The organism is Pseudomonas sp. YJ42 (assembly GCF_047225135.1).
In the GTDB taxonomy this organism is placed as follows: domain Bacteria; phylum Pseudomonadota; class Gammaproteobacteria; order Pseudomonadales; family Pseudomonadaceae; genus Stutzerimonas; species Stutzerimonas stutzeri_E.
Genome location: NZ_CP178378.1, coordinates 1,148,194 through 1,263,232 on the forward strand (window position 1 = coordinate 1,148,194; position 115,039 = coordinate 1,263,232).

The 115,039-nt window shown below is 58.7% G+C and carries 99 protein-coding genes, 3 tRNA genes, 1 other RNA gene and 2 pseudogenes (2 of these 105 running past the window's edge); 33 read left to right on the forward strand and 72 right to left on the reverse strand.

What is annotated here, in order from left to right:
- The 8 genes from rimO to ACL0K2_RS05030 all read left to right on the forward strand — a co-directional run.
- Positions 1–126, forward strand: partial view of a 30S ribosomal protein S12 methylthiotransferase RimO gene (gene rimO / locus ACL0K2_RS04995; RefSeq protein ID WP_413043935.1) — the final stretch only. It extends 1,197 nt beyond the left edge of the window; only the last 126 of its 1,323 coding nucleotides appear in the window; the start codon falls outside the window, past its left edge; its stop codon occupies positions 124–126.
- A gap of 426 nt (positions 127–552) precedes the next feature.
- Complete coding sequence (locus ACL0K2_RS05000) at positions 553–1,356, forward strand: outer membrane protein OmpK (RefSeq protein ID WP_413043936.1); 804 nt, start codon at positions 553–555, stop codon at positions 1,354–1,356.
- 469 nt (positions 1,357–1,825) lie between these two features.
- Positions 1,826–2,491 (forward strand): TetR/AcrR family transcriptional regulator, encoded by a 666-nt coding sequence (locus ACL0K2_RS05005; protein ID WP_045162527.1) that lies wholly within the window; start codon positions 1,826–1,828, stop codon positions 2,489–2,491.
- A 263-nt stretch (positions 2,492–2,754) separates the two neighbouring features.
- Positions 2,755–3,492: an SDR family oxidoreductase gene (locus ACL0K2_RS05010; RefSeq protein WP_045162528.1), complete on the forward strand. Its 738-nt coding sequence runs from the start codon at positions 2,755–2,757 to the stop codon at positions 3,490–3,492.
- 10 nt (positions 3,493–3,502) lie between these two features.
- Complete coding sequence (locus ACL0K2_RS05015) at positions 3,503–3,958, forward strand: carboxymuconolactone decarboxylase family protein (RefSeq protein ID WP_045162529.1); 456 nt, start codon at positions 3,503–3,505, stop codon at positions 3,956–3,958.
- Positions 3,959–4,208: 250 nt separating this feature from the next.
- Positions 4,209–5,753, forward strand: a complete 1,545-nt coding sequence (locus ACL0K2_RS05020) for an ABC transporter ATP-binding protein (RefSeq protein WP_413043937.1) — start codon at positions 4,209–4,211, stop codon at positions 5,751–5,753.
- A gap of 10 nt (positions 5,754–5,763) precedes the next feature.
- Positions 5,764–6,867 (forward strand): ABC transporter permease, encoded by a 1,104-nt coding sequence (locus tag ACL0K2_RS05025; RefSeq protein ID WP_413043938.1) that lies wholly within the window; start codon positions 5,764–5,766, stop codon positions 6,865–6,867.
- Positions 6,868–6,946: 79 nt separating this feature from the next.
- Positions 6,947–7,873 carry an ABC transporter permease gene (locus ACL0K2_RS05030; RefSeq protein ID WP_045162531.1) on the forward strand — a complete coding sequence of 309 codons (927 nt, stop codon included), beginning with the start codon at positions 6,947–6,949 and terminating at the stop codon, positions 7,871–7,873.
- A gap of 151 nt (positions 7,874–8,024) precedes the next feature.
- Here ACL0K2_RS05030 and ACL0K2_RS05035 read toward each other — a convergent pair whose 3' ends face one another.
- On the reverse strand, positions 8,025–8,543 hold the full coding sequence (locus ACL0K2_RS05035) for a nucleoside 2-deoxyribosyltransferase (RefSeq protein WP_239611658.1): 519 nt from the start codon (positions 8,541–8,543) through the stop codon (positions 8,025–8,027).
- Positions 8,544–8,567: 24 nt separating this feature from the next.
- A complete protein-coding gene (locus ACL0K2_RS05040; protein ID WP_045162533.1) occupies positions 8,568–9,656 on the reverse strand; it encodes a calcium:proton antiporter in 1,089 nt (362 codons plus the stop codon).
- Between the two features lie 217 nt (positions 9,657–9,873).
- Between ACL0K2_RS05040 and ACL0K2_RS05045 the strand changes: the two genes are divergently transcribed.
- Both ACL0K2_RS05045 and ACL0K2_RS05050 read left to right on the forward strand, forming a co-directional pair.
- Positions 9,874–10,956: a BMP family ABC transporter substrate-binding protein gene (locus ACL0K2_RS05045; protein WP_413043939.1), complete on the forward strand. Its 1,083-nt coding sequence runs from the start codon at positions 9,874–9,876 to the stop codon at positions 10,954–10,956.
- 100 nt (positions 10,957–11,056) lie between these two features.
- Positions 11,057–12,022: a 2-oxoglutarate and iron-dependent oxygenase domain-containing protein gene (locus ACL0K2_RS05050; protein ID WP_045162535.1), complete on the forward strand. Its 966-nt coding sequence runs from the start codon at positions 11,057–11,059 to the stop codon at positions 12,020–12,022.
- 124 nt (positions 12,023–12,146) lie between these two features.
- On the opposite strand, the gene betA is transcribed toward ACL0K2_RS05050, so the two are convergent.
- From betA to betT, 3 genes are all read right to left on the reverse strand, one after another.
- Positions 12,147–13,823 (reverse strand): choline dehydrogenase, encoded by a 1,677-nt coding sequence (gene betA / locus ACL0K2_RS05055; protein WP_045162536.1) that lies wholly within the window; start codon positions 13,821–13,823, stop codon positions 12,147–12,149.
- A 37-nt stretch (positions 13,824–13,860) separates the two neighbouring features.
- Positions 13,861–15,333, reverse strand: a complete 1,473-nt coding sequence (gene betB, locus ACL0K2_RS05060; RefSeq protein ID WP_413043940.1) for a betaine-aldehyde dehydrogenase — start codon at positions 15,331–15,333, stop codon at positions 13,861–13,863.
- A gap of 84 nt (positions 15,334–15,417) precedes the next feature.
- The gene (betT, locus tag ACL0K2_RS05065) at positions 15,418–17,487 is read right to left on the reverse strand and encodes a choline BCCT transporter BetT (RefSeq protein WP_045162538.1); all 2,070 of its coding nucleotides are present in this window, start codon (positions 17,485–17,487) and stop codon (positions 15,418–15,420) included.
- A 371-nt stretch (positions 17,488–17,858) separates the two neighbouring features.
- Between betT and tsaA the strand changes: the two genes are divergently transcribed.
- Positions 17,859–18,551, forward strand: coding sequence for a tRNA (N6-threonylcarbamoyladenosine(37)-N6)-methyltransferase TrmO (gene tsaA / locus ACL0K2_RS05070; protein WP_239611679.1), 693 nt, complete (start codon positions 17,859–17,861; stop codon positions 18,549–18,551).
- 17 nt (positions 18,552–18,568) lie between these two features.
- On the opposite strand, the gene ACL0K2_RS05075 is transcribed toward tsaA, so the two are convergent.
- The 8 genes from ACL0K2_RS05075 to ACL0K2_RS05110 all read right to left on the reverse strand — a co-directional run bounded on the left by ACL0K2_RS05075 (position 18,569) and on the right by ACL0K2_RS05110 (position 25,581).
- The gene (locus ACL0K2_RS05075; RefSeq protein ID WP_239611664.1) at positions 18,569–21,106 is read right to left on the reverse strand and encodes a penicillin acylase family protein; all 2,538 of its coding nucleotides are present in this window, start codon (positions 21,104–21,106) and stop codon (positions 18,569–18,571) included.
- Positions 21,107–21,178: 72 nt separating this feature from the next.
- Positions 21,179–21,643: a DUF2489 domain-containing protein gene (locus ACL0K2_RS05080; protein WP_045162541.1), complete on the reverse strand. Its 465-nt coding sequence runs from the start codon at positions 21,641–21,643 to the stop codon at positions 21,179–21,181.
- Between the two features lie 7 nt (positions 21,644–21,650).
- Entirely contained in the window at positions 21,651–21,842 is a 192-nt protein-coding gene (locus ACL0K2_RS05085; protein ID WP_080890614.1) for an SEC-C metal-binding domain-containing protein, read from the reverse strand.
- A 9-nt stretch (positions 21,843–21,851) separates the two neighbouring features.
- Positions 21,852–22,349, reverse strand: coding sequence for an LEA type 2 family protein (locus ACL0K2_RS05090; protein ID WP_045162542.1), 498 nt, complete (start codon positions 22,347–22,349; stop codon positions 21,852–21,854).
- Between the two features lie 193 nt (positions 22,350–22,542).
- Positions 22,543–23,280, reverse strand: coding sequence for an S-methyl-5'-thioinosine phosphorylase (locus tag ACL0K2_RS05095; RefSeq protein WP_239611665.1), 738 nt, complete (start codon positions 23,278–23,280; stop codon positions 22,543–22,545).
- A 14-nt stretch (positions 23,281–23,294) separates the two neighbouring features.
- Positions 23,295–24,293, reverse strand: coding sequence for a beta-N-acetylhexosaminidase (gene nagZ, locus ACL0K2_RS05100; protein ID WP_413043941.1), 999 nt, complete (start codon positions 24,291–24,293; stop codon positions 23,295–23,297).
- 16 nt (positions 24,294–24,309) lie between these two features.
- Positions 24,310–24,834 carry a L,D-transpeptidase gene (locus ACL0K2_RS05105; RefSeq protein WP_045162545.1) on the reverse strand — a complete coding sequence of 175 codons (525 nt, stop codon included), beginning with the start codon at positions 24,832–24,834 and terminating at the stop codon, positions 24,310–24,312.
- A 39-nt stretch (positions 24,835–24,873) separates the two neighbouring features.
- Entirely contained in the window at positions 24,874–25,581 is a 708-nt protein-coding gene (locus tag ACL0K2_RS05110) for a TetR family transcriptional regulator (RefSeq protein ID WP_413043942.1), read from the reverse strand.
- A 194-nt stretch (positions 25,582–25,775) separates the two neighbouring features.
- Between ACL0K2_RS05110 and lexA the strand changes: the two genes are divergently transcribed.
- The gene (gene lexA / locus ACL0K2_RS05115; protein ID WP_045162547.1) at positions 25,776–26,384 is read left to right on the forward strand and encodes a transcriptional repressor LexA; all 609 of its coding nucleotides are present in this window, start codon (positions 25,776–25,778) and stop codon (positions 26,382–26,384) included.
- An 11-nt stretch (positions 26,385–26,395) separates the two neighbouring features.
- On the forward strand, positions 26,396–26,878 hold the full coding sequence (gene sulA, locus ACL0K2_RS05120) for an SOS-induced cell division inhibitor SulA (RefSeq protein ID WP_045162548.1): 483 nt from the start codon (positions 26,396–26,398) through the stop codon (positions 26,876–26,878).
- A 71-nt stretch (positions 26,879–26,949) separates the two neighbouring features.
- Here sulA and ACL0K2_RS05125 read toward each other — a convergent pair whose 3' ends face one another.
- Positions 26,950–27,189 (reverse strand): hypothetical protein, encoded by a 240-nt coding sequence (locus tag ACL0K2_RS05125; protein WP_045162549.1) that lies wholly within the window; start codon positions 27,187–27,189, stop codon positions 26,950–26,952.
- A 205-nt stretch (positions 27,190–27,394) separates the two neighbouring features.
- Here ACL0K2_RS05125 and ACL0K2_RS05130 point away from each other — a divergent pair, with 205 nt between their 5' ends.
- Entirely contained in the window at positions 27,395–28,240 is an 846-nt protein-coding gene (locus tag ACL0K2_RS05130; protein WP_413043943.1) for a DMT family transporter, read from the forward strand.
- A gap of 38 nt (positions 28,241–28,278) precedes the next feature.
- Here ACL0K2_RS05130 and ACL0K2_RS05135 read toward each other — a convergent pair whose 3' ends face one another.
- The 5 genes from ACL0K2_RS05135 to fadB all read right to left on the reverse strand — a co-directional run bounded on the left by ACL0K2_RS05135 (position 28,279) and on the right by fadB (position 35,433).
- Complete coding sequence (locus ACL0K2_RS05135) at positions 28,279–28,797, reverse strand: DUF6586 family protein (RefSeq protein WP_045162578.1); 519 nt, start codon at positions 28,795–28,797, stop codon at positions 28,279–28,281.
- Between the two features lie 72 nt (positions 28,798–28,869).
- A complete protein-coding gene (topA, locus tag ACL0K2_RS05140) occupies positions 28,870–31,482 on the reverse strand; it encodes a type I DNA topoisomerase (protein WP_413043944.1) in 2,613 nt (870 codons plus the stop codon).
- Positions 31,483–31,785: 303 nt separating this feature from the next.
- On the reverse strand, positions 31,786–32,013 hold the full coding sequence (locus ACL0K2_RS05145; protein ID WP_045162552.1) for a DUF1653 domain-containing protein: 228 nt from the start codon (positions 32,011–32,013) through the stop codon (positions 31,786–31,788).
- A gap of 80 nt (positions 32,014–32,093) precedes the next feature.
- A complete protein-coding gene (gene fadA, locus ACL0K2_RS05150; protein ID WP_413043945.1) occupies positions 32,094–33,269 on the reverse strand; it encodes an acetyl-CoA C-acyltransferase FadA in 1,176 nt (391 codons plus the stop codon).
- Positions 33,270–33,285: 16 nt separating this feature from the next.
- Positions 33,286–35,433: a fatty acid oxidation complex subunit alpha FadB gene (gene fadB, locus ACL0K2_RS05155; protein WP_045162554.1), complete on the reverse strand. Its 2,148-nt coding sequence runs from the start codon at positions 35,431–35,433 to the stop codon at positions 33,286–33,288.
- Between the two features lie 464 nt (positions 35,434–35,897).
- Here fadB and ACL0K2_RS05160 point away from each other — a divergent pair, with 464 nt between their 5' ends.
- Both ACL0K2_RS05160 and ACL0K2_RS05165 read left to right on the forward strand, forming a co-directional pair.
- On the forward strand, positions 35,898–37,931 hold the full coding sequence (locus ACL0K2_RS05160) for a S9 family peptidase (protein WP_413043946.1): 2,034 nt from the start codon (positions 35,898–35,900) through the stop codon (positions 37,929–37,931).
- 102 nt (positions 37,932–38,033) lie between these two features.
- On the forward strand, positions 38,034–38,381 hold the full coding sequence (locus tag ACL0K2_RS05165) for a DUF2892 domain-containing protein (RefSeq protein WP_045162556.1): 348 nt from the start codon (positions 38,034–38,036) through the stop codon (positions 38,379–38,381).
- A 642-nt stretch (positions 38,382–39,023) separates the two neighbouring features.
- Here ACL0K2_RS05165 and ACL0K2_RS05170 read toward each other — a convergent pair.
- From ACL0K2_RS05170 to ACL0K2_RS05190, 5 genes are all read right to left on the reverse strand, one after another.
- Positions 39,024–40,010: a succinylglutamate desuccinylase gene (locus ACL0K2_RS05170; protein WP_045162579.1), complete on the reverse strand. Its 987-nt coding sequence runs from the start codon at positions 40,008–40,010 to the stop codon at positions 39,024–39,026.
- A 10-nt stretch (positions 40,011–40,020) separates the two neighbouring features.
- Entirely contained in the window at positions 40,021–40,308 is a 288-nt protein-coding gene (locus tag ACL0K2_RS05175) for a hypothetical protein (RefSeq protein ID WP_045162557.1), read from the reverse strand.
- Positions 40,309–40,367: 59 nt separating this feature from the next.
- Positions 40,368–41,588 carry an aspartate aminotransferase family protein gene (locus tag ACL0K2_RS05180; RefSeq protein ID WP_045162558.1) on the reverse strand — a complete coding sequence of 407 codons (1,221 nt, stop codon included), beginning with the start codon at positions 41,586–41,588 and terminating at the stop codon, positions 40,368–40,370.
- Positions 41,589–41,706: 118 nt separating this feature from the next.
- Positions 41,707–42,402, reverse strand: a complete 696-nt coding sequence (locus ACL0K2_RS05185) for a crotonase/enoyl-CoA hydratase family protein (RefSeq protein ID WP_045162559.1) — start codon at positions 42,400–42,402, stop codon at positions 41,707–41,709.
- A 136-nt stretch (positions 42,403–42,538) separates the two neighbouring features.
- A complete protein-coding gene (locus ACL0K2_RS05190; RefSeq protein ID WP_045162560.1) occupies positions 42,539–43,843 on the reverse strand; it encodes an HD-GYP domain-containing protein in 1,305 nt (434 codons plus the stop codon).
- Positions 43,844–44,071: 228 nt separating this feature from the next.
- On the opposite strand from ACL0K2_RS05190, the gene ACL0K2_RS05195 reads away from it, so the two are divergent.
- The 3 genes from ACL0K2_RS05195 to ACL0K2_RS05205 all read left to right on the forward strand — a co-directional run bounded on the left by ACL0K2_RS05195 (position 44,072) and on the right by ACL0K2_RS05205 (position 46,648).
- Positions 44,072–44,161: transfer RNA gene (locus ACL0K2_RS05195), tRNA-Ser, on the forward strand.
- An 852-nt stretch (positions 44,162–45,013) separates the two neighbouring features.
- Positions 45,014–45,367 (forward strand): rhodanese-like domain-containing protein, encoded by a 354-nt coding sequence (locus tag ACL0K2_RS05200; protein ID WP_413043947.1) that lies wholly within the window; start codon positions 45,014–45,016, stop codon positions 45,365–45,367.
- 159 nt (positions 45,368–45,526) lie between these two features.
- Positions 45,527–46,648, forward strand: coding sequence for a mechanosensitive ion channel family protein (locus ACL0K2_RS05205; RefSeq protein ID WP_045162562.1), 1,122 nt, complete (start codon positions 45,527–45,529; stop codon positions 46,646–46,648).
- 44 nt (positions 46,649–46,692) lie between these two features.
- Here the strand turns inward: ACL0K2_RS05205 and acs are convergent, their stop codons facing one another.
- Positions 46,693–48,648: an acetate--CoA ligase gene (gene acs, locus ACL0K2_RS05210; RefSeq protein ID WP_045162563.1), complete on the reverse strand. Its 1,956-nt coding sequence runs from the start codon at positions 48,646–48,648 to the stop codon at positions 46,693–46,695.
- Positions 48,649–48,903: 255 nt separating this feature from the next.
- On the opposite strand from acs, the gene ACL0K2_RS05215 reads away from it, so the two are divergent.
- Positions 48,904–50,229, forward strand: coding sequence for a DUF2254 domain-containing protein (locus ACL0K2_RS05215; RefSeq protein WP_413043948.1), 1,326 nt, complete (start codon positions 48,904–48,906; stop codon positions 50,227–50,229).
- Positions 50,230–51,443: 1,214 nt separating this feature from the next.
- On the opposite strand, the gene ACL0K2_RS05220 is transcribed toward ACL0K2_RS05215, so the two are convergent.
- Positions 51,444–52,445 (reverse strand): TRAP transporter substrate-binding protein, encoded by a 1,002-nt coding sequence (locus ACL0K2_RS05220; protein WP_239611928.1) that lies wholly within the window; start codon positions 52,443–52,445, stop codon positions 51,444–51,446.
- A 146-nt stretch (positions 52,446–52,591) separates the two neighbouring features.
- Positions 52,592–53,491: a LysR family transcriptional regulator gene (locus ACL0K2_RS05225; protein WP_239611927.1), complete on the reverse strand. Its 900-nt coding sequence runs from the start codon at positions 53,489–53,491 to the stop codon at positions 52,592–52,594.
- A gap of 175 nt (positions 53,492–53,666) precedes the next feature.
- Here ACL0K2_RS05225 and ACL0K2_RS05230 point away from each other — a divergent pair, with 175 nt between their 5' ends.
- From ACL0K2_RS05230 to ACL0K2_RS05245, 4 genes are all read left to right on the forward strand, one after another.
- Complete coding sequence (locus ACL0K2_RS05230) at positions 53,667–54,869, forward strand: CaiB/BaiF CoA transferase family protein (RefSeq protein WP_413043949.1); 1,203 nt, start codon at positions 53,667–53,669, stop codon at positions 54,867–54,869.
- 804 nt (positions 54,870–55,673) lie between these two features.
- Positions 55,674–56,609 (forward strand): hydroxymethylglutaryl-CoA lyase, encoded by a 936-nt coding sequence (locus ACL0K2_RS05235; protein ID WP_413043950.1) that lies wholly within the window; start codon positions 55,674–55,676, stop codon positions 56,607–56,609.
- 50 nt (positions 56,610–56,659) lie between these two features.
- The gene (locus ACL0K2_RS05240) at positions 56,660–57,082 is read left to right on the forward strand and encodes a nucleotidyltransferase substrate binding protein (protein WP_413043951.1); all 423 of its coding nucleotides are present in this window, start codon (positions 56,660–56,662) and stop codon (positions 57,080–57,082) included.
- Positions 57,079–57,396, forward strand: a complete 318-nt coding sequence (locus ACL0K2_RS05245; RefSeq protein WP_413043952.1) for a nucleotidyltransferase domain-containing protein — start codon at positions 57,079–57,081, stop codon at positions 57,394–57,396. The genes ACL0K2_RS05240 and ACL0K2_RS05245 overlap by 4 nt, the downstream gene beginning before the upstream one ends.
- Positions 57,397–57,919: 523 nt before the next feature.
- Here ACL0K2_RS05245 and ACL0K2_RS05250 read toward each other — a convergent pair.
- The 24 genes and pseudogenes from ACL0K2_RS05250 to ihfB all read right to left on the reverse strand — a co-directional run bounded on the left by ACL0K2_RS05250 (position 57,920) and on the right by ihfB (position 83,822).
- Entirely contained in the window at positions 57,920–59,923 is a 2,004-nt protein-coding gene (locus ACL0K2_RS05250) for a polysaccharide biosynthesis protein (protein ID WP_155397654.1), read from the reverse strand.
- A gap of 116 nt (positions 59,924–60,039) precedes the next feature.
- Positions 60,040–60,594, reverse strand: coding sequence for a sugar transferase (locus ACL0K2_RS05255; protein WP_045162949.1), 555 nt, complete (start codon positions 60,592–60,594; stop codon positions 60,040–60,042).
- Positions 60,595–60,613: 19 nt separating this feature from the next.
- A pseudogene (locus ACL0K2_RS05260) lies at positions 60,614–60,843 on the reverse strand (hypothetical protein); the annotation flags it as partial.
- 74 nt (positions 60,844–60,917) lie between these two features.
- A complete protein-coding gene (locus tag ACL0K2_RS05265) occupies positions 60,918–61,868 on the reverse strand; it encodes an NAD-dependent epimerase/dehydratase family protein (RefSeq protein ID WP_080890634.1) in 951 nt (316 codons plus the stop codon).
- 5 nt (positions 61,869–61,873) lie between these two features.
- A complete protein-coding gene (locus ACL0K2_RS05270) occupies positions 61,874–63,208 on the reverse strand; it encodes a UDP-glucose dehydrogenase family protein (protein ID WP_045162951.1) in 1,335 nt (444 codons plus the stop codon).
- Between the two features lie 7 nt (positions 63,209–63,215).
- The gene (locus tag ACL0K2_RS05275) at positions 63,216–64,166 is read right to left on the reverse strand and encodes a UDP-glucuronic acid decarboxylase family protein (RefSeq protein ID WP_045162952.1); all 951 of its coding nucleotides are present in this window, start codon (positions 64,164–64,166) and stop codon (positions 63,216–63,218) included.
- Positions 64,163–64,975: a glycosyltransferase family 2 protein gene (locus tag ACL0K2_RS05280; protein ID WP_045162953.1), complete on the reverse strand. Its 813-nt coding sequence runs from the start codon at positions 64,973–64,975 to the stop codon at positions 64,163–64,165. Before ACL0K2_RS05280 ends, ACL0K2_RS05275 begins: the two co-directional genes overlap by 4 nt.
- Positions 64,975–66,540 (reverse strand): hypothetical protein, encoded by a 1,566-nt coding sequence (locus ACL0K2_RS05285; RefSeq protein WP_155397655.1) that lies wholly within the window; start codon positions 66,538–66,540, stop codon positions 64,975–64,977. Before ACL0K2_RS05285 ends, ACL0K2_RS05280 begins: the two co-directional genes overlap by 1 nt.
- A gap of 32 nt (positions 66,541–66,572) precedes the next feature.
- Positions 66,573–67,682 (reverse strand): acyltransferase family protein, encoded by a 1,110-nt coding sequence (locus ACL0K2_RS05290; protein ID WP_413043953.1) that lies wholly within the window; start codon positions 67,680–67,682, stop codon positions 66,573–66,575.
- A complete protein-coding gene (locus tag ACL0K2_RS05295; protein ID WP_155397686.1) occupies positions 67,679–68,926 on the reverse strand; it encodes a hypothetical protein in 1,248 nt (415 codons plus the stop codon). Before ACL0K2_RS05295 ends, ACL0K2_RS05290 begins: the two co-directional genes overlap by 4 nt.
- A 44-nt stretch (positions 68,927–68,970) precedes the next feature.
- Entirely contained in the window at positions 68,971–69,738 is a 768-nt protein-coding gene (locus ACL0K2_RS05300) for an oxidoreductase (RefSeq protein WP_230623735.1), read from the reverse strand.
- Positions 69,735–70,421 (reverse strand): cytidylyltransferase domain-containing protein, encoded by a 687-nt coding sequence (locus tag ACL0K2_RS05305; protein ID WP_045164439.1) that lies wholly within the window; start codon positions 70,419–70,421, stop codon positions 69,735–69,737. Before ACL0K2_RS05305 ends, ACL0K2_RS05300 begins: the two co-directional genes overlap by 4 nt.
- Complete coding sequence (locus ACL0K2_RS05310; RefSeq protein ID WP_413043954.1) at positions 70,418–71,431, reverse strand: Gfo/Idh/MocA family protein; 1,014 nt, start codon at positions 71,429–71,431, stop codon at positions 70,418–70,420. The genes ACL0K2_RS05305 and ACL0K2_RS05310 overlap by 4 nt, the downstream gene beginning before the upstream one ends.
- Entirely contained in the window at positions 71,428–72,474 is a 1,047-nt protein-coding gene (locus tag ACL0K2_RS05315) for a nucleotidyltransferase family protein (RefSeq protein WP_413043955.1), read from the reverse strand. The genes ACL0K2_RS05310 and ACL0K2_RS05315 overlap by 4 nt, the downstream gene beginning before the upstream one ends.
- A gap of 20 nt (positions 72,475–72,494) precedes the next feature.
- The gene (locus ACL0K2_RS05320) at positions 72,495–73,163 is read right to left on the reverse strand and encodes an acetyltransferase (RefSeq protein WP_413043956.1); all 669 of its coding nucleotides are present in this window, start codon (positions 73,161–73,163) and stop codon (positions 72,495–72,497) included.
- Positions 73,160–74,248 carry an N-acetylneuraminate synthase gene (neuB, locus tag ACL0K2_RS05325; protein ID WP_413043957.1) on the reverse strand — a complete coding sequence of 363 codons (1,089 nt, stop codon included), beginning with the start codon at positions 74,246–74,248 and terminating at the stop codon, positions 73,160–73,162. Before neuB ends, ACL0K2_RS05320 begins: the two co-directional genes overlap by 4 nt.
- Positions 74,249–74,251: 3 nt before the next feature.
- The gene (gene neuC, locus ACL0K2_RS05330; protein ID WP_413043958.1) at positions 74,252–75,406 is read right to left on the reverse strand and encodes a UDP-N-acetylglucosamine 2-epimerase; all 1,155 of its coding nucleotides are present in this window, start codon (positions 75,404–75,406) and stop codon (positions 74,252–74,254) included.
- On the reverse strand, positions 75,403–76,554 hold the full coding sequence (locus tag ACL0K2_RS05335; RefSeq protein WP_045164444.1) for a LegC family aminotransferase: 1,152 nt from the start codon (positions 76,552–76,554) through the stop codon (positions 75,403–75,405). Before ACL0K2_RS05335 ends, neuC begins: the two co-directional genes overlap by 4 nt.
- A 9-nt stretch (positions 76,555–76,563) precedes the next feature.
- Positions 76,564–77,544 (reverse strand): NAD-dependent 4,6-dehydratase LegB, encoded by a 981-nt coding sequence (locus ACL0K2_RS05340; protein ID WP_413043959.1) that lies wholly within the window; start codon positions 77,542–77,544, stop codon positions 76,564–76,566.
- Positions 77,545–77,555: 11 nt separating this feature from the next.
- Positions 77,556–78,803 carry a lipopolysaccharide biosynthesis protein gene (locus ACL0K2_RS05345; protein ID WP_413043960.1) on the reverse strand — a complete coding sequence of 416 codons (1,248 nt, stop codon included), beginning with the start codon at positions 78,801–78,803 and terminating at the stop codon, positions 77,556–77,558.
- 60 nt (positions 78,804–78,863) lie between these two features.
- A complete protein-coding gene (locus ACL0K2_RS05350) occupies positions 78,864–80,378 on the reverse strand; it encodes an MBL fold metallo-hydrolase RNA specificity domain-containing protein (protein WP_413043961.1) in 1,515 nt (504 codons plus the stop codon).
- A gap of 129 nt (positions 80,379–80,507) precedes the next feature.
- A complete protein-coding gene (locus ACL0K2_RS05355; protein ID WP_413043962.1) occupies positions 80,508–81,791 on the reverse strand; it encodes a Wzz/FepE/Etk N-terminal domain-containing protein in 1,284 nt (427 codons plus the stop codon).
- Positions 81,792–82,109: 318 nt separating this feature from the next.
- Positions 82,110–83,417 carry a Wzz/FepE/Etk N-terminal domain-containing protein gene (locus ACL0K2_RS05360; protein ID WP_413043963.1) on the reverse strand — a complete coding sequence of 436 codons (1,308 nt, stop codon included), beginning with the start codon at positions 83,415–83,417 and terminating at the stop codon, positions 82,110–82,112.
- A gap of 120 nt (positions 83,418–83,537) precedes the next feature.
- Positions 83,538–83,822 carry an integration host factor subunit beta gene (ihfB, locus tag ACL0K2_RS05365; RefSeq protein WP_045164450.1) on the reverse strand — a complete coding sequence of 95 codons (285 nt, stop codon included), beginning with the start codon at positions 83,820–83,822 and terminating at the stop codon, positions 83,538–83,540.
- A 421-nt stretch (positions 83,823–84,243) separates the two neighbouring features.
- Here ihfB and ACL0K2_RS05370 point away from each other — a divergent pair, with 421 nt between their 5' ends.
- Complete coding sequence (locus ACL0K2_RS05370) at positions 84,244–84,684, forward strand: REP-associated tyrosine transposase (RefSeq protein WP_239611905.1); 441 nt, start codon at positions 84,244–84,246, stop codon at positions 84,682–84,684.
- A gap of 696 nt (positions 84,685–85,380) precedes the next feature.
- Here ACL0K2_RS05370 and ACL0K2_RS05375 read toward each other — a convergent pair.
- Together ACL0K2_RS05375 and ACL0K2_RS05380 are read right to left on the reverse strand one after the other, a co-directional pair.
- Positions 85,381–87,083 (reverse strand): annotated as a pseudogene (locus tag ACL0K2_RS05375) (DEAD/DEAH box helicase).
- 875 nt (positions 87,084–87,958) lie between these two features.
- The gene (locus tag ACL0K2_RS05380) at positions 87,959–88,708 is read right to left on the reverse strand and encodes a spermidine synthase (protein WP_045162685.1); all 750 of its coding nucleotides are present in this window, start codon (positions 88,706–88,708) and stop codon (positions 87,959–87,961) included.
- Positions 88,709–88,825: 117 nt separating this feature from the next.
- On the opposite strand from ACL0K2_RS05380, the gene ACL0K2_RS05385 reads away from it, so the two are divergent.
- Together ACL0K2_RS05385 and ACL0K2_RS05390 are read left to right on the forward strand one after the other, a co-directional pair.
- The gene (locus ACL0K2_RS05385; RefSeq protein ID WP_045162686.1) at positions 88,826–90,175 is read left to right on the forward strand and encodes a class II 3-deoxy-7-phosphoheptulonate synthase; all 1,350 of its coding nucleotides are present in this window, start codon (positions 88,826–88,828) and stop codon (positions 90,173–90,175) included.
- A 333-nt stretch (positions 90,176–90,508) separates the two neighbouring features.
- Positions 90,509–91,957: an SLC13 family permease gene (locus ACL0K2_RS05390; RefSeq protein WP_045162687.1), complete on the forward strand. Its 1,449-nt coding sequence runs from the start codon at positions 90,509–90,511 to the stop codon at positions 91,955–91,957.
- Positions 91,958–93,093: 1,136 nt separating this feature from the next.
- Here ACL0K2_RS05390 and efp read toward each other — a convergent pair.
- From efp to ffs, 3 genes are all read right to left on the reverse strand, one after another.
- Entirely contained in the window at positions 93,094–93,660 is a 567-nt protein-coding gene (gene efp, locus ACL0K2_RS05395) for an elongation factor P (RefSeq protein ID WP_021210189.1), read from the reverse strand.
- Between the two features lie 43 nt (positions 93,661–93,703).
- A complete protein-coding gene (gene earP, locus ACL0K2_RS05400; protein ID WP_413043964.1) occupies positions 93,704–94,843 on the reverse strand; it encodes an elongation factor P maturation arginine rhamnosyltransferase EarP in 1,140 nt (379 codons plus the stop codon).
- A gap of 174 nt (positions 94,844–95,017) precedes the next feature.
- Positions 95,018–95,114, reverse strand: an RNA gene (gene ffs / locus ACL0K2_RS05405) — signal recognition particle sRNA small type.
- 531 nt (positions 95,115–95,645) lie between these two features.
- Here ffs and ACL0K2_RS05410 point away from each other — a divergent pair.
- Positions 95,646–96,632, forward strand: a complete 987-nt coding sequence (locus ACL0K2_RS05410; RefSeq protein WP_413043965.1) for an NAD(P)/FAD-dependent oxidoreductase — start codon at positions 95,646–95,648, stop codon at positions 96,630–96,632.
- 115 nt (positions 96,633–96,747) lie between these two features.
- Here ACL0K2_RS05410 and ACL0K2_RS05415 read toward each other — a convergent pair whose 3' ends face one another.
- The 3 genes from ACL0K2_RS05415 to ACL0K2_RS05425 form a co-directional block, all read right to left on the reverse strand.
- Positions 96,748–97,677, reverse strand: coding sequence for a ZIP family metal transporter (locus ACL0K2_RS05415; RefSeq protein ID WP_413044442.1), 930 nt, complete (start codon positions 97,675–97,677; stop codon positions 96,748–96,750).
- Between the two features lie 499 nt (positions 97,678–98,176).
- Positions 98,177–98,252, reverse strand: a tRNA-Gly gene (locus ACL0K2_RS05420).
- Positions 98,253–98,269: 17 nt separating this feature from the next.
- Positions 98,270–98,345: transfer RNA gene (locus ACL0K2_RS05425), tRNA-Glu, on the reverse strand.
- A gap of 213 nt (positions 98,346–98,558) precedes the next feature.
- Here ACL0K2_RS05425 and ACL0K2_RS05430 point away from each other — a divergent pair.
- Positions 98,559–99,326, forward strand: coding sequence for a hypothetical protein (locus ACL0K2_RS05430; RefSeq protein WP_196298668.1), 768 nt, complete (start codon positions 98,559–98,561; stop codon positions 99,324–99,326).
- Between the two features lie 123 nt (positions 99,327–99,449).
- Positions 99,450–100,133 (forward strand): glutathione S-transferase family protein, encoded by a 684-nt coding sequence (locus ACL0K2_RS05435; protein ID WP_045162692.1) that lies wholly within the window; start codon positions 99,450–99,452, stop codon positions 100,131–100,133.
- A gap of 159 nt (positions 100,134–100,292) precedes the next feature.
- On the opposite strand, the gene ACL0K2_RS05440 is transcribed toward ACL0K2_RS05435, so the two are convergent.
- From ACL0K2_RS05440 to msrB, 3 genes are read right to left on the reverse strand one after another with little or no spacing between them, the layout of a single operon-like run.
- On the reverse strand, positions 100,293–101,171 hold the full coding sequence (locus ACL0K2_RS05440) for an ATP-binding protein (protein ID WP_045162693.1): 879 nt from the start codon (positions 101,169–101,171) through the stop codon (positions 100,293–100,295).
- A 57-nt stretch (positions 101,172–101,228) separates the two neighbouring features.
- Entirely contained in the window at positions 101,229–101,711 is a 483-nt protein-coding gene (locus ACL0K2_RS05445; protein WP_239611900.1) for a glutathione peroxidase, read from the reverse strand.
- Positions 101,712–101,744: 33 nt separating this feature from the next.
- Entirely contained in the window at positions 101,745–102,143 is a 399-nt protein-coding gene (gene msrB / locus ACL0K2_RS05450; RefSeq protein ID WP_413043966.1) for a peptide-methionine (R)-S-oxide reductase MsrB, read from the reverse strand.
- A 429-nt stretch (positions 102,144–102,572) separates the two neighbouring features.
- Between msrB and ACL0K2_RS05455 the strand changes: the two genes are divergently transcribed.
- From ACL0K2_RS05455 to htpX, 3 genes are all read left to right on the forward strand, one after another.
- Entirely contained in the window at positions 102,573–103,784 is a 1,212-nt protein-coding gene (locus ACL0K2_RS05455; RefSeq protein ID WP_413043967.1) for a pyridoxal phosphate-dependent aminotransferase, read from the forward strand.
- 5 nt (positions 103,785–103,789) lie between these two features.
- A complete protein-coding gene (locus ACL0K2_RS05460) occupies positions 103,790–104,233 on the forward strand; it encodes a hypothetical protein (protein WP_413043968.1) in 444 nt (147 codons plus the stop codon).
- Positions 104,234–104,347: 114 nt separating this feature from the next.
- Positions 104,348–105,220: a protease HtpX gene (gene htpX / locus ACL0K2_RS05465; protein ID WP_045162698.1), complete on the forward strand. Its 873-nt coding sequence runs from the start codon at positions 104,348–104,350 to the stop codon at positions 105,218–105,220.
- Positions 105,221–105,422: 202 nt separating this feature from the next.
- Here the strand turns inward: htpX and ACL0K2_RS05470 are convergent, their stop codons facing one another.
- The 10 genes from ACL0K2_RS05470 to ACL0K2_RS05515 form a co-directional block, all read right to left on the reverse strand.
- On the reverse strand, positions 105,423–106,088 hold the full coding sequence (locus ACL0K2_RS05470; RefSeq protein ID WP_413043969.1) for a thiopurine S-methyltransferase: 666 nt from the start codon (positions 106,086–106,088) through the stop codon (positions 105,423–105,425).
- A 73-nt stretch (positions 106,089–106,161) separates the two neighbouring features.
- Positions 106,162–107,568, reverse strand: coding sequence for a sigma-54-dependent transcriptional regulator (locus ACL0K2_RS05475; protein ID WP_045162700.1), 1,407 nt, complete (start codon positions 107,566–107,568; stop codon positions 106,162–106,164).
- Between the two features lie 5 nt (positions 107,569–107,573).
- Positions 107,574–108,680, reverse strand: coding sequence for a sensor histidine kinase (locus ACL0K2_RS05480; RefSeq protein WP_413043970.1), 1,107 nt, complete (start codon positions 108,678–108,680; stop codon positions 107,574–107,576).
- A gap of 266 nt (positions 108,681–108,946) precedes the next feature.
- Positions 108,947–110,416, reverse strand: a complete 1,470-nt coding sequence (locus tag ACL0K2_RS05485; RefSeq protein WP_045162702.1) for a sigma-54 dependent transcriptional regulator — start codon at positions 110,414–110,416, stop codon at positions 108,947–108,949.
- 338 nt (positions 110,417–110,754) lie between these two features.
- Positions 110,755–111,051, reverse strand: coding sequence for a hypothetical protein (locus ACL0K2_RS05490; protein ID WP_045162703.1), 297 nt, complete (start codon positions 111,049–111,051; stop codon positions 110,755–110,757).
- Between the two features lie 133 nt (positions 111,052–111,184).
- Positions 111,185–111,610 (reverse strand): hypothetical protein, encoded by a 426-nt coding sequence (locus ACL0K2_RS05495; protein ID WP_413043971.1) that lies wholly within the window; start codon positions 111,608–111,610, stop codon positions 111,185–111,187.
- A gap of 27 nt (positions 111,611–111,637) precedes the next feature.
- Positions 111,638–112,855, reverse strand: a complete 1,218-nt coding sequence (gene ccmI / locus ACL0K2_RS05500) for a c-type cytochrome biogenesis protein CcmI (protein ID WP_045162704.1) — start codon at positions 112,853–112,855, stop codon at positions 111,638–111,640.
- Positions 112,852–113,325: a cytochrome c-type biogenesis protein gene (locus ACL0K2_RS05505; RefSeq protein ID WP_045162705.1), complete on the reverse strand. Its 474-nt coding sequence runs from the start codon at positions 113,323–113,325 to the stop codon at positions 112,852–112,854. Before ACL0K2_RS05505 ends, ccmI begins: the two co-directional genes overlap by 4 nt.
- Complete coding sequence (locus tag ACL0K2_RS05510; RefSeq protein ID WP_045162706.1) at positions 113,322–113,852, reverse strand: DsbE family thiol:disulfide interchange protein; 531 nt, start codon at positions 113,850–113,852, stop codon at positions 113,322–113,324. Before ACL0K2_RS05510 ends, ACL0K2_RS05505 begins: the two co-directional genes overlap by 4 nt.
- A gap of 3 nt (positions 113,853–113,855) precedes the next feature.
- Positions 113,856–115,039, reverse strand: the 3' portion of a protein-coding gene (locus ACL0K2_RS05515; RefSeq protein WP_239611894.1) for a heme lyase CcmF/NrfE family subunit. The gene runs 790 nt beyond the window's last position; the window shows 1,184 of its 1,974 coding nt (coding positions 791–1,974); the start codon falls outside the window, past its right edge; it ends in the stop codon at positions 113,856–113,858.

Genomic DNA, 115,039 nt, shown 5'->3' on the forward strand with positions numbered 1-115,039 from the left:
GCCGATGCCCCGGAGATCGACGGCATGGTCTACGTCGACAGCGAACATCCGCTGCAGCCCGGCGACAAGGTCTGGGTTCGTGTGACCAACGCCGACGAGTACGACCTGTGGGCCGAGACCATCTGATCAAAGTCGGCCAAAACCCCATAAAGACCTCGCCCCGGCGGGGCTCGAGGTGACAAATGAACCCCGCCAATCGGCGGGGTTTTTCGTTTCTCCGGTAGCGATCATCATCGGCCACCTTAAGGAGCAATGGTGGCGCCGCGGCAGCCCTGACGTCGCGCCACGTTGAGTTCGGCCCTGATGGCCAATTGCCCGCATCAAATTGGGGCACTGTCGGTACGGTCAGGTTTTTTATGGAGCGGCATTAGGTAAAGGCGCTTGCAGAAATCGATCAAGCGCCTCATGAACTAAACTATGTGCTTGAAATAAAAAGATATTCAAAGGGCCCCTATCGTTAAATAATACTTGGCGCAGGTCTTGCTTAAGCAGCAACATCTGACCATCCGGCCAAGAAAAACAAGCCACATAACGCAATAGGAGCTCTCCTCTATGAAGTCCATTCTGACCATCGCCGCGCTCACGGGCAGCCTGACGCTCGCAGGCCAGGCGGCCGCCGCACCAATGCTGTGGCAAAACAACAGCCTGACCTATCTCTACGGCAAGAACTTCTCTGTAGACGGTGCCGGCGGCAAAGAAGGCGATATCCAACAGACCATCACCTTCGAACATGCCAGCGGTTGGACTTGGGGGGACATGTTCTTGTTCGTCGATAACAAGTGGTACAACGGCATCTCCGGCAGCGACGGCCACACCTACTACGGTGAGTTCAGCCCGCGCCTGTCGCTGGGCAAGATCACCGGCGCCGATCTCTCCTTCGGCCCGGTCACGGACGTGCTGCTCTCGGCCACCTACGAACGCGGCGAAGGACGCAATCGCAACTATCTGCTCGGCCCAGCGGTGGATCTGGAAGTGCCCGGCTTCGACCGGCTCTCAATCAACACCTACTACCGCAAGCCTGACGGCATCACCGGCGCGCCGAGCGGCCAGTGGCAGATCACACCGACCTGGGCCATGACCTTCCCGGTGGGCAAGTCAGACATCCTGTTCGATGGCTTTATCGACTGGGTCGTCAACGACGCGGGCTCCAAGGCCAAGGGGGACTACCTGGCCAAAAACTTCCACTTCAACCCGCAGGTCAAGTACGACCTCGGCAAGGCGCTCGATTACACGCCAGGCAAGCTCTACGTCGGTATCGAATATGACTACTGGACGAACAAGTATGGAATCGAGGACAGCAGTGCCTTCAATACCGACAACAACGTCACCAACTTCATCGTCAAGGCTCATTTCTGATACGAACGGCCACGCGCTTCGCCCCTCGGCGTTCGGTTGGAAGTCGTATCTGACATAGCCTGAGACCATGGCGGTCGTTATCGGATGATGACTGCCATTGCTACGAGGCGGCACAAGCAGTTTCGGCCGGTCCGTTGCGAGCCGGCCTTGCCGACAGCGGAGACAGATGCGCTACAAAAGAGGGCAAGCCTCGCCCCATGATCCCATTTTGGTGCACGAATGCGGGTCGGACGCCCGTGCAGCCGGCAGACAAGGGAGTCAAAATCGACGTGCCAGAGCCCTTCGGGTACACAACCCGAATCGCACCGGTAAACCTAAGCGGCTGGTCAGTTTCTTGCAGCCCCGACTCCTGAACGACTGCGACAAATCTGCTCGATCTGCTGCTGTCGCGAGGAAAATCAGCCGATGCCGCCTACGCTAGCATTAGGAAGCGCATCGGGCTGATACCGCCACTACAGGGAACGGACTTATGAATACTTTCGACGCAACGCTCACCCAGCCGTCTGTTGCCAGCAAACGCACCGGCCGGATTCGCCAGAAAAACGAAGAACTGATTCTCTCGGCGGCTGCGGAAGAATTCGCCCGCTATGGCTACAAGGGCACGAGCATGAACGCGATCGCTTTGCGTGCAGCGCTGCCCAAGGCCAATCTGCACTACTACTTCAACAACAAGCTGGGACTTTATGTCGAGGTGATGCGGCATATCCTCGAGCTTTGGGACAACGCTTTCGATAACCTCACCGTCGAGGATGATCCGGCCACCGCGCTGGCGCACTACATCCGCGCCAAGATGGAGTTTTCGCGTAGACAGCCTCAGGCCTCGAAAATCTTCGCCATGGAGGTCATCAGCGGCTGTGAATGCCTGTCGGAGCATTTCAACGAAGACTACCGCGAGTGGTTCCGCGGCCGCGCTGCGGTGTTCCAGGCCTGGAGCGACGCGGGCAAAATGGACCCGGTCGACCCCATGCATCTGATCTTCCTGATCTGGAGCAGCACCCAGCATTATGCGGACTTCTCCGACCAGATCCGCCGCATCACCGGCCAGCGCCGGGTGACCAAGGATGATTTCGAGCGCGGCACGGACACTCTGATCCGGGTCATCCTCAAAGGTTGTGGCCTGACACCGCCAGCCTGACGTTGCCGCGCAGTCCCGCCGTTGCAGGCTAAGCCGCTATGTCGCAATGACAGCCGTTCGCCGAGGCCGGCCTCCCAACGTCTGAATGATCGGCCATGGGCCGCAAGCGAAAGCGACTGGTCCGTACCAAGGCGTCCGATAGCGCACACACCAGCATCAGGCAAGCGCCCGGCAGGATCGACATAACGCAGCGAACGCCCTCCGCGACAAGATTCATTCGACGGCGCCACCGACGCCGGCACCTAATGAACCGCGGAGGACACATGTCGAACATCAACGGAAAAATCGTACTCATCACCGGCGCCAGCAGTGGTATCGGCGAAGCAACGGCGCGCCTGTTGGCCGCGCAGGGCGCCAGCGTCGTGCTGGGTGCTCGCCGCCTGGATCGCCTGGAACGGCTTGTAGCCGACATCAACGAGGCTGGCGGCGTGGCCGCATGCAAGGCGCTGGACGTCACCCGGCGCGAAGATGTGCAGACCTTCGTCGACTTCGCCGAACAGCGCTTCGGCCGCGTCGACGTGATCGTCAACAACGCCGGGGTCATGCCGCTGTCATCGCTCGATGCGCTAAAGGTCGAAGAATGGGACCGGATGATCGATGTGAACATCCGCGGCGTGCTGCATGGCATCGCCGCCGGTCTGCCACTGATGCAACGCCAGCGCTCAGGCCAGTTCATCAATATCGCTTCGATCGGCGCCTACACCGTCAGCCCCACCGCGGCGGTGTACTGCGCGACCAAATATGCGGTACGTGCCATCTCCGAAGGGTTGCGCCAGGAGGTCGGCGGCGACATCCGCGTCACCCTGGTCTCGCCGGGCGTGACCGAATCGGAACTGGCCGAGAGCATTTCGGACAACAACGCCCGGGCGGTCATGGACGATTTCCGGCGCATCGCCATTCCGGCCGAGGCCATCGCCCGCGCCATCGCCTATGCCGTCGATCAACCTGCCGACGTCGATGTCAGCGAACTGATTGTCCGCCCTACAGCCAGCCCTTACTGAGGTCGCTGCGATGAGGATTGCAAATAGCACGCTAATGTTTGCCACTTGGTTAGGCATCTTCGGCCCGCTCGCGCTCGCTTCACCAGAAACAGTTGGCAGCGAACGGCGCGAACGTGGCTTGCAAGTCATGGATCATCTGTCCGGCGGTGCCGGTCAGCCAGTACTCGAGGCGTTGCGACGGGATTATCCGTTTCTTGCCGAGGGCATCACCGATTACGCGTTGGGCGACGTATGGGGCCGTACGGCTCTGGACGCTCGCACCCGGCAACTGGCGGCCGTTGCCGCCTTTGCCGCCCAGGGCAACCTGCCGTACCTGAAAATCCACGCGGGCTATGCACTGCGCCACGGGGTCACGCGTGACGAGCTGAAGGAGGTGATCTACCTGACCACCGTCACGGCGGGCTTTCCTCGTGCCATTGACGCGGCCCAGGCGCTGCGTGAAGTACCGGACCCGGCCGAGCAGTAACACCAAGGCGCTACGCCTACAGGCGTAGCGCCTTCACCTCCGATTTGCATCTGCCCATGTCGTCCCGCCCAGAAACGGTGCGCGCACACCGCACTTCGTACGAACAGGCACCAAAGCGAAGCACAGACTACCCTCGTCCTGTGGTTGCTTAATCACGCAGCCTGCTGATCCATGCTTCGCAGCATTTTCCTGACTACCTGGCCAGTTTTTTGCTAATGCTCTGGTCATGAAGTATCCAGCGGACGCCTATATGCCCGAATCACATACTGCACGCCTGCAACTGGCTGGCATCACCAAACGGTACCCTGGCTGCCTGGCCAACGACCGCATCGACCTGTCGATCCAAGCAGGCGAAATTCACGCGCTGCTGGGCGAGAACGGCGCTGGTAAAAGCACCCTGATGAAAATCATCTACGGCGTGACACAAGCGGACGCCGGCGAGGTTCGTTGGGAAGGGCAGCCGGTGACCATGCGGGACCCGGCACAGGCGCGCGCGTATGGCATCGGCATGGTGTTTCAGCACTTTTCATTGTTCGAAACCCTCAACGTCGCCGAAAACATTGCACTGGCGATGGGTGCCGAAGCCGGCACGCCGAAGCAGCTGGAGCCGAAGATCCGCGAGGTATCGCAACGCTACGGCATGCCGTTGGAGCCGCAGCGGCTGGTGCACAGCCTGTCGATCGGCGAACGCCAACGAGTGGAAATCGTTCGCTGCCTGATGCAGGACATCAAGCTGTTGATTCTCGATGAGCCGACATCGGTGCTCACGCCGCAAGAGGCCGACGATCTGTTCGTCGTGCTGCGCCGGCTCGCTGCCGAAGGCTGCAGCATCCTGTTCATCAGTCACAAGCTCAACGAGGTTCGCGCCCTTTGCGAGCGCGCAACGGTGCTGCGTGCCGGACGCGTATCGGGCGAGTGCGTACCGGCCGAGTGCACCGACATGGACCTGGCGCGCCTGATGGTCGGTGATGCCGAAGGGCTCGAAGCCGAATATCCCAAGGCCCGGGGCGGTGCGCCTTTCCTGCGGGTCGAGGGATTGTCTTGGCATAACGTCGACCCGTTCGGCGTATCGCTGGCGGATCTGATGCTGGAGGTACGCGCTGGCGAGATCGTCGGCATCGCGGGAGTCGCCGGCAACGGCCAAGACGAACTACTGGCGCTGCTCAGCGGCGAGCAGCGCCTGGCTCGCGGCCAGGGTGCGCGCATTCGCTTTCTCGATGCGCCGGTGGCGCACCTGCGTCCCGACGCGCGCCGTCGCCACGGTATGGCCTTCATCCCGGCCGAGCGCCTGGGGCATGGCGCCGTGCCTGACATGAGCCTGTCCGACAACGCCCTGCTCACTGCTTTCCAGCAGGACGATCTGATCGGCGGCGGGCTGATCCGTCATGACCGGGTCGAGGCCTTCGCTCGGCGCATCATCGAACGTTTCGCGGTGAAAACTCCCGGCCCCCATACGCCGGCGCGCAGCCTGTCCGGCGGCAACTTGCAGAAGTTCATTCTTGGCCGAGAGATCCTGCAGCAACCGAAACTGCTGGTCGCGGCACACCCGACCTGGGGCGTGGACGTCGGCGCCGCCGCGGCGATTCATCGTGAGCTGATCGAGCTGCGCGACGCCGGTGCCGCCATTCTGGTGATTTCCGAAGACCTGGAAGAGCTGTTCCAGATCAGCGACCGCATCGCGGCATTGAGCCATGGCCGCCTGTCGGCGCTGCGTGCGACGGCCGAGACCACCACAACCGATGTCGGCCGCTGGATGGCCGGCCAGTTCGATCAACCCACGCCCACCGCCGCCTGAGAGCCTTCGCATGCTGTTATCCCTCGAACCACGTGGTCAGCAGTCGCGACCGATGCTCTGGCTTTCGCCGCTACTGGCCGCGTTGCTGACTCTGCTCAGCGGCGCGCTGCTGTTCGCCGCGCTCGGCCATCCGCCACTGGAAACCCTGCGCGTGCTACTGATCGATCCGGTCAGCGATCTCTACGGCGTCTCCGAACTGTTGGTCAAGGCGCTGCCGATCCTGCTTTGTGCGCTGGGTCTAGCGGTGGTCTACAACGCACGAATCTGGAACATCGGTGCCGAGGGGCAACTGCTCATCGGCGCGCTCGCCGGTAGCGCGCTGGCGGTACACATCATCGATTGGGATTCTCGCTGGGCACTGGTCCTGACGCTCGCCGTCGGCACGCTTGGCGGCGCCGTCTGGGCCGGCCTCTGCGCCTGGTTGCGCACGCAGTTCAATGCCAATGAAATCCTCACCAGCATCATGCTCAACTACATCGCCTTGAACCTGTTGCTGTTCGCCGTGCACGGGCCGTTGAAGGATCCGCAAGGCTTCAACTTTCCCGAGTCGGCGATGTTCGGCGACGCCACGCGCCTACCGCAACTGTTCGAGGAGCTGCGCGTGCATGCCGGTTTCTATTTCGCCCTGCTGGCGCTCGTAGTGGTGTGGGTCCTGCTGCAAAAGAGCTTTCTCGGCTTCCAGATCAAGGTGCTGGGACTGGACAAGCGCGCCGCCGGCTTCGTCGGTTTTCGCGAGAGGCGCCTGGTCTGGGCCGCCCTGCTGATCAGCGGTGCGCTGGCCGGCCTGGCCGGCGTCGCCGAGGTCACCGGGCCGATCGGCCAGCTGGTGCCGCAGGTATCGCCCGGCTATGGCTATGCGGCCATTACCGTGGCCTTCCTCGGTCGACTCAACCCGCTCGGCATCGTCTTCGCCAGTTTGTTGATGGCGCTGCTCTACCTCGGCGGTGAGAACGCACAGATGGCGGCCAATCTTCCGCAGTCGATCACCCAACTGTTCCAGGGCATGGTGCTGTTCTTCCTGCTGGCGTGCGATGTACTGATTCTCTATCGGCCGCGCCTCGGGCGGAACCTGAAGCCGAAAGCTGGCAGCCTGCAGCCAGCGGTGCAGCCATGAACGCCGCGACTCGCTCCGCCAATGCAGTTGCCGCTTTTACTTCCAGCTTCCCGCTTCTGGCTTCCCGCTAAGGAACACCATGGATATCGATCTACTGACCAATATCTTTTACGCCATGATCCGCACCGGTACACCGCTGCTGCTGGTGGCGCTCGGCGAGCTGGTCTGCGAAAAGACTGGCGTACTCAATCTCGGTCAAGAAGGCATGATGCTGTTCGGCGCAGTGGCCGGTTTCATTGCCGCGTTCGCCACCGGCAACCTCTGGCTGGGTGTGGTCTTTGCCTGCCTGGGCGGGATGCTGCTTTCGCAACTGTTCGCCCTGGTGGCGCTGGGTTTCAACGCCAACCAGGTGGCGACCGGGCTGGCGCTGACCATCTTCGGTGTTGGCCTGTCGTCGTTCATCGGTGCCGGCTGGGTCGGCAAGCCGCTAGCGGGCTTCGAACCCATCGCCATTCCTTTCCTGAGCGACATCCCGCTGATCGGTCGCATGCTGTTTGCCCAGGATCTGCTGGTCTATCTGTCCTTCGCACTCTTCGCCCTGGTCGCCTGGGTGCTGCTGAAAAGCCGTATGGGTCTGATCATCCAGGCGGTCGGCGAGAATCCCAACGCCGCCAGCGCCATGGGCCTACCGGTGCTGCGCGTGCGGGTACTGGCGGTGCTGTTCGGCGGCGCTATGGCCGGGCTGGCCGGCGGCTACCTGTCGCTCGCCTATACGCCGATGTGGGCGGAGAACATGACCGCCGGGCGTGGTTGGATCGCCTTGGCGCTTGTTGTGTTCGCCAGCTGGCGAGTGGGTCGCGTACTGCTCGGCGCCTATCTGTTCGGCTTGGCCAGCATTCTGCACCTGGTCGCCCAAGGGCTCGGCCTGTCGATCCCCGGTAATCTGCTGGCGATGCTGCCGTACGTCGCAACGATCATGGTGCTGGTGCTGCTGTCGCGAGACGCGATCCGTACTCGCCTGTATGCACCGGTGTCGTTGGGCCAGCCGTGGAAAGCAGGTCATTGACCGATGACCGCCCGGCACTCGCCCTGGTGGACTGAAGCCCACCCTCGCGCAGACTCGTCGGGCTGAAGCCCCTAGCCCGCTCCGCCCGGTGGGCGCGACGGTGTTCCGCGTTAGCCCGACGACTCGAGGCGCATTGGCAAACCGAGTGGGCCTAGGATCGCTCCGCCAGTTCGTCAGCCAGGCATAACAACGCCTCGCGAGCGCCGCCCGCAACCAACCGGGCCGGCACCGCCAGCATCAGATTCACCGGCAGATCGAAGGCTTCCAGTTGTAAGCCGTCGCAGTCCAAGCCTGGCTGTCCGCACAGATGCGGCAACTGGCGCTGCAGGCGCTCGGCATAGCTGCCCGCGCCGTCCAGATATCCCACCACTGGCTTGCCACGAGCCACGGCATAACCCACTTCGAAGCTGGTGCCGCTGTCGGGCTCACCGCCCCGGAAGAAGTTGAGGTCGGCGATCACCGCATCGGCTTGCTCCAACAGGTCCAGATTGGCCTGGTAGATCCAGGCAGCCTGCTCGCGCGCACCGACGATGTGGCGCGGCACCTGCTTGTCCAGCGGGTACAGCCCAATGAAGCCGAAGTCGGCGCAGAGCGCCTTGAGTCGCTCGCCATGCTCGAGTGCATCGGCGCGGAACACGCCGGGACCGGCGAGGTAGATATGTACGTCCATGAAAGTCCATCTGGCTGATGGGCGTCAGAGCCCTATCAGCGAAAGCATGATGAAGGTGGCGAACAACACGAAGTGGGTCATGCCCTCGATCGCGTTGGTCTCGCCGTCGTTCAGGTTGATCGCGGCCACGATCAGGGTGATGAAAATCATCACCGTCTGCACCGGCGACATCGCCATCTGAAACGGCTGTCCACTATACAACGCCAACGCTTCCATCACCGGCACCGTGAGAATGACCGTGGACAGCGAAGCGCCGAGCGCGATATTGACCACCGACTGCATACGATTAGCTAGCGCTGCTCGCAAGGCGGTGAGTATTTCCGGGCTGGCAGAAATGGCCGCGACCAGCAGCGCGGCCAGCATAGGCGGCGCGCCACTGCCTTCCAACCCGACATCGAGCGCCTGGGACATCACCTCGGCGAGCGCGCCGATGATTACGATGCCGGCGCATAGCAGACCGATCGAGCGGCCACGGCTGGTCGTCGCCTCAGACACCACTTCGCCTTTGCGCCGTCGCTTTTCCGGATAGCTGTAGCTGAAGAAGTAGCTGTGCGCACCGACCTGCATGCGCAAGAACAGGCCGTACAACAACAGCATGGCGCCAATGGTGAACACCGAGTACAGCCGCCAGTCTTCACGCGGAATGAACTCCGGCACCACCATCGACACACCCATGGCGGTAAGAATCATCACGCTGTAGGTACGCGCCGAATCGTCGTTGTACGGCTGCTCGCCGTGGCGAAGGCCACCCATCAATGCGGCAAGGCCCAGAATACCGTTGAGATCGAGCATCACCGCCGAGTAAATGGTGTCACGGACCAGCGTTGGTGACGGGTGGTGGGTCATCATGATGCCCAGGATGACCACCTCGACCAATACGGCGGAGAGCGTAAGGATCATCGTTCCGTAGGGATCTCCGACCTTTTCCGCGAGGATCTCGGCGTGGTGTGCGACCCGTATCGACGCCATCACGATCATCAACACGAGTGCGCCGACGGCGGTCAAAGCGACGACGCGTCCGCCACTGAGCAAGCTGCCCTCAACCACGTAGGCGACGACGGCGGCCAACAGGGCCAGGAGCAGGAAGCGCTCTTCTCGCAATAGCGTCAGCATGAAAGATCTCCCGTGGTCTATCGTTCTGATGCACCAAACTGTGGCAGCAACGCTGCCTGTCGCACCTAGCCGGATCCACCATTGGCTCGGCCAGCAACTGCCGGAGAGGTGGATTGGGAACCTCAGCGGGTATCTGTCCAGTTGGTCAGTTTTTTGCAAACCAAACCGCAGCCTCACAGCGGACACGCAAAAAAATATGCAACCAGGAGCAACACCCATGCAGAAGAACACCCGGAAATCCCTGTTCCGCGGCCTCACCGCAGCGATTGGTTTGAGCACTGCCCTTTCCGCCGTTGCAGCCGATCCGCTCAAAGTCGGCTTCGTCTACGTGGGCCCGATCGGCGACCACGGCTGGACCTACCAGCACGAGATGGGTCGTCAGCATCTGGAAAAGGAGCTCGGCGATCAGGTTGAAACCACCTTCGTCGAGAACGTCGCCGAGGGCGCCGACGCCGAGCGAGTGATCCGCAACATGGCCAAGGGCGGCTACGATCTGATCTTCACCACGTCCTTCGGGTATATGAACCCGACGCTCAAGGTGGCGAAACAGTTCCCCAAGGTCACCTTCGAGCACGCCACCGGCTACAAGCAGGACAAGAACCTCGGCACTTACCTGTCTCGTTCCTATGAGGGCCGCTACGTGGGTGGGTTCCTTGCGGCGAAGATGACCAAGACCAAGAAGGTCGGCTATATCGCCTCGTTCCCGATTCCCGAAGTGATCCGCGACATCAATGCCATCCAGCTGGCGCTGGACAAGTACAACCCCGGCACCGAAATCAAGGTGGTGTGGGTGAGCTCCTGGTTCGATCCGGGCAAGGAAGCCGATGCCGCCAACGCGCTGATCGACCAAGGGGTCGACGTGGTTTTCCAACACACCGATAGCCCGGCGCCGATCCAGGCTGCCGAACGTCGTGGCGTCTATTCGGTCGGCTATGCCTCGGACATGGCTCACTTCGGACCGAAGGCGGTACTGACTTCCATCGTCAACGACTGGGGACCGCACTACGTCAAGTCGGCACAAGCCGTGATCGATGCCAGCTGGAAGCCGCAGGACTTCTGGGGTGGACTGGCCGAAGACACCATCAGCCTGCCGATCAGCGACCTGGTGCCGGCGGAGGTGAAGACCGAAGCGGAACAGATCATCGCCGCCATCCGCAGCGGGGAGTTGCACCCCTTCACCGGTCCGATCAAGGATCAGTCAGGTACCGTGCGCATCGCCGATGGGGTGACCGCCAGCAATGGAGATCTGGCGTCGATGAACTACTACGTGCAGGGCATTACCGCCGAGTTGCCGAAGTAGCCGATAAGCAAGCTTGTCGCTTGAGGCCGGGCGCTAGATGCTGCGCAAAGTCGCGTGGGCTTCTAGCTTCTGGCCTCTGACTGCGACCGAGAGATCCGAAATGAACCAACTGCCCGTCATCGATATCGCCCCGCTCTACGCCACAGACGAAAACGGCTGGAACGAGATCGCCCAACAGATCGACGCCGCCTGCCGTGACTGGGGCTTCTTCTACATTCGCAACCATCCGATCGATGCGGCGCGCATCTGTGAGCTGAAGGCACGTGCGCAATCCTTCTTCGCACTGCCGGAAGCCGAAAAGCTCGCCATCGACATCACTAAAAGCCGGCACCACCGCGGCTATGGAGCGATCGCCACCGAGCAGCTCGACCCGAGCAAGCCGAGCGATCTGAAAGAAACCTTCGACATGGGCTTCCACATGCCAGCCGATCACCCGGAGGTGCTCGCCGGCAAGCCGCTGCGCGGCCCCAATCGACATCCGACCATCGACGGCTGGGAATCCTTGTTCGAACAGCATTATCAGGACATGCATGCGCTGGCCTGCACGCTGTTGCGCGCAATCGCCACGGCGCTGGGTATCGACCGGGACTTTTTCGACCAGCGCTTCGTCGAGCCCATCAGCGTGTTCCGCATGATTCATTACCCACCACGGCAAACCGCGACCGCCCCCGAACAGCAGGGTGCAGGCGCCCACACCGACTACGGCTGCATCACCTTGCTCTACCAGGATCAGGCCGGCGGACTGCAGGTGCAGAACGTACACGGCGAGTGGATCGACGCACCGCCCATCGAGGGAACCTATGTCGTGAACATCGGCGACATGATGGCGCGCTGGAGCAACGACCGGTACAAGTCCACGCCGCACCGGGTGATCAGCCCACTGGGAGTGGACCGCTATTCGATGCCGTTCTTTGCCGAGCCGAATCCCGACACGGTCATCAGCTGCCTGCCCGGTTGCCAAGGGCCGGGCAACCCTCCTCGCTACCCGGACACCACCTGCAGTGCCTATATGCTCTCGCGCTTTGCCGAGACCTACGCCTATCGGCGCGAGCCATCACCGGCCTGAGCTGGCCGTCCGCATACGGCGAGGACTCCGAAGTCCGGCATGCCACCGACGGTCGCAACGGGTCGGTTGGATCAATGCCGTTTTCGCCGCTGAAAACGGCAAACCAGGTGTTCTCGTTGCCGCCTCAGTTGCGCAGCGATGGCTGGCGCACCGGCGCGCCATTGGCGACGTAATAAGCGGCGGTGCTACGAGGCAACGGCTGTCGCCCACGAATTCGATCGGCGATCTTTTCGGCGATCATGATGGTGGTGGCGTTGAGGTTGCCGGTGATGATCTGCGGCATGATCGATGCGTCGACGACCCGCAAGCCCTCCACGCCATGCACCCGGCCCTGCCCATCGACCACGGCCATCTCATCCGTGCCCATCTTGCACGAGCAGGACGGGTGATAGGCCGTTTCGCCATGTTCACGAACGAAGGCGTCCAGCTCCGCGTCGCTCTGTGCTTGCGCACCGGGGCTCAGCTCCTTGCCACGATACGGGTCGAGCGCCGGCTGGGCGATGATCTCGCGGGTCAGGCGGATGCTGTCGCGAAACTCCTGCCAGTCCTGCTCGTGAGACATGTAGTTGAACAGAATGCTCGGATCGACCCGTGGATCGATCGAACGGATCTGAACGCGCCCGCGGCTGGGTGAGCGCATCGAGCCGACGTGCGCCTGGAAGCTGTGACCGTCATGGGCATTGCTGCCGTTGTAGTTGACCGCGACCGGCAGGAAGTGGAACTGGATATTCGGCCACTCGAACTCATCGCGGCTGCGAATGAAGCCACCGGCCTCGAATTGATTGCTGGCACCGATTCCTGAGCCGAGGAATAGCCACTCGGCACCGATCGCCGGTTGATTCCACCATTTCAGTGCCGGGTAAAGGGAGACCGGCTGCTTGCACTCGTACTGTAGATACATCTCCAGGTGGTCCTGCAGATTCTGGCCGACTCCAGGCAGGTCCTGGACGATCCCGATGTTCAGGTCGCGCAGCAGCGCCGCCGGCCCGACTCCGGAGCGCTGCAGTATTTGCGGCGAGGCGATGGCGCCGCCACAGAGCAGCACCTCGCGGCGGGCGCGAACAATGGTCGGCTGTTCCCGCCCGCGCAGGTATTTCACACCAACCGCCCGCGTGTTCTCGAACAGCACCCGGTCGGTTACGGCATGGGTGACGATGGTCAGGTTCGGTCGCTCCTTGGCCTGGTCGAGATAGCCGCGCGCGGTACTGGCGCGACGGCCATTGGGCGTGACCGTGCGATCCATGGGGCCGAAGCCCTCTTGCTGATAGCCGTTCAGATCGTCGGTCTTCGGGTAGCCAGCCTGCACGCCGGCCTCGACCATGGCATGGAACAACACGTTGTTGCCGGGTTTGGGCGTGGTGACGCTGACGGGGCCGTCACCGCCGTGGTAATCGTTGGGGCCGATATCGCGGCTTTCGGCCTTGCGGAAGTACGGCAGGCAGTCGTGGTAGGTCCAATCCTCGAGCCCTGGCATACGAGCCCAGTTGTCGTAATCCAGCGCATTGCCGCGGATGTAGCACATGCCGTTGATCAGTGATGATCCACCCAGCCCCTTGCCACGGCCGCAATCCATGCGACGGTTGTTCATGTGCGGTTCGGGATCGGTCCTGTATGCCCAGTTGTAACGGGTCCCCTGCAGCGGATAGGCCAGCGCGGCGGGCATCTGGGTGCGGAAATCGAAACGGTAATCGGGGCCACCGGCCTCCAGCAGCAGCACGCCGACGTCAGCGTCCTCGGTCAGACGCGCCGCCAGTGCATTCCCGGCGGAGCCGGCGCCGATGATGATGTAGTCGTATTCCATGAATCCTCCTTCATACAGGCCGGCGCGTTCGTGCGGCTCAGAACACCGAGGCGAAATCGCCCAGCTCCACTTGCACCGACTTCAGCCGGGTGTAATGCGCCAGGGAAGAAATGCCGTTTTCGCGGCCGATGCCGGATTGCTTGTAGCCGCCAACCGGCATCTGCGCGGCCGACTCGCCCCAGGTATTGATCCAGCAGATACCGGCTTCCATCTGGTGAATGATGCGGTGGGCGCGCGCCAGATCGCGCGTCACCACACCAGCAGCCAGGCCGTAGTCGCTGTCGTTGGCGCGACACACTGCCTCTTCTTCGTCGTCATAGGCCAGCAGGCTCAGCACCGGGCCGAAGATCTCTTCACGGGCGATGATCATGTCGTCGGTGCAGTCGCTGAAGATGGTCGGTTCTATGTAGGCGCCGCGGCCGAACTCACCGTGGGTCACCCGCTCGCCACCGCATAGCAGCCGGGCCCCCTGCGCCTTGCCCTTGGCGATGTAGCCCAGCACGCTCTGCATATGGCCGAAGCTGACCATGGGGCCGAAGGTGGTCTGCTCGTCCTGCGGATCGCCCATCCGGATCCGCTGGACCCGCTCCAGCAGCTTGGCTTCGAACTCGGCCAGTTGCTTACGCGGTACGAAGACCCGAGTGCCATTGGTGCAGACCTGGCCAGAGCTGAAGAAATTAGCCATTACGGCGATATCCGCCGCCCGGTCGAGGTCGGCATCGTCACAAACGATCAGCGGCGACTTACCGCCCAGTTCCATGGTCACGTCCTTGAGCGAGGAGCTGGCAGCGCTGGCCATGACCTTCTTTCCGGTCGCCACGCCGCCCGTGAAGGACACCTTGGCGATGCGCGGATGCTCGGTGAGCATGGCGCCGATTGCGGCACCGGCGCCGGTCAGCACGTTGAACACACCGGCCGGCAGGCCCGCCTCGGTAAAGATTTCGGCCAGTTTGAGCGCGCTCAGCGAGGTCACCTCACTGGGTTTGAAGATCATCGCGTTACCGGCCGCCAACGCGGGCGCGGCCTTCCACAGGGCGATCTGGATCGGGTAGTTCCAGGCGCCGATCCCAGCCACCACGCCGAGGGGCTCGCGTCGGGTATAGACGAAGCTGGTTTCGCGCAGGGGAATCTGTTCGCCCTCGATGGCTGGCGCGAGACCGGCGTAATACTCGAGCACGTCGGCACCGGTAACGATATCGACGCTGCGGGTTTCCATCAGAGGCTTGCCGGTGTCCAGGGTCTCCAGCAGGGCCAGCTCGTCGTTGCGCTCGCGCAGCAGATCGACCGTCTTGCGCAGAATGCGCGAACGTTCCATGCCGGTCAGCGCCGCCCAGAGCTTCTGTCCTTTCTCGGCGCTGGTCACCGCACGTTCGAGATCGCTGCGGGTCGCCTGAGCGACTTCAGCGAGCACTTCGCCGTTGGCAGGGTTGATGCTCTCGAACACCTCGCCGCCGCTGGGATCGACATAGTTTCCGTCGATGTAGAGTCGTTGCCGTGGATAACAAGCCATATTCACCTCTCTCGAATCCGTTTGGGGCGACCGAGTCGCCCGTGTCGGCGAGCCACGGCGAACCTGCCGTTCGCCGCGCCGTGATCAGCTGGCGCCTGGGGCGGTGCCCGGTTCGGATGCGCTGTCGGCCAGCGTGCCTTTCTCGCGCTGCAGATGCAGAAACTGCATGTGATGCTCGTAGTGGTCGAGGATGTCCTCGATCAGTTGCCGTTTGGAGTAACCCATCAGGTCATAGCCGAGACTCCCCTGCCGCAGGTGCACTTCGAGACGGTAGTAGTGCGCCCGGCTACTCTGGGTCCGTACGGCGAACGACGGCATCGCGCTGCGTACCGGCCAGATCTGGTAGGTGAAGTCCAATTCACTGCCCAGGTTGACGTTGAGAATCAGATGCTCGTTGCCCCTCTCGCCCTCGATGATGTCCACCGGCACGCCCTTCTCACCCAGCGCCTGACGTATCTCCTCCATCGCCGGCTTGCCCACTTCCCTCAGATAGCGGCGGATCTGCGACTGGCTGGGAAAGCTCATCGCGCGCGAAAGGCGCTGGCTCCAGTTCAGGTTCGCATGCTCCAGCGTCGCCCGACCGGACAGCTGGCCGGAAAGGCTCTTCTGGTAACTGTCCGCCATCACACCTTCGACATGCAGGGCCTTGAACAATCCCACCATCATGAACAGAAGGACGATGGAGAACGGCAGCCCCATGATCACCACGGTCCCCTGCAACGCCGTCAGCCCACCGGCGATCAGCAGCGCCAGGGTCAACACACCGATGATGGCTGCCCACAGAACGCGCATCCATACCGGTGCGTCGCTGTTCACGTCCTTGAGAATCGAGGTGAAATTGGACAGCACCAGCGAACCCGAATCGCCCGAAGTGACGAAGAAGACGATCGCCAGGATGGTCGCTACCGCGGTGGTCAGGCCGGCCCAGGGCATGCTCTGGAGAAACAGATAGATCGACGAACCCGGATTGCTGACCGCCTGCGCGCCGAACTCGACAGCGCCGTGCATGACCATGTCGATGGCGCTGTTCCCCATGATCGACATCCAGGCCATCATGAAAGCCAGCGGCAACAGCAAGGTGCCAACGACGAACTCGCGAATGGTCCGGCCACGCGAGATGCGCGCCAGAAACAGACCGACGAAGGGGCCCCACGCGATCCACCAGGCCCAGAAGAACACGGTCCAGGCATTCAGCCAGTCGGTGGGCTGATCGTAGGCGTAGGTATCGAACGACAAGCTGATGAAATTGGAAAAGTAGTCGCCAATGTTCATCACCAGCGCGTTGAGCAGAAAGGTCGTCTTGCCGGCGAACAGCACGAACAACAACAGCAGGACCGCCAGCAGCATATTGAACTCGGACAGTCGGCGGATCCCGCGCTCCACCCCCGTGGCGGCCGAGATCGCCGAAAACACCACGATCAGCACCACCAGCACCGCCTGGGTGAAGGTGCCCTCCGGTACGCCGAAAATGTAGTTCAGGCCGAAGTTCAGCTGAATGATGCCAATGCCGAGGCTGGTGGCGATGCCGAACACCGTTCCCAGCACCGCTGCTGTGTCCACGGTGTGTCCGATGGGGCCGTATATGCCTTTGCCAAAAATCGGATAGAGCGACGAGCGAATCGATAGCGGCAGGCCTTGGCGAAAGCTGAAATAGGCCAGGGACATGCCCACCAACGTATAGACGCCCCACCCGGACAGCCCCCAGTGAAGGAAGGTCAGCTCCAGCGCATGGCGCGCTGCCTGTACGGTGCTGCCCTCGCCCACCGGTGGTTCGAGGAACTGAGTGATGGGTTCGGCGATGCAAAAGAACAGCAGGTCTATGCCGATGCCCGCCGAGAACAGCATTGCCGCCCAGGTGATCACGTTGAACTCAGGCTTTGAATGATCGGGCCCTAGCCGGATCTTGCCATAACGGGTGGTGGCGATGACTACCACGAAGAGGAGATAGACCAGCACGGCAAGAAAATAGAACCAGCCGAAGGTGTTGGATATCCAGCCTAGAACGGCGTTTATGACTGAAAGGGATGACGTCTTGAAGAACATCGCCCAGATGGCGAACAGCACAATGGCGATTGCCGAGCTGTAGAAAACCACGGGATTGATGCGGTCGTGAGATGCGTTGGTGTTTCCGGGTGAGAGCTCAGCCTCGTTCATCAGTTCTGTCTCCTGAACTTGTTCTGGCTTTTATGACATCGCAACGCGATGAATGGCGTCAGGCTGGGCGCATAGTTGCAAGGGAACGTCATGATCGCCTGATAAAGACGCAATGCTGAGCGGGACGTCAGCGTCTGCGAGGCACAGGGGGCGCCCCATGATGGATGGGAAGGACAGCGACACCTTAAAAATAGTCTATGTCCGAAAAACGGCTGACCATAGATCCCACCACGCGCTGCAAACGCGCGCCGCTGGCGACACCGAGCGGCTATTCACAGACGTCCAAGGCTCTGAATACGGCCTCGATGGCCGGTGCACCGACACGGGAGCAGGTAAGATGGCGGCCCACGTTTTCACATCACAGCCTCGACATGCCCTATTCCGTCACGCCAATCGGTGTCGTCCGTTCCTGTTTCAAGGAAAAATTCGCCATCCCGCGGCAGCCACAGCTGGCACCGGCGGCCCGGGGCATACTGGAACTGCATCCACCGTTCGATCAGGCGCACGCGCTGGAAGGGCTTGAGCAGGTCAGTCATGTCTGGCTGCTGTTTCTGTTCCACCAGGCGCTCGAGGCCGAGCCCCGTCTACGGGTCCGCCCGCCGCGCCTAGGCGGCAACCGCATGGTCGGTGTGTTTGCGACCCGCTCGACGCACCGCCCCAACGGCATCGGCCAGTCTGTGGTCAGGCTCGAGCGGATCGAACCCGGCCGCCTTCATCTGTCGGGGATCGACCTGCTCGATGGCACGCCAGTGCTGGATATCAAGCCTTACGTTCCTTACGCCGATGCCGTCGACGACGCGCACAATGGCCTGGCCAACGATGCCCCGGAACTCATCCCCGTGCGCTGGACGGAGACGAGCCTGGAACAAGCCCGTTGCGAAGCGCTTCGGCTCGGCGAACCCCTGCAGGCACTGATCGAACAGTGCCTGGCGCAAGATCCGCGACCGGCCTATCAAACGCCGACACCGGAGCGCCGCTACGGGACGCGGCTATGGGATGTCGAGGTGCGCTGGCATTACCCGGACCCGGCGTCCATCACGGTAGTGGAAGTGCTGCGGGTGTAACGCTAGGCGCCGCGAGGCTACTGGCGTGCCGGGGTCAGTAGCAACCGTTCGGTGCCGTAGACCTTGTCCAGATTCTCGGACTTGAACGGGAAGCTCATATAGCCGCCCTTCAACCAGGCGTCGATACCGTCGGCGTAGTGCGGGCTGGCCGGATTGCCGGATTGACCGGAGCTGTTGAGCCCGATCATCGGCTCGTCGCGCCCGAAATCGACGATGATGCGCATCGCCGGGATTAGCCAGGTATCGAAGTTATCGCCCCAGCGGTAGGCCGATACGTTCAAGGTGCTGTGGTCGCCGCCCGCCGCGTATGGCCCGCGGTCCAGATAGCCGCTGATCGCATTGATGCCGGTGCGCTGGCTGGACGGCAGGTAAGGTGCCAGCTGCGTGCTGCCGGTGCGCCAAGTATAGGTGTGCAGTTTTCCCCAACGCCAGGCATCGCGATCAGCCCCCTGCGCGGCTTCCATGCGGCTGAACGCGGCGGCGAGTGAACGCGCCAGGATTGCGGGTTTGTCTTCCCGGCGTGGCGTGTTCCGGTCATCCCAGAACGGACTGTCATCGCGGCCCAGCAGATGATCAGCCTGCGCGGAGTATGAGGCGTTTGCGGTTTCCACCAGCGCCTTCCATGGAGCACTGCTTTCCGGCCCCAGCTCGTCCAGAAACGTCTGTCGCGCCGATTCCATCAGGAAGCTTTCATAAAGGGCCGCATCGGCAGAGTCCGCGGCGAGCTTGCCATCGAAGCTCAGCAATCGCGAGAGCGCTACGCGCGCCCTGCCCCGCTCCGGTTCGGCGAGCGCATCGATGGCGGCTTTCAGCGGCTCCGCCATCCCTGGCGCCTGAAACATGGCCTGCAGCTTGGCGGCGAAGGTTGTTGTCTGATCGTACTGCATCGCCATCACGCTGCGGCTGTCCTGCTTGCCCTGCGCAAGCAGCTCGGCCACGCGCTCGGCACGCTCCGGGTAATACCAGGAGTTGGACAGCTGCATACCGTAGCCCTTGGGCACGGTGCGCTGATTGGCCGTCGCCAGCCAGCCTTGCGGCGGGTCCTGGTCATAGGGATGCAACATGGGATCGGCGAAGCCATCCCAGTCGTAACGCCCATCCCAACCCGGCGATGGCAACAATCCCAGGCCTTCGCGGCGATTCGGGTAGCGACCGGTCACTTGCCAGCCCGTGCTCTGCTCGTCGGCAAACATGATATTGAGCGCGGCCGCGCGGATCTCGCGGGTTGCTTCGAAAGCCTGATCCACCGACTGCGCGCGGGTCAGGTCAAAAAACGCATCCAGCGACTGGTCAGCCTCGAACTGCGTCGTTTTCAGCGCCAACCCGTAGCCACTGCTCAGTTGCAGCGGTTGCAACGGGTGCTTGCGCTCGCCGAGTACGCTGTTCAGCAGCGGGCCGTTGCGGGTTTCGTAGATCGTTTCACGGATCGGTCTTCCACCCTTGATGAAGAAGGTCTCGTGGCGCTCGCGCGCCGGGATCCATCGGCCATCGGCGAGGTACAGCAATCGCCCGCCTTCGCGGCGCACCTGTTCCAGAAACAGGTCTTGGGTATCGCCCATGACCATGGTCATGCCCCAGCCCAGCTTGCCGTTGAAGCCCGCGATCACCGCAGGCACGCCTGCGATCGTTACCCCGGCGGCCTGGAATTTCGGCGAGCGGATCTGCACGAAATTCCAGTACGAGGGCATCGACAGCGGCAAGTGTGTGTCGTTGGCCATCAGCGGCTTGCCGCTGCGGGTGTTGCTGCCGGATATCGCCCAGTTGTTGGAAGCGGCGACCCCCAACATGTTCAACGAAGCAACCCCGGAGGCCGCGTTGTTGAGCGCGGCGAGCCCTGGTATCTCGCCGCTCAGCTTCAACCCCTTCAGCTTGTCGGCTTCATCGAAGGGTAGCGGCTCGTCGGGATAGGTCGGTAGCAGCCAAGCGACCTTATCGCTGCCTACCTGCTGAGCCATGACCAACGACGCGATCTCTTCCTGCAGATTGACCGCCAGTCCGAAGTTCAACAGGCAGAAGATCAGCACCGAATCTTCAGGCTTCCAGTATTCCGGGGTATAGTCGGCGGCAGCCAGATCCATTGGCAGCTTTTCGCGATGGCGGAACAGATAGGCATTGACGCCGCGAGCATAGACCTCGAAAAACCGCTTCATCCGCGGCGAGCTTTCTCGATACAGCACGGTAGCGCTTTGCCGAAGATTCACCGCCCGCATGAAACGGTCGATCTCCAGCACACCAGGCCCAGCCATCTCCGCCAAACGTCCCTCGGCCATGAGCCGCAAGTTAACCATCTGACTCAGACGGTCAGTCGCATGCACGTATCCGAGACCGAACAGCGCATCGTGGAATGTCGCCGTCTCGATCAAGGGCATGCCCAACGTATTGCGCCTGATGCTTACGCTCTTGTCCAAACCAGTGATGGCCTGGACGCCATGCGCGGGTGGCAGGCTATCGCTGTAGCGGCTGTCCAGATAAGACTGACAGCCAATGAGGCCGCCAGCTACCAATGCAACGCCCAAGGTCAGGCGAACCAGAACGAACGGCAGACGCAAAGACATCGACGGCTCCTTACAGACAGGGCACTACGGAACAGAAGGATAGATGGGTGTGGATGCGCGATGCCGTCGCGCTCAGGCAGCTTCCCGGTTCTTCGGCAACACTTCGTCGAGCAACCAGCGGGCGGACCGGCGAGCCTCAGCCTTGTGTTGTAATTCGAGCGCACTGAAGTTGGCTTCGTGGCGGCGCCGTTCGGCTTTGTCCAGCGCCTTCCAGGCAGCGTGTGTCGGCACCTTTTCAGTCGCCTCGAACAGCACTTGGAAAACCTGGCAGCGCGGATCCTGGCCAAGATTCGAGTCGTAATTATCCAATAGCACCTTGATCCGGATCGCGCCTTCGATCAGCGGTACCTGCTCGTCGAGCAGGCTGCCGGCAAGCACACGCAGATCCGCCGCAAGCGCGGCATGCTGCTGCGCTTGCATATCGGCTAGCTGCCGCTCTCTTCGCCAAACCCGGCGCCATAGATGCAAGGCGTATCCAGCCAATGCCGCGATCAGCAGCAGAGCGGCAACCAGCAACGTTATGGCGAGCGGCGTCATGAGCGGATCAGGCTCCGTGGCACTTCTTGAATTTCTTCTGGCTTCCGCACGGGCACGGGTCGTTGCGGCCGACATCCTTCAGCGGATTTCGAACCGGGTCGTGGCTATGGTTGCAATGCGGTCCATGGACATGGGGGGCATGGTCGTGATCGTGATCGTGGCTGCAATCGGGGCCGTGCACATGGGCGTCTTGGTTCATCGGTGTTGCTCACTCCGGGATAAAGTTGCCGGGGATTATCTCGCCATTGGTTGCAATGTGCACGCGTCGACCGAGCATCAGGCCCGTTTTCAGCTCGCCCTCCAGACGATAGGCAATCGGACGGTCCGGTTTTTCCAGCAATCGCACGATGTACTTCATATGCCGCCACAGGTTGGTATAGATCGGCACTTCGTAGTACTCGAAGCCATGAGCGGGGACGGTTGTCCAGCCACTGGACTCACCGCTCGCCAGCTCGATGTCGTTGAGGTGGACGGTGTAGACGAGGCCGCGCACAGGCAAACTCTGCTCATTGGGGTTGTCGATGCGGAAACGCAGCATGAACTGCTGTTCGAGGAGCCTCGCCTTGATGATCTCGACATCGGTGAGCTGGACACCTGGGTCTTGGAAATCACTGCTGAACCAGGTCGAACAACCGGCAAGGCCTGACAGCAAACCCAGCAAAACCACTGCTCTCGATATTCTTCTTATAGGTGCGTGGCAAAGCATTCCGGTACTCCAAAGGACGGCCAAGTGTAGCAAGCGGCAGATTGCCTGCAATGGGGTTGTTTGGCGAATTTATCGCGTCCCTGCTACGCCTTTGCGACCGCTCTCATTGCGGTACTGGAAGACCGCTAGCCCCCTTCCCATCGCTGCGGCCTTCCGGTGCTGCAAGCGCTGCGCACCTCGTGTCGGTAACTTTTTAGCCTGCCAGCGCGCGCGCCAGCACGGCACGGGTTTTGACGATTCCCTCCGCCAGCGCAGCCTCGATATCCGCCATGGTGATGATGCCTGACGTTTTACCGGCGGCCGGATTGACTACCAAGGCCAGGCAGGCATATGGCAGCTCTAGCTCGCGGGCTAGAACCGCTTCGGGCATACCGGTCATTCCGACGATATCGCAGCCATCGCGCTCCATCCTGGCAATTTCGGCAACCGTCTCCAGCCTCGGCCCCTGAGTGCAGCCATAAACGCCATGGCTGCTGAACAAAAAGCCCTCGGCTGCCAGACCGGCGATCAGACGCTGGCGCAATGACTCATCGTAGGGGTAGCTAAAGTCGACATGGGTGACATGCTCGATGTCGCCTTCGAAGAAGGTGTGTTCGCGGCCATAGGTGTAATCGATCAGTTGATGCGGTACGCATAGGTGGCCTGCACCCATCGCCGAATGAATGCCACCAACCGCATTCACCGCAATGATCGCCTGTGCCCCGGCGCGTTTCAGGGCCCACAGATTGGCGCGATAGTTCACCTGATGCGGCGGGATACGGTGTGGATGGCCGTGGCGAGCCAGAAACAGCACCTCTCGCCCCGCATATGTGCCACGAAGAAGGTCGGCCGACGGTGAGCCGTAGGGTGTTTCCATGGGCACCGCTTCATCCAGGGTGAGCCCGGGCAGCTCCGTGAGGCCGGTGCCGCCGATAATGGCGTGGACAGTCATGATTGTTTCCTTGGTCAAGCGATCAGTTCCGCTGCTTTGAGCGTGGCGATGGACGCATGCCAACGCGGATCCTGCTTATATTCCAGCGAGCCCGCCGCGCGGCGGCGCATCGTCGCCAACGCCGGTGATGGCTGCACGCCGAGACGCTGCAGCGCCGATAGTGCCAACTCGGCCGCTCCCCTGTCGTTGCATACCAGGCCCATATCGCAGCCTGCCGTCAACGCCGCCTCGATCCGGCTCCCCGCATCGCCGGCGACATGGGCACCGGCCATCGACAGGTCATCGCTGAAGATCACCCCGCGAAAGGCCAGCTCCGTACGCAAGATGCTCTGCAGCCATCGCCGGGAGAAACCGGCCGGCTTGTCATCCACCTGCGGGTAGATCACGTGCGCGGGCATCACCGCATCGAGCTGGCTCGCCAGCCGTTGGAACGGGACCAGGTCATGCTCGCGAAGCGCTTGCAGCCCCCGTTCATCGACGGGGATCGCCACGTGGGAATCGGCCTCAGCCCATCCATGGCCCGGGAAGTGCTTGCCGGTTGCGGCCATTCCGGCGCGATGCATCCCCTGGATGAACGCCCCGGCGAGCTCGGTGGCTCGCTGTGGATCACCTTCGAACGCACGGGTACCCACCACGGCGCTGCGCTGGTGATCGAGATCGAGCACCGGCGCGAAACTGAAATCCAGTCCAACCGCCAGCACTTCCGTGGCCATTACCCAACCGCAGATGTCTGCTAGGACCTTCGCATCAGCACGCGACGCGAATTCGCGCATCGCTGGCAGACGAATGAAGTCGCGCCGCAACCGCTGAACGCGCCCGCCCTCCTGATCGACGGCCAGCAAGATATCGGGCCGTACCGCTCGAATTGCCCGACAAAGCTCCTGCACCTGACGAGGATGTTCGATATTGCGGGCAAACAGAATCAGCCCGCCTACTTCCGGCTGACGCAGCAACTGGCGATCCTCTGCGGTCAGCCAGATGCCGGCGATGTCCAGCATCAATGAACCTTGCATGATAGTGAGCAGATCCTTAATTCAATGTTGCGCTCGACCAATCCGGACAGGCCGTTTCGCCTATCTGTACGGCACAGCCAACCGGCACCCGAGGGAAAAGATCGAGCAAGTCGGCATTACGCAGCCTGATACAGCCATGGGAAAGCGGTACGCCCATGGGCTCCGAATCAGGCGTGCCATGCAAATAGATATAACGACGGAAGGTGTCGACCGCACCCATACGGTTGAATCCGGGCTCGCACCCGCTGAGCCAGAGGATTCGGCTCAAGATCCAGTCGCGTCCAGGAAAGCGGTCGTGTAGTTGCTGATTCCAAACTTCCCCGGTCCAGCGGCGGCCACGCAGAACGGCCCCGCACGGCAATCCCTCGCCGATACGCGCGCGTACCCGGTGCAGGCCACGCGGCGTGCAGCCGGACCCGTTGCGCTCACCGGCACCGTTACGCGCTGTAGAGATGGGCAGCCGAACACACAGCCTGCCACTGGAAAACCCGTAGAGCAGCTGGTCGGCAATGGAAATATGAAGAAAATCGAGATCGGGCATAGACGGCAAGCTTAGCCGATCCCCCCTTGAGCATGCACGTTAACCCTTCGCGGGCATCGCCAACGCGTTACGCCGGGCGATCGGATGCGCCTTTACCAGGCTTGGATCCTCCACGCCCGAATCGGCCCGCATACCGGCCGCGAGAAACGGGACCATCATGCGCATGACCTGCTCGATGGAAGTTTTGGCGCCGAAATCGTTCTCGGCGATGGCTCGCAGCGCCTTGATTCCCGACATGCTGAACGCTGCGGCGCCGAGCATGAAATGCACGCGCCAAAACAGTTCGATCGGCGGAATCGAAGGTGCGGCCTCATGCACGCGCAACATATAACGACGAAACACCTTGCCGTACATATCTTCAAGATAACGACGCAGGTGGCCCTGGCTCTGACTGAAGGAGAGGCCCAACAGCCGCATGAAGATCGACAGGTCGTCACCGCTACGTGGCGTTACGGCGAGCGCCTGTTCAACCAGAATCTCCAGCAGTTCCTCGAGATTTTCCTTTCGGTCAGACTCGGCTTCACGTCTATCCAGTTCACGCTCGAGGCTTATGCAGAAGGGTCCGAGGAAACGCGAGAAGACCGCCTGGATAAGGGCCTTTTTCGAACCGAAGTGATAGTTCACCGCCGCCAGATTCACCCCGGCCTTGCTGGTGATCAGGCGCAACGAAGTCTCGGCGAAGCCTTTCTCAGCGAACAGTTGTTCCGCTGCATCAAGAATACGCTCCACTGTTTCAGACTGCGCCATGCCCCCTCCCCTGACAAACAATCGTTTGAAACTTACGTTTCAAGCTGTTCCAAGTCAACCAAGAAAGCGCCTGAACACTCTTTTGGCCGCCAAAGCTTGCACCAAGCCGGCCCAGCCCTCAACCAAACAAAGATTGCCAAGCATCAAGCACTGTATATAATCCCAGTCACTGTATAAAAGAACAGAGACCGCTCATGATCAAGCTGACCCCACGCCAGTCGGAAATTCTCGCCTTCATCAAGCGCTGCCTGGAAGACAACGGCTATCCGCCGACACGTGCGGAGATCGCTCAGGAGCTGGGTTTCAAATCACCCAATGCCGCTGAAGAACATCTCAAGGCTTTGTCTCGCAAAGGCGCTATCGAAATGACGCCGGGCGCTTCGCGCGGAATACGTATTCCCGGCTTCGAACCAACTACTGAAGAGAGCGGGTTACCCGTCATTGGCCGGGTTGCCGCCGGTGCACCAATTCTTGCGCAACAACACGTTGAAGAATCCTGTCAGATCAATCCTTCATTTTTCCATCCCAAGGCCGATTACCTACTGCGTGTACACGGAATGAGCATGAAGGATATCGGCATATTCGATGGCGACCTGCTTGCGGTTCATACCACACGGGAAGCACGCAACGGTCAGGTCGTCGTGGCTCGGATCGATGATGAAGTCACGGTGAAGCGCTTCAAGCGCGAGGGTGACAAGGTCTGGTTATTAGCCGAAAACCCGGAATTCGCGCCCATCGAAGTGGATCTCGAACAGCAGGAACTGGTTATTGAAGGTTTAAGCGTCGGCGTGATTCGCCGCTAAAGGAGAGGCTCATGCAGTACCACCCTCAACTCAGCACAAGCAAACCACCACAACTGACCTTGTTCGAGGGGCTGATCGCACATCGTCTGACGCCATTCGAAGATGTCGCTACCGCGCCCAAGGACCCTGCCGATGATTGTCTGAGCGAAATGACTCTGAGCGGAAGCGGCGATCACTGTCGCCTGTTGCTTTCCCCGATCCTGCGCGAACTCAGCGGGGCAGCCGATATACGATGGCTGACACTGATCGCACCTCCTGCGTCGCTTTCGCAAAGCTGGCTTCGAGAAACCGGTCTTAATCGCGATCGCATCTTGCTGCTGCAGGCCCGCGAAACCCAGGGTTCCCTTGAGTTGGCGTGCAAGGCGCTCTCGTCCGGCTGCAGCCATACGGTCATTACCTGGTTCCCGCGCCTCGACAAGGCCAGCCGACTGAAACTACGCGTAGCGGCCACGCAGGGCAACGCGCAAAGCCTGAACATTCGCTTGGGTCATTGACACCCGAATCGTCGAGCACACGGACGTGCCGAAATCTGCCTAGCCGCAAAGGCTACCAGGCAATCCAATCCTTAATGCAGGACGCGCGGCCCCTCTTCGTCGTCTCGTTCGAGCTCTCCTTCCGATACTCGCCCCGCCATCTGCACGCCGACGTTGAACATCGCCTTGGCAATTTCGACATGCTGACCTTGCAGAAAAACCTTGGCATCGTCAGAGAAGTCCAACGTAACCAGTACGCCTTCGTCTTCAGCGCGACGCAGCACAATGCTCCCGTCGGGTAGCTCGACGATTTCCAGAAAAGACGTTGGCATGAATCTGCTCCCCGTGAAACGGCGCATTGTAACAGCCGACCGACCTGTAGACAGCACTGGTCGTTCTCCGTTTGGACATACGCCGCATAGCGTCAGGCTGGTATTCGGCGAAGAAGGTGCGTCATTACGCAACGGCACAGTAGGATAATGCCTTACCAAGCCATGCCAGCGGTCAGGGCATCCCACTGGCTCCAAGGAATTCAGGATGACCTTCAGAACCCTTCTGCTGACAGCACTGGCCATGCTCGCCTTTGCCGGCAACTCGTTACTTTGCCGCGCGGCACTACGCGACAGCCAGATCGATCCAGCCAGTTTTACCGCGCTGCGCCTGTTTGCCGGAGCGCTGGTGCTGTGGCTGTGGCTGTTGCTGTGGCTGCGCAAAGGCCCGTCGAGGGTGGCCGGCAATTGGTACGGCGCCCTGGCGCTCTTCACTTATGCCGCTGCGTTTTCCTATGCCTATCTGCACCTCGATGCCGGTGCCGGCGCGCTGCTGCTGTTCGGCGCGGTTCAGCTGAGCATGATCGTCTGGGGGCTGTTCAAAGGAGAGCGACTGCATCGTTTGCAAACGGTCGGGATAGTGTTGGCTGCGGGCGGACTGGTCGCGCTTCTGCTTCCTGGTACGAGCACACCGTCGTTGTCAGCTTCGCTGTTGATGGCCCTGGCAGGGGTCGCCTGGGGGGCGTACTCGCTGTTGGGAAAAGGAACGCCTGATCCACTGGCGGCCACCGCCGGAAACTTTATTCGCAGCCTTCCGATCATGGCCGTACTGGGCCTGCTGGCGCTCAATGGGCTCGAGTGGAACAGCGCCGGGGTAGTCTATGCGCTGTTATCCGGCGGGCTTACGTCGGGTATCGGCTACGCCATCTGGTATGCCGCCCTGCCGGGCCTGGCGGCCATCCAGGCGGCCAGTGTGCAACTGAGCGTGCCGCTTCTCACCGCTTTGGCGGGAAGCCTGCTTCTGGGGGAATCCCTAACGGGCAGATTGGTGGCTGCGGGCCTTGCCATTCTGGGTGGGATCGCCCTCGTATTGCGATTCAAGCACCGAGCGTGAGGTGACACCTGAGACACGAGGATCGCTCGCCTGCCCGCTTACCATTCGGTAAGCGATTCGCGAAAACGCAAGGCCAGGTCCTTCAGACTGCGTCGCCAGGACTCCACCTCTTCACGCGTCAGCGCTGGAATTTCTTCGCCTACGCTGACGGCCTCGATCAACGGCATGGTCGGGTCGGTCTTGGGCTTGGCCGGCGCGCGTGGCGGCGCGAACAACGCCGCATGGGCGTTCAACAACTGCGCAAGCCAAGTCCCGGAGTGGTCAGCCAGCTCGATCAGTTCAGCCAGTTCGGGGCTCGGCGAAGAATCCTGCGAGGGACGTGACAGCAGCAATTCCGCACGCGGCGCACTGGCATCTGGCAAACGATAGTAGCCTGCAACCTCGTGACAAAGGCCAAGCACCGCGCCGTACAGATGGAACAGGCTGGCCTCTCGCTCCGCCTGGATCAGCCCCGGAGCGTTCATCGCGCCTTTTTCTTCGGCCCGTCGCCAACTCTCGAGGGCGAGGCCGGCAAAGTAGATTTTTTGATTGGTACGGGTATACAGCTCGTGAGCCATGGCGACGGCCTCCCAACAGTTGAAACGCTGCACGTTGAGACCGGGGTACCCGGCTCAACGTGGCGCTGTCGCTTATTTACCGGTGCTCTTGTCTTCTACCTTCCACTTGTTGCCATCGTAGAATGCCTTCCAGCCAGTCGGTTTACCGTTGACTTCGGTCTGCACGTATTGCTCCTTGGTCTTTCGGCTGAAGCGGATCACGGCTGGACGGCCTTCGGGGTCCTTCTGCGGTGCACTCAATAGGAAGTGATACTTCGGATCGATCTCATCTTTGTGCGGAATCAGCTCCACCACCAGCGGGGCACGAGTCTCCCGATTCTTTGGGAACTGACTGGCGGCGAGGAACAACCCGGACGCACCGTCACGCAGAACGTAGGTATCGTCGACTTTTTCGCACTTGAGTTCTGGCATCTTCACCGCGTCCATCTTTGGCGGCGCCGCCTCGCCGCTTCTCAGCAGCTTGCGCGTGTTCTTGCACTCAGCGTTGGTACAGCCGAAGAACTTGCCAAAACGGCCTGTCTTGAGTTGCATTTCGCTGCCGCACTTGTCGCACTCCAGGCTCGGTCCCTCGTAGCCCTTGATGCGGTACTGACCTTCCTCGATCTCATAGCCGCTGCAATCCGGGTTGTTGCCGCAGATGTGCAGTTTATGGGTCTCATCGAGGAGATAGGCGTCCATGGCCGTAGTGCAGATCGGGCAGCGATGCTTGCCAAGTAGCACACGGGACTCTGACTCGCCTTCATCGTCGGCGGCGATTTCATCGCCAGGGATCAGGTTGACGGTGGACTTGCAACGCTCTTTCGGCGGCAGGCTGTAGCCGGAGCAGCCGAGGAACACGCCGGTGGAGGCGGTGCGAATCATCATCGGCCGGCCGCAGACCTTGCATGGAATATCGGTCAGAGTCGGCAGATTGGCGCGCATGCCATTGTCGCTGGCTTCGGCCACATCGAGCTTCTTGCGGAAATCACCGTAGAACTCGTCAAGCACATGCTTCCACTCGCGCTCACCCTGAGCGACGTCATCGAGGTTTTCTTCCATACCGGCGGTGAAGCCATAGTCCATCAGATTATTGAAACTCTCCGAAAGGCGTTCGGTGACGATGTCGCCCATCTTCTCCGAGTAGAACCGCCGATTGTGCAGCGAGACGTAGCCACGGTCCTGGATGGTCGAAATGATGGCGGCGTAGGTGGACGGCCGACCGATACCGCGCTTTTCCATTTCCTTGACCAAGCTGGCTTCGGAGTAGCGTGCCGGCGGCTTGGTGAAGTGCTGGCTCGGATCGAGCTTGATCAGCTTCATCCCGTCGCCCTTGTTCATTTCGGGCAGCACGTCATCCTCACCGCTCTTGCTCTGCTGCGGCATGACCTTGGTGTAGCCGTCGAACTTGAGAATCCGGCCCTTGGCGCGCAACTCGAAGTTGCCCGCAATGACGGTCACGCTGGTAGACAGGTACTGCGCAGGTGGCATCTGGCACGCCACGAACTGACGCCAGATAAGGTCGTAGAGGCGCTCGGCATCGCGCTCCATGCCCGATAACTGGGCCGGGCGCAGATTGACGTCGGACGGGCGGATCGCCTCGTGGGCTTCCTGCGCACCTTCCTTGCTGGAGTAGAAATTCGGTTTCTCCGGCAGGTATTTGTTGCCGAATTCATCCTCGATGAAGCTGCGCACCATGCTCAGGGCATCCGCCGAGAGGTTGGTCGAGTCGGTACGCATGTAGGTGATGTATCCCGCCTCGTAGAGCCGCTGGGCCATCATCATGGTTTTCTTCACGCCAAAGCCAAGGCGATTGCTCGCCGCCTGCTGCAACGTGGAAGTGATGAATGGCGCCGAGGGTTTGCTGCTGGTCGGTTTGTCTTCACGTTTGGCGACGCTGTAGCTGGCGTCCTTGAGCTGTTCCAGCGCGGCCATGGCATGGCTTTCGTTCAGCGGCTTGAACGCCTCGCCGTTCTCGCGAGCGACCTCGAACCGCACCTTCGCCTGCTCGGCGGTCGCCAGGTCGGCATGCACTTCCCAATACTCTTCCGGAACGAAGGCGCGGATCTCGCGCTCGCGCTCGACCACCAGCTTTACCGCAACCGACTGCACACGGCCAGCGGAGAGCCCGCGGGCGATCTTCTGCCACAGCAGCGGCGAGACCATGTAGCCCACGACACGATCGAGGAAGCGTCGAGCCTGTTGCGCGTTGACCCGGTTGATATCCAGATCGCCCGGTTTCGAGAACGCCTCCTGGATCGCCTTCTTAGTGATCTCGTTGAAAACTACCCGCTTGTAGCGACTGTCGTCGCCACCGATGGATTCACGCAGGTGCCAGGCAATGGCCTCCCCCTCTCTATCCAAGTCGGTCGCGAGATAGATGGTATCGGCTTCCTTGGCCAGCCGGCGCAGTTCCTCGATGACCTTTTCCTTGCCTGGCAGGATTTCGTACTTGGCCTTCCAGCCATGCTCGGGGTCGATCCCCATGCGGGCGAACAGCTGACGCTTGGCTTTCTCCTTCGGCGACAGCGCCGGGGCTTCGGCAGCCGCCGCCTTGCCGCGCTTGACGGGCTCCTTGTTGGCAGAGCCGCTGGTGGGAAGGTCGCGGATGTGGCCGATACTCGACTTCACCACGTACTGGTTGCCCAAATACTTGTTGATTGTCTTGGCCTTGGCCGGTGATTCCACGATGACCAGCGATTTACCCATGGAGAGGAGAGTTCCTGAATCGAAAGATGAACTGAGAAATAATGAACCGGCAGTAGCCGAACGCTGCAAATGACGCTCAGTCTGCCAGAGAGAAGCGAAGCAGTCCTTTTACGGGACTGCAAAGAGCATTCAATTGCTCCGGAAAACTTTCATGTTCACGCGGCAAGCGGCTTGCTCGGCGCAGGCTTTACCGGCCAAAAACCGAGTGAAATCGCTTTCACGCGGTCCGAAAGCACCGCTATATATAGTGGCGACAGAGTCGAGGTCAAGCGCAAGGGTTAAGCCCGCCCACCGAGATAGCATTCAAAAACGGCTGGGTTCGGCCTCGATCAAGGCGAAACGGGGAAGCGTTTCGCCGTCGACCTCCACCGTTTCGGTAAACATCGAGAGCGGACGCACCCAAAGGCCGAAATCCCCATATAACGCCTGATAGAACACCACCGACTCTTCTGTTTCGGAATGGCGGGCAACTGCGTATACCCGATATTCGGGGCCTTTGTAGTGACGATAACGGCCTGGCGTGACCTGCATCTGGCTGCCTCTGAAAAAATGCGTACCCATCAAAATGAAAACCGGGGCACGTGGCCCCGGTTTCCGTGTCACCGAACAGCTTAGACGCGTTCGAACACCGTGGTGATACCTTGGCCCAGACCGATGCACATCGTGGACACGCCCAGGGTACCGCCCTTCTGCTTCATCACGTTCAACAGGGTGCCGGAAATACGCGCTCCGGAGCAACCGAACGGATGCCCCAGTGCGATGGCGCCGCCATGCAGGTTGACCTTCTGCTCCATATTGTCGAGCAGCTTCAGATCCTTCAGCACAGGCAGTGCCTGGGCAGCGAAGGCTTCGTTGAGCTCGACGTAATCGATGTCGTCCATGGTCAGACCGGCACGCTTGAGCGCCTTTTGAGTCGCAGGCACCGGACCGTAGCCCATGATCGCCGGATCGACACCGGCCAGGGCCATGGAGCGAATTACAGCCATCGGCTGGACGCCCAGGTCCTGCGCACGCTGCGCCGACATCACGATCATGCAGGAAGCGCCGTCGGTGATCTGCGAGGAAGTACCCGCCGTCACGGTGCCGCCTTTGGGGTTGAACGCCGGCTTGAGTGCCGCCAGGCTCTCGAGGGTCGTTTCCGGACGAATGGTTTCATCGTAGTCGAAGACCTTGAGGAAACCGTTTTCGTCGTAACCTTCCATCGGGATGATCTCGTCCTTGAACATCCCTTCAACCGTGGCCTTGTGCGCCAGACGATGCGAGCGCTCGCCGAAGGCGTCCTGCTGCTCGCGGGTGATGCCATGCATCTTGCCCAGCATTTCGGCGGTCAGGCCCATCATGCCGGACGCCTTGGCGGCATACAGCGACAGCTGCGGGTTCGGATCGACGCCATGCATCATGCCGACGTGGCCCATGTGCTCGACACCACCGACGACGAAGACATCACCGTTACCGGTCATGATCGCCTGAGCGGCGGTGTGCAGCGCGCTCATCGACGAGCCGCACAGGCGACTGACGGTCTGCGCGGCGCTGGTGTGCGGAATGCGGGTCAGCAGCGACGCCATGCGGGCAATGTTCCAGCCCTGCTCCAGGGTCTGGTTGACGCACCCCCAGATCACATCTTCCACTTCGGCCGGATCGATTTTCGGGTTGCGTGCCAACAAGCCATCGATCAGGTGCGCGGACATGGTCTCGGCGCGGGTGTTGCGGTGCATGCCGCCCTTGGAACGACCCATCGGGGTACGGCCGAAGTCGACAATGACGACGTCTCTCGGATTAAGGCTCATTCTATTCTTTCCTCAATTAACCGTAGAAGCTCTGGCCGCTGGCAGCCATCTCACGCAGCTTCGCAGTCGGGTGATACAGCGGGCCCAGGTCGGCGTACTTGTCGGCCAATGCCACGAACTCGGCGACACCGATCGAATCGATGTAGCGCAACGCGCCACCACGGAAGGGTGGGAAGCCGATGCCGTAGATCAGGCCCATGTCGGCCTCGGCTGCGGTTTCGACGATCTTGTCTTCCAGGCAGCGGACGGTTTCCAGGCACAACGGGATCATCATGTAATTGATGATGTCCTCGTCGGACAGCTCGCGGGTCTCGCTGACGACAGGCTTGAGCAATTCGTAAGCCTGGGGATCGACCACCTTCTTCGGCTTGCCCTTCTTATCCATCTCGTAGGCATAGAAGCCCTTGCCGTTCTTCTGGCCGAGGCGGTTGGCTTCGTACATGACGTCAACGGCGGTCCTGGTGTCGTCCTTCATGCGATCCGGGAAACCCTCAGCCATAACATCACGGCCGTGGTGGCCGGTGTCCATGCCGACGACGTCCATCAGATAGGCGGGCCCCATGGGCCAACCGAACTTCTCCATCACCTTGTCGGCACGAACGAAGTCGACACCATGGGCGATGGCGCGGGCAAAGCCGCCGAAGTAAGGGAACAGCACGCGGTTGACCAGGAAGCCCGGGCAATCGTTGACCACGACCGGGCTCTTGCCCATTTTCTTGGCGTAGGCGACGGTGGTGGCGATGGCGGTTTCGCTGGTCTTCTCACCACGAATCACTTCCACCAGCGGCATCATGTGTACCGGGTTGAAGAAGTGCATGCCGCAGAAGTTTTCCGGACGCTTGAGCGCCTGGGCCAGGTAGCTGATGGAAATCGTAGAGGTGTTGGAAGCGATGATCGCGTCTTCGCGAACGTGCCCTTCCACCTCGGCCAGCACGGCGTGTTTGACCTTCGGGTTCTCGACCACGGCTTCAACGACGATATCGACGTTGTCGAAATCACCGTAGGACATGGTCGGGCGGATCGCGTTGAGCGCCTGAGCCATCTTGTCAGCGGTCAGACGGCCTTTTTCGACACGCTTGCCGAGCAGCTTGGAGGCCTCGTCCAGGCCCATCTGGATACCTTCCTCGCGGATATCCTTCATCAGGATCGGCGTACCCTTGACGGCCGATTGATAGGCGATACCACCCCCCATAATGCCAGCACCCAATACGGCGGCCAGCTTCACGTCACGGGCCTGCTTGTCGTAGGCCTTGGCTTTCTTCTTCAGTTCTTGATCGCTCAGGAACAGGCCGACAAGGCTCTGCGCGACCGAGGTCTTGGCCAGTTTGACGAAGCCAGCAGCCTCGACCTCGATGGCCTTGTCGCGACCAAAGTTGGCAGCCTTCTGAATGGTCTTGATCGCTTCGACCGGCGCCGGGTAATTCGGACCAGCCTGACCGGCAACGAAACCCTTGGAGGTTTCGAAGGCCATCATCTGCTCGATGGCGTTGAGCTTGAGCTTGTCCAGCTTCGGCTGGCGCTTGGCCTTGTAATCCAGCTCGCCGGAGATAGCGCGTTTGACCAGATCCAAGGCGGCAGCTTGCAGCTGCTCCGGAGCGACGACCGCATCCACGGCGCGAACCTTGAGCGCGTCTTCGGCGCGGTTTTCCTTACCGGATGCAATCCACTCGACGGCGTTATCCACACCGATCAGGCGCGGCAGACGAACGGTGCCACCAAACCCCGGGTAGATACCCAGCTTGACTTCCGGCAGGCCAACCTTGGCCACGGTCGACATGACGCGATAGTCAGCGGCCATGCACATCTCGAAGCCACCGCCGAGGGCGATCCCATTGATGGCTGCGACGGTCGGGACGCCGAGGTCTTCGAAATCGCTGAAGATCTTGTTCGCTTCCAGGTTGCCGGCTACCAGCTCTTCGTCGGACAGCTTGAAGTTGTCGACGAACTCGGTGATGTCGGCGCCGACGATGAACACGTCCTTGCCGCTGGTAACGATGACGCCCTTGACCGAAGCGTCGGCCTTGATGGCGTCGACGGCCTGGCGCAGGTCGTTGAGGGTGAGGCGATTGAACTTATTGACGGACTCACCCTTGAGGTCGAAATTCAATTCGACGATGCCGCTCTCAAGAGCCTTAACCGTGATGGCTTTACCTTCGTAAATCATCAACTGATCTCCACGGTATGGAAGCTGAACGTTACGCGTCGCACGTCATCGGCCCGAAGACCGTCACCGGATACTGATATAGCGACATCCGGTGAAACGACACCCACCGACACGATAAACCGGGCTGACGGCATTTGCGTGGCAAACGCTCGATTCATACGCCCGTTTGATTTGGGTGAGCACACCTTCATGGAAAAGCGATCGATTGTCAATCGGCTGGCCGATCAGTCAGTGGCGCTCACTCGTGATCAGACCGATAAGCCTAGCCAAGCCCTGCGATGCTGCCGCTCGAGATGTCTCGATTTATGCATCGACAGCCATTCACGCCGATGATTGCCGGCGAGTAGCTGATGAACCCACACCGCCCTGTACCGTCACACACTGACGAGCCACCTTGTACACTCTGCGCCTGCCCCCAACCTCGTTAGCCGCGTCAGCTCGCGGCCGTGTTTCAGGAGTTATGCATGTCTGCCCCCATCGCCCGCGTCGCTACAGGCCAGGATCCCTACAAGTGGCTGGAGAACCGTGACGCCCCCGAGGTGCTCGATTACCTGAAATCGGAAAATGCTTATCTGGACCGGCAACTGGCCGATCAGGCCGAACTGCGCGAGACGCTCTTCCAAGAAATTAAAGGACGTATCCGCGAGACAGACCTGTCGCTGCCTTCACCCTGGGGACCCTGGCTCTACTACCAGCGCACCACTGCGGGCGACGAATATCCGCGCCATTACCGGTGCCCGCGGCCGTTAGATGGCTCTTTCACAGTGGATGAAAGCGCCGAGCAACTGCTACTCGACCCCAATGAACTGGCCGCTGGCGGGTTCTTGTCGCTGGGGGCCTTCAGCGTTAGCCAGGATCACAGCAAACTGGCCTACAGCCTTGATACCCAAGGCGACGAGATCTACCAACTGTTCGTTAAAGACCTCACCACAAACGAGGTGACTACCCTGCCGTTCGAGGATTGCGACGGCAGCATGACCTGGGCCAACGACCACCAGACGCTGTTCTTCGGCGAGCTCGACGACACCCACCGCCCCCATAAGATCTACCGCCATCGTCTGGGCGAAAGCGGCCGTACCGAGGTCTATCACGACCCGGACGGGCGTTTTTTCGTGCATTGCTACCGGGCCAGCTCCGAGCGTCAGTTGGTCATCCTCTCCAACAGCAAGACCACCAGCGAAGCCTGGGCGCTGTCGGCCGATGACCCTGAAGGCGATTGGATCTGCCTGGCGCCACGCCAGGAGGATCACGAGTACTTCCCCGACCATGGCCTGCTCGACGGACAGTGGCGCTGGCTGATACGCAGCAACCAGACCGGCATCAATTTCGCGCTGTACCAGGCACCGGAGGACACACCGCAGCGCGAGCACTGGCAGGAACTGATCGGTCATCGCGATGCGGTGATGCTCGAAGATGTCAGTCTGAACGCTGGCGCCATTACGCTGAGCCTGCGCGAGGCCGGATTACCGATCATCGAGGTGCGCCCATCAGCTGGCGAGCCCTATCGGCTACTGCTACCCGACGCGGCCTACAGCCTGCACGTGCATAACACGCTCGAATTCGACAGCCCGGTGATCCGGCTGCGCTACGAAGCCCTGAACCGCCCAGCGCAGATTCGCCAGCTGAACCTGGCCGATGGCGAGCAGAAAGTCCTCAAGGAGACGCCGGTCGAAGGCCCCTTCGACGCCGATGCCTATGAGAGCAGGCGCATCTGGGCAACGGCTGCCGACGGCACCCAGGTGCCGATCAGCCTGGTTGGCCGTCGCGAGCACTTCGGCAAGCCCGCGCCGCTGTATCTCTATGGCTACGGCGCCTACGGCCACAGCTTGGACCCTTGGTTTTCCCATGCACGGCTGTCGTTGCTCGATCGTGGCTTCATCTTTGCCATTGCCCATGTGCGCGGCGGCGGCGACCTCGGCGAGGCCTGGTACCGCGCCGGCAAGCTGGAGCACAAACCCAATACCTTCAGCGACTTCATCGCCTGTGCCGAGAAGCTGATTGCCGAGGGCTACACCGAGCCCGCTCGACTCGCCGTCAGCGGCGGCAGTGCCGGTGGCCTGCTGATCGGTGCCGTGCTCAACCTGCGGCCGGAGTTGTTCGGCGCGGCCATCGCCGAAGTGCCCTTCGTCGACGTGTTGAACACCATGCTCAACGCCGACCTGCCATTGACCGTGACCGAGTACGACGAATGGGGCGATCCGAACCAGCCTGAAGTCCACGCACGCATCAAGGCATACGCGCCGTACGAGAATGTGCGCAACCAGCCCTACCCGGCCATTCTTGCGGTAGCGGGCTACAACGACAGCCGCGTGCAGTACTGGGAAGCCGCCAAATGGGTCGCCAAGCTGCGCGCCGCCAAGACCGACGACAATCTGCTGCTGCTCAAGACCGAATTCGGTGCCGGACACGGCGGCATGAGCGGTCGATATCAGGCGCTCAAGGATGTTGCGCTGGAGTATGCCTTTGTCCTCAAGGTCTTCGGCATGGCTGATCGATAAGCGGACTGCCTCATTGGCGTGGATGCCGCCCGCCGACTTGCGGCCGGAACCGCGCCTGCGTGCCGCGGTCACTTCTCATACCACTGTTTGGAGTGATAAGGCATGAACAGGACATCGCAGAACGTCCATGGCTGGGAGCGCGCCGCATCGATCATCGGCGGGCTGTACTTCGTCGGCAAAGGCCTCGGCCGGGGCGGCTTAGGCGGGCTGATTCAGCTGGCGATGGGGGGCATGGCCCTGACGCGCGGGTTCACCGGCCACTGCGAAGCCAAACGCGTGCTCTGCGAAGTCAGCGAGCATGCCAAGATGGCCGAAGGCAACTCACGAAGCATGCCACTCGAGCGCAGTGACGCCGACGATGTGCGTTTGAGAGCCAGCGCCCAGGCGGCCACCGGTACTGCCACAGTGACCGGTAACGACTCGCTCAACAACCCACCAACCGGCATCTAAGACAACCCCAGCTCAGCTCTGCTTTTTGTGGGAAGCGCGCCCCGCGGCGACTGCTTTTGCTGTGCTTTTTTTGTGGGAGACGCGCCCTCGCGGCGAATGCGAGTTTCCTGCCCACCCAAAAGCCAAAAGCTTCGCCCCGGGTCGGGTCTCCTACAAGATCAAAGAGCTAAAAGCTTCGCCCCGGGTCGGGCCTCCTACAAGATCAAAAGCTAAAAGCAGACCGAAGCGCCCGCGCCCCGCAGCGACTGCTTTTGCTGTGCTTTTGTTGTGCTTTTCTGTGGGAGGCGCGCCCTCGCGGCGAATGCGAGTTTCCTGCCCACATAAAAGCCAAAAGCTTCGCCCCGGGTCGGGCCTCCTACAAGATCAAAAGCTAAAAGCAGACCGAAGCACCCGCGCCCCGCCGCGACTGCTTTTGCTGTATTTTTGCTGTGCTTTTTTCTGTGGGAGGCGCGCCCTCGCGGCGAATGCGGGTTTCCTGCCCACCCAAAAGCTAAAAGCTTCGCCCCGGGTCGGGTCTCCTACAAGATTAAAAGCCAAAAGCTTCGCCCCGGGGTCGGGTCTCCTACAAGATCAAAAGCTAAAAGCTTCGCCCCGGGTCGGGTCTCTTACAAAAGCGCGCAAACGGCCAAGGCAATCGCTGATTCAGTCGCAGGGGACGACGATCAGGCCGGCGCGCTCGCCGATCGCCACATCGGCCATCGGGAACAGGATTCGAGCGCCCAGTTCTTCGACCACCCAGCGCACACCATCATTGTCCTCGGCCAGCAGCGTGCCGGGTGATAGCGGAGCGAAGTTCTTTATGTCAGCGGGCAAACGCAGGACGAACCCCTCGCTGCGCTTGATGATTTCCCGCGCCAGCCGGAACGTCGCCAAGGGTCGAGGGCGGGGTGCGTGCGCAGGCTCGGCGGCCTCGATCCACCGGTGAGCCGCCTGGAGAAATTCATCGAGACACCCAGGCCAGACGCCACCGGGCGCTTCGGCCATTTCCAGGGTGAAGGCCTCGGCCGCGTGACGCGTGGCAGTATGGGCGCTGAAGGTTCCGGAAGGTGTTTCCTGCAACAGCACCGCATCGACCGCCGCGTGGCGAAGGCGCATCAGGCTTTGGCGGGAAACCTCACGCCCGGCGACCCAGGGGCAGATGGCGAACTGCGGGAGGTTCGAGGCGCGCATGGCCGAGTGCAGGTCGTAATGCCAGCGTCGACGGCCCGGCGCACGAAAAAATGTCGCCACCAGCGCTTCGAGCTGCGCAGCGCGACGAGCCTCGACACTGGAGCCGCCCGCATGCTTGCCACAGAACAGTCGATTCAGGTCTTGGCCAACCCGACGCACACCCTGGCGCATCGCCGGCGGGTTGCAAAACAACAACAGCAGTCGGGCACGCGGGTAGATCGTGCCGCTTCCGATCGCTCGTATCAGGCGATCGAGCAATCTGATCGGGACAACTTCACAGCCATGCACGCCGGCCGACAGCACCAGGTCCAAACCAGCATCCTGGCCAGGCGGGGGCGTCACTTCGAGGGCGCCCTCACCCAGCCACTGCAACCTGGCGCCCACAGCGGTGAGCTGAACCTTGTGATCGGGGTCGCGCCCGGCCAGCGTCAGCTCCAGCAGCCGGCCAAGTTCCAGCATGGTGGTGTCATCAGTGGTCGTGGTTGCAGTCCGGCCCATGAACGTGATCGTCCTCGACGGCCTCGACCGGCTCCATTTCCAGCTCGAGGCTAACCAGATTGGTAGCCAGCGGACGTAGCAGCAGGTTGGCGTATTCGGTGTCGCCGTCTTCGACATCGACGCCAATCATCAGTTGGTTATTGCCGACTTGTTGAATCCAGACCTCCCGGCCCTGCCACACCACGGCAAAACGGGTGCAGGATGTCTCCAGCTGGGTACCGTCTACGTCTTCCAGGATCAGTTGCAGGCTATCGCTCATGTCAGATTCTCAATGAAAAGGCAGGACAGAATCGCCCTGCCAAGATGAAGGCCTGAGTTTCAGGCCTGAGTCAGTTTTGCAGCAGCGCGTTCGAAGCGCGCAAGGCCTTCGGCAATGTCTGCCTCTTCGATGATCAGGCTCGGTGCCAGGCGGATCACATCGGGGCCGGCCTGCAGGATCATCAGGGCCTCTCGCTCGGCCGCATCGAAGATGTCGCGCGCCCGCCCTTTCCATGCATCGTCGAGTACGCAGCCAATCAGCATGCCCATGCCACGCACCTGGCTGAACAGACCGTAACGCTGACCGATCTCCAGCAGCCCGTGCTTGAAACGTTCGTGCCGGCTCTTCACTCCGCTCAGCACTTCGGGCGTATTGACGATATCGACTACCGCTTCGGCCACCGCGCACGCCAGCGGATTGCCGCCATAAGTGGTGCCGTGGGTGCCGACGCTGAAGTGCTTGGCGACGTCTTCCGTCGCCAGCATCAAACCAATCGGAAACCCGCCGCCCAGGCTTTTGGCGTTGGTCAGGATGTCCGGGATGACACCGTAATTCATGTAAGCGTAAAGCTCACCGGTACGCCCCATTCCGGTCTGAACTTCATCGAAGATCAGCAGCGCGTTGTGCTGGTCGCACAACTTGCGGGCGCCTTCAAGATACGCCTGATCAGCAGGCAGAACGCCGCTTTCGCCCTGTATCGGCTCCAGCACCACGGCACAGGTCTTGTCCGAAATGGCGGAGGCAAGCGCGTCGAGATCGTTATAGGGGACGTGACTGATGCCCTGAATCTTCGGCCCAAAACCATCGGAATATTTTGGCTGGCCACCAACGGTTACGGTAAACAGCGTCCGGCCATGGAAGCTGTTCACAGCGGAGATGATTTCGCATTTCTCCGGACCGTAATTGTCATGAGCATAGCGGCGCGCCAGCTTGAATGCCGCCTCGTTGGCTTCAGCGCCGGAATTGGCGAAGAATGCCCGATCGGCAAAGGTCGCGGCGGTGAGCTTCTTAGCCAGACGCAGCGCCGGCTCATTGGTGAAGATATTGGAAATGTGCCAGAGCTTGCCCGCCTGCTCGGTCAGCGCCGCCACCAGTGCCGGATGAGCGTGACCGAGTACGTTCACGGCAATGCCGCCGGTGAAGTCGATCAGCTCTCGCCCGCTCTGGTCCCATACTCGCGAACCCTGGCCGCGCACAGGAATGAAAGCGGCGGGTGCGAAAGTGGGAACAATGACCTGGTCGAAATCAGCGCGTTCTACCGGGGTGTGCGGGGCGGACATCAGGACTCTCCTGCGAGGCGACACGAATAGGAAATAAAACGCCCCGCCATGGCGGGGCGCTGCACACTCAGTTTAAACGCAGGCCCACCAGGAATGGGCGCTCGGGCGAAAATTCTCTTCAGGACACGACCGAGTGCTGCCGGTCCAGCTCGATGGCCCGATCCAGCGTTTCGAGCAGGGCCTTGCGAGCCTTGAGTTTGGTGTTCTTGTGGGCTGTCATGTTGATTTTCTTCAACTGCGTAGCGGTTGCTTTGGCAACAACCATCAGCTCGCCCGCCGGGACGACCTTGTCAAGGAAGCCGGCATCCAGCGCCGCCTGCGGATTGAAGATCTCGCCATTGATTACCGAGCGCTGGAACGCGGGCTTGGTCAGGCGATCCCGGGCGATCTCGATGCCCGAATGGTGCATCGTCATGCCGATCTGGACCTCGTTGAGGCCGATATTGAACGCCCCTTCAACGCCAATACGGTAGTCGGCCGAGAGCAGTAGAAACGCGCCCTTGGCGATGGCATGGCCCGGACAGGCAACAATGATAGGGAAAGGATGAGCAAGCATCCGTCGACTGAACGTCGAACCGACGGATACCAGGGCAATCGCGTTTTCGGGGCTCGAGGTCATCACCTTGAGGTCATAGCCGCCGGACAGAATCCCCGGCTGACCAGTGAGAATCACTACGGCACGGTCCTGCTCGGCGCGATCGAATGCCGAATTGAGCGCCTCGAATACAGCCGGAGACAATGCATTGACCTTGCCGTTGTTCAGAGCCAGCGTGGCGATGCCGTCTTCGAGTTCGTAGGAAACCAGATCACTCATGACGAATATTCCTTGTTAGAAGTCCACAGAAGTTACTCAGCGCAACCCGTCAGGTAAAGCGCCGTGACTGACCGGCAAGTCATGATTTGAGAGCTGAATCTTGCGAAACAGGGCCGCGGGTGCAGGGAGCGCTGGCTCAGTGGTCAGCTTTCTCGGGCTCGAGTTCGAGCACTGCGAGCAGCTCGGGATGCAGAATCGTCTGTAGCTGCGGATCGGCGATAAAGAGTCCGTGGGAACCATCGGAGATGCCGCTACGGATCCGATAAGGCGTTCCGTCAGCATCGACGGTCAATTGGGACAGATCAAGATAGCGCGGCTCACAGGGCTTCTTCTCCGCATCCCGGAGAACGACCACCTTGGGCCGCAAGTGCAGATGCTGGTGCTTTTCCAGCACCAGCGCGACTTCACCCGTGTGCAGCTCAACCAGCGTGCCCACCGGAAAGACGCCAAGCCAGCGAATGAATTCGTGCACCAGGGCTTCGTCGAATTGCTGGCCGGAACCGCTGCGCAGCACGTCATACGCGGCCTGGATCGGTCGCGCATCGTCGTAGGCACGATGGCTGGTGATCGCATCGAAGGCATCGACGATGGTAATAACCCGTGTCGTAAACGGGATCTGATACTGCGCGAGCCCTTGCGGATAGCCCCTGCCATCCAACCGCTCATGGTGGCCATACGCGGCCTGGACCGCTACGGCAGGAATGTCATCCTGGTTGCACAGCGCCTGATAACCGAATTCCGGATGGAGCTTGATCTGATCGAACTCTTCCTGGGTGAGCTTGCCTGGCTTATTGAGGATGGCAGGATCGATCTTCATCTTGCCGACATCGTGCAGCAGGCCGGCAATACCCAGTATTTCCAGCTTTTCATCAGGCAGCCCAAGGTGGGTACCGAAGCCCATCGCCAGAATGGAAACGGATAAGCAGTGCAAGCTGGTATACACGTCCTGTGACTTCAAGCGCGTCAGCCAAAGCATGGCACTTTCGTTGCGCAGCATGCTTTCCAGGTTCCGTTTGACCAGCGCCTGGCAGGCCTTGGTGTCAATCGCCCGCCCCTGCTGGACATCCAGCAGTACCTGATCCAATACCAATTCGCTGCTGCGATAGGCTTCGCGCGCTTCGTGGACTTCAAGCGAGAGAGGGACACGGGGCATCGTACGCTTCACGCGCAGTGGCGTCGCCGAGGGCACGACCACCTGGCCCTGATCAAGCAGCACTCGACGGGTGTCGTCAACGAACACATAGTCGCAGCGCTCGCGCACCGCCTGGATATGTTCGAGCTTGAGCAGAGGAAAGCCCTGGAATAGAAAATCCGTCTGACGCCAAGGCCGATCCAGCTCGCAAATGTACATGCCGAGTTCCAGATGACTGACGTGCAGACGGCGCTTTGTGGCGACCTCCACTACCTCAGGTCGCTTACGCCTGCTTTTGAATAACTTCATCAAGCCTTTCCCGGCTCTTCATATTCATTAAGTTCGATTGCGCTGAAGCTGGCACCGAAGTCCTAGGCGTTGGAACCCTAACGGAACGATAGGTTCATCGCCACGGCCGCTAAGCCAGTTTTCCAACGGCGCCTTAACCGCATGAAAAAACTAAAAAACTTTTTGCCATCCGCCAGCTCTTCGGCTACATTAGCGCGCCTCGACGGACATCAAACTCCGTCGAGATCCGGTGAGGTGTCCGAGCGGTTGAAGGAGCACGCCTGGAAAGTGTGTATACGAGAAATCGTATCGTGGGTTCGAATCCCACCCTCACCGCCAGATCGAACACAAAGCCCCGATGATCGGGGCTTTGTCGTTTCTGTCTCCAGGAATACCACTCCAGAGCACACCATATAGATGCTTGGCCTTGCGTACCGCAGCCTTGGCTAGCAGAACGCGCTGCCCTTGATTCCGTTACCACTCGGATGTTCCGATTCCACACGCCGCAAATGCCGCCTTGGATGACAACGTTTCCATTCGCTCCATCATTTGATTGAGGGCGATCACGGCACTGCCGATTGTCCACCCGCCCGGTTCCGCTGTGGGGCCTCTCTGACGAGCGGTACAGGAAGCCAGGATTATCCGTGGACAAACATCACACCGGCCCAAGCGCCAGCAAATCAGGCGCGTCGCCAGAAGCCGAGCCTTCCACAGCGCCTGAATCTAAATCCAGAATGATTCGGGACGGGCATCGAGTCGTCCCAGCGAGAAGTTCTCGGCGCGACGAAGCAGATCACCAGGAAAACGCAGCTCCGTCTGAGAGAGGCGTCCTCTATCCACGCCTTCGCTTTTCCTGGTCCGTATATTGCTTGGATTAACCTGACATTTAGGTCAGTAGAAGGACTTAGGCCAGAGCACGTCTGGAAAGCGGACCAGACCTCTGTGTCTCGGCCAATGCATATCCCGCTGCGTCGTTTCGATGAAAGGCGCAGCTGTAACCCGCAAGACGCAACGGCCATTCAAACCGACAGCGTTCACGCGTAGACCCATTAAAAGGCCGCTACCATGTTCAAGCACAAGAAAGTCAGGCAGGCCACCATGATCTTGTTCGCCACAGCGGTCATTCTGATCCTGCCCAATCTGACTCGCCTTATCAGTTGATCGCCAGAAACAGACGACATAGGAACGCTTATGTATCGCGCATCCCTGCTATTGATGGCTTTAGCCACAGCGGCGGTCGGCGGCGAGGTCAATCAGCCCAACGCCCTGGCGGCACTGCAGCGCGCCGACAGCGTCCTGATTGACGTTCGAACCGCGCAGGAATACGCCGAAGGTGCGCTCCCTGGCGCAACGCGAATCGAGACCCAAGAGCTTGCCGAGCGCATCGCCAGTGTCGCACCCGACAAAGACGCCCCGGTCGTTCTCTACTGCCGCAGCGGTCGTCGATCATCCGCGGCGCAAGATCTGCTTCGTGAACTGGGCTACAGTCAGGTCATCAATGCCGGCGGTTACCAGGACTTGAAAGCAGTCGTGCCGCCGCGCTGACGTCGCCGCATCGCTTCCACGATTACTGCACCGCTCCACCGCACCATCCCATCCATACGCCTTCTCTTCGTTTATCGCGGAACTAATGCGCAGCAGTGGCTACTGAAAAAGGAGCCACTGCTCAGCGCCTGGTCGCGCATATTTGGAGGATTCGAACTGATGAATTGGGATGTGATGCTGAACGAAAGGCTTTGGATCAACATCGCCATAATCGCTGGCGTCACGATTGTCAGCTACCTCATTCTGCAGGCAGTTCTGCGGATCATTACCAACCGCCTGCGAAAGATGAGCAAAGGATCCAAGAGCGGCTTCGTCACCATTGCGGCGGAAATGCTCAGCCGCACCAGCCATTTGCTGCTGATCGCTCTTTCGCTGTTGATCGCATTGAAGGTTGTCGAACTGCCAGATCGCTGGGAGTCGGCGATGTCCCATGGTTGGTTCATCGCCCTCGCCTTTCAGATTGCATTGTGGATGGATACCGCCGTTCGTCTATGGATGGAAAGCCTGACTCGCGACGGCAAAGCGCGAAACCCGGTTACCACGACGATCATCGGCATCATGATCCGCATCGTCATTTGGACCATGATGCTGCTGTCGATACTGGCCAACCTGGGCGTGGACATCACCGCCATGGTCGCCAGCCTTGGCGTTGGCGGTATCGCCATCGCCCTGGCGGTCCAGACGCTGCTCAGCGACATCTTCGCGTCCCTGTCCATCGGGGTGGACAAGCCCTTCGAGATCGGCGATTTCGTCGTGTTTGGCAGCGTTGCCGGCAACATCGAACACATCGGTCTGAAGACCACACGCATCCGCGCGCTGAGCGGCGAGCAGATCGTCTGCGCCAACGCAGATCTCCTCAAGCAGATCCTGCACAACTACAAGCGCATGAACACACGGCGCATCGTCTTCAAGTTCGGCATTACTTACAACACGCCGTCGGACAAGGTTCGTGAGGTTTCCGCATTGGTGAGGCGAATCATCGACGGGCTGGACAACGCCAAGTTCGACCGTGCGCATTTCCTTGCCTTCGACGACAGCCAGCTCACGTTCGAAGTTGTCTACATCATGCAGGTGTCCGACTACAACGCATACATGGACACCCAGCAGGAAATCAATCTGCAGTTGCTCGACGGCATCCGCGAGATGGGTGTGCAATTCGCCTTCCCGACCCGCAGTGTCGAGTTCATCGGCGGCAGCTTCCCGGAGCTGACGGTTGCCGGTGTCCCGAAGGAAAAACCGGCCGCCAACCAGGAAGCCGAACGCGCGCTTCCGAACGCCTGAGGAAAACGACGAGGCCAGCGCAGTGGCCGGCCTCGTCGCTCAACTCAGCGCAGACGCATCTGCTTGTGGGTTTCGATCAACTGCGGCACCACACCCGGATCGGCCAGCGTCGAAATATCACCCAGGGCGTCATACTCATCGGTGGCGATCTTGCGCAGGATACGCCGCATGATCTTGCCCGAACGCGTCTTCGGTAAGCCCGGCGCCCATTGGATCACGTCCGGCACGGCGATCGGCCCGATCTCCTTGCGTACCCACTGCTGCAGCTCCTGGCGCAACTGATCGGACGGTTCCTCGCCCGCCAGCAGCGTCACGTAGACGTAGATTCCTTGGCCCTTGAGAGGATGCGGCACACCCACCACCGCCGCTTCGGCCACCTTGCGGTGCGCCACCATGGCGCTTTCGATTTCCGCCGTGCCCATGCGGTGGCCGGAAACGTTCAGTACGTCGTCCACCCGACCGGTGATCCAGTAGTAGCCATCCTCGTCCCGGCGGGCGCCGTCACCGGTGAAATACATGCCGCGGAAGGTCTTGAAATAGGTATCGACGAAGCGATCGTGGTCGCGATAGATGCTGCGCATCTGCCCCGGCCAGGAATCGAGGATGACCAGATTGCCCTCGGTGGCGCCTTCCAGCAGGTTACCGAGATTGTCCACCAGGCCGGGCACCACGCCGAAGAATGGCCGCGTCGCGGAACCCGGTTTCAACGCGGTGGCACCGGGCAATGGGCTGATGAGAATGCCACCCGTCTCGGTCTGCCACCAGGTGTCGACGATTGGACAACGTGATTTGCCAACCGTCTCGTAATACCAGTGCCAGGCCTCGGGATTGATCGGCTCGCCCACTGAACCGAGCAGGCGCAGGCTCGACCCGTCAGCGCCTTCCATTGCCGCACTCCCCTCGGCCATCATCGAGCGGATCGCCGTGGGCGCGGTATAAAGGATATTCACCTTGTGCTTGTCGACGATCTGACCGACCCGCTTGACGTCCGGATAATTGGGTACGCCTTCGAACATCAGCGTGGTCGCGCCGTTGGCCAACGGTCCGTAGATGATGTAGCTGTGCCCGGTAATCCAACCGACGTCGGCGGTACACCAGTAAATCTCACCAGGCCGATAGTCGAAGACTCGTTCATGGGTCAGGGCCGCATAGAGCAGATAACCGCCCGTGGTGTGCATCACGCCCTTGGGTTTGCCGGTGGAGCCGGAGGTGTAAAGGATGAACAGTGGCTCCTCGGCGCCCATTTCTTTCGGCGCGCACACATCGCCGGCCACTCGCATCAGATCGTCGTACCAGATATCACGATGCGAGTGCCATCTGATGTCGCCACCTGTGCGGCGCACCACGATGATTTTCTGTACGCAACTGGTTTGCGGGTTGGTCAGCGCTTCGTCGACGTTGGACTTCAGCGGAATCTTCTTTCCGCCGCGCAACCCTTCATCGGCAGTGATCACCACTTTCGAACTGCCATCGATTATTCGGCCGGCCAGGGCCTCGGGCGAGAAACCACCGAACACCACCGAATGAATCGCGCCGATGCGTGCACACGCCAGCATCGCCACCGCAACCTCCGGGATCATCGGCATGTAGATCGTGACCACGTCACCCCGATGTACGTCCTGCCCACGCAACGCATTGGCGAACTTGCTCACTTCGTGATGCAGCTCGCGATAAGTAATGTGGCGGTGCTCGGACGGATCGTCTCCTTCCCAGATGATCGCGACCTCGTCACCCCGCGTTTCGAGGTGACGGTCCAGGCAGTTGGCCGAAACGTTCAGCGTGCCATCGGCAAACCAGCGAATATCAACGTGGTGATCGTCGAAGGAGGTCTGCTTGACCCGCGTAAAAGGCTTGATCCAGTCAATGCGCTCTGCTTGCTCGCGCCAGAAGCCGTCAGGGTTGACCACCGACTGTTGATACAGGGCTTTATAGGCGGCCTCATCGGTCAGCGACCGAGCCGCAACTTCCGGTTTCACGGGATACAGGGACGCAGCACTCATGGGCAAACTCCTCACTCGTTGGTCTTGTTATCGTTTCGACTAAGCGTGCTTCACAGACGAACCATACAAATCAAACCAAGCGCCTGGAAGACTTCACGTTCGAGCTATACGGGGTCGAAGCGTTCCGCTGGCGTTAGCCGTCGAAAAAAAGCGTTGTTCTCCGTAGAGCATAGACGCTTCGACCAAGGCGTACTTCCTCTCCCCTTTGTGGTCATAGAGATGCCAGGGCCGAGCCTGCCATGTCGGTATTCGAGGATGTCAGATCCAGCGAACGTATTCTTCCGTGTCACGAAACGCATCAGGGAAAGCATTGCCTTCTACCCGGTGCTGATTCCCGCCTTATACGTCGTCGTCGCCGTTGTGGTATGGGCATTCGAGTCGACTCCGCTCGCTACAGCCTTGCGCGACGATCTGGCGCCAGGACTGGTAGATGCCGATAACAGCCGTGAAATTCTCGGAACACTGATCACAGGTGTCATCTCCCTTACCGTGTTCAGCTTCTCCATGGTGATGGTTGTGCTCAACGGCGCAGCGTCCCGCCTGTCACCACGCGTGCTGCCTGGCCTGATCAGCGACACGCGCAATCAGGTGATTCTCGGAATCTACCTGGGCAGCATCGTCTATTTCCTGCTGATGATCGGCACCCTGAACAAGAACGAACCGGCCAGCGTTCCAACGCTTGCTCTGCCGTTGGCGCTGCTGTTCGGCATGCTATGCATGGCGTTGTTCGTTGCGTTCATTCGCTCAGTGTCACAGTCGATCCAAGTCGACTGGATCGTCAGCCAGCTCTACAGCGAAGCTTCAACCAACCTGAACAAGCGCAGGCAGCGGATCGCTGACGTCACCGGGATCCCGGACGCAACCGACTGGTGGTGCCTGCCTGCCGCTCGGCCAGGGTACCTGCGCGAAGTGAATGAACGCCAACTGGGGAAGATACTGCGCAAGTACGACTCGTTGGCCGTGATCCAGGTAGAGCCAGGATTCTTCCTCGTCGACGGTCATCCGTTGATCAAGTTCAGCGAGCCACTGAGCGAAGACGATGCAGCCGACGTACTGGATTGCTTCGATTTCCATGACAAGGAATTCGCCAGCGCCAACGTTTCCTACGGCATGCGCCAGATCTCGGAAATAGCGGTAAAGGCCATCAGCCCAGCCATCAACGACCCCGGCACAGCGATGCGGGCAGTCAATCTGATCGGCGTACTGCTGAAAAGGCTCAGCGGCATGCCGCCTTACGACATCGGCTGCGTCGACAACAGGCGACCCCGCCTCTTCTACCCGCAACCGGATATCCAGCGCATGCTGCAGAACGTGATAGCGCCGATCCGCATCTATGCCGGCCATGATCCGCAAGTACTGATCACGCTGCTGCGATGCCTGAAGAATGCCTTGCACGGCGCCCCGAACGAGGCGCACCTCGACGCCCTATATGAGGAAATTCAGGCCCTGCGCGACGAGGCCGACGCAAAAGTCGATAACCCGCGCGACCGCCGCGCCGTCAACGAAGAACTCGAGCGGCTGGCGCAAATCCAGGGCCAGTGGGAGCCACGTCCTAAGGCAAAGCCCCTGCCGTTAAGGTGACAACCTGTACTCGCTACGGGAAAACGCTTTTTTCTATCCTGTAGGAGCCCCGACCCGGGGCGAAGCTTTTGGCTTTTGGGCGGGCAGAACGCCCGCATTCGCCGCGGGGGCGCGCCTCCTACAAAAGCAGCGCGGGTAGTGCTTTAGCATTTCTGCGCGGTTCGCACCAAAGCGCCCGCAGCTACGGGAAAACGCTTTTTTCTATCCTGTAGGAGCCCCGACCCGGGGCGAAGCTTTTGGCTTTTGGGCGGGCAGAACGCCCGCATTCGCCGCGGGGGCGCGCCTCCTACAAAAGCGCGCGGGTAGTGCTTTAGCATTTCTGCGCGGTTCGCAGCAAAGCGCCCGCAGCTACGGGAAAACGCCTTTTTCTGTCCTGTAGGAGCCGCGACCCGGGGCGAAGCTTTTGGCTTTTGGGCGGGCAGAACGCCCGCATTCGCCGCGGGGCGCGCCTCCTACAAAAGCAGCGCGGGTAGTGCTTTAGCATTTCTGCGCGGTTCGCACCAAAGCGCCCGCAGCTACGGGAAAACGCTTTTTTCTGTCCTGTAGGAGCCCCGACCCGGGGCGAAGCTTTTGGCTTTTGGGCGGGCAGAACGCCCGCATTCGCCGCGGGGGCGCGCCTCCTACAAAGCAGCGCGGGTAGTGCTTTGGCATTTCTGCGCGGTTCGCACCAAAGCGCCCGCAGCTACGGGAAAACGCTTTTTTCTGTCCTGTAGGAGCCCCGACCCGGGGCGAAGCTTTTGGCTTTTGGGCGGGCAGAACGCCCGCATTCGCCGCGGGGGCGCGCCTCCTACAAAAGCAGCGCGGGTAGTGCTTTGGCATTTCTGCGCGGTTCGCACCAAAGCGCCCGCAGCTACGGGAAAACGCCTTTTTCTGTCCTGTAGAAGCCCCGACCCGGGGCGAAGCTTTTGGCTTTTGGGCGGGCAGAACTCCCGCATTCGCCGCGGGGGCGCGCCTCCTACAAAAGCAGCGCGGGTAGTGCTTTAGCATTTCTGCGCGGTTCGCAGCAAAGCGCCCGCAGCTACGGGAAAACGCTTTTTTCTATCCTGTAGGAGCCCCGACCCGGGGCGAAGCTTTTGGCTTTTGGGCGGGCAGAACGCCCGCATTCGCCGCGAGGGCGCGCCTCCTACAAAAGCAGCGCGGGTAGTGTTTTAGCATTTCTGCGCGGTTCGCAGCAAAGCGCCCGCAGCACGTGCTGGGGCGCGTAGTGGTCGAATCTACTGCGCTTGGTTCGCCGCTTCGGCGGCCTGGATCAGGTCGGGACCGATTTGCGCTTCGAACTTCTTCCAGGCCGGACGCACAGCATCACGCCAGGCGTTGCGCTGCTCTTCGGTCAACACCAGGATCTCGCTCTTGCCGGTATCGATGATGTTCTGCTTAGCCTTCTCGTTCAGCGCCTCGGCCTGGCGATTCACCTCAGCCGTGACCTCTTCGATGATCTGTTCGAGCTCGGTCCGCACCGGTGCCGGCAAGCCATTCCAGAACTGCGTATTGGTGATGAGCAGGTAGTTACCGACGCCATGGTTGGACTCGGTCATGTACTTCTGCACTTCGTAATACTTCTGGCTATAGATGTTGGACCAGGGATTGTCCTGTGCATTGACCACGCCGGTTTGTAGACCCTGGTAGATTTCGGCGAACGACATCTTGCGCGGCACAGCGCGCAGTGCGGTGTACTGAGCGGCCTGCAAATCCGACGGCTGCACGCGGAATTTCAGCCCGCGCGCATCGGCAGGCTCACGTAGCGGCTTGTTGGCGGTGAACTGACGCATGCCGTTGAGCCAGTAGGCCAACCCGGTGATGCCTTTGTCTTCCATGGACTTGAGCATCGCCTTGCCCTTGTCCGACTGCTGAAAGCGTTGCGCCGCCGCCACGTCATCGAAAAGGAACATCAGGTCGAACAGTTGCAGCTGTTTGGTGTACTGCTCCAGCTTCGACGGCGCGGGTGCAAGCAGCTGGACTTCGTTGAGCAGCAGCGCTTCCATTTCCTTGCCGTCGCCGTAAAGCGAGGAGTTGGGATACACCTGTACCTCGACCTGGTCGGGAAGGCGCTCTTCGACCAGCTTCTTGAACATCAAGGCACCCTGCCCCTTGGGTGTACTGTCAGCGGTGATGTGTGAAAACTTGATCAGAATCGGATCGGCCGCCTGAGCCGCGAATACGCTGAACAAGGCCGAAGCGGCGAGCAGATGAGTGATACCACGGGTAAGTCGTGCCATGGAGAAGCTCCGTTTTGTAGTTGTGTGAGCCATGTAGCTGACCTGACTCTAGCCGGCGCCGTTTCTCGCTGATATTCATATTTGAGCAAGCAAGGCTTCGCAGTTGACGAAGACCTTGACGAAGCCATGCGGCGCGCAGCCTGTTTTCACCGACTGCCTTCGCGAGCGGTGAGGTGCTCCAGCAATTGTCGCGCCGTTACGGAGAGGCTTTCGAGATTGCGCACACCGATCTTCAGTTCGCGTCTTGCCCAGGGATCGGTCAGCGGGATGATGGCGACATCCAGCGCCGGCAAATAATTGCGCACCACCTGTTCAGGCAGCACGCCAATGCCCATACCCGTGTGAATCATCCGGCAGATCGCCTCGAAGCTGCGCACCTGAATCCGCAGCCTTAAGGGCATGCCCATCTGTTGGGCCGACTGATGCAGCAATACATGCAAGGAGGCGTCTTGCTGCAAGCCGATGAAATCGAAACCGGCGGCATCGCGCAGGGCGATGCTCTTCAGCGTCGCCAAGGGGTGCTCCCGCGGAGTGACCAGCACAAGCGTATCCTCGCGATAACCGAACACTTGCAGATCCTCGGCCGCCATGTGCCCCGCGAAGACGCCGATATCGGTCAAACCTTCCCGCAGGGCGCGCAGCGTATCGTTGCTGACACGCTCCTCCAGATCGATCTTCACTTCCGGATGCAGGCGCGCGAAGGCGCTCAGGTCTTCAGGCAGGAACTCGATCACCGCCGATGTGTTGGCATGAATGCGCACATGCCCCTTCACGCCTTGGCTGAACTCGCTAAGGTCGGCATCCATCTGCTGTAAGCCGTCGAGCAAATTGCGCGCATGATGCAGCAGCGCATGACCGGCTGGCGTCAGTTCGACGCCTTTGGGTTGGCGATACAACAGACTGACGCCGAGCTGGCCTTCCAGGTCGCTGATACGCTTGCTGACAGCCGCGAGGGCCAAGTGCTCGCGCTCGGCGGCACGGGTCAAGCTGCGCTCATCAGCAACAGCAACGAAGAGGCGCAGGGTAACGAAATCGACACGCCGCATGGTTGACTCCCGTATTCGCAGCTGACGAAGCGACCACCATAAACCCGCGCGTCCAGAAAGGCATCCGCGGGTTGTCTTCGTGGTTGACGAAACCATCCTTGGTTATTCAGCAATTGTCCGCCGCGCGGCGCTCGGTCATCCTCCGTACATGAATCGACCTGGCACAGGTGTTGTGATGAACGAACAGAATGAAACCAGCTTGCCGTTGCAAGGCCTCAAGGTCATCGAGATGGGCCAGCTGATCGCCGGTCCCTTCGCCAGCAAGATGCTCGGCGAATTTGGCGCCGAGGTAATCAAGATCGAGCCGCCACAGGTCGGTGACCCGCTGCGCAAATGGCGCAAACTCAAGGACGGCACCTCGCTTTGGTGGCATGTGCAGTCACGCAACAAGCAGTCCGTGACGCTCGATCTGAAAGCGCCCGAAGGCCAGCAGATCGTCCGCCAGCTGGTCGCCGAAGCCGACGTGCTGGTGGAAAACTTTCGTCCTGGCACGCTCGAGGCCTGGGGCCTGGGCTGGGACGAACTGTCGAAGCTCAACCCGCGCCTGATCATGTTGCGCATCTCCGGCTACGGCCAGACCGGCCCTTATCGCGACCTACCCGGCTTCGGCGTGATCGGCGAGGCCATGGGCGGATTGCGCCACCTCTCCGGCTATCCGGGCCAACCACCGGTACGGGTGGGCGTGAGCATCGGGGACTCGCTGTCGTCACTGTATGGCGTCATTGGTGTCCTGTTGGCATTGCAAGAGCGCAACCGCAGCGGCAAGGGCCAGGAAATCGATGTCGCCCTATATGAATCGGTTTTCGCCATGATGGAAAGCCTGGTGCCTGAGTATGACGCCTTCGGCTATGTGCGCGAGCCCGCCGGCAGCGCCCTCCCCGGCATCACCCCGTCCAATTCCTATCTGTGCAATGACGGCGCCTACGTACTGATCGCCGGCAATGGCGACAGTATCTACAAGCGCTTGATGACCCTGATGGGGCGCCAGGATCTGGCCGAGGATTCACGTTTGGCACATAACGACGGCCGCTCTGAGCACGCCGAACTGATCGACGCCGCGATCGGCGAGTGGACCGCACAGCACAGCCGCGACGAAGTGATCGAGGCATTGAAAGAAGCGCGCGTTCCGGCCGGCTATCCCTACACCGCGGCCGACATCGTCAAGGACCCGCACTACCTGGCGCGGCAGATGATCGAACAGGTAGAAACGTTCGCCGGGCCGCTCAGGGTCCCAGGCGTGCTACCCAAACTCAGCCGCACTCCCGGTCGCATCGGAACTGGCGGCCCCCAACTGGGCGAACACACCGAGGATGTACTGGCCGGCCTCGGCCTCACCGACGAGCAACGCCAAGGGCTGCGCGAAAGAGGAGTCATCTGAGCATTCCAGCCGCTGCGCACAACGCTTTTGGTTTTTTGTGGGAGCCCCAACCTCGGGGGCGAAGCTTTTAACTCTTCTGTGGGAGCCCCGACCCGGGGCGAAGCTTTTGTTTAAACGGGCAGTACGCCCGCATTCGGCGCGAGGTCGCGCCTCCTACAACAGCAGTGCGAGATGCTTTGGCTCTTCCATGAAACCGAAAACCTTGCAGCGAAGCTTCTGGCTCTTCTGTGGGAGCCCCGACCCGGGGCGAAGCTTTTGCTTAAACGGGCAGTACGCCCGCATTCGGCGCGAGGTCGCGCCTCCTACAACAGCAGTGCGAGTAATGCTTTGGCTCTTCCGTGGAACCGAAAACCTTGCAACGAAGCTTCTGGCTCTTCTGTGGGAGCCCCGACCTGGGGCGAAGCTTGTGCTTAAACGGGCAGTACGCTCGCATTCGGCGCGAGGTCGCGCCTCCTGCAGCAGCAGTGCAAGGAGTGACTTGGCCTCCCTATAGATGACCCGCACTGGAGCAAGTTTTCCGGCTTCCTGTGGGAGGCCCGACCCGGGACGAAGCTTTTGCATTTCCTGTGGAAGGCCCGCCCCCGGGACGAAGCTTTTGGCTCTTGGGTGGGTAGGAAACCCGCATTCACCGCGGGGCGCGCCGTCCGCTAAAAAGCAGCAATGCGAGTGGGACCTTGGCTCTGTGGTGGGAACAGCTCTGGGCCTTTTCCATGTGGGAGGCCCGACCTCGGGGCGAAGCTTTTGGGCTTTTACGAAGGCCTTCACGAACAACAACGCAGCGGCCGCCATCGAATGGAGATATCCATGACAAAACGCCTCTACATTCAAGACGTCGCGACCCGCGATGGCTTCCAAATCGAACCCAACTTCATCCCCACCGAAGACAAGATCGCCCTGATCGATCGCCTCTCCGAAACCGGGCTGGCAAAAATCGAAGTCACCTCCTTTACCTCGCCCAAGGCCATTCCGAACCTGCGCGACGCTGAAGAGGTGATGCGCGGCATTCGTCGAGTATCAGATGTCGAATACACCGTACTGGTCCCCAACGTCAGGGGCTGCGAGCGCGCCCTCGCCTGCGAGGTAGACGAGATCAACCTGGTGATGTCCGCGAGCGACACCCATGGCATGGCCAACCTTCGGATGACTCCCGAGCAATCACTGGTGCAGTTCCGCGAGATCATCGAGGCTACTCGAGGCAGCGGCGTGTTCATCAACGCCTCGCTATCGACCACCTTCGGCTGCCCATTCGAAGGTGAAATCCCCGAACCACGCGTGTATGAACTGGTGCAACGCCTGCTGGATATCGGCGTTCAAGGCGTCACCCTTTGCGACACCACCGGCATGGCGGACCCGGCGCAGGTCGAGCGCATCTGCCGCGAAGCGGTGAGGCAATGGCCCGAGGCGGTGTTCACCGCGCACTTCCACAACACCCGGGGCATGGGCCTGGCCAATGCATTGGCCGCACTGAACGCCGGCATCGACCGCTTCGACGCCTCCCTCGGTGGCCTCGGCGGTTGCCCCTACGCACCCGGCGCCAGCGGCAACATCTGCACCGAGGACCTGGTGCACATGTTTCAACGCATGGGCTTGAATACTGGCGTCAAGCTGGACCGGCTACTGCACTGTGCCGCCAGCTTGCCGGAACTGGTCGGGCATGAAGTGCCAGGTGCGGTGCTCAAAGCCGGTAAAGCCGACCGTCGCTATCCGAAGCCGAAGTGGATGGACGAGCCAGACAAATAGGCCGATCGACGGCGAAGTTGTAGCATGCGTAAACGTATTAGGGCTTACGAATGAACAACCTCGATGTGCGCTGGCAGCAACGCCTGCATAACTTTAGTAGGGCTCTGCGGCAACTCGACGAAGCAATGGAACTGATGCAACAGCGCGACCTGTCGAAGCTGGAAAAACAGGGCGTTATCCAAGGCTTCGAATACTGCTACGAGCTTGGCTGGAACACCCTGACGGATTTCCTCATCTGGCAAGGAATCGACGGCATCGTGGGCTCGCGTGACACCATCAGAGAAGCGTTTAGCAAGGGACTGATCGAAGATGGCCACGCCTGGATGCACATGCTGACAGACCGTAACCGGACCTCTTACACGTATAACGAGGAAACGGCCGAAGCCATCTTGAGCAATATCCGAATGAAGCATCATTCGCTGCTAAAAGCGCTTGAGCGAACCATGCGCAGCCGAGCCGAGCCAGCCCCATGATTCTAGAAGATACGGGGCTTTCCCAAAGCGATGTCCAATCGGTCCAAGAAGCGCTACGGCAGTTTCCCAACGTTAGCGAAGCGATCCTCTACGGCTCACGCGCAAAAGGAAACTACCGCCCTGGTTCGGATATCGATTTGACCCTCATCGGCGATGGACTCTCACACCAGGACCTACTCGATATCGAGTTGGCGATCGATGACCTGCTTCTGCCTTACAAGGTGGACCTGTCCCTGCATTACCAAATAGACAATTCCCAGCTGGTCGACCACATCGCCAGAGTCGGGAAAAAGTTCTATAAGGCAACGGATTAAAGCATCCCCTCGAACCAGCGCTTCGCCTGAGGGTTGCTGTTGGAAACCTGTCCCGCAGCGAATGCAGACCAGCCCGCCAACAAACCAAAGCCTTGCCCGGAGGTCGTGCCTAAAGCCCGATCAGCCCACCGCTAGTCCACTGTAGGAGCCGCGCCCCCGCGGCGAATGCGCACCTCTGCCCACCCAAGAACCAAAAGCTTCGCCCCGAGGTCGGGCCTCCCACAGAATCAAAAGCCCAAAAGCTCAAAGCAAACCGAAGCCCCCACCACCCGCAGTGACCTGCTTTTTTTGTAGGAGCCGCGCCCCCGCGGCAAATGCGCACCTCCTGCCCACCCAAGAGCCAAAAGCTTCGCCCCGAGGTCGGGCCTCCCACAGAATCAAAAGCCCAAAAGCCCAAAAGCCCAAAGCTCAAAGCTCAAAAGCCAAAGCAAACCGAAGCGCCCACCACCCGCAGTGACCTGCTTTTTTTGTAGGAGCCGCGCCCCCGCGGCGAATGCGGGCGGCAGCCCGCCAACCGAAACCACTACTCGGTCGGCCCTACCCTTCGCTGCTGGTAGATTAAATCGACAATCTCACCCTCAGGCACATACCCGCTCACCACCTCGCGCAGCAGTACCCGAACCTGCGGGTAATCATCCTGCTCCACCGCCTTGAGCAGTTTGGCCAGCACACTGCGCAGCACATCCCAGGTGAAGTACTCCTCATCGGCCCGCATGATCATCGGGTGCTCGGTGGGGCTCACGTTGTCGCCGATAAGCAGCTCTTCGTACAGCTTTTCCCCCGGACGCAAGCCCGTGAACTCGACGGCAATGTCCCCGTGCGGGCACTTCTCCGAGCGCACGCTCAAGCCAGACAGGTGGATCAGCTTTTCGGCCAGTTCGGCAATGCGCACCGGCTGCCCCATATCCAGCACGAACACGTCACCGCCCTGCCCCATGGACCCAGCCTGAATAACAAGCTGCGCGGCCTCCGGGATGGTCATGAAGTAACGGGTGATCTTCGGATGGGTCACCGTAACCGGTCCACCGCTACGGATCTGCTGATAAAAGCGCGGAATGACCGACCCCGACGAACCCAGCACATTGCCGAACCGCACCATGGTAAAGCGCGTCTTGTTGACGTGATGCACCGCTCCATCCGCATCGAACAGCACCGGTGCCGTCTCGCGGCTCAGCGCCTGCAAGATCATCTCGGCCACCCGCTTGGTACTGCCCATCACGTTGGTGGGCCGCACCGCCTTATCGGTGGAGATCAGCACGAAGTTCGCCACACCCGCCTGCACCGCCGCCTGGGCCGTGTTCATGGTGCCCAGCACATTATTCAGCACACCTTCGGCAACGTTGTGCTCCACCATGGGCACATGCTTGTAGGCCGCCGCGTGGTAGATCGTCTCCACCTGCCAGGTGCGCATCACATCCAACAGACGATCCGGATTGCGAATCGACCCCAGGATAGGCACCAGCTTGATCGGCAGCGAAGCCCGCTCGATTGCCCGCTCCAGCTCGATGTGAATGCTGTAGAGGTTGAACTCGCTGTGCTCGAACAGCAGCAACGCTTTTGGCTTGTTCGAAAGGATTTGACGGCACAGCTCCGAGCCAATCGAACCGCCCGCGCCGGTCACCATGACCACCTTGCCACGAATGCACTTCTCGAACAGCGCCTGCTGCGGTGGCACGGCATCACGCCCGAGCAGATCCGCGATATCGACCTCCTGGATGTCCTCGACCTTCACCCGTCCACTGGCCAAATCCATGAAGCCCGGCACGCTGCGTACGTGCAGCGGATAATGCTCGAGCATCTCCAACACCTCACGCCGCCGGGCGCGCGAGGCTGACGGAATGGCCAGCAGAATCTCATCGGCCCCCGTCTCATCGATCATCTGCTGGATATGCCTGGGCGAATACACCCGCAGTCCAGCAATGCTCCGGTTGTAGAGGTTGGGGTCATCGTCGATGAACGCGACCGGCCGCATGCCTCGCCCCAGGCGCAACGCCGCTACCAATTGATTCCCCGCAGCGCCGGCCCCGTATACCGCTACCTTCGGCAAGCTCGCGTCACGGCCCCTGAACTTGGTCAGCGAATCCGGGGAGAACCAGTCCCCCATGAAATACTGGCGCATCAGCAGGCGCAACCCGCCGATCAGGAACAGGCTCAGCCACCAATAGTTGAACACCATCGAACGCGGAATGACCTTGGGTGCATCGGTGCGCCAGTACACCGCCAGGGAAAGCAGCAACGCCGAGAGCGTCACGGCCTTGGCGATCGCCATCAGCGCGTCATTACCGAAATAGCGCATCACGGCGCGGTACATGCCGAACCGGATAAAGAACGGAATGGCAATCAGCGGTGCTACTGCGAACAGCCAGGCATGGCCACCGAGCGGATCGACAAAATTAGCCTCACCAAGACGAACGAAAAACGCCAGCCAAAGCGCCGCCCAGACCAGTACCACGTCTGTCGATACTTGAATCAAACGCTTGTAGCGCCTGGGTAATCGCACCAGTCGCGCACGAAGTTTTTCAGCCAATCTCAACACAAAGCTACCCTTCCCAGAGCCAGAATACCGGCCGCTTCGGCTATGCAGTCCATTTATTCATTCAACTGACCCAACGCTAGACAACACAGGTTAGAAAACAGCCGACGTTAGCGTTTCACAACCCGGTCCCCCGCGCCCTTGCCCGCTACGGTCATAAAGATGTATTTGAAGTAATCGAGCAGCGTCAGGCTACGTATCATCTTCTGATCCGTTTCGGCCAGCAAAGCCGGCGTGGACATATCGATTTCACTCACCTGCGCCAGCCCGGTAATCCCGGGGCGCACATCGAACACGCCACGCTTGGCACGCTCCTCAGTCAATTCTTCCTGGTTGAACAACCCTGGCCGCGGCCCTACCAGGCTCATATCGCCCTTCAGCACATTCCATAACTGGGGCAACTCATCCAGTTTCGTCTTGCGCAGAAAATGACCAAACCGAGTGATGGACGCACTGCTAGCCAGATGCGTTGCAACCGATGCCGTATCCACCCTCATGGTGCGGAACTTGACCAGCGTAAACGGCTTTTGATGGCGACCGACACGCACTTGGCGAAAGATTGGCGCGCCCGTATCGAACAGCCCGATGAGCGTCAGCACAAGTAACACCGGGAAGCCAACCACCAGGCCCAGCAGCGAAAATACAAAATCGAAAAATCGAATCACGGGCTCACCCGGTAATAGATCAATTGGATCGCTCGAAGCAACGCCTGAGCCCTTCTTGCACCGTATAAGGCGGTTTCCAGTCCAGCAGCTCGCAGGTCTTGCTGATATCCACCTGCAACGAACCGAGCAGCCGTTGAGCCATCGCTTTTTTGCCCAGCAAGGTAGCACCAAGCTGGAGCATGCCAGCCGGTACTGAACTGGGTCGTGGGGGTTCACCATCGCCTGCCTCATGCCACGCAACAACTCGGTGGCGATAGCCCCGCCTCACCCCGCCAATGTGGTTAATGAGGAAACCGTTCGAACATTCCGTAACAGGCGAATGATTAGAAACGAACACAGTAGTCATGACCAATCCGTACCAGCGCCTCGTGGGTACTTTCCCTTGGCATCCAGCCCAGAACCCTCTGCACCTTAGTACTGTCGATTTGCAACGAGCCGAACAATTGATTGAAAAGCCGTTGACGCCCTAACAGTCTACAGGTTGCTCCGAGGGTCCTGACCGGAACGGGAAACAGCCGAGCGGGCCTCCCCATCCCATGGGCCAAGCTCGAAATAATCTCTCTGGTCGAAACATCGTCTCCATCCGCAGTCAGAAAAACTTCGCCTGCAGCGAGCGGATGTTCAGCACACCGCTCCAAAAGACTCACTAAATTGTGCAGGGAAACCACGCTGCGCTGATTACAGTCCTGACCAAAAGGCATCGGAACACCACGATCGACCAGCCTCAGCAATCGTGCAAAATTGCCAGGTGCATTACTGTCGATCACCATAGGAGGTCTAACAATAACCCACTCGATGCCCGCCTGCTCGCAGCAACTAATGAGTGCCTGCTCGGCCTCGTACTTAGATCTTGCATAATCAGTGCAGGGCTCAGGCACTGAATTCTCGGAAAACGGCCGACCGTCAGTGCGGTCGCCATTAACCCCTATAGAACTAACAAAGACAAAACGGCTAACTCCTGAGCGGGCTGCTGCCTGGATCAGCGCTACGGTGCCATTAACATTAACTTCGCGAAACGCCTCAAGAGGTGAGGTGACCCGCTCTTTAATGATATGTGCCCGGCCCGCTAGGTGAATCACACAGCTCACGTCAGCGCAGGCCAAATTTAGTCCTTTATCATCGCTCAGATCCGCCACAGCACATTCGACTTTATTGTGCGAACAACCCAAAGGGGAGCGGGTCATCGCACGAACAGAGCGTCGGTTGGTCGCTAGGTGCCCGACCAACGCCTTACCTATAAAACCGTTTGCCCCTGTAACGAGGATCTTCGACATTGGTGTTATGCCTTGCGTAGACCGCGGCCAACCGCATGATAAAGAAGCCCGGCAGCCGCCATCTCCTCAGGATCGAAAAGATTACGTCCGTCCACAATCACAGGGAAACGCAGCGTTTGCCGCAACCAGCCCAAGTCACATACCCGATAAGCCTTCCATTCCGTACAGATAACTAACGCATCTGCCCCCTCAAGTGCAGCTTCTCTGGATGCACAAAGCGTTAGATCGTCGCGAGCACCATAAATCCGCTCGCACTCCGCCATAGCCTGGGGATCGTGTGCCTGGATGAGCGCGCCAGCGGACCAGGCCGCCTCCATGAAGGTCCTGCTTGGTGCATCCCGCATATCGTCCGTGTTGGGCTTGAACGATAGCCCCCAGAGAGCAATTCGCTTTCCAGCCAGACTCCCCCCGAAAGCCTGCTGCAGCTTGGTGAACAGCATCTGCTTCTGCCTCTTATTAACCGACTCAACCGCTTCTAGCAGATCGGCCTGATAGCCAACCTCCTGCGCGGTACGGGCCAAGGCCTGGACGTCTTTCGGAAAGCAAGAACCGCCGTACCCGCAACCGGGATAGATGAAGTGGTAGCCGATTCGGGGGTCGGCGCCGATACCGAGACGAACCTGTTCAATATCCGCTTCAAGCAGATCAGCCAAATTAGCCATCTCGTTCATGAAGCTGATTTTGGTAGCCAGCATGGCATTAGCGGCATATTTAGTAAGCTCAGCCGAGCGCACGTCCATAAACATTAATTTGTCGTGATTACGGTTATAAGGGCCATAGCATAGCCGCATAGCATCACGCACTATGGGGGAATTGCTACCTATAACGATGCGCGAACCCTTTGTGAAATCCTCGATCGCCGCACCTTCCTTGAGAAACTCGGGATTAGAGCAAACCTCAAATTCCAGTTTTTTCCCACGCTCGGACAGCAGACTTGACACGCACTCCCTAACTTTATCAGCAGTCCCTACCGGCACCGTTGACTTATCAATTACGATTTTAGGTTCTGTCATGTAGCGGCCAATGGTACCAGCCACCTCCAAGACATATTTCAAGTCGGCTTTACCATCTTCATCTGGCGGCGTACCCACCGCTATGAATTGGAGATAGCCATGTTCCACCCCTAGAGCTGCGTCGGTGGAGAAGCTAAGACGGCCGGCCTTGCAATTGTTAAGAATCAGTTCTTCTAACCCAGGTTCATAGATGGGCACGACGCCTTTATTAAGGCCGTCGATCTTTTGTTGATCAATATCAATGCAGATCACCGAATGCCCAACATCAGCCAGACAAGCTCCCGTAACCAAACCAACGTAACCACTTCCAAAAACCGTTATTTTCATAGTTACGTCAGCCTGCTTTCTCTTCTTTTAGCAACTCATCGAAGTACCGGATGGTTTTCTCCAGCCCTTGATCTAGCATAATGGTTGGTTGCCAATTAAGTACTGTCTTAGCTTGGGCAATATCGGGCTGACGCTGCTGTGGATCATCTTGCGGCAGTGGCCGGAAAACTATACGTGAAGCGCTGCCTGTTAGTTCGAGAACGCGCTCGGCCAGTTGGCGCATGGTAAATTCGCCGGGGTTCCCCAAATTGATTGGACCAGTTACCTCATCGTCTGTGTTCATCAAGCGCACAAACCCTTCGATAAGATCATCGACATAGCAGAAACTGCGGGTCTGATGGCCTTCGCCATAAATGGTAAGATCTTCGCCCTTCAGCGCCTGAACGATGAAGTTACTAACGACACGCCCATCGTTGGGATGCATTCGTGGACCATAAGTATTGAAAATCCGCGCAATCTTTATCCGCAGTCCATGTTGACGGTGATAATCGGAGAAGAGCGTTTCGGCGCAACGTTTTCCTTCATCATAGCAAGAGCGAATACCGATTGGATTAACCCGCCCCCAATACCCTTCCGGCTGCGGATGTACCTCTGGATCGCCGTAAACTTCGCTCGTGGATGCTTGAAAAATTTTCGCCTTGGTACGCTTGGCCAATCCAAGTACGTTTATCGCGCCGTGGACATTGGTTTTAAGTGTCTGTACAGGATCAAACTGATAATGTATCGGCGATGCCGGGCAGGCCAAATTAAAAATTTCATCCACTTCAACGTATAGAGGAAACGTTACATCGTGACGAATTAGTTCAAAGTACGGATTGCCCATTAGATGAGCAATGTTACGTTTGGTTCCGGTATAGAAATTATCCACACACAGAACCTCATATCCGTCCGTGAGAAGACGCTCACATAAGTGGGATCCTAGAAATCCTGCACCACCTGTAACCATGACACGCTTCATAGACCTTTCCTCAATACCCGATAATAAAAGCCGCCCAACGCATGAGTGAGCGTGAAAAATGCTGCTTGAAGGCTTGTCACCCCCGGATATTCTTTATGAACCATATACATACGCTCAAGCATATACCTCTTAGAGCCAGAAATTTGGCCTTGAACTCTTCGGTAACAAAGCAGCGGGTATTTCAACTTTATACTCTCGCCCAGCGCCTCGTGCACTCTTAACCAACAGTGATAATCCTCCACTGCCTTGTAACGAATATCCTCATTAAATAGAAAACTCGACAAAACCTCTTTACGCGTCACGACGCTCGACGTAGGTATACGACCTTTGAACCGCTGTTTATTGAAAGTAATACGCTCACAAACAACCTCACCGGGCTCTGCGAATGTCAATGCAGCCTCGTCGGTAAAATCACGCATCTGTGTGCAGCTGAAACTGGCACCCGCCTGATACATAGCTTTGAGCTGCAGCTCGAGTTTGCGTGGATGCCAGATATCATCGGCGTCCAGGAGAGCGACCCACTCACCTTTTGCTTGTTTAATCCCGATATTTCGAGGCGCGGCAGGCGCTCCGTTGTTTTTCTCTAAGGGCAGCAAACAGATACGCGGATCCTGTTCGGCATAAGCTCTCACGACATCACGCGTGCCATCTTTTGAGCAGTCGTCAACAACGATCAACTCCCAATTTTGATAAGACTGCGCCAGAACCGACTCGATCGTACGGCCGATCAGATTCTGCGCATTGTAAGACGGCGTAATGATGCTCACCAATCCATGTTCATTTAAATCCACAACATGCCCCTTTTTCATTACACGCCTTTCGGGGAAAGATTCCTTACCCGATCAACTAGGCCATACGGAAACTTCCTAGATAGCCTGATCTCATCCGTATCGGCTCCGGTCCAAACAGACGACGCCATACCCACCAGAGCCTCACAATCCCCACTCATAAACGCACGAACATAGGTGTTCTCGAATTCCGGGCTGCCCGCAAACTGAGTATCATCTACCAAATCCGCACCGTTGGTAATCAAGCCTGCAAGCATCTGTGGATCTGCGCCTTCGTAAAACGCACATTCGGTAACCGCCTTTGAACGGATATAGTTTGTAAAAACGGGTTCACGGGCTGCTTTTGAATAGAAATAGCGAAGCGTCCTGCTTATTAACCTCGCCGGATCAATTTTGAGCACTTGATCGAGCTTGTTTTTATCAAAATCATCTATAGTTAGAACATCAGTTGCAGCGCCGGAATAGCTATAAGGCGACGGACCCAAACAGATCACCGGTTTGCCTAGGATTCCCGCTTCAAATACGGTATTGCTGCCGTTCAGCACTACCACATCCGCCAAGCGAATCAGGTCCTGAGTACTGACCTTGCTGGAACTTTCGATATAGGCAACACCGCGCGACTCGCACCACTGTCGATAATGCTCCTCACATAACTGAGCCGAGACCTGACCGAACTTCACGCTCCAGGAAGGATGAAATCTCACAAGAATGTCGGCATAGCCAAACCAGCCGTTATCCACCGCAATATCGATCGCATCCGTATTGTCAGTCCACTCGGTAGCCCAGTCGGGATGCCCCAGCAACTCATTCTTGCTGCTCGGGCATACCAAAACCCGGGGCCCGACTGATTGCCCAGGCCAAGCCTCTGTCTTCGCGGCGTTGATGTTGTATCTTTTCCACTCAAGTGGATTCCCACCCGTCAAGCGTTCCGCAGCCAGTTTCGCCGCGATGGCACACTGTTTCGCTGACAGCGGCTTCGCCGAATACTCCTGGTTGATCCTATGAATTTTTTCCAACGACGAGCAGTTGGCATTCCTGTTCAAGATCAAGCCATGCCCGAACAGAGGCCGCTCATGAGTCACGTACGGAATACCAGCTGTCCTGCAGGCTTCGATGGCTGCACGAGTCAAATCCATCCGTCCATTGAATGCAATGACCGCATCCAGCTGTCTGTGCTCGATCCATTTCAACGCGGCGTGGTAGAAATTTACTGAGTCTGGCAACAAGATTTTTTTCTTGTCCGCGACCAACTTGGATTGACGCTGCTCCCAAGATTCAACGCGAGTCAGCGTGTAAGCGCTAGATTCGACAAAAGCCTCGTGCTCTGGCCATACAGCGCTTTTATTCCAATATCGCCAAGCACTATCTGTATGGTCGAAGGTAAATGACCGTAGACCACCGACAATGCACTTTGCGCATTCGGAACGCCCCGTTCCCTTGAGTTCTCGGAGATAACAATGTCCGGCATTGGCATCGCAAACCAGAGCGGCCGTCTCCCAGCCAAGCAGTTTAGCCAACCTTTCTAAGTACTTAGTCTGATGGGCATGAGGACGATAAGGATAGACATTTACAAATCCGACTTTCAAGAAAACCTCTCAAACCAATAAACTAGGCAATACTAGTAGAGCCTGACAGCTCCGCGCCTAATAGCCCCTTCACCCATCTTAAGCAAATAACAAAAATGGGGCTTAAACAACTTAGCTCTTTCTAGGTATCTGGCCGCGACCCACGAAATCGCAAAAGAAAGGGAAACACCAATTACGGCCCCACCCCACCACAGGGAATCCCCTTCCCCCGACAACACTGCAACAGATAGAGTAAAGCTCATCAATGGAAAATGAACTATATAAAGAGTATATGAAAAATCCGCCACCTGAACAAAAATCCCGCTAAATGCAAAATCCATATAAAATATTACTATAGAAAACAAAATAGCCATTGATAGAACACCAACAAACCAAAACTCTCCACCCCAAAAATAGTTTTCATGTAGCCCAAAACCTGCGACGGTCACAACCAATATGAAACCCAAAGAACCGAGAACAAGAAGAAGCCTCCTGCACCACTGGCGCTCTCCAAAAATAGCAATGCTCGCGCCTAAAAACCATATAAAAGAATATACTAAAAATTCGATCCTCAAATAAAACAAAAAAATAAACAGGACAAAAAAAGCCATTAATGGAACGACTTTTTTATTAAGCAAACCACAACTCAGCAGCATTGCTAAAATATACAGCTGAAACTCATAATAAAGTGACCAGAGAGGCCCATTCAAACTATGCAAGCCACCCAACATTAAGAAGCTAGAAAAATACTCACGAACGGAGATAGAATATATCTCCCTACCGAAGGAACTCGATATTTTTTCGCTGAATGGATTAATTGCTGATCCAGGAAGCCCCAACCAATAAACAATCAAATAAACAAAAAAAACAACAACCATTGAAAAGACAAATGGCGGATATATCCTTGCCAATCTGGACGATAAATAATCAATCCAGTCAAAGCGGCTATATTTGCGATGATTTGAAATTATACTTTTTGTCACAAGGAAACCACTCAGCAGAAAAAACAAAACGACCGCAAAGACAGCAAGATTTGAAATATAAAATTTATAATCAGAAACCAACTCAATGTTATATAAGAAAACTTGACAAGCATGAGCAAGAACCACTACGACAGCCGATACCCCACGGTAAAAGTCAAATTTAGAAAATGACTCTTTCATTGATCCTCACCCACCTTACGTGGTTTATCCAATAACGAGCATATAAAACACAAACCTAGCACTATCATCAACGGAAAAACAAAATAAAGATACTGAACAATCTCTAAAAGAAAAGCAAAAGGAGAAAAAATCACCAAAGAGATAAAGAACACATACGAAACCACTGCAAAAAAATTGAAGCGCCTTTCCGGAACCGCTATTAATGCCCCGAGAAAAACTTTAGAAAAAAAGTAAGGAAGAATAATGAAAAAAAACCCTATCCATCCAAAGTCATAATATAATGACCCGTTCAACGATATCCAGTTAGGATAATAACCCACGCTCAAAACATCGTTTCCGATTCCTAGCGCGCCTCCCGCATAGCCAGCAATCAAGGCATGTGCAAGCCTAAATGTGGAAATACCAACACATGAGCTACAAGAGACAATATCAATAAAGACCCATTTCACATGAACAAAATATAAAGCAACAGGCGCCAAGGAATCAGGAATAACCGATAACACACCCGGATCGCCCCCCCCCATTAGTTTATTAGCGGTTAGATATGCGTAATCATCAACCTCAAAACCGGAGCCCTCCGCTCTTGAAAGGGAGATGTATACGGAATATGAAAACACTAACGCAAAGACCAGAACAGCAGAAATAAGGAGCCCTTTAGGAAGCCAAGCAAAACCCACGTACAACCTGAAAACGACGCTTGAAACCATGACAGCAACAAATATCAATACAGCCTCTCTTCCTCCAGTCATAAGAGAGAACATCAGAACAAGGATCAGAGATAATATAAACAACCGCAATGACGACTTATAATAATCCCCATAAACCACCGAAAATATCAAAGAAACAAAAACAAAAGGGAAAAACAAATTACCAACAACGCTATAGATACTTGAAACCCCTTGCCTAAGGCTTGCTTGAGCTCGCCATGCTTCTCTAGCAACCGAAACCCCTTGAGAGTAATCTACCCCCTGTAGATATACCCTATCAAAATATATTAACGAAACACCAGCGACTGAAACAATAAAACAAAAAATTGAAACTTTAGCCGGCCATCTCGATATGTATAGTTTTTCATCAAATTGAAAAGATATTGAAGAAAAAACTAGCAACCCCAAAAAAATAAGACCGTTAAAGAGGTAATAAACACTGTAAGAATATGTGCTTTTGCTAATCGCAGAATATGGCAATAAAACATCAAGCGCTTCAATCGAAAGAAATACAATAAGATAAAAAAGAGGGATCACTAGAGCCCTTCTTTTTATATAAAAGAAATTCGACAATAGTTCACCTAAATCCTAAAAGCGTCATCAACAATAATATTTTGCCCACACACATATTCAGAGGCATCAGAAAGCAAAAATATAATTGTGCCAACAATATCGTTCGGTTCAAGCATTCCCTTATCGCGACAGTAACTGTTGTAACGATCCAGAAAGGCTTGGTCCTGCCCTGCCAGAATCCCGCCAGGACTTACACAGTTAACCCTAAACCTCGAACCCTTTGTATAGGCTGAGACATAGCTGCCAAGATGCTGCAAAGCAGACTTTATCGCCGCGTATTCGACAGGCATAGTCATAGAAGTACCGGCGTAGACTTCGAAGCGAGGCGCCATGACCCCATAAATTGAAGACATGTTCACCAGCGAAAACTTTTCCTGCTTTACCAGCGCATACTTCGCACACTGCTGCATGAACAAGAAATACCCTCCCAGGTGCAGAGATACATTTTCGCAAAAATCCTCGTACGTTACGTCAAAAAAACTTCTTCCATAGTTTTCATTGCGTGGGTACGCCGCATTGACCGCCCCGTCCAGCGAGCCAAACTGCTCCACTGCGGTCTCAATTACGCGCTGTATAGAACTCGCTTGCGTGATATCGCCTTCGATTGGAAAAAAATTCTTATTATCGTTTTTCTTTATCTTAATTTCCTGTAGCGCCTTTTTACTCTGGTCGACGGCAACAATATTTGCTCCGCAATCCAGGGCGGCATCAACCATCGCCTCACCCAGCCGCCCGGCGGCCCCTACTACTATAAAAGTCTTACCATTCAAGTTCACTGTTGACATTTCCTGTACAGAGCTTCCGCGACCATGAAGTCAAACCCATCATCAATGTCGACCGCCCGCTCTTTGGGAACGATCACTGATTTAACCTTGCCGGCAAATACACCAGAATTTTTCAGGATGAACTCGGGACGCGAGACGTAAGCCACCGTGGTCATATCGTAGACAGTCGGTGCATCTTGCCGACGCCGGATGGTGTCATCATGTATGACTACTTCGCTGTAACCATCTTCGTCACGAACAACCATATTGAAATACGGGCTGCGAGCAGCTGGTGTCACGGTGACAACCATATCCGTGCGCTCATCTAGCGCGGCAAGACACTGCTCGACATCTGTCGTTCCCCGCAAAGGACTGGTTGTCGGCAGACTCAGAAACACTTCGAATGACTCGCCGCGTGCGTATAGAAACTGTATAGCATGTTGCCAAGCCAACCATTCCGAGGCAGTGTCGCTAGCAAGCTCATGCGGCCTTTTGATTACTTCTACCGAGAGGCTTTCAGCTACGGCCGCGATTTCGTCCGAATCGGTAGAAACAAAAATCTTTTTCACACCGCTTATTTGCTGCGCTAAGGTTATGGAATGACCTATAAGCGGGATGCCTCCCAAAGGCTTAATATTTTTTCCAGGCAAGCCTTTTGAACCACCACGAGCAAAGATGAATGCGTATATGCTCATGATGCGAAATCTCCGATATCCACTACTTGTCGAGTGATTGACGAATGTCTTAGGGCTTCTATTAAACGCAAGGTGTCCAAGGCTTGGTAGACGCTAACGTTGGGTGTGAGTTCACCCGCAGCCACTTTCACGAAATGAGAAACTTCTTCCAGGTACATGTCATTTCGATTGTAACTCGGATCGCTGAAAAGTATATCTTCGCCATCACTGGCAGTACCAAGGCAAATACTATTGTGCAGAAGATCCCAAACCAGCGTGCCAGACTCCCCTACAATTTTGCACGTACGGGTCGGAGCCCGCTGCAAAAAGTCCAGATGAACACTAGCAACAAGACCGTCCTTACGACTTAAAATCGCGTGAGCGTTATCTTCCACATCGACATCAAGAGCCCCAGAGTTAGAAGCAACGCAATAGACTGAATCGAACTCTCCAAACAGCCACGTCAAATAATCTAGTTCATGGCTAAGCTCAAGCAAAACACCGCCGCCTAGTTTCTTACAGGCAGATACATTTTTTCGGTAGTCGGTTGCCGGCCGCCAGTCAGGTAGATATTGGCCGACCTCAATCGATACACTGTGGATGCGCCCTACTATCTGTTCAGTCAGCAGCTCTTTGAGCCGTATGGCCGATGGCATAAAGCGCAGGTTATAAGCAACTTCAATCTTGGCGCTATTTTCAAGCAGAACTTCGCCCGCTCTCGCGAAAGATTCCAGCGAATCCGACAAAGGTTTTTCGATCAGAACCGGAATACCTGCTCGCAATAAGACCGCGGCTTGATCCACATGAAAGGGGGCCGGTGAAGCGACGATCGCCAGCATAGGCTCCGCATTCAGGGCTTCCTCGAGACTTGTGTAGACGACATCGGCACCGACTTCTTCCGGGCTTAGCGCCCGGCCCGACGCAGACACGCATCCGACCCTTGCTTGGCTGAATAACGCCTTGATATTCGCAATATGACGGCGCGCGATGCTACCGCTGCCAACTACCAGATACAGCTGCTGGACGCTCATAGACTGCCGAACTCTTGCTGAGCGCGTTTGAAGTCTTCCATCCGCCCAATATCCAGCCAGTATTCATGCACGGGAAACATGTTCACATCATTGCCGTTGGCAATCTCCCGCTCCAGCAGGGTTGGCATGTCGACCCGGACACCCGGCGCGACGCTTTTAACCAAATCGGGTGAAAGAAGGTAAATGCCTGCATTAATAAAGAAACGATGCACTGGTTTTTCAACCATCGAGCAGATGCGATGGCCTTCGCTCTGAATAACCCCATACGGCACACAATGCTCATATTCGCGGACACACATAGTCGCTACGCCGCTATGGTCTTGGTGGAATTCCAGCAGGTTTTGGAAATTCAGCGTAGTCAGCAAGTCGCCGTTCATCATGAATAGTGGCTGATCAATTTCATCGTGAGGCAATAGACCCAAGGCACCGCCTGTGCCCAATGGTTCCTTCTCATGTATATAGCGGATACTGACGCCCCATTGGCTACCATCACCGAAATGTTCACGAATCATTTCTGGCATATAGTGGGTTGATATGAAGAAGCGATGGAATCCTGCATTGATAAAACTCTCAAGAATCAACTCGAGAATAGGTTTTTCCCCGACCTTAAGCAGCGGTTTCGGACAGTTATGGGTCAATGGCTGTAGACGTGTTCCAAAACCACCGGCCATTAGAAATACCGGGTTATCGCGATGTCGCTTGTTCAGGAGATCATGCAAGGTCTCCAAGCCAATGACACGACCTTCTTGGTCAACTACAGGCAACTGGAGCAATTGGTACTTCTCCATGTCTGCTAGGATCCGCTCCTTACTCCAATCCCTCGCGGCCGTACGAGGAGTGATACACATGACTTCGGCAACTGGAACATCGAGGGTCATGTGCTTCAACAAGGCGCGGCGAACATCACCGTCAGTCAAGGTGCCGAGCAGGCGGCGCTCAGCACTGACCACCATGACGATACGCAATGCTTCGCGGTCAAGCGTCGCGATAGCCTCTTCCAGAGTAGCTTCCGGACCGATGAGTGTGGATTCCCATTGCTTCATTTTTAAAAAACCTTCGTTATCTACTCACCGAGCGCTGCTTTGTTTCGCGCCGCAGGGCCTATTAATGTCAGCCGAGCGGCGAGGTCGCGAACCAACACGGCCCCGGCCCCAACGACGGATTCCTCTCCGACCGTAATCCCCTGGATCACAGTCGCGCCGCTAGCAATAAAGGCGTGATCTTTGACCCGGACGTTCCCACAAAGAGTGGCGCCTGGAGCGACATGTACGTGCTCACCCAAATAACAGTCATGATCCAGGCTGGCTCCCGTATTGATGATCGAATTAGAGCCAATTTTCGCGTCGGCTTGGATCACGGCGCCCGCCATAACTTGCACGCCTTCCTCCAGCGAGGCACTGGCGTCAACCCAGGCGGCAGGATGCACCAGCGCAGGAAAGCGAAAGCCTTTAGCTTTAAACCGCTCAAAAATTTTGCGACGACCTGTGCTTCCGACCAATTGCCCGATGCCATTGATCAGCCCAACAGACGCGGGATCCATTGCGTCAAGCGCCTCATCGCCACCCAAGACTCTAACGCCCCGCCACTGATCGCTGCCTTGCTGGGCCAGTTCCGGATCACAGACTCCGAACACATTCAGTCCGGACTCTTGGGCTAATGAAAGCAATACCTTCGCGTGGCCACCTGCACCTAGAATGACCAAAGGTAAGCTACTATCAATTATCGCTTTCATGGCTCGATAATCTCACCGGCCTGATAAGTACGGGCCGAACGCCGCCCAACCAACCCCCACAGAGCAGTAGGAGGTAAGCCTTGCCCGCTGCGCGCGGTGGTTAGGTCCTCCCGGGAAAACACTTTACCTGCGGCTATCTCCCGAGCGGCAACCACTTGCTGGTGTGCTGCCTGACGAGTATCCCATTCGCTAGCCTGCGGGGCCTTGCAGGGCTCACCGAGGGCCAGTTCGAGAGAGCGGATATCCGAAACCATTCGTTTGAGCTCATCTGGCTCCAACGAAGCTTTGTGGTCAGGTCCCGGCAGCGAGCGGTCAAGCGTGAAGTGTTTTTCGATGACTTTGGCTCCGCGAGCCACCGCGGCAACCGGAATCAGGCAGCCTTCCGTGTGATCCGAGTAACCGACATCAAGGCCAAAGGCATGGGCCAACGTATCCATAGCCCTGAGATTAACTTCGTTCCAAGGGGTGGGGTATTGAGAGGTACAGTGAAGCAACGTCACATGCCCCTGTAACCGTTGCCGCGCCTCTCGGCAACTCCAACTACGCCAGACTTCATTCATGTCCGCAGGCTCCCGGCTTGAGGCCAGCGCATGCGCGACTATGGCAAGACCCTGCTCTACCTCAGCGAGCGTCGCCATGCCCGTGGATAGGATCAACCTCTTGCCAGTACGTGCGAACTGCCATAAAAGCGGGCCGTTGGTCAGCTCGCCAGAAGGGACCTTGAATAACGGCATGCCCAGCTCGGATAGAAAGATCAAGCTATCCGGATCGAATGCAGTAGAAAGGAACTCGATGCCTTTTTGCCGAGCATAGCGCTGTAGATCAACATGCCAGGCCTGGGGTAATTCCAACTTCTTGAGCATTACCAGCTGGCTTTCAGACTCATCCGTGCTCTGTTTCTGGTAAGCAGCCTTAGGGGCGGTCTTCGAGGCCAGACGTGCCGCATTGAAGGTTTGAAACTTGACTGCATCGACACCAGCCGCCGCTGCGGCGTCCACTAGAGCGAACGCCAGCTCACGCTCACCATTATGGTTTACACCTGCTTCGGCGATGATGTAAACCGCATCTTTGTCGGACTGCTTCATGGGTCAACTCAGATTGTGGAATGACTTATTAAATGTCCCGTCGAAACGCTCAAGGACATCCACGATGGCTTCGGCTGCATTGCCTTGGCCGTAAGGATTGACAGTTTCTTTGCTGGCTTCGGCGAATTCGTGGGAAAGCGCTCGCTGAAGTGCAGCCTCAACGGCCTTGGTATTCGGCTCACAATGCAGCACAGAATCCGCGGCCAAACGGCCTTTCTGGCGCGCACCGATGTTTACGGTAGGAATACCGAAAGCAGGAACCTCAATGATTCCGCTGGAGGAGTTCCCCACCACAGCAGCCGACATAGCGACGGCACTCAGATAGCGTTTGAACCCGAGCGAAGGGATCGCCAACACCCGCTCAGGCTGGTTCTGCGCATAAGCTTCAAGTAATGGAATGATGGCTCTGCCACCGTTGTCTGCGTTTGGATAAGTCAGAATGATCTGGTGATCTGGAAATTTATCCAGCGCCTGCAAAAGCGCAGTGAAGCTTTGCTCCGGATTCTCGTCCGATAGAGTGACCGGATGATAGGTCACCAACAGGTAAGGCGAGCGGAGCGCAAAGCCAAGGCTTTTACCGAGTTCTTCGATGGTCATTTTAGGGCTGCGACGCAAATGGTCGAGGCCAACCGCACCGACGTTGAAAACTCGTTCAGGCGACTCGCCCATCTGGATGACACGACGCCGATATGGTTCCGCTGCGACAAAATGCAAGTGAGCCATTTTGGTGATGGCATGCCGGATTGCATCGTCATAAGCCCCTTCAGTAATTTCACCACCGTGCAAATGCACGATAGGAATCCGCATGATCAGAGCGGCCTGAGCAATCGCCAAAGCCTCGAAGCGGTCACCGAGCACTACCAACATATCCGGCCGTAAGCGATCTAGGGCATCCGCGAATCCTAAAGTTCCCAGTCCTATGGACTTGACTACTCCAACCGACGTATCTGAAGACAGGAGCATTTCTACCTTGGAATCGACGCTGAAACCGTCCTGCTCAATCTGCCTCCAGGTTTCACCAAATTCAGGCGAAAGGTGCATGCCACTTACGATGACCTGCAACTCCAGCTGAGCATTAGCCTGGATATCCTTCATCAACCAATAGAGCAAGCCGTACTCGGCTCTCGTACCGGTGAAGACTGCGACCTTGCTTTTCACGCCTTCCACCCCGGCAGGACGCTGCTTGGTACGTTGACAACCCGAGCCTCCAGCCATTCAGCATTCGTCAAGTCGCCTCGCAGGCAGTTAACATACAGAGGCAGACGGTTCATCAACTTCCAGATCGGCCGCGTCATCACACCGCTGTCATTGGTAGACTTTAATAGCACGTCGCGTCGTGCAGGGCTTTCGCAAATAACAGCGTTGAGCCAGTAATTGGAGCGACAGCCTTCGGGCTCTTTAAAGAACTGCAGTTCGCTCCCTTCTAGCACCTCTGCATAGCGGTTTGCCAGCTCTCGCTTGCAAGCGATGAAGTCCTCCAATTGCTCCAGCTGCGCACACCCGAGCGCCGCATTTATATTAGGTAGACGATAATTATATCCAACTTCATCATGGACATATTCATATGGGTGTGGCTTCTTGGCTGTAGTTGTTAGATGCTTAGCGCGCGCGCCCAACTCTTCATCAGCCAAGATCATACCTCCACCACCGGTGGTGATAATCTTATTGCCATTAAAGCTCAAGATACCTAAACGACCGAACGTGCCTGTGTGCCGGCCTTTGTAAATACTTCCTAGCGACTCGGCGGCATCTTCGATAAGAACCAAGTTCCAGCGCTTACATACAGCAACGAGATATTCTATTTCGACTGGATGTCCGAAGGTATGCATGGGCAAGCAGGCCCTCAGCACTCTCTCATCTAGTTTAAGCCTGCATATACCGTCCGAGTCTATATATGCGTATTCATCCAGCCACTTCTCAAGCGCTGTAGGAGAGAGTCCGAGGGTATGCCGGTCAACATCGATAAAGACCGGAGCAGCGCCGCAATATGCAATGGCATTGCACGTTGCCACAAAGGTCAACGGCTGGGTTAAAACTAGATCGCCAGGCTGGACTCCAGCAAGCATCAGAGCGGCATGCAAGGCGGCAGTACCGTTGACCGTCGCGACCGCTTTTGGGCTACTGGTGTACGCAGCCATATCCCGCTCAAAGCGATCGACGAAAGCGCCCACGCTCGAAACAAAAGTCGACTCAATGGTTTCCACCACATAATCACGCTCGTGCCCGGAGAACACAGGGGCATGAAGTGGGATGAAATCATTTGTTTGGTATTGATCCCGCACAAACTTAATAAGGGAGTCGAACATGGCTTGATCTCAGACGTTGTAGATGTCGGCTTTATATTTAGCCAAATTCTCTGGCCGGGACAACCAATCAATCGTTTCCTGCAACCCCTGCTTTATAGAGTATTTCGGAGTGAAGCCAGTAAGTCCGTTTATCTTGGTATTATCGCACCAGAGACGGAAAACCTCCGACTTTTCCGGGCGAATGCGCTGATCATCAGTCAAAAACTCAACATCACTACCCATGAGCTCACGGATCAGATTAAGAGTATCTCCTACCGAGATCTCATAGTTGGAGCCAATGTTAACAGATTCTCCTATGGCCTTATCGCAGCGAGCCAACTCTAAAAAGCCACGACAGGTGTCAGCAACGTAATTGAAATCGCGGGTAGGAGACACATCGCCCAACTTGATCTCCTTTTTGCCGCTAGCGATTTGAGTGATGATAGTCGGTATCACCGCCCTCGCCGATTGCCGCGGACCATAAGTATTAAAAGGCCGTGCGATAGTCAAAGGCAAATCAAACGCATTAAAGAAGCTCATCGCCATAGAGTCAGCACCAATCTTAGATGCACTATATGGCGACTGAGCTTGTAACGGATGCTTCTCATCTATTGGAACGTACTGAGCCGTACCATAAACTTCGCTGGTAGAAGTATGAATAACGCGCTGCACGCCGTTTTCTAAAGCCGCCTGGCAAATATTTAACGTTCCCTTCACGTTAGTATCAACATAGCTATCAGGCGCCACATATGAATAAGGTATTGCAATCAACGCAGCCAAATGAAATACAGCATCAACGTCTTTTGTGATGTGCTTGCAATAATGCGGATCTCGCACATCACCACTCACTACCTCGACATCGGCGAGACAGTCAATATCTTCAAGCCAACCCCAATAGTTAAAGGAATTATATTGAGATAGAGCCTTGACTTGATACCCTTCGCGCACAAGCAACTCTGTAAGATGCGAACCAATAAAACCATCAGCCCCAGTAACCAGCACTTTACTCATCAACCATCCTCCTATTCTGAAACACTAGAAAATCCGCACACTTTCTGATACACGGCAACTTTCCAAACAAGTATCACTAAAAACGACACGCACATTGCCCATACCACAGCAATCGCACCGAACATTGGAACACCTAAAAAACATCCGATAAGAAAAACTAGAAAGCCAAGAACTTGGCTATATAAAATAGCCTTATCGTGGTGTTTTGCATACAAGCCAACATGAGGAGCCATGCTAGCTGCATAAATAATAACAGCCAAAAGCAGCCATTGCAGCAGATAGAGATTGTCTAAATAAATTTCCTTTCCAATCCAACTAAGTACAAAAGGACTAAAAAACAGCGCAAAAGCAGCCATCGTAACTGTAGCCAACACCAACGTGACAGCAAGCTCTTTCATATTCTTTTTGAATTTCTTCTCATCGTTCTCTTTCGCGGCAGCAACAACTTTAGGGTATAAGAAAGCAATCACACCTGCATCAAGAAAGGACACGATAGAAAACGCAACCCCAACAAATAAAACGTAGGCACCCAGGACATCTAGCCCAACAGCACTTTCGATCCAGTAACGATCGAAGGTAAACAAGCCGCGAATTGCAAGGCTTGCTATCAACAGCGGGAAAGCGATCTTAACTCCGCGTAAAATCCAGCGCCAATCACATTTTCTATTCCATGTACTTTTATCTAGTTTAAGTACCCTTGCAACTCCTAATGCGCATGCAGCACCTGCGCCTATAGACCAAGCCAGAAACACAAAGTCTAGATTACGCGCCTCCTGTACGTACCCCATCAACAAAACAGCAACAATAGCCCAGACCCCACTCCTTAAAAACAAAACCAAGCTGGCTAAAAACTGCTCAGACATCACAACAAGCAAACGATTTAGCTCTTGCGCCGTATGCTCAAATAACAACAACACCAAGAACCATCCGACATACTTCAAAGACGAGAAGTATGCACCAAAGGCGAAAAGCAGCAACGGCAAAAACAAAGCATAACTGATCGCGAAAAACACCCACTGATCCCTAATTATAGGCAACCAACTTTCCTTACCGACACCAAGTAAATCGCGACTCGAATATGTATAAAACTCGAAACCAATTAAAAAAAACGAGTAACCAATGCTTGCAACAACCAACCCAAAGAGGCCCACCTCTTCTGGTGACAGAAACTTAGCCAGAAAGAAAATCAGCAAGAACTTACAGGCAAGTGTTCCACCCCGAAGCGAAACATTTATCAGCCTTGAAATAAGCTCATTCATTAGCAGAGCATTCGGCGGTCAAACGATCATTAATGCGGCACAAAAACATAGGCTTATATATCATCCGAAACGTCCTGCTCGCTTTTCTCCACCGTCCCACCGATCAATAATATCGACGGATAACTTGTTGCGCCTGTACCACTCCCGCAGAAGAGAAATCAGCACCTTCTTCGCCCCCTCCTCCCCATGCACCACCCGAATCTCTGTCGGCCACTCCTGCATGCCGGTCACGAATTCTACCAATCCCTTCTGGTCCGCATGGGCCGAATAGCCTCCGATGCTAGTGATGCCGGCGCGGATACTGATGCGCTCGCCGTCAAGATCGACGTAGCCGCCCTTGGGGCCGTAGGTCTGGATGGCGTGGCCGGGAGTGCCTTTGGCCTGGTAGCCGACGAACAGGACGTTATGCCTTTTATCGCCCAACAGGGCCTTGAGGTAATTGACGACGCGACCGCCGCTGCACATGCCGCCACCGGCAATGACGATGGCTGGGCGTGCAGTCTGGGCCAGATGTTTGACGATGCGCAGATGGTCACCGTGGCTGTCTATTGTAATCAACTGTTCGAACGCCAGCGGGCGACGCCCGGATTGGACACGCTCGCGTGCCTCCTGGTTCCAGTATGGCTTCAGCGTCCGATAGGCGTCGGTGAAGCGGCTCGCCAGGGGTGAATCGAGGATGATCGGCAGTTCCGGCCAGTTGGGTTCGGTGTGGGTTGTTTCTCCCCGCACCCCGGCCCTCTTCCCAGAGGGAAGAGCGGGCTGGTCTGCAACGAGGCTTTGCTTGCTCTGGATAATTTCTTCCAGCTCATAGAGCAGTTCCTGGGTGCGGCCGATGCTGAACGCGGGTATCAGTACGGTGCCTTGGTCCTGCAACGCCTGTTCGATGACGGCTTCGAGTCGTTGACGGCGGCTTTGGCGGTCTTCGTGGAGGCGGTCGCCATAGGTGCTTTCCAGCACTAAGATATCGGCGCGCTCCGGTGCCTGCGGTGGTGCCAGGAACGGCGCATGCGGTGCGCCCAGGTCGCCGGAAAACACAACACGCTTGCTTTGGTTTTGCTGCGGGTAGTTCAGGTCGATTTCAACATAGGCGGAACCGAGGATATGGCCGGCCCGCTGCAAGCGAACGCGCGCGATCAGTTCTTCGCTATCGAACAGTGTGAACCAGTTCTGGTAAGGCAAGGCAATGATGCGCTTCTCGATCTGCGCAATGTAGCGCTCGATCTGCGTCTGGTCTCGGCTGATGCCGAGCTTGAAGGCATCTTCAAGAACGATGGGCAGAAGCTTCGCCGAAGGTTCGCTGCACAGAATGGGCCCTTCAAAGCCTGCGGCGAGTAGATACGGGATGCGGCCGACATGATCGATGTGCACATGGGTGGCGATCAATGCCTTGATCGTATCGAGCGGAAACTCGATGGCCAGTCGGTCCGCCCCAGGCCCTTCGGGAAGTGAAGCATCGTTGCCCTGGAACAGCCCGCAATCGACCAGCACGCTGACCGACGCGTCCATACGTAGCTGATGGCAGGAGCCGGTCACGCCATCCTTGGCGCCGTGATGTTCGATGGTCGGATAGTGCACAGTTATTCCCTTAACAAAACGTAAAACACCCGTGACCGTCTAGCCACGGGTCCGCATGAACAATAAGGCGAAGATTCTATCCGAGTTGGGGTCCCGCTGGCTGTGAGCAGCCAGCCAATGGATGGGCGGTCACAGCTTGGTTTTGGGTTGGCGCAGGTTGCGCACCAGTGCGATGAAGAGCCCGAGCATGCCGCCGAGCACCAGCGCCAGCGCGACGATCAGCGCCTTCTTGGGCTTGATCGGCCGAGTCGGTGCTACAGCACTTTGATCCAAAGAGACCAGTTTGAGTGTATCGGTATCGATATGCAGGGCACGCAGGCGTGCGGCCTCTTCACGCCAACCTGCGAGGCCTTTGAGGTAAAGGTCTTCGTTTTCCCGGCTATTCAATGTCTCGATCTGACGGTTGTGCTCGAGCAATTTGAGTTCACGGGCGATCTGGGCGATGCGCGGCTCGGTGAAATCATCGGAGCGGCGTGCCAGTAGCGCCTTGCGCTCGGCCTCCAGCGCATCGCTACCCATGAAGTAGAGCGGGATCTGCTGGTTGTTGACCTCGGTACGAATGACACTGCCTTGACTGGTGATCTCGGCGGCACCCAGCGACGAAGGCGTAGTGGGTTTGGTAATACTCAGCGACTTAGCGATACGGATTGCTTCGTTAAGCTGATTGATGCGGTTATCGCGGCGAGTCTTCAATTGCTGGCGCAGCGCTGAAAGCTCATCGTTCAGCTGGGCGCGCTTGAGCTCGTCCGCCTCGCTGAGCTTGGCGATCTTGACTTCTTTGCTGGCTTCGTAATTGGCGCGAGCGGCGGCCATGTTGGCTTCGAGCTGGTTCAGCCGGTTGCCGATGAGGGTGTCGAGGTCGGCTGCGATTTGCTCGCGCACTCGATTGAACGAGTACTGTACGAACTCGTTGACGACTTTGACGCCGTCGATACCTTCCGGATAGGTCAGCTGGATGCCGACGAAGGGTGTTGTCGTGCCTTCGGCTTTTTTGGCGTCGGGCTGCAGAAGCTTGAAGGCTTCGTCGTTGAAGGTTTCAAAGGTTTGCTCGAGACTGCGACCGGGTTGGGCCAGCTCGGCGAAAAGCTGTTCGTTGTCACGAAAGAAGCTCAGGCGGTTTTCGTAGGAATCCAGCGCTGTTCCCACCTGCGCCAAAGCTTGCTTGGGCGACAGCTTATAGATGCCCAGGTGATTGAGTTCATCGAGGTCTTTGATGGCGGCCGGTCGCAAGATGCTTTGCACCGTGTAATAGCGCGTCGCGAGCAAGGCATAGGCAAGTCCGAGCGCGCCAACCAGGGCAGTAACGGTGATGATTAGCGTTTTCTGCTTCCATAGCGCGCTGACGAGCTGAACCAGATCGATTTCGTCAGAGGCAACCGGGGTTAGAGCTTGTGGAGTAGTCACAGCGTTCACGTTGAATTCCGTTTCGTCAGTGTGAAGCGCCGCAGGTGCAGCGCAGAGGGCAGCGACCGCAGAACGATAGTTAAGTTCCGTTACATTTTGCGGGCCGCTATTTTGCCATCTAGTTCACAAAAAACAAGCGAGACGGTTGCATGGAGGTGCTGCCAAACGCCACACCCCGACAAACGGGACTATGGATGGGAGGAGGAGTTAATCACTTTGAGTTTGTGGGAGGCGCGCATCGGGGAGAAAATTTTGCGTTTGAGCGGCACAGCCTCGCTGTCACCCGGGGCGCCCCCTGTATGAAGGCAGCCCGCGGTGGGCTTCGGTTTATCTATAGATGGGCTGCGGATCGGTGCTACGAGCTACGAGGCTTCGTATCAAGGCGATAAACACGCCGAGCATTCCACCTAGCACGAGCCCTAACGCGACGATCATCATTTTCTTTGGCTTTACTGGCTTGGTCGATTGCAGCGCGGGCTGGTCCAGTCGGACCAGCTTCAATCGCTCTGTATCGAGCTTGATACCCTTGAGGCGAGCGGCCTCTTCGCGTAGCTCGGCCAAATTAGTGAGATAGAGATCCTCGCTCTCCCGCTCTTTCAGGATTTCCACTTCGCGATTGTTCTCCAGCATCGTCAGCTCGGATTGAATCTCAGCGATACGAGGCTCGATAAAATCGTCGGATTTACGATTGGCCAGCGCATCCCTTTCAGCCGTCAGCGCTTCGGTGCCCATGAAATACAACGGCATTTCCTGATTGGTCACTTCGGTACGAATGACCTGTGTACCGCTACGAGGCGCCTCAGTCATGGCGGACGGCGTCGTTGGAGTACGAATACCCAGCGACTCGGCAATCGATATAGCCTCGGTGAGTTCCTGAATGCGGTTGGTTCGGCGCGTTTTCAACTCTTCGCGCAACGCAGCAAGTTCGTCCTGGAGTTCAGCACGTTTGAGCGCACTTTCTTCAAGCAGTGTCGCGATCTTGGCTTCCTTGGAGGCGTTGTAGTTCGCGCGCTGCGCCTCCATGTTCGTTTCGAGGCTGGCCAGACGGTTGCCGATCAGGCTGTCCAGGTCATCCGCTATTTCGCGACGCTCGAGTTCCAGCACATAGGCGACAAAGTCGTTTACGACGGAAGCCCCTTCCATTCCTTTCGGGTAGGTGAGTTTCAGACCAACGAACGCACTGCGGTTGTCGGTGCGCTTCGGATCGGGGAAGAGCATTTCGAATGCTTTTTCATTGAATTCGGCGAAGGTCTGCTCCGGCGAATCACCCTGTTGGGGGATGTTCTGAAACAGCTCCTGATGACTGAGGAAGAACTCCAGCCGGTTGTCATACGACGAAAGCCCGCTCGCCACCCGGTTGATCGCTTCCTCGGGGGTAAGCTTATAGATGCCAGTTTCGTTGAGCTGGTCAAGGCTACTGTGCGGGACGGGCCGCAAGTAGGTGCGAGTTTCATAATAGGGCGTAGCAAGAAATGCATAGCCTGCTGCGATAAGCGTAACGATCAACGTCACACCAATGATCAGAAGTTTCTGCCGCCAAAGCGCGCGGAACAGCTCAACTAGATCTATTTCTTCGGGTGTGGAGGTTTGGTGCTGCACGGTCTTCCCCAATTCCTTGTTATGGATGCGCTTCATTGCCGATACGCGAACCGGAATTAGTCCATAGAGACCGATGCAAGTTCAGTAGAACTGATGATTTATGACAGTTTTTGATACGCCGGCATCTCGGATATGAGAATGCGCTCAGGGCAGCGGTTACTCCTCTTCGTTAACCCGATCTCGTAGCTCCTTGCCCGGCTTGAAATGCGGAACGAACTTGCCGTCGAGCGGAACGGACTGGCCGGTCTTGGGATTGCGGCCGACGCGCGGGGCGCGGTAGTGGAGCGAAAAACTGCCGAAGCCACGGATTTCGATACGATCTCCGGTCGCCAGAGCCTGGGCCATTTGCTCAAGCATGGTTTTGATTGCCAGCTCCACATCCTTGGACGAAAGCAGCCCTTGTTGGGTGACGATACGCTCGATCAACTCCGACTTGGTCATGGTTTTCCCTTCGTTTTCAAGCGGCTAGATCATTTGGGTTGCGGTCGTTTGTAGCATGTTGTTCAGAGTTTGAACAGCCTGGACGTCCAGGTCAGGTTTTTGGAAGGGCCGGGGCTTGAGGTGGAGATTTGCGGGGTTGTTGGGCAGACCTGCGGTCTGCATTCGCCGCGGGGGCGCGGCTCCTACAAAAGCGTGGTGGGATCGGGCTTGCGAAGGGTGGGCTGGGATTGTTGGGCAGACCTGCGGTCTGCATTCGCGGCGGGGGCGCGGCTCCTACAGGGTGCAGGTTGGCTCTGTGGGAGCCCCGACCTCGGGGCGAAGCGTTTCACGATCGACCGATGTCCGATGGTGGGGAACGGATCGCTAACGTCAATACATATAGACGTTATGCTGCAGGAAACGAGCAAAGGATGAGAAAAGCATGGACGCTTATTCGGCATCGAGTCGCCTTCGCAAAGGCCGCTGGTCTGTCCAGGGTCAGATCTATCTGGTCACGACTGTCGCTCAGCATCGACAGCCTGTTTTTCGCGACATGGCCGCGGCACGAGCGCTGATTCGCACCATGCGATCCGATGAAGCAAGAGGTACGAGCAAGACATGGGCCTTTGTCGTGATGCCTGATCATCTTCACTGGCTGGTCCAGCTAGGACAAGGCACGCTGCCTCAGCTGGTTGGGCGAGTCAAATCGATCTCAGCCAGGCATATCGGGCAGTCAGTCTGGCAGGCCGGGTTTCATGACCGAGCGCTACGTAGTGAGGATGATCTGAGGTCGGTAGCGCGATACATCGTTGCGAACCCGCTGAGGGCCGGGCTGGTAGATCATATCGGTGACTATCCGCACTGGGATGCGGCTTGGTTGTAGGTTGAGGTTGTTCGCAGACCTTTGGCCTGCATTCGCCGCGGGGTCGCGGCTCCCGCTGAAGCGTGGTGGGATCGGGCTTTGCGAAGGGTGGGATTGTTGGGCAGACCTTCGGTCTGCATTCGCCGCGGGGGCGCGGCGCCTACAGAAGCGTGGTGGGATCGGGCTTTGCGAAGGGTGGGATTGCTGGGCAGACCTGCGGTCTGCATTCGCCGCGGGTCGCGGCTCCCACTGAAGCGTGGTGGGATCGGGCTTTGCGAAGGGTGGGATTGTTGGGCAGACCTGCGGTCTGCATTCGCCGCGGGTCGCGGCTCCTACAGAATCGTGGTGGGATCGGGCTTGCGAAGGGTGGGCTGGGATTGTTGGGCAGACCTGCGGTCTGCATTCGCCGCGAGGGCGCGGCTCCCACAGAAGCGCGGTGGGATCGGGCTTGCCAAAGGTGGGCTGGGGTTGTTGGGCAGACCTGCGGTCTGCATTCGCCGCGAGGGCGCGGCTCCTACAAAAGCGTGGTCGGGTTACGGCTTGCCAAGGGTGGCCTGGGATTGTTGGGCAGACCTTCGGTCTGCGTTCGCCGCAGGTCGCAGCTCCTACAGGGTGCAGGTTGGCTCTGTGGGAGCCCCGACCTCGGGGCGATTAGCGCTTTGGGAAACAAAAAAGGGTGAGCATAAGCTCACCCGTTCAGATTCAAAGCAAAGACGATCAGTCCTCGCGATAGCGACGCAGCTTGAGCTGCTTGCCGCCGACACGGGTGTCCTTGAGTTTACCGAGCAGGCGCTCGAGGCCCTCTTCCGGCAGTTCGACCAGGCTGAAGCTGTCACGTACCTGAATGCGACCGATGGCTTCGCGGGCGAGACCGCCTTCGTTGAGGATGGCGCCGAGAAGGTTGCGCGCGGCGATGCCATCGCGTGCTCCCAGCGGAGTGCGGCAGCGGGCGCGGCCTTCGGCCAGAGGAATCGGTGCGCGACGTTCGCGATCACCGCTGCGCTCTGGTCGATCGGAACGCTCAGAGCGCTCACGTGGGCTGCTGGTCGGCACCAGCGGCTGCTCTTTTTCGACTTCAGCCAGGGTCAGCGCCTGGCCGTTGGTGGCTTTGCGCAGCAGCGCAGCGGCCAGGGCGCGGGGGCTGCAGCCGATATCGGCCACGAGTTTGTCGAGCAGTTCGCCATGGCTGGCTTCGGCATCCGCTACCAGCGGCGCGAGGCTGTTGGTGAGTTTCTTGATGCGGGCGTCCAGCACTTGCTGAGCGTTCGGCAGACGCGCCTCGGCGACCTTCTGGTTGGTCACGCGCTCGATGACTTGCAGCATGCGGCGCTCACGCGGGGTAACCAACAGCAGCGCGCGGCCTTCCCGGCCGGCACGACCGGTACGGCCGATACGGTGCACGTAGGACTCGGGATCGTAGGGCATGTCCACGTTGAACACGTGGGTGATGCGCGCCACGTCGAGGCCGCGAGCGGCGACGTCGGTGGCGACGACGATGTCCAGGCGACCATCCTTGAGCGATTCGATGACGCGCTCGCGCTGGTTCTGTGCGATATCACCGTTCAGTGCGGCGGCCTTGTAGCCCTTGGCTTCCAGCGCGGCGGCCAGATCCAGGGTCGCCTGCTTGGTCCGCACGAACGCGATCAGGGCGTCGAAATCTTCGACTTCCAACAAACGCAGCACGGCGGGAATCTTCTGGTCGGCATGGACCATCAGGTGCGCCTGCTCAATGCGAGCAACGGTCTGCGTTTTGGTGGCCACCTTGATGTGCTGCGGCTCGCGCAGATGCTTTTCGGCGATGGCACGAATGGAATGCGGCAAAGTTGCGGAGAACAGCACGCTCTGGCGGCTTTCCGGCATGGCTTCGAAGATCACTTCAAGGTCGTCCATGAAGCCCAGCTTGAGCATTTCATCGGCTTCGTCGAGCACCAGGAACTGGATAGTCGAGAGCAGTGTGCTGTTGCGGCTCAGGTGGTCAACCAGACGGCCCGGGGTGGCAACGATAATCTGCGCGCCCTGGCGGATGGCCTTGAGCTGCGGGCCCATCGGAGCGCCACCGTAAACGGCCACGACGCCAACGCCTGGCATCTGCTTGGAATAGGTTTCGAACGCGGTGGCGACCTGCAGGGCCAGTTCGCGAGTCGGCGCGAGGATCAGCGCCTGCGGCTCACGCTTGGCCGGGTCGATCTTGGAGAGGATGGGCAACGCGAATGCAGCGGTCTTGCCGGTACCGGTCTGGGCCTGGCCGATCATATCGTGGCCGCCGAGGATTACCGGAATAGCCTGGCTCTGGATCGCCGAAGGCTCTTCGTAGCCCACTGCGATGACAGCAGCGAGTACGGAGGGATGAATACCGAGTGCGGCAAAGCCGCCGATTTCCTGGGTCATGGGTCTTTTCCTGATGCTCCGCAAAGACCCATGTTCCGAAGCTGCGCATGCCATGCAAAACCCGAAGGTCACCCTGGCAGCCTGGTCGGCGGGGTTTGCGAAAACGTAATGAATGATGAATCGTCAAGGACAGCCGCGAGAAGCGGACAGCAGCCGAAGCAGCGCTTCGTGTGTTGCAGTACCTAACGCAGGCTGAGTTTCAGCCGGCGCGTACTATACCGGAATTCTGTGAAGCTGTGCGTGTAATTTGTCTTCGAGGTTAAGTTCAAGGCCGGGGGAAGCGGGTCCGTGCGGGCTATGGCAGGGAACTCTTGTTTTCGTGGGAGCCCCGGCCCCGTGGCGAAGCTTTTTGGCACTGAGCGAGCGCCAATTCGCCGCGAGGGCGCGGCTCCTACAAAAGCGATGCACGGCCTCCCCCATCTGTAGGAGCCCCGCCCCCGGGGCGAAGCTTTCTGGCACTGAGCGAGCGCCAATTCGCCGCGAGGGCGCGGCTCCTACAAAAGCGATGCACGGCCTCCCCCATCTGTAGGAACCCCGCCCCCGGGGCGAAGCTTTCTGGCACTGAGCAAGCGCCGATTCGCCGCGAGGGCGCGGCTCCTACAAGAGCGATGCACGGCCTCCCCCAATCTGTAGGGGCCCCGCCCTCGGGGCGAAGCTTTCTGGCATCGATCGAGCTCCAGTTCGCCGCGAGGGCGCGGCTCCTACAAAAGCGATGCACGGCCTCCCCCATCTGTAGGAGCCCCGCCCCGGGGCGAAGCTTTCTGGCACTGAGCGAGCGCCAGTTCGCCGCGAGGGCGCGGCTCCTACAAAAGCGGTGCCCCCGGGGCGAAGCTATTGCGCCGGGTGATGGGCTTTCCAGCAGATCGGTACGCAGCTACGGTACGAAAGCCCCGCAATCGTCTTATGCTCAGCTCGCTGGGCGTAGCGCGTCTATCAGTGAGTCCAGCGTGTAACCCAGGCGCGGCGCCAGGGCAGCAGCGCGTTCGCGCAAGGCGGCGACATCAAGGTTTTGTTCGAGGTCCGCGGGCACGAAGAGCACGACATTGCCCTCCTTCACCGGGCATTCCCAGTAATGGCGATGAAACAGCCCGCGCAGCAGCGCTGCGCCGAGCGGTTTGTCTTCGTCGGTGCCCCACTGGTTGATGATCAGCCAGCCGTCCGGATTCAGCTTCTGCTGACAGCGCTCGAGAAAGCGCCACGCCAGATGCGCTGCCGCCGGGCCCACATCCGTATAGAGGTCAACGAAGATGAGGTCGGCGGTCTCGGCCGACTCGAGCAGTTCCACCGCATCGCCAATGCGGATGTAGAGTCGTGAATCGTTCTGCAAGCCCAGGTAACGCATTGCCAGCTCCGGGACATCCGGACGCAGCTCGATGGCCTCGACGTCCTCCAAGGGCAGGAATTCAAGGCACGCTTGCGTCAGAGTGCCGGCGCCCAGCCCGAGAAACAGGGCGGTTTCCGGTGACTCGTGCAACAGGCCGCCCATCAGCATGGCACGCGTATAGTCGTACTCCAGCCAGCTGGGGTCGCGCGTGAAGACACAGCTCTGCTCGACCGCCGCGCCGAACTCGAGAAACCGGTACTCCCCTACCTCCAGCACACGGATCAGGCCGAACGCGTCTTTCACTTCGGCCAGCAACACTTCCTGCTTGTCCATTGCGCTCACTCCAAACCGGTCGGCACATGTTAACAGCCCGATTGGCAAGGCCTATCAGCGCCGGGGCAGTGCATCAGGTAAAATCTGCGTACTTTTTCGCCGACGGACACCATTTGCATGAGCCACGCCTGGAGCCCCACCAGCTGGAGAACCAAACCCATCCAGCAACAGCCCGAATACCCGGACGCCGCGCACCTGCAGCGCGTAGAGGATACGTTGGCGAGCCTGCCGCCATTGGTGTTCGCCGGTGAGGCGCGGGAGCTGCGCCGCCAGTTCTCAGAGGTCACCCAGGGCCGCGCCTTCCTGCTGCAGGGCGGCGACTGCGCTGAAAGTTTCGCCGAGTTCTCCGCGCCGAAGATCCGCGACACCTTCAAGGTGCTGTTGCAGATGGCGGTGGTGATGACCTTCGCGGCGAGCTGTCCCGTGATCAAGGTGGGCCGCATGGCCGGTCAGTTCGCCAAACCGCGCTCCTCCGGCAGCGAGACCATCGATGGCGTCACCCTGCCCGCTTACCGCGGCGATATCGTCAACGGCATCGGCTTCGATGAGAAAAGCCGCGTGCCGGACCCGGAGCGCCTGCTGCAGGCCTATCACCAGTCCACGTCCAGCCTGAACCTGCTGCGCGCCTTCGCCCAGGGCGGTTTTGCCGACCTGCACCAAGTGCATCAATGGAACTTGGATTTCATCGCCAATTCTCAGATGGCCGAGAAGTACCACCAGTTGGGCGCACGGATCGATCAGGCATTGAAGTTCATGCGTGCCTGCGGCATGGACAACGCACCGCAGCTGCGCGAGACCAGTTTCTTCACCGCTCATGAGGCGCTGCTGTTGAATTACGAACAAGCGTTCGTACGCCAGGATAGCCTCAGCGGGGGTTGGTACGACTGCTCGGCACATATGCTCTGGATCGGCGACCGTACACGGCAGCTGGACGGCGCCCACGTGGAATTCCTGCGTGGCGTGGGTAACCCGATCGGCGTGAAGGTCGGACCGAGCATGGACAGCGAGGAGCTGATCCGCCTGATCGACATCCTCAACCCGGAGAACGACCCGGGCCGCTTGAACCTTATCGTGCGGATGGGCGCGGACAAGGTCCAGGACGGGCTGCCACGCCTGATCCAGACCGTGCAGGGCGAAGGCCGCCAGGTGCTGTGGAGCTGCGATCCAATGCACGGCAACACCATGAAGGCCTCCAGCGGCTACAAGACGCGAGATTTCGCACGGGTGTTGGCCGAGGTGCGACAGTTTTTCGAAGTGCACCGTGCCGAAGGCAGCTATCCGGGCGGCATTCACATCGAAATGACCGGGCAGAACGTCACCGAGTGCATCGGGGGTTCGCGCCCGATCACCGAGGATGGCCTATCCGACCGCTACCACACGCACTGCGACCCACGCCTCAACGCCGACCAGTCGCTGGAAATGGCGTTTCTGATCGCCGAGACGCTGAAGCAGGTGCGCCCGAGCTGATGGCTACTAGCTAGCCGAATGCGAAGTTCCAGGCATGCTTGACGAGCCGGGGCAAAACCGCATGCCATCGAACTGCATGGATCGCCAGGAACCATGGCCCTGCCTAGGGGCTTCTCAGATGGGCGAGGCTTCAAGCTGCCGAATGCCAGGTTTGGCGATAATGGCGGTTGAAGCCCAACCTCACGCAGCCGCCTCTGCCATTGCCGGTCTAGATTCCCGTTGCGCATCACGCCGAACCAACGACACGGGCTCTGGTCCGCGTAATAGAAGCCGAGCGCGTCACGGGCGCGGCTCGAACATTCATCGCCGGGTGTCGTAGAGGAATTGCCTGCCATGACCGAATCTTCCCAAAGCAAAGGCGCCGCCCTGGCCGCGTGGATCGGGCTGGCGCTCGGCCCTTTGCTGTTGCTTGCCTGCCTGCTCACCGAGCCCCCAGGCGGGCTGTCGAACGAAGCCTGGCTGACGGTGGGCCTGGCCGGTCTGATGGCGATCTGGTGGTCTACCGAGGCGATCCCAATCCCGGCAACGTCGCTGCTGCCAATCCTGCTGATCCCGCTGCTGGGGATCGATACACTGGCCAAGGCCACCGCGCCCTACGCCAACCCGACGATCTTCCTGTTCTTCGGCGGCTTCGTGCTCGGGCTGGCCATGCAGCGCTGGAACCTGCATCGGCGAATCGCTCTGGCGACGCTGCTAGCCGTGGGCAACCAGCCCAGCCGCCAGATTGCCGGATTCATGATCGCCACTGCTTTTATCAGCATGTGGGTCAGTAACACCGCAACGAGCATCATGATGCTGCCCATCGGCCTGTCGGTCATCGGCCTGCTGGTGGCCGGCAGCGATGAAAAAGAAGGGGGGCGTTTCGCCATTGCGCTGCTTCTCGGCATTGCCTATGCCGCCAGCGTGGGCGGTATCGCGACACTGATTGGCACGCCACCCAACGCATTGCTGGCCGCCTTCATGCGCGAGAACTATGACGTGCAGATCGGTTTTGGCCAGTGGATGTTGCTGGGGCTTCCGCTGAGCGTGGGCATGCTGATTTTCATCTGGTGGTGGCTGACACGCGGAGGTTTCAAGCTTGCTGGTGGCGACAGCCGCGGCCTGCTGGAACAGGAAATGGCGGCGCTGGGCCCCATGTCCCGCGCCGAGAAACTGGTCGCTGTTGTGTTCACGCTGGCGGCCACCGCCTGGATACTGCAGCCGTTCCTTGCTGACTACGTAGAGGGTGTCAACGATACCAGCATCGCCATCGCCGCTGCCCTGGCGCTGTTCCTGATTCCGGTTAACCTTCGCGAACGAGTCTTTCTGATGGACTGGGAGCAGGCGAACAAGGCGCCTTGGGGCGTGCTGCTGCTGTTCGGCGGCGGTCTGTCGCTGGCCGGCGTGATCGGCGCATCGGGCCTGGCCGAATGGATCGCCGAAAGCCTGGGTGCCTTCGAGGCGTTGCCGCTGGTTCTGATGATCGGCGTCGTCGCGCTGGTGATCATTTTTCTCACGGAGATCACCTCCAACACCGCAACGGCAGCCGCCTTTCTGCCCTTGCTGGGTGCGTTGGCGGTCGCGCAGGGCATGTCGCCAGAGATGCTCGCGATACCGGCCGCTGTCGCCGCCAGCTGCGCCTTCATGATGCCAGTGGCGACACCACCCAACGCGATAGTGTTCGGCACCGGTCAGCTGCCAATCCAGGCCATGATCAAAGCCGGTTTTGCCCTGAACCTGTTCGGTGTCGTACTGGTCACCCTGCTCTGCTACCTGCTGGTGGGCTGGATCTGGGGCGGCTGAAGCGAGCTTGCGGCCCGCTCGAAAGCAAAAAGCTTCGCCCCGAGGGCGGGGCTCCTACAGAAAGCCACAGCGCGCACCGAGCCGCATTTTGTGGAAGCCGCGACCCGCGGCGAAAGCGAGCTTGCGGCCGGCTCAAAAGCAAAAGCTTCGCCCCGAGGGTGGGGCTCCTACAAGACGGCCACGGTGCGCACCGAGCCCCCTTTTATAGGAGCCGCGACCCGCGGCGGACGCGGGCCACGGCCGGCTCAAAAGCAAAAGCTTCGCCCCGAGGGCGGGGCTCCTACAGAAAGCCCGCGGCGAAAGCGGGCCACGGCCGCTCAAAAGCAAAAGCTTCGCCCCGAGGGCGGGGCTCCTACAGAAAGCCACAGCGCGCACCGAGCCGCATTTTGTGGGAGCCGCGACCCGCGGCGAATGCGGGCCACGGCCGGCTCAAAAGCAAAAGCTTCGCCCCGAGGGCGGGGCTCCTACAGAAAGCCCGCGGCGAAAGCGGGCCACGGCCGCTCAAAAGCAAAAGCTTCGCCCCGAGGGCGGGGCTCCTACAGAAAGCCACAGCGCGCACCGAGCCGCATTTTGTGGGAGCCGCGACCCGCGGCGAAAGCGGGCCACGGCCGGCTCAAAAGCAAAAGCTTCGCCCCGAGGGCGGGGCTCCTACAAGACGGCCACAGAGCGCACCGAGCCACCTTTTGTGGGAGCCGCGACCCGCGGCGAACGCGAGCTTGCGGCCGGCTCAAAAGCAAAAGCTTCGCCCCGAGGGCGGGGCTCCTACAAGACGGCCACAGAGCGCACCGAGCCACCTTTTGTGGGAGCCGCGACCCGCGGCGAATGCGGGCCACGGCCGGCTCAAAAGCAAAAGCTTCGCCCCGAGGGCGGGGCTCCTACAGAAAGCCACGGCGCGCACCGAGCCACCTTTTGTGGGAGCCGCGACCCGCGGCGAACGCGAGCTTGCGGCCGGCTCAAAAGCAAAAGCTTCTCCCCGAGGGCGGGCCACAAGAAAAGCCAAAGCGCATCCGCAGTGCTTTTCGCCTGAGGCGCGCCCCGCGGCAATTACCAGATCCCAGAAAAACAAAACCCCGCACAAGGCGGGGTTTGTCATCGAGTCGCCCGGCGTCAGGCCGGGCTTGTCCGCGTAGGCTGTATCAGGCCTTGATACGGGACTTGTACTCGCCGGTACGGGTGTCGATCTCGATCGAGTCACCGATTTCGCAGAAGGCGGAAACTTGCAGCTCGGCACCGTTCTTCAGGCGGGCGGTCTTCATGACCTTGCCGGAGGTGTCGCCGCGTACGGACGGCTCGGTGTAGACGATTTCACGAACGATGGTGGTCGGCAGTTCAACCGAGATCACCTTGTCGTTGTAGAAAACGGCTTCGCAGACGTCCGTCATGCCGTCTTCGATGAAGGTCATCACGCCTTCGAGATCGTCTTTTTCGATTTCGTACTGATTGAACTCTTCGTCCATGAAAACGTAGAGCGGGTCGGCGAAGTAGGAATAGGTCACTTCCTTGCGCTCGAGAATTACCGGCTCCAGCTTGTCATCTGCCTTGTACACAGTCTCAGTAGCAGAACCGTTGAGCAGGTTCTTCAGCTTCATCTTCACGACGGCACTGTTACGACCGGACTTGTTGAACTCGGCTTTCTGGATGACCCAGGGTGCGCCGTTGATAACGGCCACTTGGCCGGCACGGAACTCTTGTGCGGTTTTCATACGAATATCCGAATGGAATTAGAGACAAAAAACAGGCCGCGTATCATAGCCAATCTGTGTAAAAAAACACCAGCTTTCCGGCCAGATCGCCATTGGCTACCTGCTTGTGGGTCCATCTATCCGCATGCGCCCTTAGCTCCGTCTCGTGCGCCAGCAGGCCGGCCCAAGCGAGGCCACTACCAACGCCATCGTTCCAGGCTCGCCAGAACTCACGCAATGCAGCCGTAGCCTGCGGAGAAAGATCGTGGATATATAGGTCCAGAAAGGCGTTGAGCTTGTCCCAGTGCGCATCTTCCTCCTGGGGGTAGATATGCCAGACCAGCGGGCGCCCCGCCCATTGCGCGCGAATGAAGGACTCCTCGCCGCGTACGGCGTTGAAGTCACAGCACCACAGAAGCATGTCGTACTGGTTTTGCGTCATGAACGGCAGCACTGCGATCTGCAGCGCTCCCCGGGCATGGCGGTCGCCAGCCTGTAGCTGTTCCAACCCCAACCAGCGCGCCACATCACCGAGAACCCGCCCCTCCGGCACCAGCAACTGCGTCGGACGCGTATCGACAGCCAGCGCATCGAGCCACTGCGCAACGGCCTGGTTTTCGTAAGCGAACAGCGATATCAACCGCGCGCCAGGCTGTACGGCCAGCTCGAAATTCTGCAGAAAGGCTTCACGCAGCGTTGGACTTTTCTGGAACGCCTCCCGCCGTGCCAGCAGATCGCCTTCGCGAATCAAGCCACCGGTGCCTTGCTCGAAACCTGGAAAGAAAAAATACTTTTGCAGGCCATCGGGCTGCATCGACGGCAGCGCATGGCAACCCACCACCCAATCTTCTGCGCTGAGGTATTCCAGGTTTAGCCAGAGAATACGACGCTCACTGCGGGCCATCGCCTCGATATAGGCCGCGGGCAGCTGGCAGGCGAAGGCCTCGATCACCACGTCAGCCGGCTCGGCACCCGGCCAGTCGGCTGACCAGTGCCGCACGTCGACGCCGTCATGCCATTGCTGACTGACCGTGGCACTGGTACCCGGACAGAGCCGGGCGAAGGTGTTCAGATCGTCAACCCAGAGCCGTACCCGCTGACCATGCTCGGCGACCAACTGCCGCGCCAGACGCCAGGTCACGCCGATGTCGCCATAGTTGTCGACGACAACGCAGAAGATGTCCCAGCTGGCTCTGACCGACAAACCCACTACTCCTTTGCAAGAAACGCCCGGACCACGTGCTTAGGTGCAGTCCTGAGGGATCAGAATACAGGCTTGGTGGCCGAACGGGCGCAAACGGCAGACACAAGCGATCGCCGGAGCCGATGACACCAGGGCAATGAAACGATGGGGATAGATAGACGTTATGGAGGTGAACCCTACCAGCCACACCCCGGCACACAATGTCACCGCTGCGGCTGCTCCCTTCCGGGCCTGACCGGGTTCACGGCTGATCGTTGCGGGGGGACCGGCAGGGCCCACCATAACAAAACCCGCCTGGCGGCGAGCGGCGCCATTGTACCGGCTTATTCCCAACTTACAACCATCCATGCGGGCCATGCAGGCGCTAACGCATTGACGCGCCAGGTATTAAAAGAACGCAGCGGATCGGCAACCCCGACCGACAGCGAAAGGTGCAGCTCGCCATCGCGAAGCTGCGTCGTAAGAACGGCGAAAGCCAATCATCCGTTTTATTAGGACGATACACACCACCGCATGGTCGAAGTGAAGTATTGCCCAGCTCAGCCTGACGCAGTTTCATCTCGATGAAGCTGCGTCCGCCAGACCGGGGAGCACCCTCCTCGTCACCGCCCGTCAGCCCGGATAAAAATATAGGTGTCATGTGTCTTCTATCGACCCGAACCCCTATGCAAAAACAACGGTCTGTTCGAGGATAGGGAACGCAATAGCGTTGCCGTTTTGCTCTCGAAACGGCACCAGGACCGAACGAACCAGCGCAGTTGTCGCGCAGCGGAGACTGGCGGCGCTATCGAAAGAGGTAAGCATGAGCAAAGCTCCCATTGCCATCGTCGGCACCGGCATTGCAGGGCTCTCCGCCGCGCAGGCCCTGCATGCGGCCGGACAACCCGTACAGCTGTTCGACAAGAGCCGCGGCCTGGGCGGACGGATGGCCAGCAAGCGCAGCGACGCCGGCCATCTGGATCTCGGTACTCAGTATTTCACCGCACGCGACCGGCGCTTCACCGAGGCCGTACGTCAGTGGCAGACCCAGGGCTGGGTCGCCGAGTGGTCGCCCAACCTCTATCAGTCCCGCAGCGGGCAGCTGTCGCCCTCGGCAGATGAGCAATTGCGTTGGGTGGGCGTTCCCCGCATGAGTGCGATTGCTGCCGGACTGCTCGGCGAGCTGCCAGTCAAGCTTAGCTGTCGAATAACGGAAGTCTTTCGGGGCGAGGAATACTGGAAACTGGTCGACGCCGACGGAAACAGCCATGGTCCGTTCAGCCAGGTGGTCGTCGCCATTCCTGCGCCCCAGGCCAGCACGCTGCTGGCTTCGGCACCGAAGCTGGCCGCCGTCGCCGCCAGTGTTGCAATGGAACCCACCTGGTCCGTCGCCCTGGGCTTCGCCAAGCCGCTCGAAACCAGCCTCGAGGCCTGCTTCGTTCAGGACGACTCGCTTGACTGGCTGGCCCGTCATCACAGCAGGCCCGGACGTGACGACCCGCTCGACCTATGGGTGCTGCACGCCAGCAGTGCCTGGAGCCGGCAACACCTCGACATGGCCAGGGAATCGGTGATTGAACATTTGCACGGCGCGTTTGCCGAGCTGATCGACTGCGTGGTGCCCGCTCCAGAATTCACCCTTGCCCATCGCTGGCTCTACGCACGCCCGAGCCAGTCTCATGAATGGGGCGCATTGGCGGATGCCCACCTCGGGTTGTATGCCTGCGGCGACTGGTGTCTCTCAGGCCGCGTCGAAGGGGCCTGGCTCAGCGGCCAGGAAGTCGCGCGACGGTTGCTTGAACAGTTATAGCCGACCATCTCTCCAGCCCGGGCCGTCGATTGAAAGGCGGCGCCGGCGACACCGCACCGCGAAATAGCCCAAACCAGGCCGAGCATCACATCGATCCAGAACCGAAGAACAGCGCCTAGCCAAACGCGGTATCGAGAAACATCATAACCGCGAAGCCGCCCATCAAGCCGACCGTTGCCGGGGTCTGATGACCGTTGCGGTGAGTTTCGGGAATTACCTCGTGCGAGACCACGAAAATCATCGCGCCAGCAGCCAATCCGAGACTGATCGGATACGCGACGGCTAGACCACTGGATATTCCCAGTCCCACCAACGAGCCGAGCGGCTCCATCAAGCCGGATGCTGCAGCGACCAATATCGAGCGCCCTGGGGAGAGACCGGTGGTCCGCAAAGCCAACGCGACGGCCAGCCCCTCAGGAATGTCTTGTATGGCAATCGCCGTGGTGAGCGGCAAACCGACACCCAAATCGCCATTGGCGAAACTCACTCCGATCGCCATGCCCTCCGGAACGTTGTGAAGAATGATCGCAAACACGAACAGCCAGACCCGGCTTATGCGCTGGTGATTCGGACCAAAGGCGCCCGCGCTTTCATGCTCATGCGGCGTGAAATAGTCCAACCCGAGCATCAGCAACACGCCGACCCCGAGGCCAGCCACGACGGTCAATGCGGCGGCCGGCCCACTTCCGAACAGTTCCCTGGCGGCGGCAATGCCAGGGAGAATCAGCGAGAACGAACTGGCGGCGAGCATCATGCCGGCAGCGAAGCCCAGCATGCTGTCCTGGGTGCGCGTAGAAATATTGTTCAGCACGATGGCCATCAGCGCACCCAACGCCGTGGCAACGAAGCCCGCCGTACCGCCGAGCAACGCGTAGCGGACGTTGCTCTCGTTGCCGTTCTGAAGCGCGTTATAGCCACTCGCAATCGACAACAGCAGTACGACCAGAAGTGTGCCTGCCAGGCCTAATGTAACAACGGGGTTTGCCTGCGCATGCGCGATCCATACCGAGCGTAGCGTCGCTGCTGCGCTTTGAGTGCTTGCCATGATGAAGGCCCCATATAATGTCTTTGTCGCCAATGCAGCAAGTGAGATGCGCGGACGGTCAAGCTGCGAGCGACCCACGGACACCACTATGCCAAAGGCGCGACGAGCGTCTTACGGGATATGACCATAAGCGACTCGCTGAGTTTGGATGCAGGGCCCGGCCGATGCATGGCCTCGATCCCAACGCACACTGACCATCCACTCGCGACACCGGGAACTTAAATTGATCGAGGGGCCCTGACGATCAGGCGCAGGACACGGGAGGAACGCTGGCGGGGATTTTTACCAAGCACACTTGGCCGGTGGAAATATCGTCTCGGCGGCCCAGGATTTTGGAGCGATGCGGTCAGCCAGCGGTAAATGGAAGCAGCAATCGCCGTGTTCGTGATTGAAAACAGCGCACGCCAAACCGCATAAGAATGCGAAAACGAAAAAAGCGACCTTAAGGTCGCTTTCTCTTCGCGCTTCAGCGTCTTTTATTTAAGGCGTGAAGCAAATTTGGAGCGGGAAACGAGACTCGAACTCGCGACCCCGACCTTGGCAAGGTCGTGCTCTACCAACTGAGCTATTCCCGCATCATTTGCAACAAAAATGGCGTCCCCTAGGGGACTCGAACCCCTGTTACCGCCGTGAAAGGGCGGTGTCCTAGGCCACTAGACGAAGGGGACGCAGCCCGGAAACTACAGCTTTCATTCCGGCTTCCAGCGTCTGCGATGTGCTTCACGCTGCAAGTGGCGCGCATTCTATGGACCCCTGGTAGGGTCGTCAAGCGTCATGTGAAAATTTTTTCGAGCTTGAATCTGCTGAGGTGCATTGAGCTATCAGCTTGACATCCAACGCTCTACACTCGGCATAAAACCGCCCGAAGAGAGGTGCGTCTCGTGTCCCCAGTTCTGATTGCAGGGTTGGTCATCGCTGGCCTGTTCGTACTGATAGCAATTGGCGTCATCAACCAGATCGTCGAAAAAAACAATCTGGAAAAGGCTCGCATGCGAGCCGAGCTCAGTGATCGCATGCGCCGCTGCGCCAATCTGTCCGAGAGTTTTCCAGGGCAGATGATGACACCCGCGCTCAAGCTATTGCTGGCGCGCCTGGAGCTGCATCTAGGCGAACGGCTATTGCCGCTGGACAAGAAGAACGCGACCGTCAGCACTCGCATCGACGCGCTGCGCAAAGCTGTTGCCCAGGGCGAGGAGATTCCGTTACAGAACGCGCCGGTGAAGGTGGTCACCGAGGCCCAGGCCAAGGAAATACGCCTGCTGCTGGAAGATCTGCACGCTCAGATAATATGGGCCAACAAACAGAATCAGCTGGATTCAATAGCCGCCAAACGCTGGATTCAGCAAATCCAGCGGATGATGGTGATACTGCACGTCGAGTACTTCACCAACGTCGGTCAGCAGGCTCTGCAGCAAGGCAGTGCGCACAAGGCACGCCTAGCCTTCGAACGGGGTATTCAGCACGTACGCAAGCAACCCAACCCGGCCGAGTATCAGGCCCAGCTGGCGCAGCTCGAAGCGAGCTATGCGCATGCCAATAAGCTGGAGCAGACACAACTGCAACCAAACCTTGACGAACCCAGCGAGCTGACCGAAGGTTTGAAAAACCTCGAAAGCGAAGATGACTGGAAAAAGAACAACATTTACTAGGCGTGAGCCGGGACGTGGCTTGGCAGTGATTTGAGCTGCAAGACGCACCAGCGATCTTGCGTACCTCGCCGCAATACTGACCTTCGCACCCGGCTGCCACTATCCCTGTCGCGGAGAATCTGTATGTCGCTAACCGTTTTCGGTGCTCCCCTGTCGCCATTCGTTCGCAAAGTCCGCCTTTGCCTGCTGGAGAAAGGCTTGGATTACCAGCTCGAAGTCGTCATGCCTTTCACCCCACCCGAGTGGTATCTGCAGCTCAACCCGCTTGGCCGCATTCCGGCCATGAAGGATGGAGAGTTGTGCCTCGCCGACTCCAGCGTGATCTGCCAGTACCTTGAAGAGACCTACGAACAGACCGCGCGGCTGTACGGAAACAGCTCAGTGGAGCGCGCGCAGATTCGCTGGCTGGAGAAATATGCTGATTACGAGCTGGCGCCTCTGACCACTTTCGGAGTGTTCCGCAACCGCGTACTGAAGCCGAGCGCTGGCCATCCGTGCAATGAAGAAAGCGTGCAAATCGCACTGAACCAAAAGCTGCCACCGCACTTTGACTATCTCGAACAGCAGTTGGGCCAACGATCTTATTTTGTTGGCGATCGACTCTCGATGGCCGATATCGCCCTCACCTGCCAACTGATCAATATGGAGTATGGCGGCGAGCTGATCGATGCCAATCGCTGGCCGAAGCTGGTGGAGCACTTCGCACGGGTAAAAACGATCGCCTCAGTACAGAGCCTGCTTCCCGGCGAACAGCGAATGACCGCCAAACTCATCGAAATGGGCAAAAAGGCGGTGCAGCCCAGCTGACTCCGATGCGCGCCTGCGTGGGCAAGACCACGCGTCGCTCGGAGGCAGCGACCTCACACAAGGCCACCGTACGGCTGAAACGAGCGGCCCCTTCGCGGCAAATGGCTTATCGAGCCCCGGAGCGGGCTCAAGCGCACCATGCGCTGCCCTGTCGTTCCCTCAGAGCAGGTGGATGCCCACCCATTGCCGAGCGAACTGATAGGCACAACGACCGTTTCGATTGCCCCGTGCGGTGGCCCAGCGAATCGCGTCTTTCTCCAGCGCGTCATCCCAGCGCCAACTCAGTCCGGCCTGCTCGGCCAGCGAACCGATCCAGTGCCGCACCACGTCCAAATAGTGCTCCTGACTAAAGGGATAGAACGACAACCAAAGGCCGAAGCGATCCGACAGGGCGATCTTGTCTTCCACCGCTTCGTTGGGATGCAGTTCGCCATCGATCATTTGCCAGTTTTCATTATCGCTCTGACGCTCAGGCACGAGATGCCTGCGATTCGACGTGGCGTACAGCAGAACGTTTTCCGGCGCACGCTCCAGCGAGCCGTCCAGTACGCTTTTCAGAACGCGGTAATCGCCCTCACCCGCCTCGAATGAAAGGTCATCGCAGAACACCACGAAGTGCTGAGATTGGCTGGCGAGCTGATCGACGACTTTCGGCAGATCAGCCAGATGGTCACGCTCGATTTCGATCAGGCGCAACCCTGCTGACGCATGCTCAGCCAGCAGAGCCCGAATCAGCGAAGATTTGCCTGTCCCGCGCGCGCCCCAGAGCAGGACATGGTTCGCTGGCAAGCCGGAAACGAACTGACGGGTATTGTTCGATAGCAGCTCTCGCTGTCGATCGATACCGATCAAATCCGCCAGATTCAGATCGAGCGACACGCTCAGCGCCTGCAGATAACCGCCCTGCCCCTCGCGGTGCCAGCGCGCCGCCAAGCTACGGCTCCAATCCACTGGCTCACGTGGCGCAGGCAGCAGGGGTTCAAGGCGCGCCATCAGTGCATCGGCGCGCTGCAGAAAGGCCTTCAGCTCGGCATCCATTTCAACGACTCCATTATGGGCATGCAGACACGTCTCTTCAGGCGCTGCTGCGAAGGGTTACAGATGAGCTTCGATGTGCGCTGTCAACGCCTCCGGCGGAGTGCGCGAAGAGAAACGCTCAACCGAGCGTCCATCATCAGCGATCAGAAACTTGGTGAAATTCCACTTGATTGCCTTACTGCCGAGCAAGCCCGGGGCGCGCTTCTTGAGCTGCACGAACAACGGGTGGGCCTCGCCGCCATTGACCTTAACCTTGGCAAACAGGGGAAAACTGACGCCGAAGTTGCGCTCGCAGAAAGCAGCGATCTGTTCCTCGTCATCCGGCTCCTGGTGGCCGAACTGATCACAGGGGAAGCCGAGCACCACCAAACCTTGCTGGCGATAGCGATCCCAGAGCGCCTCCAGCCCCTTGTACTGGGGCGTGAAACCACACTTGCTGGCCGTATTGACCACCAACAACAGCTTCGCATCGAAGTCGGCAAGGGTCTTCTGCTGACCGTCAATGGTGACGCATGGAATTTCGAACAACGGATCGCGCATGGCGGTATCTCGTGGAGGCGTTGCGAAACGCCGTCAGACGACGCGCGGCTTGTGGTTGAGCGAAGCAGAATTGATGCAGTAACGCATACCGGTCGGCGCTGGGCCGTCGGGGAACACGTGACCAAGATGAGCATCGCACCGCGCGCATTTGACCTCGATACGATGCATGCCGTGGCTGAAATCATCGACGCTGGCAATCGCCGTGTCACTGACGGGCTGGAAGTAGCTCGGCCAACCACAGCCGGAATCGAATTTGGCATCCGAGTCGAACAACGGCGCATCGCAACAGGCGCAATGATAGGTGCCGGGCGTCTTGGTATCGTTGTACTTGCCGGTGAATGGGCGCTCGGTGGCTCCCAGTCGGCAGACTTGAAACTGCTCGTCGGAGAGCTCTTCACGCCAGATTTCAAGCGGTTTTTCAAGCTTGTCCATCGTTACACCTCTTAAGGGTCTGTTTCCGTTTCGTTCGCAAGCCGCGTTGCTGCAGGTAAATGGTTGTTCCTTGTCAAATCCCGCAACGCGGCATGGCGAAACTTGCCGCGCAACCCGAAGAGCCGGAGCCTGTTTTTGCGCGCTGCGGCGTTATTCGTCGTTCATTTGGAATAACCAAACTTCCCTCCTCATGCCTTGCCTCGCGCAAAAACAGGCTCCGGCGCGACCGCAAACGAAGCGGAAACAGACCCTCTCTTAAAAAGGGCGGATCTGTACCTTTTCCGGTGGTCGGGCCGCACGTATGATGCGTTGCTCTTAGACGCCTAGTCTGGCAGCGAGGTTGCAGGCTGCCAAGGCGCCGGGGTTCATGCCAAACGCCGCCTGTCATCCACAAGCCAGGCGCGTCTTCACTTCGGGACACTCAGGATCATGCAGGTCAGCAAATCGAACAAGCTCGCCAATGTCTGCTACGACATCCGTGGGCCAGTGCTCAAGCACGCCAAACGCCTGGAAGAGGAAGGCCATCGCATCCTCAAGCTGAACATCGGCAACCCGGCGCCGTTCGGTTTCGAAGCGCCGGAGGAAATCCTTCAGGACGTGATCCGCAACCTGCCAACGGCGCAAGGTTACAGCGATTCCAAAGGCTTGTTCAGCGCCCGCAAGGCGATCATGCAGTACTACCAGCAGAAGCAGGTGGAAGGCGTGACCATCGAGGATATCTACCTCGGCAATGGCGTGTCGGAGCTGATCGTTATGTCCATGCAGGCGCTGCTCAACAACGGCGACGAGGTGCTCATTCCGGCACCCGATTACCCGCTATGGACCGCAGCAGTGAGCCTGGCGGGCGGTAAACCGGTGCACTACCTGTGCGACGAGCAAGCCAACTGGTGGCCGGATCTGGCCGACATCAAGGCCAAGATCACGTCCAATACCAAGGCGCTGGTGCTGATCAATCCGAACAACCCAACCGGGGCCGTCTATCCGCGCGAAGTACTGGAGGGCATGGTCGAACTGGCTCGTCAGCACAAGCTGGTGCTGTTCTCCGACGAGATCTACGACAAGATTCTCTACGACGATGCGGTGCACGTCTGCACGGCGTCCCTGGCGCCTGACGTTCTCTGTTTGACGTTCAATGGCCTGTCCAAGTCCTACAGAATCGCCGGCTTCCGCTCCGGCTGGGTGGTGATCACAGGGCCCAAGCACAAGGCGCAGAGCTACATCGAGGGCATCGATATCCTCGCCAACATGCGCCTGTGCGCCAACGTGCCGTCGCAACATGCCATCCAGACAGCCCTCGGCGGCTATCAGAGCATCAACGACCTGGTGCTGCCGCCGGGCCGGCTGCTGGAGCAACGCAACCGAACCTGGGAACTGCTCAACGACATTCCCGGCGTCAGCTGCGTGAAGCCGATGGGCGCGCTCTATGCCTTCCCTCGGATCGACCCAAAGATCTGCCCGATTCACAACGATGAGAAGTTCGTGCTCGATTTGTTGCTCTCCGAGAAGCTATTGATCGTTCAGGGCACCGCCTTCAACTGGCCATGGCCGGATCATTTCCGCGTGGTCACCCTGCCCCGGGTCGATGATCTCGAGCAGGCGATCGGTCGCATTGGCAGCTTCCTCAAAACTTACAGCCAGTAGCTTCGATGGATTTGCAGATCGATGACTTCTACCGGGACGCCGCGGCCGGCCTCCTGATGCTCTATCAGGCGTTCCCACGGAAGATAACCCTGTATGTAGAAGACCTCATCGGTCACGAAGAGCCCGACGAGTTCGGCCTACCCAGCAAGCGGCATCAGAGTTGTCTGGGCGCGCTGCTGTGGCTGGCCGAAGAAGGCTATGTGCGATTCGAAAGCACTATTCAGTTTCTCGCTGTCGACCAGGCCGTGCTGACCGAAAAGGCATTCCTGTGCTTGACCCGTACGCTCGACGACACCGCGAATGGTGTCGAATCCCCTCCCCCCAGCGTACGCCGGGTTCACTCGAGCCTGGCTTACCAGCTCCGCCAAGCACTACAAGAGGGGCATGGCGAACGGCTCGCTCAACTGACCCGCCAGCTATTCACCAGCACCCTATCCAGCCAGCCCTGAGCGCATCGGCGGTACAGGCGACATAGCTTGAAATAGTCGCCCGGTTGAATAGCGCCGGCCCGCCCCTTATATAGCCTATCGTTCCTTATTGTTCCCCTTGGAGTCTGCCGCAACATGATGCGCATTTTCTTGTTCTTGGCCACTAACCTGGCTGTATTGGTCGTTGCCAGCATCACCCTGAAGCTACTCGGAGTGGATCGTTACACGGGTCAGAACTACGGCAGCCTGTTAGCATTCTGTGCCGTCTTCGGATTCGCCGGTGCACTGATTTCGCTGTTCATCTCCAAGTGGATGGCGAAGATGAGCACGCGCACCGAGATCATCAGCCAACCCCGCACGCGCCATGAGCAATGGCTGTTGCAAACCGTCGAGCAGCTTTCCCGCGACGCCGGCATCAAAATGCCGGAAGTGGGTATTTTCCCCGCCTACGAAGCCAACGCGTTCGCCACCGGCTGGAATAAGAACGACGCACTGGTCGCCGTCAGCCAGGGATTGCTCGAGCGCTTTTCGCCGGACGAGGTCAAAGCCGTACTGGCTCATGAGATCGGTCATGTATCCAACGGCGACATGGTGACCCTGGCACTGATTCAGGGCGTGGTGAACACATTCGTCATGTTCTTCGCGCGGATCTTCGGTAGCTTCGTCGACCGTGTGATCCTGAAGAACGAAGACGGTCACGGTATCGGCTACTTCATTGCGACCATCTTTGCGGAACTGGTGCTGGGCATTCTTGCCAGCATCGTTGTCATGTGGTTCTCGCGCAAGCGTGAATTCCGTGCTGACGAAGCAGGCGCACAGCTGGCCGGCACCAGCGCGATGATCGGCGCGCTGCAGCGGCTGCGCGCGGAACAGGGCGTGCCGGTGGATATGCCGGACAGCCTCAAGGCTTTCAGCATCAACGGTGCCCTGCGTAACGGCCTGGCGGGATTGCTGATGACGCACCCGTCGCTGGAAGACCGCATCGAGGCCCTGCGCCAGCGCGGTTGAACGAACGGATCGAAAAAAACGAGGGCGGCGCCAGCCGCCCTCAGCCCTGGAATGCAAAAGCGACGCCCTCCTCTCAACGCTCGTACTCAGCCGGTGCCGTTCCAGTAGATGCCAACCAGGCGAATATCGAATTCAGGCTCGTGAAGCACCCAAAGCTTCTGCGAAGCGTTCGAGAACACCTCGCCAACATAGCGGGGGCGTTCTATTGCCGGCCGCCGAGCCGATAGCAACTTTCATCCAGGCGCGTTAGCCCGCGTTGGAGAAATTTCCAGTTGCCGTCGTCGTCCAGCACGTTTGCCCGTTCCTGCAGCTCAAGGTTCCAATGCAAGCCAAGGGACTGCCGAACTTCGGCGTCACTCACAGCGAATGGCGGGCCAGCCATTTGTTCCTGTTCGTAATCCAGGGTAATCAGCAAACCCTGACAGCTCGGCGCAAGGATATCCGTCAGGTGTTCGACGTAGCGCTGACGCATGTCTGGGGGCAACGCAATCAACGCAGCACGATCGTACAGTCCCTGGCAGTCGGCCACGTCTTGATGGCTTAGCGAGAAGAAATCGCCACAGCGGATTTCCAGCGCGCCGGCGCGATAGACCTTGAACTCGCCCTGGATGCTCACCTCGGCTGGCAGCTGTTGCTCGGCGAAAAAGTCTTCGACCGCGCGCTCGCTCAGCTCGATGCCAAGCACCGCAAAGCCCTGCTCGGACAACCAGGCCATGTCGAGACTCTTGCCGCACAGCGGCACCAGCACCCGGGCACCTTCGGCCAGCTGCAAACCGGGCCAGTGGCGGCGTAGATAAGGATTGACCTCGTTCAGGTGAAAACCGATTTCGTTGCGTGCCCAGCGTCGTTTCCAGAACCCTTCATCCATACCCAGCCCCTCATAAGCGATGATGATGGCTGGAGCTTATCAGAGCCGCCGGTAGCGATCGCATCGAAGCGGTTCAGCCGGTTCGTAAGGCGGTTTCCGGGTCCATGCCAGCATCACGCATTTGAGCCAATTTGTAGCGCAGGGTGCGTGCGCTGATCCCCAGCCGGTCAGCGGTCTCCTTGCGGCGACCGCGCTCTGCTCGCAAGGTCTCGAGAATCACCTCGAACTCGCGACGACGCAGATCTTCACCCAGCGCACCAGCCGTCTCGGCAGATCCTGTCGAAGCAGCCTGAGATGGGTACACCGGCGCGATGCTGGCTGCGGAACTTCTGGCCAGCGCAGCGAAGCCGGCCGTGGACGTCAGACATAAATCCTCGGGGCGGATCAGGCCGCCTTGCTGCAGAATCAATGCGCGCTGAATGGCGTTGTCCAACTCGCGGACATTGCCCGGCCAGGCGTGACCGAGAAGGCAATCACACGCCTCGGCCGTAAGCATGGCGCTTGGCTGACGCATTTTCCGCGCATGATTGGCCAGCAATCGCTCGGCCAGCGGCACGATGTCCGCCGGTCGGTCCCGCAGCGCCGGCCAGGCGAGCGGAAACACGGAGAGCCGATAGAAAAGATCCTCACGGAAACGCCCGTTACGAACCTCATCAGCCAGGTCACGGTTGGTCGTAGCGACGATACGGATATCCAACGGTATAGGTTTACGACCGCCGACACGTTCGACCTCGCGCTCCTGCAGCACGCGCAGCAACTTGGCCTGAAGCGCCAGCGGCATCTCGGAAATCTCGTCGAGCAGCAGCGTGCCGCCTTCGGCCAGCTCGAACTTGCCCGGCTGCGTGGCGATGGCGCCAGTGAAAGCACCTTTCTCGTGACCGAACAGAGTCGCCTCGAGCATATTGTCCGGTATTGCCGCACAGTTGATCGCAATGAAAGGCTTGTCGGCGCGCGCTGATTGCTGATGGATATAGCGGGCCAACACCTCTTTGCCGGTACCGGACTCACCGGAAACCAGCACGGTCGAATCGCTACGCGCGACTCGGGCCGCCAGAGCCAACAGCTGCTGACTTGTCGGTTCGACGGCCACCGGGCCATCCTCGTCGGCTGAACCAAGTTGGCCACAAGCATGGCGAGCGACCAGTCCGAGCAGAACGTGCGGCTCAAACGGCTTGACCAAATAATCCACCGCCCCCTGACGCATCGCCTCGACCGCTCGCTCCACAGCACCAAACGCCGTCATCAGCAGGACCGGTAGCTGCGGGTATCGCTGGCGGACCAGCCCCTGCAAGGCATGACCGTCCATACCAGGCATGTTCACGTCACTGACGATCAGGCCGAAGCCACCCTGCTCCAGCGCCCGCAGCGCGGCCTCGGCGCTATCGACCGCGTGATAGGAATAGCCACCGAGCTCGAGCGTATCGCCTAGCGCCTCGCGTAGAGCACGGTCGTCTTCGACCAGCAGAATCTTCGCAGCCATGGGCTTCACTCCGAAATTGCCGGCAAGGACGCCGGAAGCAACGGCAGCTGAAGGGTCGCACAGGTTCCTCTACCCGGCCGGGAACGCAACTCAAGCGCACCTGAGTGAGCCCGCGCCACCGATTTGACCACCGCCACACCCAGCCCGGTTCCAGTCGCTCGGGTGGTAAAAAAGGGTTCCCCGAGTCGGGACAGGGTTGCCGCATCCATTCCTGCACCATTGTCGCTGATGCTGATACGCAGCACTGCGTCACGCGCATAGAGATGCACTTTCAGTCTTGGCTGCTTGCCACAAGCCTGCAGCGCGTTCTCCATCAAGTTGAGCAGCGCACCGACCAGCGTGTCGCGATTACACAGAAGCGCGCCGCTCGAGACATCGCATTGCCAGCGAACAGCAACACCCTCCACTTTCGCTGCGGCCGCTGCACGCAGCGCAGCCAGCAGTTCGGCCGGAGCCAGCCGATCCTCCAGAGGCAGGTCGCCGCGAGCGAACACCAGCATGTCGCGGACCTGATGCTCCAGTTCGTTCAGGCGGTCTTTCAGGCGGCCGGCGAAGCGCTGTTGCTGCTCGACGGACAAGCCGCCCTGCTCCAGGTGGCTGGCATAAAGCAACGCGGTGGAAAGCGGCGTGCGGATCTGGTGAGCCAACGATGCCACCATCCGCCCCAGCGCCGACAAACGCTCGTGACGCGCCAGCTGTTCCTGCAATCGTCGCGTCTCGGTCAGGTCGGTCAGCAACACCAACTGCCCAGGCTCGCCATTCAACGAACGCGTAGCGATGGACACGCGACGTCCATCCTTCAGCGAGATTTCATGGCCATCGTCCTTACGCGGAGCGAAGCTGCGGGTGATCACCTCGCGCCAGAGCGCCCCTTCGAGCGGCCCGCCTAGCAGCTCCAGCGCTACCGGATTGGCTTCGCGGACTACGCCCTGGCCGTCAATGACGATGACGCCGCCAGGCAATAGGTCCAGCAGACTCTGCAGACGATTGGCCAGGCGTTCTTTCTCTTCGAACTCGCGCCGGCGCTGCGCACTGGTTTCAGCCAGTTGGTCTTTCAATTCGGCCACACGCGTCTGCAGGAATTGCTGGGACGCGCCCAACCGACCTGACATGCGGGTAAACAGCTCAAGCGATTGCTCGAGCTCACCGCTTGCTGAGGTCTCGCTCGGGCACTGGTTTAACGCTGATGAGGAGAACGCTGAAGGCACTGGCACTCGTATCCGTCAAAAGATGGTCGGTGAAGTGACGACAGCAAGGATCATGCCCAGGACCTGTTGCTGCCACGTCGCGTGCAGCAGAACGGGAACAAACTCTAGCGGTATTGAAGAAGGATCGGCGGGGATATCACGCCGCCGCGGTTAGCGGCGTGGGGGAAACGTTATTCGTCCGTGTCGTCTTCGCGGCGATTCATGCCGTACTTGCGCATTTTTTCGACGAGGGTCGTCCGCCGAATACGCAGGCGCTCGGCAGCGCGTGCAACCACTCCACCCGCATCCTCGAGCGCTTGCTGGATGAGCCCCTGCTCCAGATTACCCAGATAATCCTTCAGGTCGAGGCCTTCCACCGGGAGCATGGCGTGGGCGTCGGCGGCGACAATGGGCGCATTGATTGCAGCACGCTCCTCCATTTCGTCATGAACGCTGATGGCGTACTGCTCGTCATCGTCATCGACATGGCGAAACTTCTTCGGCAACTCCATCACGCCGATCACGCCATAGGGATGCATGATCGCCATGCGCTCGACGAGGTTGGCGAGCTCGCGCACGTTGCCCGGCCAATCGTGACGACAGAGCGACATGATCGCAGCCGAGTTGAAGCGAATGGAACCACGCTTTTCATGTTCCATGCGAGAGATCAGCTCGTTCATCAGCAGCGGGATGTCCTCGATGCGCTCGCGCAGCGGGGCCATTTCGATGGGGAAAACGTTAAGGCGATAATAGAGATCCTCGCGGAAGCTACCGTCCACAATCATCTTTTCCAGATCCTTGTGGGTCGCCGCGATTATCCGGACATCGGCATTCTGCGTACGATTGCTGCCCACTCGTTCAAAGGTGCGCTCCTGCAAAACCCGTAGCAGCTTGACCTGCATAGGCAGCGGCATGTCACCAATTTCGTCGAGGAACAGCGTTCCGCCTTCTGCCAGTTCGAAACGACCGGCACGGGACGTGATCGCCCCGGTAAATGCGCCCTTCTCATGGCCGAACAGTTCGCTTTCCAGCAACTCGGCCGGAATCGCCCCGCAGTTGACGGGAACGAACGGTCCACCACGGCGTTTGGAATGGTAATGAAGGTTACGCGCAACCACCTCTTTACCGGTTCCCGACTCGCCGAGGATCAATACGCTCGCTTCGGTATCGGCGACCTGTTGCATCATTTGGCGGACGTGCTGGACCGCGCGACTCGTGCCCACCAGGCTGCGGAACAGGTTGGGCTCGCGTTGCCGTCCTCGCGCCTTCGCCTGGTCATACATTTCTCGATAGACCTGGGCCCGATGAAGCGAATCGAGCAGCTTGTTATAGCTCGGCGGCATCTCGAGGCTGGTCAACACGCGCCGACGAATCTCGTCCGGCCAGTCCGTCGGTACGGGCTCACCAATCAACATTAGCGGCAGATTTTCGTCCCACTTGCTGAGCTGCTTGAGCAACTCTACCGCGCCGCCCCTGGCCGAAACGTCACCGAGCATCACGCCGAGAATGCTGCGGCTCGACTCCAATGCCTCGACCGTACCCTGCCACTCGTTGCTGGCGCAGGCCAGATGGTCCTCGCTCAGAAAATTAAGAATGACCGCCAAATCGCGGCGACGATCCTGATCGTCATCTATCAACAAAATTTTGGTTTCACGCCACATCTTGTTTATAGCTCTAGAGGCTGAAAGGGGGGCCGCGCTCGTCTTTGATAAAAACGGTTACGCCATCGGCAGATAGCCAGTAGTTAATTAAAAAAAACCCGCCGAGTCAAATTTATGACGTGATTCAACGACAAAAGATCAAAAATCGACTGATTGTAGGCAAGGCAGAGGGGAGCGAAGTGCAGCGATCAGCGGAGCGGTCGTTCGCCTAGTCCACGGACACGTTTCGAATGCCGTGGCCACCAAGACGAGTTGCCGGATTAAAGTTGCCGGACGTATGCGGCCACGCTGATGTTCCCCACCGACTTCTGTTCTGATGAGCAGAAGTCATCCTGATCTCAACCAAACAGCTTATATACGTTGGCGTTGCGTTGAGATTGATTGAGCTGTAGCAGTTCGTCCGCGACGCGCCGCTGCTCGGTCTGGCAGGTGACGACCAGCTCCTGGTAGAGATTTACCAGCTCTTGCAGCCGCTGCCGAAGTGCCGGCTCGTCCTCACGAGGCTCAACCATCGCTGCCTCAACGACCTGCCGGCACTGCAGATCCAGGACGCTGATCGCCGTCCAGTCCTGCTGTGCCATCGCATCGCGTAACGCGCTGCGGGTTTCTTCAAGACGTTTGACTGCTGCACTCATGAATCCGCTCCGGATGAACTGGTTACAAGGCCGAACCTACGCGGCCACACGGCACTGCTGGCGGTGTCTGAACCTTTATCGGCAACCTGCGAAACGTCTTTAACGTTGTCATGAAAATCGAGGCTGCGGCGCATCAGTGCAAGGCACGCAGCCCCGTAGGAACGCTTGGAGGCGCGACCGGCTCCCAAGGCCCATCGGGCCGGCCAGCACAATACCAGTCGCCGTCCCAGCGGTAGTAGAGCCGCTCACGGTAGAACATGTCCCGCCCTTCCACGACATAGACCCCTAGGCGATTGTCCCAATGCGCAGCGGCATGTGGCGGCGGCGCATAACGTGGATGGCTTTTTTGCGTAGCGGGCGGGCGCGGGGCCGGAGGCGTACGCACCGGCGGTGGACTCGTGACCGGTTCGCGAGGCTCCGACACCGGCGGGGTCGGTCGGCGTGCCGGCTCAGATGTTTGATAGGGATTACCCGCGCAGGCTCCCAACAGCAATGCCAGCATCACTACGCCGCCAGCCCTGGGCAAGCGATATACCGCTGTCGAAACCAAATCCGTCATTGTCACTGGCCTCCTGAACCCTGGCGATCAGGGCGTTTCAGGTTGATCGATGGTCAGCTTGACCGAGCCGCCGGTGCTCGGTGCCAGCGGTTCGCTGCTGCCCTGCCATTCGCCCTGTGTGGCGTTTCCATCTCTGGAAATACGAGCGAACAGTTTGACCTGTTCGAAGTTGGACAAGCGAAGTTGCGGAGTCATTGCATCGGCATCGCTCAAACTGACCGTAGCGGGCAGATCGGCCACGGTCAGGCGCTTCACAGCCAATGGCATTGGCGGGCCGGACAGCGCGCGAGCAAAAACGAATACGGTGTCAGTGGGCCGCACCTCATCACTCAACGCGGCGCCCAGCTGCACATCGACGGTCAGTTCGGGACCGACAGCGGCAGTGGTTTCGCTTGCCGGTTTCTTCGCGCTTGGCGAAGCCGGTTCGCCGAGCTGTTCTCGGGCTCGGGCAATGCCACTCTGAATAGCTTCACGCGAGGGGTCCTCGGCGGGCAGCGTTGCGACCAGGCGCTCCCAGAACCCTATCGCCTCATCGAAACGCTGCTCTTCGTAGGCTGCAATGCCCAGCAACCCGAGGCTGGTGACTTCGTGAGGATCGCCCTTGAGCGCTTCGTCGGTCAGCTGCTGCATCTGCGTCGACCATTGGCGGTCTTCGGCAAAATAGAGTGCCTGCGCCCATTGCCCCAAAAGCTCCGGCTGGCGACCCGCGCGCTTGATGAGCTGCTCATAGGCTGCGGCCGCATCGGCGGGACGATCCTGGCGCATATAAGTTCTAGCCAGGAAATACCAGGCCTCGGTGGACTCGGGCTGTGCCTTCACTGCGCGCTCCAGCCTCGTCGTCATTTCTTCCATGGTTCTAGGTTGCTCGGCGAATTCGCGCGCCAGCTCAAGCTTGTCGCTCGCCCCCCAATGCAAGTACAGGCCGTACCCCAGCAACGGCATGAGAATCGCCGCAATCAGCGGCACCGCTCGGCCCAGGTTGCTGCGCCGAGAAGTATCGTCACCCTCGGTGTCGTCTAGCAGCTCACGCGCCGCATCGGCTCGTCCCACCTCGAACTGCTCCGGGGTGAGCGTCCCTGCCGACTGCTGTGCGGCCAGTTCAGCGAGCCGCTCTTCGTAGAGCGCGACATTCAGGGCCGTCCGGTCCTCTTCCGCCTGTATCCGACGCCCCCGCATCAGGGGAAGCAACAGAAACGCCAGGGCGGCCAACAACAGCAGGCCTGCACCTATCCAGAAATCGATCATGGTTCTTTTTTATCCAACAACATGGCGAGACGCGCACGCTCGGCCTCGGAAAGAGTGTTCGACACCGAGCCGGCAGAGTTTCGACGGCGGCGGATCAAGATGAACGCCAGCACGCCGAAACCGAGTACCAGCAAAGCAATAGGGCCATACCAGAGCAAGAGCGTCTTGGCATTGACGGGCGGCTTGTAGCGGACGAAATCGCCGTAACGGGCGACGAGGTAATCCACTATCTGCTCGTTGCTCTGCCCCTCCTCCACCATGCGGTAGATTTCGCGACGCAGGTCCATAGCGATCGGCGCGTTGGAGTCGGCAATGTTCTGGTTCTGGCACTTGGGGCAACGCAGCTCCTCGACCAACGTGCGGTAACGCTCCCGCTCAGCATCGCTCTTGAATTCATAGGAGTCGATTGCCGCCTGCACGCCGCCAACCAGACACAGCGCCAGCACAATCCCCTGGATCAGCTGCTTCATTCGTCCACCAGTTCTTGATACAGCGCGGCGAGTTGCTCGCGCCAGACGCGCTCATCGATGACGCCGACGTATTTGTGGCGAATGATTCCCTGCTTGTCGACGATGAAGGTCTCGGGGGCGCCATACACGCCCAAGTCCAAGCCCAGACTGCCCTGCTCGTCACTGATGTTCAGCTGGTAGGGGTCGTGAAAGTCCTTAAGCCATTTCTGCGCCGCGGCATTGTCGTCCTTGTAGTTGACGCCATGAATGACCACGCCCTGCTCCGCAAGCTTGTTCAGTACCGGATGTTCGACCTTGCAGGCGACGCACCAGGTCGCCCAGACATTGACCAGTGCTGGCTTGCCCTTGATATCCGCGGCGCTGATCAGCCGCTGTGGATCCTCGACCGAAGGCAGCGTGAACGACGGTATCGGTTTACCAATCAACGCCGACGGCAGCTCGGTCGGATCGAGGAACAGCCCACGATATAGAAACACGGCGACCAGCAGGAAGATCGCCAACGGCAGCAACATCAATACTCGTTTCATTAATTAGGCTCCTTGCCGGGCCAAGCCGAGCGCGTCGCGGACGCGGGTCCTGACCTTCACCCGGTAGCGCTTGTCGCTGACCGACAGCACGCCCCCCAGCGACATCAGCAATGCGCCCATCCAGATCCAGCGAACGAACGGCTTGATATGCACCCTCACCGCCCAGGCGCCGTTATCCAGGGGCTCGCCGAGAGCCACATAGAGATCGCGAGTGAAGCCTGCATCGATGCCCGCCTCGGTCATGGGCATCTGCTGCACGGTGTAGAGACGTTTCTCCGGATGCAGCGTCGCCACCTGCTTGTCGCCCTCGAAGACGCGAATGGTGCCCTTATCGGAGGTGAAGTTGGGACCTTCGAAATGTTCGGCACCATCGAAAACGAAGCTGTAACCACCCAACTGCAGCGACTCTCCGGGAGCCAGACGCAAATCTCGCTCGTCGCTCTGTTGGCTCGTCAGCACCACTCCCAGCGCACAGACCACCAGACCGAAATGCGCCAACTGCATACCCCAGTAGCTCGGCGCCAGGCTTCTGATCCCCTTCAACAGGCCTTTATGACGGGTCTTGTCGAGTATGTCGCGCACCCCGGCGGCTACCACCCAGGCAGCCAGCAGACATACTGCCAGTACGGCCCAGTGGAAATCGCCGAATAGCATCGAGCCCAGCCCACCGAGGACGGCGCTGGTGATCAGCACCGGGATCAGCATGCCGACCAGCCATTTCACCGGCGTGTCCTTCCAACGCACCAGCACACCTACGGCGAGCGCGAGCATCAACGCGCCGATGAGCGGCAGGAACATCGCATTGAAATAAGGGGGACCGACCGAAAGCTTGGTATTCGACAGCGCATCGAGCAGCAGTGGATACAAGGTACCCAGCAAGATCATCGAGGTGGCGACCACCAGCAACAGGTTATTGACCAATAGCAGCGTTTCCCGCGACCACAGGCCGAAACCGATCTGGCTCTTTACCACCGGCGCGCGCAGGGCGAACAGCGTCAGCGAACCACCGATCACAATCAGCAGGAACGCCAGAATGAAAACACCACGCGCTGGATCGGTCGCAAACGCATGCACTGAAGTCAGCACGCCGGAGCGAACCAGGAAAGTACCCAGCAGACTGAGCGAGAAGGCTGCGATGGCCAACAGAACCGTCCAGCTCTTGAAGACACCACGCTTCTCCGTCACCG

What these genes read in the sequence shown, in the direction of transcription:
- ACL0K2_RS05000 (WP_413043936.1), top strand. Translation starts at nt 553, where the DNA reads ATGAAGTCCATTCTGACCATCGCCGCGCTCACGGGCAGCCTGACGCTC.
- ACL0K2_RS05005 (WP_045162527.1), top strand. Translation starts at nt 1,826, where the DNA reads ATGAATACTTTCGACGCAACGCTCACCCAGCCGTCTGTTGCCAGCAAA.
- ACL0K2_RS05010 (WP_045162528.1), top strand. Translation starts at nt 2,755, where the DNA reads ATGTCGAACATCAACGGAAAAATCGTACTCATCACCGGCGCCAGCAGT.
- ACL0K2_RS05015 (WP_045162529.1), top strand. Translation starts at nt 3,503, where the DNA reads ATGAGGATTGCAAATAGCACGCTAATGTTTGCCACTTGGTTAGGCATC.
- ACL0K2_RS05020 (WP_413043937.1), top strand. Translation starts at nt 4,209, where the DNA reads ATGCCCGAATCACATACTGCACGCCTGCAACTGGCTGGCATCACCAAA.
- ACL0K2_RS05025 (WP_413043938.1), top strand. Translation starts at nt 5,764, where the DNA reads ATGCTGTTATCCCTCGAACCACGTGGTCAGCAGTCGCGACCGATGCTC.
- ACL0K2_RS05030 (WP_045162531.1), top strand. Translation starts at nt 6,947, where the DNA reads ATGGATATCGATCTACTGACCAATATCTTTTACGCCATGATCCGCACC.
- ACL0K2_RS05035 (WP_239611658.1), bottom strand. Translation starts at nt 8,543, where the DNA reads ATGGACGTACATATCTACCTCGCCGGTCCCGGCGTGTTCCGCGCCGAT.
- ACL0K2_RS05040 (WP_045162533.1), bottom strand. Translation starts at nt 9,656, where the DNA reads ATGCTGACGCTATTGCGAGAAGAGCGCTTCCTGCTCCTGGCCCTGTTG.
- ACL0K2_RS05045 (WP_413043939.1), top strand. Translation starts at nt 9,874, where the DNA reads ATGCAGAAGAACACCCGGAAATCCCTGTTCCGCGGCCTCACCGCAGCG.
- ACL0K2_RS05050 (WP_045162535.1), top strand. Translation starts at nt 11,057, where the DNA reads ATGAACCAACTGCCCGTCATCGATATCGCCCCGCTCTACGCCACAGAC.
- betA (WP_045162536.1), bottom strand. Translation starts at nt 13,823, where the DNA reads ATGGAATACGACTACATCATCATCGGCGCCGGCTCCGCCGGGAATGCA.
- betB (WP_413043940.1), bottom strand. Translation starts at nt 15,333, where the DNA reads ATGGCTTGTTATCCACGGCAACGACTCTACATCGACGGAAACTATGTC.
- betT (WP_045162538.1), bottom strand. Translation starts at nt 17,487, where the DNA reads ATGAACGAGGCTGAGCTCTCACCCGGAAACACCAACGCATCTCACGAC.
- tsaA (WP_239611679.1), top strand. Translation starts at nt 17,859, where the DNA reads ATGCCCTATTCCGTCACGCCAATCGGTGTCGTCCGTTCCTGTTTCAAG.
- ACL0K2_RS05075 (WP_239611664.1), bottom strand. Translation starts at nt 21,106, where the DNA reads ATGTCTTTGCGTCTGCCGTTCGTTCTGGTTCGCCTGACCTTGGGCGTT.
- ACL0K2_RS05080 (WP_045162541.1), bottom strand. Translation starts at nt 21,643, where the DNA reads ATGACGCCGCTCGCCATAACGTTGCTGGTTGCCGCTCTGCTGCTGATC.
- ACL0K2_RS05085 (WP_080890614.1), bottom strand. Translation starts at nt 21,842, where the DNA reads ATGAACCAAGACGCCCATGTGCACGGCCCCGATTGCAGCCACGATCAC.
- ACL0K2_RS05090 (WP_045162542.1), bottom strand. Translation starts at nt 22,349, where the DNA reads ATGCTTTGCCACGCACCTATAAGAAGAATATCGAGAGCAGTGGTTTTG.
- ACL0K2_RS05095 (WP_239611665.1), bottom strand. Translation starts at nt 23,280, where the DNA reads ATGACTGTCCACGCCATTATCGGCGGCACCGGCCTCACGGAGCTGCCC.
- nagZ (WP_413043941.1), bottom strand. Translation starts at nt 24,293, where the DNA reads ATGCAAGGTTCATTGATGCTGGACATCGCCGGCATCTGGCTGACCGCA.
- ACL0K2_RS05105 (WP_045162545.1), bottom strand. Translation starts at nt 24,834, where the DNA reads ATGCCCGATCTCGATTTTCTTCATATTTCCATTGCCGACCAGCTGCTC.
- ACL0K2_RS05110 (WP_413043942.1), bottom strand. Translation starts at nt 25,581, where the DNA reads ATGGCGCAGTCTGAAACAGTGGAGCGTATTCTTGATGCAGCGGAACAA.
- lexA (WP_045162547.1), top strand. Translation starts at nt 25,776, where the DNA reads ATGATCAAGCTGACCCCACGCCAGTCGGAAATTCTCGCCTTCATCAAG.
- sulA (WP_045162548.1), top strand. Translation starts at nt 26,396, where the DNA reads ATGCAGTACCACCCTCAACTCAGCACAAGCAAACCACCACAACTGACC.
- ACL0K2_RS05125 (WP_045162549.1), bottom strand. Translation starts at nt 27,189, where the DNA reads ATGCCAACGTCTTTTCTGGAAATCGTCGAGCTACCCGACGGGAGCATT.
- ACL0K2_RS05130 (WP_413043943.1), top strand. Translation starts at nt 27,395, where the DNA reads ATGACCTTCAGAACCCTTCTGCTGACAGCACTGGCCATGCTCGCCTTT.
- ACL0K2_RS05135 (WP_045162578.1), bottom strand. Translation starts at nt 28,797, where the DNA reads ATGGCTCACGAGCTGTATACCCGTACCAATCAAAAAATCTACTTTGCC.
- topA (WP_413043944.1), bottom strand. Translation starts at nt 31,482, where the DNA reads ATGGGTAAATCGCTGGTCATCGTGGAATCACCGGCCAAGGCCAAGACA.
- ACL0K2_RS05145 (WP_045162552.1), bottom strand. Translation starts at nt 32,013, where the DNA reads ATGCAGGTCACGCCAGGCCGTTATCGTCACTACAAAGGCCCCGAATAT.
- fadA (WP_413043945.1), bottom strand. Translation starts at nt 33,269, where the DNA reads ATGAGCCTTAATCCGAGAGACGTCGTCATTGTCGACTTCGGCCGTACC.
- fadB (WP_045162554.1), bottom strand. Translation starts at nt 35,433, where the DNA reads ATGATTTACGAAGGTAAAGCCATCACGGTTAAGGCTCTTGAGAGCGGC.
- ACL0K2_RS05160 (WP_413043946.1), top strand. Translation starts at nt 35,898, where the DNA reads ATGTCTGCCCCCATCGCCCGCGTCGCTACAGGCCAGGATCCCTACAAG.
- ACL0K2_RS05165 (WP_045162556.1), top strand. Translation starts at nt 38,034, where the DNA reads ATGAACAGGACATCGCAGAACGTCCATGGCTGGGAGCGCGCCGCATCG.
- ACL0K2_RS05170 (WP_045162579.1), bottom strand. Translation starts at nt 40,010, where the DNA reads ATGCTGGAACTTGGCCGGCTGCTGGAGCTGACGCTGGCCGGGCGCGAC.
- ACL0K2_RS05175 (WP_045162557.1), bottom strand. Translation starts at nt 40,308, where the DNA reads ATGAGCGATAGCCTGCAACTGATCCTGGAAGACGTAGACGGTACCCAG.
- ACL0K2_RS05180 (WP_045162558.1), bottom strand. Translation starts at nt 41,588, where the DNA reads ATGTCCGCCCCGCACACCCCGGTAGAACGCGCTGATTTCGACCAGGTC.
- ACL0K2_RS05185 (WP_045162559.1), bottom strand. Translation starts at nt 42,402, where the DNA reads ATGAGTGATCTGGTTTCCTACGAACTCGAAGACGGCATCGCCACGCTG.
- ACL0K2_RS05190 (WP_045162560.1), bottom strand. Translation starts at nt 43,843, where the DNA reads ATGAAGTTATTCAAAAGCAGGCGTAAGCGACCTGAGGTAGTGGAGGTC.
- ACL0K2_RS05200 (WP_413043947.1), top strand. Translation starts at nt 45,014, where the DNA reads ATGTATCGCGCATCCCTGCTATTGATGGCTTTAGCCACAGCGGCGGTC.
- ACL0K2_RS05205 (WP_045162562.1), top strand. Translation starts at nt 45,527, where the DNA reads ATGAATTGGGATGTGATGCTGAACGAAAGGCTTTGGATCAACATCGCC.
- acs (WP_045162563.1), bottom strand. Translation starts at nt 48,648, where the DNA reads ATGAGTGCTGCGTCCCTGTATCCCGTGAAACCGGAAGTTGCGGCTCGG.
- ACL0K2_RS05215 (WP_413043948.1), top strand. Translation starts at nt 48,904, where the DNA reads ATGTCAGATCCAGCGAACGTATTCTTCCGTGTCACGAAACGCATCAGG.
- ACL0K2_RS05220 (WP_239611928.1), bottom strand. Translation starts at nt 52,445, where the DNA reads ATGGCACGACTTACCCGTGGTATCACTCATCTGCTCGCCGCTTCGGCC.
- ACL0K2_RS05225 (WP_239611927.1), bottom strand. Translation starts at nt 53,491, where the DNA reads ATGCGGCGTGTCGATTTCGTTACCCTGCGCCTCTTCGTTGCTGTTGCT.
- ACL0K2_RS05230 (WP_413043949.1), top strand. Translation starts at nt 53,667, where the DNA reads ATGAACGAACAGAATGAAACCAGCTTGCCGTTGCAAGGCCTCAAGGTC.
- ACL0K2_RS05235 (WP_413043950.1), top strand. Translation starts at nt 55,674, where the DNA reads ATGACAAAACGCCTCTACATTCAAGACGTCGCGACCCGCGATGGCTTC.
- ACL0K2_RS05240 (WP_413043951.1), top strand. Translation starts at nt 56,660, where the DNA reads ATGAACAACCTCGATGTGCGCTGGCAGCAACGCCTGCATAACTTTAGT.
- ACL0K2_RS05245 (WP_413043952.1), top strand. Translation starts at nt 57,079, where the DNA reads ATGATTCTAGAAGATACGGGGCTTTCCCAAAGCGATGTCCAATCGGTC.
- ACL0K2_RS05265 (WP_080890634.1), bottom strand. Translation starts at nt 61,868, where the DNA reads ATGTCGAAGATCCTCGTTACAGGGGCAAACGGTTTTATAGGTAAGGCG.
- ACL0K2_RS05270 (WP_045162951.1), bottom strand. Translation starts at nt 63,208, where the DNA reads ATGAAAATAACGGTTTTTGGAAGTGGTTACGTTGGTTTGGTTACGGGA.
- ACL0K2_RS05275 (WP_045162952.1), bottom strand. Translation starts at nt 64,166, where the DNA reads ATGAAGCGTGTCATGGTTACAGGTGGTGCAGGATTTCTAGGATCCCAC.
- ACL0K2_RS05280 (WP_045162953.1), bottom strand. Translation starts at nt 64,975, where the DNA reads ATGAAAAAGGGGCATGTTGTGGATTTAAATGAACATGGATTGGTGAGC.
- ACL0K2_RS05290 (WP_413043953.1), bottom strand. Translation starts at nt 67,682, where the DNA reads ATGAAAGAGTCATTTTCTAAATTTGACTTTTACCGTGGGGTATCGGCT.
- ACL0K2_RS05305 (WP_045164439.1), bottom strand. Translation starts at nt 70,421, where the DNA reads ATGAGCATATACGCATTCATCTTTGCTCGTGGTGGTTCAAAAGGCTTG.
- ACL0K2_RS05310 (WP_413043954.1), bottom strand. Translation starts at nt 71,431, where the DNA reads ATGAGCGTCCAGCAGCTGTATCTGGTAGTTGGCAGCGGTAGCATCGCG.
- ACL0K2_RS05315 (WP_413043955.1), bottom strand. Translation starts at nt 72,474, where the DNA reads ATGAAGCAATGGGAATCCACACTCATCGGTCCGGAAGCTACTCTGGAA.
- ACL0K2_RS05320 (WP_413043956.1), bottom strand. Translation starts at nt 73,163, where the DNA reads ATGAAAGCGATAATTGATAGTAGCTTACCTTTGGTCATTCTAGGTGCA.
- neuB (WP_413043957.1), bottom strand. Translation starts at nt 74,248, where the DNA reads ATGAAGCAGTCCGACAAAGATGCGGTTTACATCATCGCCGAAGCAGGT.
- ACL0K2_RS05335 (WP_045164444.1), bottom strand. Translation starts at nt 76,554, where the DNA reads ATGTTCGACTCCCTTATTAAGTTTGTGCGGGATCAATACCAAACAAAT.
- ACL0K2_RS05340 (WP_413043959.1), bottom strand. Translation starts at nt 77,544, where the DNA reads ATGAGTAAAGTGCTGGTTACTGGGGCTGATGGTTTTATTGGTTCGCAT.
- ACL0K2_RS05345 (WP_413043960.1), bottom strand. Translation starts at nt 78,803, where the DNA reads ATGAATGAGCTTATTTCAAGGCTGATAAATGTTTCGCTTCGGGGTGGA.
- ACL0K2_RS05360 (WP_413043963.1), bottom strand. Translation starts at nt 83,417, where the DNA reads ATGAAGCGCATCCATAACAAGGAATTGGGGAAGACCGTGCAGCACCAA.
- ihfB (WP_045164450.1), bottom strand. Translation starts at nt 83,822, where the DNA reads ATGACCAAGTCGGAGTTGATCGAGCGTATCGTCACCCAACAAGGGCTG.
- ACL0K2_RS05370 (WP_239611905.1), top strand. Translation starts at nt 84,244, where the DNA reads ATGGACGCTTATTCGGCATCGAGTCGCCTTCGCAAAGGCCGCTGGTCT.
- ACL0K2_RS05380 (WP_045162685.1), bottom strand. Translation starts at nt 88,708, where the DNA reads ATGGACAAGCAGGAAGTGTTGCTGGCCGAAGTGAAAGACGCGTTCGGC.
- ACL0K2_RS05385 (WP_045162686.1), top strand. Translation starts at nt 88,826, where the DNA reads ATGAGCCACGCCTGGAGCCCCACCAGCTGGAGAACCAAACCCATCCAG.
- ACL0K2_RS05390 (WP_045162687.1), top strand. Translation starts at nt 90,509, where the DNA reads ATGACCGAATCTTCCCAAAGCAAAGGCGCCGCCCTGGCCGCGTGGATC.
- efp (WP_021210189.1), bottom strand. Translation starts at nt 93,660, where the DNA reads ATGAAAACCGCACAAGAGTTCCGTGCCGGCCAAGTGGCCGTTATCAAC.
- ACL0K2_RS05410 (WP_413043965.1), top strand. Translation starts at nt 95,646, where the DNA reads ATGAGCAAAGCTCCCATTGCCATCGTCGGCACCGGCATTGCAGGGCTC.
- ACL0K2_RS05415 (WP_413044442.1), bottom strand. Translation starts at nt 97,677, where the DNA reads ATGGCAAGCACTCAAAGCGCAGCAGCGACGCTACGCTCGGTATGGATC.
- ACL0K2_RS05435 (WP_045162692.1), top strand. Translation starts at nt 99,450, where the DNA reads ATGTCGCTAACCGTTTTCGGTGCTCCCCTGTCGCCATTCGTTCGCAAA.
- ACL0K2_RS05440 (WP_045162693.1), bottom strand. Translation starts at nt 101,171, where the DNA reads ATGGATGCCGAGCTGAAGGCCTTTCTGCAGCGCGCCGATGCACTGATG.
- ACL0K2_RS05445 (WP_239611900.1), bottom strand. Translation starts at nt 101,711, where the DNA reads ATGCGCGATCCGTTGTTCGAAATTCCATGCGTCACCATTGACGGTCAG.
- msrB (WP_413043966.1), bottom strand. Translation starts at nt 102,143, where the DNA reads ATGGACAAGCTTGAAAAACCGCTTGAAATCTGGCGTGAAGAGCTCTCC.
- ACL0K2_RS05455 (WP_413043967.1), top strand. Translation starts at nt 102,573, where the DNA reads ATGCAGGTCAGCAAATCGAACAAGCTCGCCAATGTCTGCTACGACATC.
- ACL0K2_RS05460 (WP_413043968.1), top strand. Translation starts at nt 103,790, where the DNA reads ATGGATTTGCAGATCGATGACTTCTACCGGGACGCCGCGGCCGGCCTC.
- htpX (WP_045162698.1), top strand. Translation starts at nt 104,348, where the DNA reads ATGATGCGCATTTTCTTGTTCTTGGCCACTAACCTGGCTGTATTGGTC.
- ACL0K2_RS05470 (WP_413043969.1), bottom strand. Translation starts at nt 106,088, where the DNA reads ATGGATGAAGGGTTCTGGAAACGACGCTGGGCACGCAACGAAATCGGT.
- ACL0K2_RS05475 (WP_045162700.1), bottom strand. Translation starts at nt 107,568, where the DNA reads ATGGCTGCGAAGATTCTGCTGGTCGAAGACGACCGTGCTCTACGCGAG.
- ACL0K2_RS05480 (WP_413043970.1), bottom strand. Translation starts at nt 108,680, where the DNA reads ATGTCAGGTCGGTTGGGCGCGTCCCAGCAATTCCTGCAGACGCGTGTG.
- ACL0K2_RS05485 (WP_045162702.1), bottom strand. Translation starts at nt 110,416, where the DNA reads ATGTGGCGTGAAACCAAAATTTTGTTGATAGATGACGATCAGGATCGT.
- ACL0K2_RS05490 (WP_045162703.1), bottom strand. Translation starts at nt 111,051, where the DNA reads ATGAGTGCAGCAGTCAAACGTCTTGAAGAAACCCGCAGCGCGTTACGC.
- ACL0K2_RS05495 (WP_413043971.1), bottom strand. Translation starts at nt 111,610, where the DNA reads ATGACGGATTTGGTTTCGACAGCGGTATATCGCTTGCCCAGGGCTGGC.
- ccmI (WP_045162704.1), bottom strand. Translation starts at nt 112,855, where the DNA reads ATGATCGATTTCTGGATAGGTGCAGGCCTGCTGTTGTTGGCCGCCCTG.
- ACL0K2_RS05505 (WP_045162705.1), bottom strand. Translation starts at nt 113,325, where the DNA reads ATGAAGCAGCTGATCCAGGGGATTGTGCTGGCGCTGTGTCTGGTTGGC.
- ACL0K2_RS05510 (WP_045162706.1), bottom strand. Translation starts at nt 113,852, where the DNA reads ATGAAACGAGTATTGATGTTGCTGCCGTTGGCGATCTTCCTGCTGGTC.